Source organism: Methylotuvimicrobium sp. KM1 (genome assembly GCF_044788715.1).
GTDB lineage: Bacteria > Pseudomonadota > Gammaproteobacteria > Methylococcales > Methylomonadaceae > Methylotuvimicrobium.
The window spans coordinates 1,960,109-2,075,451 of the sequence record NZ_CP173170.1; the positions used below are offsets into that span (position 1 = coordinate 1,960,109).

The 115,343-nt window shown below is 47.6% G+C and carries 100 protein-coding genes and 3 pseudogenes (2 of these 103 running past the window's edge); 55 read left to right on the plus strand and 48 right to left on the minus strand.

Translation table 11 applies throughout. The annotated features are described in order from the left end of the window. A protein-coding gene (gene tnpC / locus ACINK7_RS08255) for an IS66 family transposase (protein WP_404360868.1) crosses the window boundary here: on the plus strand, positions 1-288 show its 3' portion. 1,161 nt of this gene lie to the left of the window's left edge; only the last 288 of its 1,449 coding nucleotides appear in the window; its start codon lies beyond the left edge, outside the window; it ends in the stop codon at positions 286-288. 120 nt (positions 289-408) lie between these two features. On the opposite strand, the pseudogene ACINK7_RS08260 reads toward tnpC (ACINK7_RS08255), so the two are convergent. After that, a pseudogene (locus ACINK7_RS08260) lies at positions 409-1,158 on the minus strand (IS5 family transposase). 122 nt (positions 1,159-1,280) lie between these two features. Between ACINK7_RS08260 and ACINK7_RS08265 the strand changes: the two are divergent. The 17 genes and pseudogenes from ACINK7_RS08265 (at position 1,281) to ACINK7_RS08345 (ending at position 16,059) form a co-directional block, all read left to right on the plus strand. After that, the gene (locus ACINK7_RS08265; RefSeq protein WP_404360870.1) at positions 1,281-2,855 is read left to right on the plus strand and encodes a B12-binding domain-containing radical SAM protein; all 1,575 of its coding nucleotides are present in this window, start codon (positions 1,281-1,283) and stop codon (positions 2,853-2,855) included. A 4-nt stretch (positions 2,856-2,859) separates the two neighbouring features. Next, the gene (locus ACINK7_RS08270) at positions 2,860-3,852 is read left to right on the plus strand and encodes a hypothetical protein (protein WP_404360871.1); all 993 of its coding nucleotides are present in this window, start codon (positions 2,860-2,862) and stop codon (positions 3,850-3,852) included. A 60-nt stretch (positions 3,853-3,912) separates the two neighbouring features. After that, a complete protein-coding gene (locus tag ACINK7_RS08275; RefSeq protein ID WP_404361426.1) occupies positions 3,913-3,996 on the plus strand; it encodes a hypothetical protein in 84 nt (27 codons plus the stop codon). Further along, complete coding sequence (locus ACINK7_RS08280; RefSeq protein ID WP_404360872.1) at positions 3,977-4,414, plus strand: NAD-dependent epimerase/dehydratase family protein; 438 nt, start codon at positions 3,977-3,979, stop codon at positions 4,412-4,414. The genes ACINK7_RS08275 and ACINK7_RS08280 overlap by 20 nt, the downstream gene beginning before the upstream one ends. Continuing rightward, on the plus strand, positions 4,411-4,536 hold the full coding sequence (locus tag ACINK7_RS08285) for an NAD-dependent epimerase/dehydratase family protein (RefSeq protein ID WP_404360873.1): 126 nt from the start codon (positions 4,411-4,413) through the stop codon (positions 4,534-4,536). Before ACINK7_RS08280 ends, ACINK7_RS08285 begins: the two co-directional genes overlap by 4 nt. Before the next feature lie 262 nt (positions 4,537-4,798). Next, positions 4,799-5,641, plus strand: coding sequence for a transketolase (locus tag ACINK7_RS08290; protein WP_404360874.1), 843 nt, complete (start codon positions 4,799-4,801; stop codon positions 5,639-5,641). Beyond that, complete coding sequence (locus ACINK7_RS08295; protein WP_404360875.1) at positions 5,638-6,615, plus strand: transketolase family protein; 978 nt, start codon at positions 5,638-5,640, stop codon at positions 6,613-6,615. The genes ACINK7_RS08290 and ACINK7_RS08295 overlap by 4 nt, the downstream gene beginning before the upstream one ends. A 55-nt stretch (positions 6,616-6,670) precedes the next feature. Further along, the gene (locus ACINK7_RS08300; protein WP_404360876.1) at positions 6,671-7,825 is read left to right on the plus strand and encodes a DegT/DnrJ/EryC1/StrS family aminotransferase; all 1,155 of its coding nucleotides are present in this window, start codon (positions 6,671-6,673) and stop codon (positions 7,823-7,825) included. 9 nt (positions 7,826-7,834) lie between these two features. After that, a complete protein-coding gene (locus tag ACINK7_RS08305) occupies positions 7,835-8,539 on the plus strand; it encodes a sugar phosphate nucleotidyltransferase (RefSeq protein ID WP_404360878.1) in 705 nt (234 codons plus the stop codon). A gap of 13 nt (positions 8,540-8,552) precedes the next feature. Continuing rightward, a complete protein-coding gene (locus tag ACINK7_RS08310) occupies positions 8,553-9,137 on the plus strand; it encodes an SIS domain-containing protein (protein WP_404360879.1) in 585 nt (194 codons plus the stop codon). Between the two features lie 32 nt (positions 9,138-9,169). After that, a complete protein-coding gene (locus tag ACINK7_RS08315; RefSeq protein WP_404360880.1) occupies positions 9,170-10,108 on the plus strand; it encodes an NAD-dependent epimerase/dehydratase family protein in 939 nt (312 codons plus the stop codon). A gap of 23 nt (positions 10,109-10,131) precedes the next feature. Further along, on the plus strand, positions 10,132-10,758 hold the full coding sequence (locus tag ACINK7_RS08320; RefSeq protein ID WP_404360881.1) for an NUDIX hydrolase: 627 nt from the start codon (positions 10,132-10,134) through the stop codon (positions 10,756-10,758). Positions 10,759-10,873: 115 nt separating this feature from the next. Then, positions 10,874-12,061 carry a hypothetical protein gene (locus ACINK7_RS08325; protein ID WP_404360882.1) on the plus strand — a complete coding sequence of 396 codons (1,188 nt, stop codon included), beginning with the start codon at positions 10,874-10,876 and terminating at the stop codon, positions 12,059-12,061. A 77-nt stretch (positions 12,062-12,138) separates the two neighbouring features. After that, positions 12,139-13,035, plus strand: a pseudogene (locus ACINK7_RS08330) (IS1595 family transposase). Further along, a complete protein-coding gene (locus ACINK7_RS08335) occupies positions 13,028-13,834 on the plus strand; it encodes an ABC transporter permease (protein ID WP_404360883.1) in 807 nt (268 codons plus the stop codon). The pseudogene ACINK7_RS08330 and the gene ACINK7_RS08335 overlap by 8 nt, the downstream one beginning before the upstream one ends. Continuing rightward, positions 13,831-14,595: an ABC transporter ATP-binding protein gene (locus ACINK7_RS08340; RefSeq protein ID WP_404360884.1), complete on the plus strand. Its 765-nt coding sequence runs from the start codon at positions 13,831-13,833 to the stop codon at positions 14,593-14,595. The genes ACINK7_RS08335 and ACINK7_RS08340 overlap by 4 nt, the downstream gene beginning before the upstream one ends. A 336-nt stretch (positions 14,596-14,931) precedes the next feature. Beyond that, positions 14,932-16,059, plus strand: a complete 1,128-nt coding sequence (locus ACINK7_RS08345; protein ID WP_404360885.1) for a putative sugar O-methyltransferase — start codon at positions 14,932-14,934, stop codon at positions 16,057-16,059. 73 nt (positions 16,060-16,132) lie between these two features. Here the strand turns inward: ACINK7_RS08345 and ACINK7_RS08350 are convergent, their stop codons facing one another. From ACINK7_RS08350 to tnpC (ACINK7_RS08360), 3 genes and pseudogenes are all read right to left on the minus strand, one after another. Beyond that, entirely contained in the window at positions 16,133-16,846 is a 714-nt protein-coding gene (locus ACINK7_RS08350; protein WP_404360887.1) for a transposase, read from the minus strand. 147 nt (positions 16,847-16,993) lie between these two features. Further along, a pseudogene (locus ACINK7_RS08355) lies at positions 16,994-17,155 on the minus strand (transposase family protein); the annotation flags it as partial. Between the two features lie 252 nt (positions 17,156-17,407). Then, positions 17,408-18,808 carry an IS66 family transposase gene (tnpC, locus tag ACINK7_RS08360; protein ID WP_404360888.1) on the minus strand — a complete coding sequence of 467 codons (1,401 nt, stop codon included), beginning with the start codon at positions 18,806-18,808 and terminating at the stop codon, positions 17,408-17,410. Between the two features lie 393 nt (positions 18,809-19,201). On the opposite strand from tnpC (ACINK7_RS08360), the gene ACINK7_RS08365 reads away from it, so the two are divergent. The 6 genes from ACINK7_RS08365 to ACINK7_RS08390 all read left to right on the plus strand — a co-directional run bounded on the left by ACINK7_RS08365 (position 19,202) and on the right by ACINK7_RS08390 (position 22,607). Next, positions 19,202-19,324 (plus strand): hypothetical protein, encoded by a 123-nt coding sequence (locus ACINK7_RS08365; protein ID WP_404360889.1) that lies wholly within the window; start codon positions 19,202-19,204, stop codon positions 19,322-19,324. 71 nt (positions 19,325-19,395) lie between these two features. Then, entirely contained in the window at positions 19,396-19,635 is a 240-nt protein-coding gene (locus ACINK7_RS08370) for a hypothetical protein (protein ID WP_404360890.1), read from the plus strand. A gap of 61 nt (positions 19,636-19,696) precedes the next feature. Beyond that, complete coding sequence (locus ACINK7_RS08375) at positions 19,697-20,581, plus strand: glycosyltransferase family 2 protein (protein WP_404360891.1); 885 nt, start codon at positions 19,697-19,699, stop codon at positions 20,579-20,581. Between the two features lie 232 nt (positions 20,582-20,813). Further along, positions 20,814-21,443: an FAD-dependent oxidoreductase gene (locus tag ACINK7_RS08380; RefSeq protein WP_404360892.1), complete on the plus strand. Its 630-nt coding sequence runs from the start codon at positions 20,814-20,816 to the stop codon at positions 21,441-21,443. A gap of 163 nt (positions 21,444-21,606) precedes the next feature. After that, a complete protein-coding gene (locus ACINK7_RS08385) occupies positions 21,607-21,918 on the plus strand; it encodes a hypothetical protein (protein ID WP_404360893.1) in 312 nt (103 codons plus the stop codon). A gap of 143 nt (positions 21,919-22,061) precedes the next feature. Further along, positions 22,062-22,607, plus strand: a complete 546-nt coding sequence (locus tag ACINK7_RS08390; protein WP_404360894.1) for a D-glycero-alpha-D-manno-heptose-1,7-bisphosphate 7-phosphatase — start codon at positions 22,062-22,064, stop codon at positions 22,605-22,607. Positions 22,608-23,165: 558 nt separating this feature from the next. Here the strand turns inward: ACINK7_RS08390 and ACINK7_RS08395 are convergent. Together ACINK7_RS08395 and ACINK7_RS08400 are read right to left on the minus strand one after the other, a co-directional pair. Beyond that, entirely contained in the window at positions 23,166-23,762 is a 597-nt protein-coding gene (locus tag ACINK7_RS08395) for an ANTAR domain-containing response regulator (RefSeq protein ID WP_404360895.1), read from the minus strand. Between the two features lie 616 nt (positions 23,763-24,378). After that, positions 24,379-25,953 carry a histidine kinase dimerization/phosphoacceptor domain -containing protein gene (locus ACINK7_RS08400; protein WP_404360896.1) on the minus strand — a complete coding sequence of 525 codons (1,575 nt, stop codon included), beginning with the start codon at positions 25,951-25,953 and terminating at the stop codon, positions 24,379-24,381. Between the two features lie 387 nt (positions 25,954-26,340). On the opposite strand from ACINK7_RS08400, the gene ACINK7_RS08405 reads away from it, so the two are divergent. The 3 genes from ACINK7_RS08405 (at position 26,341) to ACINK7_RS08415 (ending at position 31,334) form a co-directional block, all read left to right on the plus strand. Continuing rightward, on the plus strand, positions 26,341-28,080 hold the full coding sequence (locus ACINK7_RS08405) for a putative bifunctional diguanylate cyclase/phosphodiesterase (protein ID WP_404360897.1): 1,740 nt from the start codon (positions 26,341-26,343) through the stop codon (positions 28,078-28,080). Between the two features lie 70 nt (positions 28,081-28,150). After that, positions 28,151-30,550, plus strand: a complete 2,400-nt coding sequence (locus ACINK7_RS08410; RefSeq protein ID WP_404360898.1) for a Lon protease family protein — start codon at positions 28,151-28,153, stop codon at positions 30,548-30,550. Then, the gene (locus ACINK7_RS08415) at positions 30,543-31,334 is read left to right on the plus strand and encodes a hypothetical protein (RefSeq protein ID WP_404360899.1); all 792 of its coding nucleotides are present in this window, start codon (positions 30,543-30,545) and stop codon (positions 31,332-31,334) included. The genes ACINK7_RS08410 and ACINK7_RS08415 overlap by 8 nt, the downstream gene beginning before the upstream one ends. Before the next feature lie 425 nt (positions 31,335-31,759). On the opposite strand, the gene ACINK7_RS08420 is transcribed toward ACINK7_RS08415, so the two are convergent. The 7 genes from ACINK7_RS08420 to ACINK7_RS08450 all read right to left on the minus strand — a co-directional run bounded on the left by ACINK7_RS08420 (position 31,760) and on the right by ACINK7_RS08450 (position 39,928). Then, positions 31,760-34,915 carry an efflux RND transporter permease subunit gene (locus ACINK7_RS08420; RefSeq protein ID WP_404360900.1) on the minus strand — a complete coding sequence of 1,052 codons (3,156 nt, stop codon included), beginning with the start codon at positions 34,913-34,915 and terminating at the stop codon, positions 31,760-31,762. Positions 34,916-34,920: 5 nt separating this feature from the next. Continuing rightward, positions 34,921-36,129 carry an efflux RND transporter periplasmic adaptor subunit gene (locus ACINK7_RS08425; protein ID WP_404360902.1) on the minus strand — a complete coding sequence of 403 codons (1,209 nt, stop codon included), beginning with the start codon at positions 36,127-36,129 and terminating at the stop codon, positions 34,921-34,923. Beyond that, entirely contained in the window at positions 36,126-37,520 is a 1,395-nt protein-coding gene (locus ACINK7_RS08430; protein ID WP_404360903.1) for an efflux transporter outer membrane subunit, read from the minus strand. The genes ACINK7_RS08425 and ACINK7_RS08430 overlap by 4 nt, the downstream gene beginning before the upstream one ends. Next, positions 37,508-38,179 carry a CerR family C-terminal domain-containing protein gene (locus ACINK7_RS08435; RefSeq protein WP_404360905.1) on the minus strand — a complete coding sequence of 224 codons (672 nt, stop codon included), beginning with the start codon at positions 38,177-38,179 and terminating at the stop codon, positions 37,508-37,510. The genes ACINK7_RS08430 and ACINK7_RS08435 overlap by 13 nt, the downstream gene beginning before the upstream one ends. A gap of 438 nt (positions 38,180-38,617) precedes the next feature. Beyond that, complete coding sequence (locus tag ACINK7_RS08440; protein ID WP_404360906.1) at positions 38,618-39,070, minus strand: DUF1249 domain-containing protein; 453 nt, start codon at positions 39,068-39,070, stop codon at positions 38,618-38,620. 6 nt (positions 39,071-39,076) lie between these two features. Beyond that, positions 39,077-39,481, minus strand: coding sequence for a 6-pyruvoyl trahydropterin synthase family protein (locus ACINK7_RS08445; RefSeq protein ID WP_404360907.1), 405 nt, complete (start codon positions 39,479-39,481; stop codon positions 39,077-39,079). Positions 39,482-39,517: 36 nt separating this feature from the next. After that, a complete protein-coding gene (locus ACINK7_RS08450) occupies positions 39,518-39,928 on the minus strand; it encodes a PilZ domain-containing protein (RefSeq protein WP_223842299.1) in 411 nt (136 codons plus the stop codon). Positions 39,929-40,155: 227 nt separating this feature from the next. On the opposite strand from ACINK7_RS08450, the gene ACINK7_RS08455 reads away from it, so the two are divergent. From ACINK7_RS08455 to ACINK7_RS08470, 4 genes are all read left to right on the plus strand, one after another. Next, a complete protein-coding gene (locus tag ACINK7_RS08455) occupies positions 40,156-41,169 on the plus strand; it encodes a tryptophan--tRNA ligase (protein WP_404360908.1) in 1,014 nt (337 codons plus the stop codon). Positions 41,170-41,956: 787 nt separating this feature from the next. Then, complete coding sequence (dnaB, locus tag ACINK7_RS08460; RefSeq protein ID WP_046061130.1) at positions 41,957-43,351, plus strand: replicative DNA helicase; 1,395 nt, start codon at positions 41,957-41,959, stop codon at positions 43,349-43,351. After that, the gene (gene alr / locus ACINK7_RS08465) at positions 43,348-44,424 is read left to right on the plus strand and encodes an alanine racemase (protein WP_404360909.1); all 1,077 of its coding nucleotides are present in this window, start codon (positions 43,348-43,350) and stop codon (positions 44,422-44,424) included. The genes dnaB and alr overlap by 4 nt, the downstream gene beginning before the upstream one ends. A 254-nt stretch (positions 44,425-44,678) precedes the next feature. Beyond that, positions 44,679-45,104 carry a DNA-binding response regulator gene (locus tag ACINK7_RS08470; protein ID WP_404360910.1) on the plus strand — a complete coding sequence of 142 codons (426 nt, stop codon included), beginning with the start codon at positions 44,679-44,681 and terminating at the stop codon, positions 45,102-45,104. 10 nt (positions 45,105-45,114) lie between these two features. Here ACINK7_RS08470 and ACINK7_RS08475 read toward each other — a convergent pair whose 3' ends face one another. Continuing rightward, positions 45,115-45,858, minus strand: a complete 744-nt coding sequence (locus ACINK7_RS08475; RefSeq protein WP_404360911.1) for a HesA/MoeB/ThiF family protein — start codon at positions 45,856-45,858, stop codon at positions 45,115-45,117. 137 nt (positions 45,859-45,995) lie between these two features. On the opposite strand from ACINK7_RS08475, the gene groES reads away from it, so the two are divergent. From groES to ACINK7_RS08490, 3 genes are all read left to right on the plus strand, one after another. Further along, on the plus strand, positions 45,996-46,283 hold the full coding sequence (gene groES, locus ACINK7_RS08480; RefSeq protein ID WP_341325502.1) for a co-chaperone GroES: 288 nt from the start codon (positions 45,996-45,998) through the stop codon (positions 46,281-46,283). Between the two features lie 57 nt (positions 46,284-46,340). Beyond that, positions 46,341-47,999 carry a chaperonin GroEL gene (groL, locus tag ACINK7_RS08485; protein WP_404360912.1) on the plus strand — a complete coding sequence of 553 codons (1,659 nt, stop codon included), beginning with the start codon at positions 46,341-46,343 and terminating at the stop codon, positions 47,997-47,999. An 84-nt stretch (positions 48,000-48,083) separates the two neighbouring features. Further along, complete coding sequence (locus ACINK7_RS08490; RefSeq protein ID WP_404360914.1) at positions 48,084-48,341, plus strand: Rho-binding antiterminator; 258 nt, start codon at positions 48,084-48,086, stop codon at positions 48,339-48,341. Positions 48,342-48,445: 104 nt separating this feature from the next. Here the strand turns inward: ACINK7_RS08490 and ACINK7_RS08495 are convergent, their stop codons facing one another. The 5 genes from ACINK7_RS08495 to ACINK7_RS08515 all read right to left on the minus strand — a co-directional run bounded on the left by ACINK7_RS08495 (position 48,446) and on the right by ACINK7_RS08515 (position 54,090). Beyond that, positions 48,446-48,859, minus strand: coding sequence for a host attachment protein (locus ACINK7_RS08495; protein WP_404360915.1), 414 nt, complete (start codon positions 48,857-48,859; stop codon positions 48,446-48,448). Positions 48,860-49,018: 159 nt separating this feature from the next. Further along, positions 49,019-50,512, minus strand: a complete 1,494-nt coding sequence (locus ACINK7_RS08500; RefSeq protein ID WP_404360916.1) for a Ni/Fe hydrogenase subunit alpha — start codon at positions 50,510-50,512, stop codon at positions 49,019-49,021. A 549-nt stretch (positions 50,513-51,061) separates the two neighbouring features. Continuing rightward, positions 51,062-51,601, minus strand: coding sequence for an NADP oxidoreductase (locus ACINK7_RS08505; RefSeq protein ID WP_017839864.1), 540 nt, complete (start codon positions 51,599-51,601; stop codon positions 51,062-51,064). Beyond that, positions 51,594-52,310, minus strand: a complete 717-nt coding sequence (locus tag ACINK7_RS08510; RefSeq protein ID WP_404360918.1) for a 2Fe-2S iron-sulfur cluster-binding protein — start codon at positions 52,308-52,310, stop codon at positions 51,594-51,596. The genes ACINK7_RS08505 and ACINK7_RS08510 overlap by 8 nt, the downstream gene beginning before the upstream one ends. A gap of 1 nt (position 52,311) precedes the next feature. Beyond that, the gene (locus tag ACINK7_RS08515) at positions 52,312-54,090 is read right to left on the minus strand and encodes an NAD(P)H-dependent oxidoreductase subunit E (protein ID WP_404360919.1); all 1,779 of its coding nucleotides are present in this window, start codon (positions 54,088-54,090) and stop codon (positions 52,312-52,314) included. A gap of 594 nt (positions 54,091-54,684) precedes the next feature. Between ACINK7_RS08515 and ACINK7_RS08520 the strand changes: the two genes are divergently transcribed. Then, entirely contained in the window at positions 54,685-55,749 is a 1,065-nt protein-coding gene (locus tag ACINK7_RS08520) for an OmpA family protein (protein WP_404360921.1), read from the plus strand. Positions 55,750-56,151: 402 nt separating this feature from the next. Here the strand turns inward: ACINK7_RS08520 and ACINK7_RS08525 are convergent, their stop codons facing one another. Further along, positions 56,152-57,432, minus strand: a complete 1,281-nt coding sequence (locus tag ACINK7_RS08525) for a hypothetical protein (RefSeq protein ID WP_404360922.1) — start codon at positions 57,430-57,432, stop codon at positions 56,152-56,154. Between the two features lie 384 nt (positions 57,433-57,816). Between ACINK7_RS08525 and ACINK7_RS08530 the strand changes: the two genes are divergently transcribed. Then, the gene (locus tag ACINK7_RS08530; protein ID WP_404360923.1) at positions 57,817-60,063 is read left to right on the plus strand and encodes a fused MFS/spermidine synthase; all 2,247 of its coding nucleotides are present in this window, start codon (positions 57,817-57,819) and stop codon (positions 60,061-60,063) included. A gap of 520 nt (positions 60,064-60,583) precedes the next feature. Here the strand turns inward: ACINK7_RS08530 and ACINK7_RS08535 are convergent. Next, a complete protein-coding gene (locus tag ACINK7_RS08535) occupies positions 60,584-61,837 on the minus strand; it encodes a hypothetical protein (RefSeq protein ID WP_404360924.1) in 1,254 nt (417 codons plus the stop codon). Positions 61,838-62,524: 687 nt separating this feature from the next. On the opposite strand from ACINK7_RS08535, the gene hpnR reads away from it, so the two are divergent. Beyond that, the gene (hpnR, locus tag ACINK7_RS08540; protein WP_404360925.1) at positions 62,525-64,084 is read left to right on the plus strand and encodes a hopanoid C-3 methylase HpnR; all 1,560 of its coding nucleotides are present in this window, start codon (positions 62,525-62,527) and stop codon (positions 64,082-64,084) included. An 89-nt stretch (positions 64,085-64,173) separates the two neighbouring features. Here the strand turns inward: hpnR and ACINK7_RS08545 are convergent, their stop codons facing one another. From ACINK7_RS08545 to soxY, 5 genes are all read right to left on the minus strand, one after another. After that, positions 64,174-65,502: a hypothetical protein gene (locus ACINK7_RS08545; RefSeq protein WP_404360926.1), complete on the minus strand. Its 1,329-nt coding sequence runs from the start codon at positions 65,500-65,502 to the stop codon at positions 64,174-64,176. Positions 65,503-65,667: 165 nt separating this feature from the next. After that, positions 65,668-66,927 (minus strand): gephyrin-like molybdotransferase Glp, encoded by a 1,260-nt coding sequence (glp, locus tag ACINK7_RS08550; protein ID WP_404360927.1) that lies wholly within the window; start codon positions 66,925-66,927, stop codon positions 65,668-65,670. Continuing rightward, complete coding sequence (soxA, locus tag ACINK7_RS08555) at positions 66,924-67,760, minus strand: sulfur oxidation c-type cytochrome SoxA (protein WP_404360928.1); 837 nt, start codon at positions 67,758-67,760, stop codon at positions 66,924-66,926. Before soxA ends, glp begins: the two co-directional genes overlap by 4 nt. Beyond that, positions 67,757-68,077, minus strand: a complete 321-nt coding sequence (soxZ, locus tag ACINK7_RS08560) for a thiosulfate oxidation carrier complex protein SoxZ (protein ID WP_404360929.1) — start codon at positions 68,075-68,077, stop codon at positions 67,757-67,759. The genes soxA and soxZ overlap by 4 nt, the downstream gene beginning before the upstream one ends. Positions 68,078-68,499: 422 nt before the next feature. After that, positions 68,500-68,970 (minus strand): thiosulfate oxidation carrier protein SoxY, encoded by a 471-nt coding sequence (soxY, locus tag ACINK7_RS08565; protein ID WP_404360930.1) that lies wholly within the window; start codon positions 68,968-68,970, stop codon positions 68,500-68,502. Positions 68,971-69,109: 139 nt separating this feature from the next. Here soxY and ACINK7_RS08570 point away from each other — a divergent pair, with 139 nt between their 5' ends. Continuing rightward, positions 69,110-69,460 (plus strand): UPF0158 family protein, encoded by a 351-nt coding sequence (locus ACINK7_RS08570; protein WP_404360931.1) that lies wholly within the window; start codon positions 69,110-69,112, stop codon positions 69,458-69,460. A 608-nt stretch (positions 69,461-70,068) separates the two neighbouring features. Here ACINK7_RS08570 and dxs read toward each other — a convergent pair. From dxs to ACINK7_RS08590, 4 genes are all read right to left on the minus strand, one after another. Continuing rightward, positions 70,069-71,931: a 1-deoxy-D-xylulose-5-phosphate synthase gene (gene dxs / locus ACINK7_RS08575; protein ID WP_404360932.1), complete on the minus strand. Its 1,863-nt coding sequence runs from the start codon at positions 71,929-71,931 to the stop codon at positions 70,069-70,071. A gap of 55 nt (positions 71,932-71,986) precedes the next feature. Then, positions 71,987-73,621, minus strand: coding sequence for a copper resistance D family protein (locus ACINK7_RS08580; RefSeq protein WP_404360934.1), 1,635 nt, complete (start codon positions 73,619-73,621; stop codon positions 71,987-71,989). An 11-nt stretch (positions 73,622-73,632) separates the two neighbouring features. Continuing rightward, the gene (locus tag ACINK7_RS08585) at positions 73,633-73,989 is read right to left on the minus strand and encodes a copper resistance CopC family protein (RefSeq protein ID WP_404360935.1); all 357 of its coding nucleotides are present in this window, start codon (positions 73,987-73,989) and stop codon (positions 73,633-73,635) included. A gap of 62 nt (positions 73,990-74,051) precedes the next feature. Next, on the minus strand, positions 74,052-76,667 hold the full coding sequence (locus ACINK7_RS08590) for an MMPL family transporter (RefSeq protein WP_404360936.1): 2,616 nt from the start codon (positions 76,665-76,667) through the stop codon (positions 74,052-74,054). A gap of 708 nt (positions 76,668-77,375) precedes the next feature. Here ACINK7_RS08590 and ACINK7_RS08595 point away from each other — a divergent pair. The 9 genes from ACINK7_RS08595 (at position 77,376) to ACINK7_RS08635 (ending at position 87,061) form a co-directional block, all read left to right on the plus strand. Then, positions 77,376-77,810 carry a MarR family winged helix-turn-helix transcriptional regulator gene (locus ACINK7_RS08595; protein WP_404360937.1) on the plus strand — a complete coding sequence of 145 codons (435 nt, stop codon included), beginning with the start codon at positions 77,376-77,378 and terminating at the stop codon, positions 77,808-77,810. A gap of 49 nt (positions 77,811-77,859) precedes the next feature. Beyond that, positions 77,860-78,387 (plus strand): hypothetical protein, encoded by a 528-nt coding sequence (locus ACINK7_RS08600; protein ID WP_404360938.1) that lies wholly within the window; start codon positions 77,860-77,862, stop codon positions 78,385-78,387. 233 nt (positions 78,388-78,620) lie between these two features. After that, positions 78,621-80,114, plus strand: coding sequence for a SulP family inorganic anion transporter (locus ACINK7_RS08605; RefSeq protein WP_404360939.1), 1,494 nt, complete (start codon positions 78,621-78,623; stop codon positions 80,112-80,114). Then, the gene (locus ACINK7_RS08610; protein WP_404360940.1) at positions 80,114-80,980 is read left to right on the plus strand and encodes a universal stress protein; all 867 of its coding nucleotides are present in this window, start codon (positions 80,114-80,116) and stop codon (positions 80,978-80,980) included. The genes ACINK7_RS08605 and ACINK7_RS08610 overlap by 1 nt, the downstream gene beginning before the upstream one ends. Before the next feature lie 503 nt (positions 80,981-81,483). Further along, positions 81,484-81,699, plus strand: coding sequence for an aminotransferase class III-fold pyridoxal phosphate-dependent enzyme (locus tag ACINK7_RS08615; protein WP_404360941.1), 216 nt, complete (start codon positions 81,484-81,486; stop codon positions 81,697-81,699). A 1-nt stretch (position 81,700) separates the two neighbouring features. Next, positions 81,701-81,970, plus strand: a complete 270-nt coding sequence (locus ACINK7_RS08620) for a hypothetical protein (protein ID WP_404360942.1) — start codon at positions 81,701-81,703, stop codon at positions 81,968-81,970. Next, positions 81,970-82,971, plus strand: a complete 1,002-nt coding sequence (locus ACINK7_RS08625; RefSeq protein ID WP_404360943.1) for an NAD-dependent epimerase/dehydratase family protein — start codon at positions 81,970-81,972, stop codon at positions 82,969-82,971. The genes ACINK7_RS08620 and ACINK7_RS08625 overlap by 1 nt, the downstream gene beginning before the upstream one ends. A 570-nt stretch (positions 82,972-83,541) precedes the next feature. After that, complete coding sequence (gene xrtD, locus ACINK7_RS08630) at positions 83,542-85,119, plus strand: VPLPA-CTERM-specific exosortase XrtD (protein WP_404360944.1); 1,578 nt, start codon at positions 83,542-83,544, stop codon at positions 85,117-85,119. Positions 85,120-85,435: 316 nt separating this feature from the next. Further along, complete coding sequence (locus ACINK7_RS08635; RefSeq protein ID WP_404360945.1) at positions 85,436-87,061, plus strand: glycosyltransferase family 4 protein; 1,626 nt, start codon at positions 85,436-85,438, stop codon at positions 87,059-87,061. 64 nt (positions 87,062-87,125) lie between these two features. On the opposite strand, the gene ACINK7_RS08640 is transcribed toward ACINK7_RS08635, so the two are convergent. Both ACINK7_RS08640 and ACINK7_RS08645 read right to left on the minus strand, forming a co-directional pair. Further along, complete coding sequence (locus tag ACINK7_RS08640) at positions 87,126-87,866, minus strand: ParA family protein (protein WP_404360946.1); 741 nt, start codon at positions 87,864-87,866, stop codon at positions 87,126-87,128. Positions 87,867-88,319: 453 nt separating this feature from the next. Next, positions 88,320-89,843 carry a CHAD domain-containing protein gene (locus ACINK7_RS08645; RefSeq protein WP_404360947.1) on the minus strand — a complete coding sequence of 508 codons (1,524 nt, stop codon included), beginning with the start codon at positions 89,841-89,843 and terminating at the stop codon, positions 88,320-88,322. Between the two features lie 396 nt (positions 89,844-90,239). On the opposite strand from ACINK7_RS08645, the gene ACINK7_RS08650 reads away from it, so the two are divergent. The 6 genes from ACINK7_RS08650 (at position 90,240) to phoU (ending at position 97,936) form a co-directional block, all read left to right on the plus strand. Further along, complete coding sequence (locus ACINK7_RS08650) at positions 90,240-90,746, plus strand: SixA phosphatase family protein (RefSeq protein ID WP_404360948.1); 507 nt, start codon at positions 90,240-90,242, stop codon at positions 90,744-90,746. Positions 90,747-90,825: 79 nt separating this feature from the next. Beyond that, positions 90,826-91,812 (plus strand): PstS family phosphate ABC transporter substrate-binding protein, encoded by a 987-nt coding sequence (locus ACINK7_RS08655; RefSeq protein WP_404360949.1) that lies wholly within the window; start codon positions 90,826-90,828, stop codon positions 91,810-91,812. Positions 91,813-92,083: 271 nt separating this feature from the next. Then, entirely contained in the window at positions 92,084-94,354 is a 2,271-nt protein-coding gene (locus ACINK7_RS08660; RefSeq protein ID WP_404360950.1) for an ABC transporter permease subunit, read from the plus strand. After that, positions 94,351-96,003 (plus strand): phosphate ABC transporter permease PstA, encoded by a 1,653-nt coding sequence (pstA, locus tag ACINK7_RS08665; protein ID WP_404360951.1) that lies wholly within the window; start codon positions 94,351-94,353, stop codon positions 96,001-96,003. The genes ACINK7_RS08660 and pstA overlap by 4 nt, the downstream gene beginning before the upstream one ends. Positions 96,004-96,138: 135 nt before the next feature. Continuing rightward, positions 96,139-96,948 carry a phosphate ABC transporter ATP-binding protein PstB gene (pstB, locus tag ACINK7_RS08670; RefSeq protein ID WP_404361427.1) on the plus strand — a complete coding sequence of 270 codons (810 nt, stop codon included), beginning with the start codon at positions 96,139-96,141 and terminating at the stop codon, positions 96,946-96,948. 268 nt (positions 96,949-97,216) lie between these two features. Next, on the plus strand, positions 97,217-97,936 hold the full coding sequence (phoU, locus tag ACINK7_RS08675; RefSeq protein WP_404360952.1) for a phosphate signaling complex protein PhoU: 720 nt from the start codon (positions 97,217-97,219) through the stop codon (positions 97,934-97,936). A gap of 142 nt (positions 97,937-98,078) precedes the next feature. Here the strand turns inward: phoU and purD are convergent, their stop codons facing one another. The 15 genes from purD to cutA all read right to left on the minus strand — a co-directional run bounded on the left by purD (position 98,079) and on the right by cutA (position 112,456). Beyond that, a complete protein-coding gene (gene purD / locus ACINK7_RS08680) occupies positions 98,079-99,353 on the minus strand; it encodes a phosphoribosylamine--glycine ligase (RefSeq protein ID WP_404360953.1) in 1,275 nt (424 codons plus the stop codon). 480 nt (positions 99,354-99,833) lie between these two features. After that, complete coding sequence (gene purH / locus ACINK7_RS08685; protein WP_404360954.1) at positions 99,834-101,393, minus strand: bifunctional phosphoribosylaminoimidazolecarboxamide formyltransferase/IMP cyclohydrolase; 1,560 nt, start codon at positions 101,391-101,393, stop codon at positions 99,834-99,836. Positions 101,394-101,699: 306 nt separating this feature from the next. After that, complete coding sequence (locus ACINK7_RS08690) at positions 101,700-101,984, minus strand: helix-turn-helix domain-containing protein (protein ID WP_341325462.1); 285 nt, start codon at positions 101,982-101,984, stop codon at positions 101,700-101,702. Position 101,985: 1 nt separating this feature from the next. Continuing rightward, the gene (dusB, locus tag ACINK7_RS08695) at positions 101,986-102,969 is read right to left on the minus strand and encodes a tRNA dihydrouridine synthase DusB (protein ID WP_404360955.1); all 984 of its coding nucleotides are present in this window, start codon (positions 102,967-102,969) and stop codon (positions 101,986-101,988) included. Positions 102,970-103,143: 174 nt separating this feature from the next. Continuing rightward, entirely contained in the window at positions 103,144-103,683 is a 540-nt protein-coding gene (locus ACINK7_RS08700) for a hypothetical protein (RefSeq protein WP_404360956.1), read from the minus strand. A gap of 2 nt (positions 103,684-103,685) precedes the next feature. Then, positions 103,686-103,892: a metal-binding protein gene (locus ACINK7_RS08705; RefSeq protein WP_404360957.1), complete on the minus strand. Its 207-nt coding sequence runs from the start codon at positions 103,890-103,892 to the stop codon at positions 103,686-103,688. Between the two features lie 12 nt (positions 103,893-103,904). Continuing rightward, positions 103,905-105,101 (minus strand): class I SAM-dependent rRNA methyltransferase, encoded by a 1,197-nt coding sequence (locus ACINK7_RS08710; protein ID WP_404360958.1) that lies wholly within the window; start codon positions 105,099-105,101, stop codon positions 103,905-103,907. A 3-nt stretch (positions 105,102-105,104) separates the two neighbouring features. Continuing rightward, entirely contained in the window at positions 105,105-105,749 is a 645-nt protein-coding gene (locus ACINK7_RS08715) for a zinc-ribbon and DUF3426 domain-containing protein (protein WP_404360959.1), read from the minus strand. A gap of 3 nt (positions 105,750-105,752) precedes the next feature. Next, positions 105,753-106,634, minus strand: a complete 882-nt coding sequence (gene prmA / locus ACINK7_RS08720) for a 50S ribosomal protein L11 methyltransferase (protein ID WP_404360960.1) — start codon at positions 106,632-106,634, stop codon at positions 105,753-105,755. 105 nt (positions 106,635-106,739) lie between these two features. Next, a complete protein-coding gene (accC, locus tag ACINK7_RS08725; RefSeq protein ID WP_404360961.1) occupies positions 106,740-108,083 on the minus strand; it encodes an acetyl-CoA carboxylase biotin carboxylase subunit in 1,344 nt (447 codons plus the stop codon). 20 nt (positions 108,084-108,103) lie between these two features. Further along, the gene (accB, locus tag ACINK7_RS08730; RefSeq protein ID WP_404360962.1) at positions 108,104-108,547 is read right to left on the minus strand and encodes an acetyl-CoA carboxylase biotin carboxyl carrier protein; all 444 of its coding nucleotides are present in this window, start codon (positions 108,545-108,547) and stop codon (positions 108,104-108,106) included. Between the two features lie 4 nt (positions 108,548-108,551). Beyond that, positions 108,552-108,998 (minus strand): type II 3-dehydroquinate dehydratase, encoded by a 447-nt coding sequence (gene aroQ, locus ACINK7_RS08735; protein WP_341325454.1) that lies wholly within the window; start codon positions 108,996-108,998, stop codon positions 108,552-108,554. Between the two features lie 385 nt (positions 108,999-109,383). Continuing rightward, a complete protein-coding gene (locus ACINK7_RS08740; protein ID WP_404360964.1) occupies positions 109,384-109,899 on the minus strand; it encodes a TlpA family protein disulfide reductase in 516 nt (171 codons plus the stop codon). After that, positions 109,896-112,133: a protein-disulfide reductase DsbD gene (locus tag ACINK7_RS08745; protein ID WP_404360965.1), complete on the minus strand. Its 2,238-nt coding sequence runs from the start codon at positions 112,131-112,133 to the stop codon at positions 109,896-109,898. Before ACINK7_RS08745 ends, ACINK7_RS08740 begins: the two co-directional genes overlap by 4 nt. Next, positions 112,118-112,456: a divalent-cation tolerance protein CutA gene (cutA, locus tag ACINK7_RS08750; protein ID WP_404360967.1), complete on the minus strand. Its 339-nt coding sequence runs from the start codon at positions 112,454-112,456 to the stop codon at positions 112,118-112,120. The genes ACINK7_RS08745 and cutA overlap by 16 nt, the downstream gene beginning before the upstream one ends. 158 nt (positions 112,457-112,614) lie before the next feature. Here cutA and ACINK7_RS08755 point away from each other — a divergent pair, with 158 nt between their 5' ends. Further along, complete coding sequence (locus ACINK7_RS08755) at positions 112,615-113,052, plus strand: FxsA family protein (protein WP_404360968.1); 438 nt, start codon at positions 112,615-112,617, stop codon at positions 113,050-113,052. Between the two features lie 52 nt (positions 113,053-113,104). Here ACINK7_RS08755 and ACINK7_RS08760 read toward each other — a convergent pair whose 3' ends face one another. Next, complete coding sequence (locus tag ACINK7_RS08760; protein WP_341325449.1) at positions 113,105-113,341, minus strand: DUF2892 domain-containing protein; 237 nt, start codon at positions 113,339-113,341, stop codon at positions 113,105-113,107. 107 nt (positions 113,342-113,448) lie between these two features. Between ACINK7_RS08760 and uvrD the strand changes: the two genes are divergently transcribed. Then, positions 113,449-115,343, plus strand: partial view of a DNA helicase II gene (gene uvrD, locus ACINK7_RS08765; RefSeq protein WP_404360969.1) — the 5' portion only. The gene runs 271 nt beyond the window's last position; 1,895 of the gene's 2,166 nt are visible here — the first part of the coding sequence; its start codon is at positions 113,449-113,451; its stop codon lies off the right edge, out of view.

Here is a 115,343-nt window from a genome sequence, read left to right on the forward strand (position 1 = left end):
GCCAAATCCGATGCGCACAACTTGTGGGAGCGGTTCAAGACTCATGAAGCCACCATACTTCTATTTGCTAAAGAGCCGCATGTGGCGTTTACCAATAATCGTGCTGAGCAGGATTTACGCATGGCCAAGGTCAAACAAAAGGTCTCCGGCTGCTTTCGTGCCGAAGAGTATGCCCATGCCTATTGCCGAATATCCAGCTATCTGCAAACCATGGCCAACCGAGGCTATAATCCGCTCATCGCGATTCAAATGGCTCTTGCTGGGAACGCGGCTATAGGGCGCGAGTAGTTACCTAGCACCAAAGGTTCACAGCATGAAAATGTGCTAAACTGACTCCGGTTTTGCCTTGTTTTTAGACAAAATCAGCTCTGCAAAAGTTAAAACGCCTAATTAGGGGCTGTTGCCGTTTCACATAGGTAACCATAAAAAAGCGCAAGCTAAGGCCACAGAAGCTTCAAAATTTCGTTTTAGCTTGTCATATCGTGTAGCAATAGCTCTGAAATGTTTCAGAGCTTGCAAACACATTTTCAACTAGGTGACGATATTTGTTGAGACACCAATCCATATCATCATTCCCTACGTTTGAATTCTTTTTTCTTGGAATGACAGGAACAGCTCCTTGGCCTTGAATCTGAACACGTAGTGGTTCACTGTCATAGCCTTTGTCAGCAACGATATAGTCAGCTTTAGGCAGTTCAGCGACTAAGGTTGGCGCTTCTTTACAATCATGAACTTCGCCACCTGTTACTGTAAAGTGGATGGGAAGACCACAGGCATCAACAGCCATATGAATTTTGGTCGTATTACCCGCAACAGATTTACCAATCGCCGATTCTTGCCCATAGGTCGCACCGCTACTATGCTGATGAGCTTTCACAATACTTCCATCAATAAATGCCCATTCCAAGTCAGGCTTAACTATCAGTTCGTTAAAAATACCCATCAGTTTTTCTTTACGAGACCATTCATTGAAGCGTTTATAAACAGCATTCCAGTTACCAAAGGCACTAGGCAGATCTCGCCAGGGACAACCTACGCGAAAACGATAAAAAATCCCTTCGGTTGTTTGCCGAAGAAAGGGTTTGTCATATATCCCCATTTTCAACATAATCATCTCAATTTTCCCCAGTGTTCATCCGTAAACATTTGTCGCGGCATAGTTTGCTTGTTTTTGGCTCAAAATAAACAAGCTATGAGGCTGAATTATTGAAATTCAAGGGTAAGTTACAAAACGGCAACAGCCCCTAGGCGTTCCAGGTTTTGTGACTATTACAGGCATAATGAATAATTTACCGGAATTTTTAAGGATTTATGTATCAATGACCCAGAGAAAGCTTGATGTGCTTTTAGTGAACCCTGATTCGTCGATAAAAGCTTATCAAGGACTTGCCGCAACATATTCAGCAATCGAACCTCCAACTTGGGCTTTGTTGCTAGCCAGTTCATGCAGAGCGAAAGGTTTCGGGGTTGCAATTTTAGATTGTGATGCTGAAAAATTATCTTTGGAACAATCAGTTCAGAGAGTAATTGATATTAATCCGAGAATAGTTGTCTTTGTAGTGTATGGACAAAATCCTAATTCGGGGACAACAAGCATGATTGGCGCGTTGAGTTTGGCCAAGGCTCTAAAGGAATATACAAATTATCGGATTGGGTTCGTAGGTTCGCATACTAGTGCATTACCTAGAGAAGTCTTGGCATATTCCTGTGTCGATATAGTTTTTTTAAACGAAGGTGTTTATGCTTTGCATGATTTACTTTCTAGTAATATGCAGAGTGATCTAAGGAATATTAAAGGAATTGGGTATAATATTTTTGAGAATGGCGGTGTTGTTCCGATTTTAAATCCTCCCCAATGTGTTGTTCCTCAGGAACGCATGGATATTGATTTGCCCGGCTACGCTTGGGACCTTTTACCTTACAAAGATAAGCCTCTGGATTTATACAGAGCACATTTCTGGCATTCTGAATTTGATCATGCCAAACGCACACCTTTTGCGGCAATTTACACCTCGCTCGGATGTAACTTTGGCTGCAACTTTTGCATGATTAATATAGTTAACAGAAATGACAACGGGAATGATGTAGATGCCTCACATTCGCGCGGAATGCGATTTTGGAGTCCCGAATGGGTTGGTAAGGAAATGAACAAATTAGCTTCCATGGGTGTTCGCACACTACGGATCAGCGATGAAATGTTCTTTCTAAATCGTAAATATTACGAACCGGTATTGAAACAGGTAATAGACAGTGGTTTCGATTTCAATATGTGGGCTTATTCACGAGTCGATACAGTTCGCAAGGATTATCTCGATTTATTTAAACAAGCTGGTGTCAATTGGCTCGCACTTGGAGTTGAAGCTGGAAATCAGGTCGTGCGGCAAGAGGTTGCCAAGGGTTCTTTTAAAGAAGTTAATATCCGTGATGTCAGTAACACTATAAGTGCTGCGGGTATCAAAATCATTAGTAACTATATTTTCGGTTTTCCCGATGATACATTAGAAACCATGCAGCAAACCTTAGACTTAGCCTTGGAACTGAATAACGAAATGGCTAATATGTATCCTTGTCAAGCATTGCCCGGAAGCCCGATGCATCAAATTGCCAGAAAAAACGGGTGGGCGTTACCTGACTCGTTCGAAGGCTATGCTTTCCTATCGTATGAATGCCAACCGTTACCTACCAGACATTTAAGCGCAGCCCAGGTTTTGAAGTTTCGAGACGAAGCCTGGCAAAAATACTTCACCAATCCTGCTTACCTAAATTTGGTTGAAACCCGTTTTGGTATTCAAGAACGCAAAAATATCGAAGATATGACTTCTATCAAGCTAAAAAGAAAACTATTGGGAGATTAGATAAGTGATTGTCACGCGAACACCATTCCGGATTTCTTTTTTCGGAGGTGGTACGGATTATCCTACTTGGTTTCAGGAGCATGGTGGGGTAGTCATAGCTACCACCATCGATAAATACTGTTACATCAGTTGTCGCTATTTGCCGCCTTTTTTTGAACACAAGTATCGGGTGGTCTACTCCAGAATTGAAAACGTAACGAATCCGGACGACATTCAGCATCCGGCGGTGCGGGCAGTCTTAAAGTACATGAGTTGCAACAGAGGACTTGAAATACATCATGACGGCGACTTGCCGGCTCGTTCCGGTCTAGGATCTAGTTCTTCATTCACAGTGGGATTGTTAAATGCATTAAAGGCTTTGAAAGGGCAGCATATTTCTAATGAAGATTTAGCTGCACTTGCCATTCATATTGAACAGAAAGTCATTCAGGAGAACGTTGGTTCTCAAGATCAGATTTCCGCCTCTTACGGTGGATTTAACCGGATCGAGTTTCTTCGCAATGGTGGTTTTCTGGTTAATCCCATCATATTAAAAATGGATCGACTGGAGGATGTTCAAGATAATTTGATGTTATTTTTTACTGGGTTTTCCAGAATTGCTTCGGAAATCGCCAAGTCGAAAATAGACAATATTTATCACCGACATGCCGAGCTATCCAGAATGAAAGAAATGGCAGACGAAGCTATTTCGATTTTACAGGGAGATGGCGAACTTAATGAGTTTGGCGAATTACTCGACATGGGATGGCAGTATAAAAAAAGTCTTTCCGACCAGGTAAGTACTTTGGAGATAGATCAAATTTATGCTGCAGCGCGCAAAGCGGGAGCGCTCGGAGGTAAACTGCTTGGCGCGGGTGGAGGTGGTTTCATGTTATTTTTTGTACCTCCTGAAAATCAGTCACGGGTATTGGAACAACTGAAATCATTGATTTACGTACCTTTCAGATTCGAAAATTCGGGTAGTCGAGTGGTTTTATATCAACCAAACGGCTTGTAGAGGCTATGGGCGAAATGACCAAAAAATTCCCGGATCTATATCGCTGGACATCGTGGCTTAATTGGTTCGGCGTTCACAAGTCGCTTGACCAAGGACGGTTACACAGACTTAATAGTGCGCGATCATGCATCTTTGGATTTATAAGGTGGAGGGGTTTTTCGACACGGCGCACCCAGAATACGTGATACTAGCTGCCGGAAAAGTCGGAGGCATCGTCGAGAACAAGACATATCCAGCCGAATTTATTACTCGAAATTTGGCGGTTCAATTGAACGTGATTCGTTCTGCGCATACCGTCGGAGTAAAAAGATTTATTTTGTTCGGCTCGTCCTGTATGTATCCCCGCGAATGTTCTCAACCAATGCTGGAAGTCGATTTGCTAAGCGGCTGTCCGGAATCAACCAGTATGTCATATGCAATTGCCAAGTTGGCCGGTGTGCAGATGTGTTTGGCTTATAATCAGCAGTTTGGCTACAAGCGTACATTCCGGTTATTTCTAACAGTGTCTTTGGCGCAAACGATAATTTTGATCCGGCTTCCGGCCATGTCTAATCAGCGTTGATCAATCGGTTTCATACTGCTAAGGTTAGTGCTACCAATAGCGTTACCTTAGGGGGAAGCGGCTTATTACGTCGCGAGCTCCTGTATGCGGGCGATCTAGTAGATGCATGCCTGATTCTATAGTAGTCAGATATGCAGAACATGAATCTTACGATCAATATAGGACCCGGTCAAGATGTCTCTATTAAGGGATTGGTCCAGTTAGTGGCAGAGGTTGTAGGCTATAGAGAGCACTGTCGAATGGGATACGGAAAAGCCTGATGGAACGCCGAGGAAGTTGCTTTATAGCACACGAATGCTTGCTACTGGATGGACGGCAAAAACTGAGCTGAAAGACGGAATTCTGAGGACTTATGAATAATATTTGGAAAATAAGGCTTAATTGATGAATATGCTGCAATTGGATGCGGACGTTATCGAACGGTTAAACGCAAAAGCGCAGTGGGTGTGGGAAGAAACGCTTAGAATACATCGCCGCTCTCAAGAAACGAGAGTAGCCTCCTCCCTATCGACTATCGAAATATTTGTAACGCTGTATTACGGTGGATTCATGCGGTTTGATCCCGACAATCCCATCTGGGAGGGGCGCGATCGTTGCATTATCAGCAAGGGGCATGGATCGTTGTGCATGTATCCGATTTTGGCGGATTTGGGCTATTTTCCAAAGCAAGAGCTGGAAAGGGTTTGTCAGGCAGGCAGTTTTCTGGGCGGGATTCCCGACCCTGTGATACCAGGTTACGAAACTGTCAACGGCTCATTGGGGCATGGTGCCGGCGTCGGCGCGGCTATGGCCTTGGGTCTCAAATGCAAAAAAAGCAAAGATCGAATCGTTTATGTCGTGACTGGCGATGGCGAGCTTCACGAGGGTTCCAATTGGGAGGCCTTTATGTTCGCCGCCCAGCATCGTTTGGATAAGTTAGTGGTGTTGGTGGACAATAATCATATCAGTATGTTGGGGCCTACCGATGAGATAGTGTCCCATCGCAATTTAGTCCAGAAATTTGATGCATTCGGTTGGTCAGCCAGAGAAGTGATCGATGGGCATTCGGTCGTTGCGATAGCTAATGCTTTGTTGGATTGTCAGCGCGATACCTCCGGTAAACCCAAGGCCATTATCGTCAATACTCGCAAAGGCAACCGGGTTCCTGGCTTGGAGAATGCGCCACTGTCGCATGTCGCTGCGATCAAACCGGATTTGATTGATCAATTGCTTGGAGAACGCCGATGAGTGCCGTCGCGACGGTTCAACCCAGAGCCATGCGCGATACCCTGTTGTTATCGCTGTATGAGGCGATGTTGCTGGATCGCAATATATTTCTGGTCACGGCCGACTTCGGCTCCCCTGTTATGGACAAAATTCGGGCTGATATTCCCGACCGGGTGATCAATGTCGGGATTGCCGAGCAGAATCTGATTAACGTTTCGGCCGGCTTGGCGCTGGAGGGATTTAAGGTGTTTGCTTACGCAATAGCGCCGTTCATCACTATGCGTTGTTTCGAACAAATCCGTGTTAATCTGGCGTTGCTTTCCGAAGTGCGACCGATGAATGTCAACCTGATCGGCGTTGGCGCAGGATACAGTTATGTGGTGTCGGGGCCGACCCACCAATGTTATGAAGACTTAACCGTGATGAGAGCATTACCCAATATGCGGATATACTCGCCGGCGGATCAGATGATGGCGGCCGTATTACCCGCCAGATGCCTTGCCAGCAACGGACCGAAATATTTGCGTTTGGATGCCCAAGTGTTACCGGTTTTGTATCCGGAAACGTTGCCGGATATGGAGTGCGGTTTTCATAGACATCGCGAAGGGGAGAAAATCTGTTTGTTAGCCACCGGATACATGGTACATACAGCTTTGAAGGCGGCCGATGCGTTAGCGGCGACTGGTGTTTCTGTCGGTATCATCGATTTGTTCGATCTATGCGGCTTCGTGGAGGAGCAGTTACAGACGGCGCTTTCCTCATATCGTGGCGTAGTCACGATGGAAGAAGGATTCCGTGGTCGCGGTGGTCTGGATGCGATGATGTTCGACTACATTGTTCGCCGCGGGCTTGATATTCGTATGCTCAATATCGGGGTTGAGGGTGGTTACCGCTTCGAACTTGGCGAAAGACATGTTTTGCATGAACATGTGGGAATTGGCGTGGGAAGTGTTACGGAAAAAGTGCGTGCTTTCCTGCAATCCCTACCCGCTTGATGCTACCGGTATTATAGTCAATTAAGTTATTGAGAAATTTATGAAATTTCCGCTGATGCGAAACAATATTCTGCGCGAGGACCTCGATGCAGTGATCGAATATTTGAAACAGGACGACCCGATTCTGACTCACGGCGCCAACGTCAAGGCTTTTGAGGCCGAATGGTCGGAATGGTTGGGGGTAAAATATAGCGTGTTCGTCAACTCTGGGGCCTCCGCAAATCTGTTGACCATGGCGATCTTGAAGATCCGCCACCCGGATGGCGGCGAAGTGATCACTCCACCTTTGGCATGGGTTTCCGATGTAGCTTCCGTGCTGCAAAACGGTTTCACGCCAGTTTTCGCGGATATCGATTCCGCTACCTTAGCGATGGATACCGCGCAAATCTTGAGCAAGATCACCGATAAAACCCGCGCGGTGTTTTTGACGCACGTACAGGGTTTCAACGGTTTGACCGACGAATTGATCGATGAACTTAAACGCAGGAACATTCCGCTAATCGAAGATGTTTGCGAGTCCCACGGCACGACGCATAATGGCATCAAAGCCGGCAGCATCGGTTGGATTTCCAATTTTTCCTATTACTATGCTCATCACATGAGCACCATTGAAGGCGGCATGATCTGCTCCAACGATCCGGAAGTGTATCAACAGGCGCGGATGCTACGGTCGCACGGCATGGTGCGAGAGGCAAACGACCAGAACTTGCGTGATACTTATATAAACGAAAATCCAGAACTGAATTCGGACTTCATCTTCGCCTACCCGGCCTATAATGTCCGTAACACCGAGATTGGTGGCATCATGGGGCGCAATCAGTTGAAACGGCTGGACGAAATCGTCAAACGCCGGACGGCAAACCTGTTTCGCTTTTTGGATAAAATAGATTCAACAAAATTTCGCACCGACTTCAAGCTGAAAGGCTCCAGTAACTATGCTTTCAACTTAATATTGAAAGAAGCCGACGATGACTTGGTTCAGCGCCTGATGCGGAAAATGTGCGAAGCCGGCGTCGAATTCCGTCGAGGCAGTGCCGGTGGCGGCAACCAGATCAGGCAACCTTTTCTGAGAGGTATAGTGACGGAAGGCCATCATCTTGAATATCCGCAGACCGAGCACGTGCATTTCTACGGGTTTTATATCGGTAATTTTCCGGATTTGAGTGATGCCGAAGTTGATGAGCTTTGTGCGGTCTTAAATGCCGCCTAAGATGATGCAATGACTACGGCCGTTATACTCGCGGGTGGTTTAGGAACGCGCTTGCGTAGTGCGGTACCGGAACTGCCAAAGCCGATGGCGCCGATCAGCGGGCGTCCATTTCTTGCGTATCAACTCGACTACTGGATCAAACAAGGGGTCAGCCGTTTTGTGCTGTCTGTTGGCTATCGGCATGAGGTTGTTATTGATCACTTTGGCGATCGATATAAAGATGCCGAGCTTGATTATGTCATTGAGACAACCCCATTAGGTACGGGTGGCGGATTCTTGTTGGCGGCTGAAAAGGTCGATAAAAATGAAGCGTTTTTACTACTTAACGGCGATACCTATTTTGCAGTGAATTTGAATATTTTGATTGAGTTCGCTCGGAAAAATCATGCAAGCTGGTGTTTCTCGCTGTTCCGCACCAATGAAGAAGGACGGTATATGGGTATGGATGTCACCCCACAAGGACAAGTTATCTCGCTTAAGTCTGGTAAAGGACAATCGGAGCGATTGGCAAATGGCGGGGTGTATTGGGTTAACCCAGGAGCAGTGCTTGATGAAAGATTTTCTGCTGGCGACAAAGTATCTTTGGAGGACGACATCTTTCCGGCCGCCATGGTTTCCGGCCAGTTCCTGTTTGGTATCGAGTTTTCGGGGATCTTCATTGATATTGGTGTACCCGATGATTACTACCATGCTTTGACCCTGCTGACACAATAGACAAGGCATTACGTTGGATCCGATCAAATATCTCCAGAAAAATCTGACATTGTCCATCCAAGCCAAGCAACAATTGCTAGCGGATGAACTATGCCTGCGGCTTTTCGAGCGAGCCGTGACGGCGGTTGTCGACAGTTATCAGCAAGGTGGACGGCTCTATATCGCCGGAAATGGAGGCTCGGCCGCCGAAGCTCAACATCTCGCCGCTGAATTCGTCAGTAAATTGGCTCGCGAAAGAGCCGCATTGCCCGCCGAAGCGTTGACTGTCGATAGCTCGATTCTTACCGCCATCGGCAACGATTACGGTTACGAGTTAGTCTTCGCAAGGCAACTGGCCGGCAAGGCAACCGCCAAGGATGTGTTTCTGGGCATAACTACTTCAGGGCAGTCGCCGAATGTTATTAAGGCCTTGGAACAATGCCGAAGCATGGCGGTGCCGAGTATCGTTTTCTGCGGGCGGGACGGCGGCAAGGTCAAGACCATGGCCGACCATGCCATTATCGCGCCCGGGGATACTACGAGCATCATACAAGAATTGCATATCGTGTTGGCGCATACGCTTTGCGAATGCGTTGAAGCGGCGATGTTTGGCGAATAAATTTTACACAACAATAATAAGGTAGTAATTCAATGAGTTATAAAATTCTTGTTACCGGTGGAGCCGGATACCTCGGCTCGACTTTAGTACCCGATTTACTGGCGGCGGGCCATCAGGTCACGGTGGCGGATAACTTTATGTATAGGCAGGCCAGCTTGAATCACGCCTGCCATCATCCGAATTTTAATGTGGTTAAAGGTGATATTCGGGTCGAAAGCGTGATGGCTCCCTTGCTAAAACAGGCCGATATCGTTATTCCATTGGCGGCCCTGGTAGGCGCGCCGCTGTGTAACATGGACCCGGTAGGGGCGACGACGATCAACCACAATGCGATCGCGCTGATGCTCAAGCTGTTGTCCAAGGACCAACGCGTGTTGATGCCAACCACCAACAGCGCCTACGGCACAGGTGACGAACATAACCTCTGCACTGAAGACTCGCCATTGCGGCCAATATCGCGCTATGCAATCGAAAAAGTCGCAGTTGAAAAAGAGCTGATGGCATTCGAGAACGCCATCAGTTTCCGCTTGGCCACGGTGTTCGGCATGTCGCCACGGATGCGGATCGACTTATTGGTCAATGACTTTACCTATCGGGCGGTTAACGATCGGTTCGTGGTGCTGTTCGAAAGCTATTTCAAGCGTAACTACGTGCATGTCCGCGATGTATCGCGGGTGTTTCAGCACGGTATTGCCAATTTCGATGCCATGAAGGGGCAGATATACAACGTCGGCCTATCCGAAGCCAACGTCTCGAAGAAAGAGCTGTGCGAAGTGATCCAAAAACAGTTGCCGGACTTTGTATTTATCGATGCGCCGGTCGGTAAAGATCCCGATCAACGCAATTACATCGTCTCAAATGAAAAGATCGAGGCTACCGGTTACAAGACCTTGGTGTCCTTGGAAGCAGGGATAGCCGAATTGATCAAGGGCTATACCATGATCAAGAATTCGTTGTATGGCAATGTGTAATCGTCGTGCCGGTGGATTCTAATTTGTCAGCTGTCCCTCAAGATCACGACGCGGCGGAGAAAGATTTAGCCGTCTGCGTCGACTCGCAAATTGCCTTGCTGTCGCGTACTGTCGTTTTTGAAAATACGGTGTTCTCAGTATACGCCGACCACATCGTCGATAACAGCGGGCATCAAGTAGAGCGTTATCTGAGCGTTCTGCCCAAGTGTCTTGTGGATGACGCCATCGCTGGCGTGGCGGTCATACCCGTTGCCGACGAGAGAGTAGGCTTGATCCGAATATTCCGGCACCCGGTTGGCCGTTGGTCGTGGGAGGCGATTAAAGGGCATGTCGAGCAGGACGAAGAGGTACAGGCGGCGGCAGTGCGTGAACTGAAGGAAGAAGCCGGTTTTTCGGCGTTACCCGAAGCGTTGCTAGATTTGGGGTTTACCGCGCCGGAAGCCGGCGTGATCCAGGCGCGGACAAGATTGTTCGCGGTGGAAGTAGACCAATCTGCGGCGGCAGCCGTGGAAGGAGAGCTTGGCCACGCTGAGATGGTGTTTTATTCTCGAGGCGAGCTTGAAGCATTGATTGCCGACGGTGAAATCGAGGATGCCAGTACCTTGGTGCTTTTGTTCAAATATTGGTTCAAACAACATAATAGTCCATGAAGTTTATTAAACGCAGTAATAGTGGCGTCGTAAACCAAAATTAAGTTTGATTTTACTCAATTAGGATAGCCGAGGTTGTACGGTTAATTTAAATTGTCGTATTAATAGGAGTGAAATGAGATTCTCTATATTTATAAACAACCACGGCAAACGCGATGGAATCGAAGATTTTATCAATATTCTCAGTGATGTGATCACAAAACGCGGCCACGAGGTAGCCGTTACCGAAGCTCTCGATCCGAATACCATCAATATGGTTATTGATGAATTCACTGATTTTATATCCAATAAGGAAATCATGGATTTTAAAAAACAAAATCCTGATTCTCAACTGATATATGTGTTGACGGAATTTATCGAGCATCGGTTGTTTGTCACGTCATTCAATTTTTTTGACGGCATTATAGAGGCGGCGTTGATTGCAGTCATGAATGTTTATTTTCGGAGACGCCGTCAGGATTTTAAATCCGCAACCATTAATCATTGGCTAGTTGCGATTTTTTATTCGCCATTTTTACTTTTCTATTTACTAGATCATTTTCTAAGGAATTTGATAAGGAAAAATCGTTTGCCGCTTATATCAAGAGTGCATCGCACGGCATATATGCTCATGCGCTACTTGGGGTTCGAAAAAATGATAGTCTATGCTGATGCCGTTATCTTGAGTCACAAATCAATCGCCGACGATCTTGGTGAAATCATTGGAAATATTCCTGTGTTAGGTATAATTCATCCTGAAATCAATTTTGAAGAAATAGAACAATCCTTGTTTTTGGATAAACAGCTCTTCATCGAAATAACCGGATCGATAACCCCATACCGTCTTAAAGCTATTCGAAGAATTAATACCGATATTCTTAGACTCTGCATAATAAACCGGTTTGGCCCATGTAAAACCATTTCTTTTTCTTCCTCTTGGGAACAGGATGCTGCACGAGGCGCTTATTCCCTACATCCACCTCAATCAAAAAAATGGAAATATTCCAGTCCAACCCGAATTTTTCGCGCATTACAGTATGAACACAATATGCCGGTATTGACAAAAGTATTTCACCAACACCAGATAGAAAAGCTTTGTTTGAAATTTCAAGGGGAAAAAACTATATTCGAAATGTACTCGTATTTCAAACACCCTAGTGACCTTATTAGCTATCTTAGACCATTAGCAAAAGAATATATGGATATAGCGGACGCGGAAAACGATAAGATTTTACAAGCAATCTTGACAAAGCATGAAAATTCAACAACAAACCTGATTGCTCACGACCCTCAGCAACTTTCGAGAAACCAGGTAGTCCAATGAAAGCCTTGAGCTGCCAGGAGATCGTGCCATGAAAAAAAACGATCCAATTTCAAAAAGGTTTCAGTTTGACGGATTTCATGCAACAGTATGGTACTGAAAGTCGATGCGCCGAAGCGCTATTTCAGGCCCGGTGGCCATCCGGGTTTCAATGTCCTGAGTGCGGTGGTCGTCGCTACAGTGTGATCAAGACACGTAACTTGTACCAATGCACGACTTGCCATCATCAAACCTCGCTGATCAGCGGAACGCTGTTCGAACAAACCAAACTGCCGCTCTCGGTGTGGTTTCTGGCGATTCATTTACTGACACAGGCTAAAACGGCCTTATCGGCTTTGGCCTTGATGCGGCAAGTCGGCGTGTCCTACAACACCGCCTGGAGTCTCAATCACAAGATCATGCAAGCCATGAAAGAGCGGGATGATCGCAAACCGCTGACCGGCCTCGTTCAACTGGATGACGTCTACTGGGGTGGCGAGCATCGCGGCGGAAAACGCGGGCGAGGCTCGGAAAACAAGACGCCTTTTGTAGCGGCGGTGGCGCTAAACGAAGAGCACCATCCCATCGCCATGAACCTTAATGTCGTCAAAGGTTTCCGAGCTGCCGAAATCAAACGCTGGGCCGACAAACATTTGGAGCCAGGCAAGTCTAGTTTACTCGGGCGGCCTAGCGAGCTTTTCTGCTGTGCTCGATCACGGCTGTCATCTCTACAGCATCGTCACCGGCGGCGGCCCAGATAGCGTGACCAAAGAAGAGTTCACCTGGGGAGCACCATGATCGGCAACGTCAAACGCTCGATCAACGGTACCTACCACGCCATCAATCCCAAACACTTACCGCGCTATCTGGCCGAGTTTTGTTATCGATTTAATCGTAGGTTTGATCTGCAAGCCATAATGCCCCAGTTTCTCATCGCTGCGGCAAATACGACGCCCATGCCAGGCCGCTTGCTCAAATTGGCTGAGGCTTATGGGTAATCAGGAAAACAAAAGGGATAGTGAATTAAAAATGGGAATAGGCGTAAAACATTTTCTGGAACTGCTGTATCTGTTAGTCCAAAAAGACCTTAAGGTACGCTATAAAAGTAGCGTCCTTGGATATTTGTGGGCATTGGCAAATCCCTTCGCGTTTGCCTTGGTGTATTACGTGGCGTTCAAGATTATCATGAGAGTGGAAATGCCCAATTATTCAGTCTTCCTGTTGACTGGAATGTTTCCCTGGGTATGGTTTACAAATTCTCTGGTACAGGCAACGGCTAGCTTCAGAAATAACGTATCTCTGGTGAAAAAAGTCAATCTTGTGCGAGCGGTGCTACCTTTGGGTAGTGTAATCCATGAAATGGTGCATTTCTGTTTTGCTCTACCTGTACTGTGTTGCCTTATATATTTTACGGGGGGAGCATTGCACGCCTCCTGGCTCTGGCAATTACCGCTGATGATACTGCTGCAATTCGCTATGGTTTACCCGCTTGCGTTGGTGTTGGCATTGGCAAATGTCTTCGTCCACGACGTGGAATATATAGTCGCTATTGGTCTTTCCTTGCTGTTTTTCCTGACCCCTATCGTTTATCCCGTGAGCATGATTCCTGAGATGTATCGACATATTTTTGAATGGAGTCCGCTGGCGGCTTTGGTGGGTAACTGGCGTAGCGTTTTTCTGGAGGGAAATGTCGATGTCGGGTTGATAGGTCACTGCATGGTCGTAATACTAACCATGTCGTTTTTGTCGTTTGTAATTTACCGTAAGAGCGCTTGCAAACTGGGTGAATTGTTATGAACAGCGTTGTGCGATGTGATGGCGTATGGAAACGCTATGGCAGGCAAGCCCGTGGCATTAAGGAATTATTGGTGGGCCGCCGCAAAGCGGTCGATAGTCGCTATTCTCGCGAATGGGCCCTGCAGGATATCAGTTTTGAAGTTGAGCGCGGCGCGGCCTTCGGCATCGTCGGGCACAACGGTACGGGTAAGAGCACTTTGCTCTCGCTTCTGCTGGGCACGATATTGCCGGACAAGGGGATTATCAAGGTAGATGGGCGTGTAGCATCCCTACTGGAACTGGGTGCCGGGTTTCACCCCGAACTAACCGGGCGTGAAAATATATTCCTGTATGGCTCTATCCTTGGAATGTCGCTAGCGGAAATACACAAACATCTGGACGGTATCATTGACTTTTCGGAACTGGATGGCGCGATTGATAACCCAATTCGCACCTATTCGAGCGGCATGATTGCCCGTCTAGGATTTTCCACGATTATCCATGCGCCGGTCGATATCCTGTTGATCGATGAGGTACTCGCGGTCGGAGATAGCCGCTTCAAGGAAAAATGCAAGCAATACCTGCATGACTTCAAGACGCGCCACGGCACGCTGGTCATCGTGTCGCATGATATGGAGACGCTGGCCGAGATGTGTGATTCGGGGATGTGTATGAATATTGGGCACGTTCTAGTAAAGGGACCTATATCCAACGTTCTTTCAGAATACGGAGCTGTTATGAAGTTGGCCCAAGAACAAAGCAATTCTGTAAAGGTGAGCTGATGGCAAGGGTATAGCTCGAAAACGCGCCGCCATTCGAGGCAATAGTACGCAGATATTCGGCTCTTCCGGATTTCCCGTGGTAGTTCGACAAATTAGCGACCAAGCAAATTCTTAATGAAATAATTACATTGCTTATCAGTTGCTTAAATAATATTTTCTTTTCTAATTCGGTATCGATACGCTATTACCACGGCAAGCACGGAAGAGCCAGATATTTTTGAGTGATGAAACATTACTATAAAAAGGTGTTTTGTATGGGCCTTTGGGTGCTAAGTATATTGATAGTTACATTCTGCGATGAAACAATATCCCGCAAGTAAGAATAGGAAAAACGATATGAAAGCAGTATTCTCTAATCTAAAAAATAAAATATTATTTGCAATTTCATTTTTTAGGGCAAAAATAATCTTGCCAAGAGATAGCAATAATCTAACGCAGAAAGAGTTTGAAACTGCCTTAAAAATTTGTGATTATATAAATAACGTAATACAAAATAGGGATAGTTACATCAAAAATAATTCTTTGGATGTTTCAATCAATAACCCAGCAGCTAATTGGTCATTGCATAACTCTTTTTTTGATGGTTTTCGTGCCTTAGTATCTAGAAAATTTGAACATATAAATATGCTCAGGGTATTTTCGCAGATGTTTAGTGGAAATTACTTAGGTGTTAAGCACGCTGAGGGGCTTCATGTTCCCCAAACTGTCCCGAAAAAATTGGATTATGATGTATTATCATATTTAAATAGTGACCCTATTTGGTGGAAAGAACGATACATTAATTTAATCGCAATGTTTCCTCAGATTGGTGCACTTACCCCGCCTCGAGATTTTGGTGAATCAGGAGTTATTGTCGGCAATGTTCTTGTTAATCACGATACCTATGTTTACCTAGAGAGAATTGCTTTACTTGTTAAATATGGTGTTGTTGAGAAGTTGAACCAAAGAACACGACCTGTAATTTTAGAAATAGGGTGTGGATATGGGGCGCTAGCGTATTTCATAAAAAAATTAGTACCAAATTGTACTTATATATGTGTTGACTTACCTGAATCACTTATTTTTTCAGGAATTTATTTGACAAGGTATTTCGAAGATTATTTATTGGTTGAAGGGGAAACGACTAATCTGGAAGTAAATGATAGCGAGTGCGTGTTTGTGCCAAATTATATGTTCCATAAATTACCTGAGTCTAATTCGACCATTGATTTAGCCATTAACACGCTATCGATGTCAGAAATGACTCCTGAGCAGGTTGCATATTATTGTCGTGGCCTAGCTGCTATGCTTGGAAGGAATGGAATATTTTATGAACAAAATCAGGATAATAGGCATATAGGGTTAACTTATGCTAAGGAGATTGTTCAAAAATATTTTGATCAACAATTGGATATGCAGCTCATGAACGGCTTGACTCAAGGCTCGGCTACTTTATGGGCGAATAGCGAAGATGCTCTGAGTTAATATTCATGGAAGATAACTTAGCAAGGCGTAATAATTTGGGCTCTTCCGGGTTTCCCGTGGTACCCCCCAATATCTAGTGATTCGCAAACAAGACCCGGCGTCCCTGGACATCCAGCCAAATATGCTGGAATAATCGACCCAGGTTATAAATGCCGTAGCAGCGGCGCTTGATCACTTTGATCTTATTGATCGGCCCTTCGACAAATCCGCTGGTTTCACGCCGGATAAAATAGTTGGTAATCTTATCCCGCCAGTTATCCAACGTGGTGATAAAAGGCGCAAAACAGGCTAAGCCTAATGCGTTGATTCGCTCCAGCCATTGCGTTAAGGCTTGTTCGGCCTGTGCTTTACTCTGCCGCCGCTCAAAAATGCCGGTCAGCACTTCCCGTTGCACATACACGTCTTTCAAGATCGGTGCATATTGAAACAGCAGCAACAACATGACTTGCTGTTCTTCTGTTAACGCTGCCCAAGGTTTTCGGAAAGCCCACATCACTCCTTTCAATTGTGCATAATCTTCCTCCGGCAGGGTTTCTAAAACCGCATTGCAATAACCTTCGTTCATGTCGATGCAGACATGACGAATGCTTTGGCATTGCCGAGGCGGTAGCGTCTTTAAAAAGGCCTTGACCGTCTCTTTTTTGCGATCCGGTAACACCGCTAAGATATATTTTTCACGCTGTGCGGTCAGTCCGGACAAGATGACGACAAAATCCTTATGGCCTTTCTTCAAGGCGATTTCGTCAATTCCGAGCAACGCCAAGAGGGGTACTGCTGACCATTCCACTTCTCGCTGAATATGACGATCCAGGATGCCTTCAATACACTCGACACCCAAAACCCGTTTCAGGCTGACGTCACTGAGCGTACTATTGATTAACTCGCGTAAAATCCAATTCTCATAGGCTTTAGTATGCGGGCTTTTGGGTTCATACTACTCGCAGCGCTGGGTTGTGACCGGTTCTTTGTCACAGTAGCGGCATTGAAAGCGCTTCGGCCGGATGCGAATCCAGACCGGACGATCAAAAATAGGCAGATGCCGTAAGGTAATCGCTTTGTCGTAACCGTGAAACTTGTCGATAGTTCGGCCGCATTGACGACACGCCGCCGTAGTACAGGTGCTGTGCTGACGACAGTGATCACCAAGCCTTTAGTAACTATTCAGACCCCCTGGCCACTGGAGGCAATTTTGGAATCGGCCGACCGGTTCGCTGATGATCAATGACGAGAGCCAAATAAAGCCAAGGGGATTGTTGTCTTTTACGGCAGGTTTCGATCACGCTGATTAAAATGGCGAATACCCGCGAGCCTTGTTCGGTGCGAGTGCCATAGCTGATGCGTCTCAAAATCACCCAGTGCCCCAGTGCCGCAGTGCCCGCTCGGCTTCGTTGTTGGTCAACGGCAAATGATAGGACGCAACGACCTGAAAGATCGCATCCCAATCATTGAGCATTTCACCGGCCAGCTCACGCGTCTTTTTATGCGTTGCTTCGCGCAGGCTTTCGCATAGCGCTCGATAGAGCGCCAGTGATTCTTGAAAGGTTTCCGTCAATGGTTTGTCGGGCGGGTCGACGCGGGCCGCACGAATCGCGTTCATCAGCGTATTCAGCAACGCCAGTGTGTGCTGGCCGAACTGGCGCGCTACGGGATCGAAGCTCTCCTCCAGCCCTTGAGCCTTGCGCAGCAGATGCGCCCAGCAGCGCACGCGATGCGGATATTTGCGATAGGCTTGGTAGCCATCGCTCATGAGCCAGCCCAAATAGTCCTCGCCCCAAAGGTTCTCGAGCAATTCGGCACTGCGGTAGGCAATCCAGTAGGCGGTCACGCTATCGGTGCTGAACACCCACAGCCATAAGAAGGTCGTCAGTTCCATCCAGGACGTTTCATCGACATGCAGTAATTGACTATTGACCACCGCCTCAATGAGTTCGTCTTCGATCGGCATCGCCGCCGAGCCGCTTTCATGCAGGGTGTTGTTGATGGTGCCGACACTGAGACTTAACCCTAACCAATCCTGCAAGAATTCGCGGATGCGTTCTCGGGATAGCCGCATGCGATAGGCCAGACACACAATCAAGGCGGCCAAACCCGGGCCGACCAGGCGCCATTCGCTGCACACGACGTTCGGCAAACTGCCGTGGGGCACGTGACGATACGGTTCGTCTCGCGTCACATGGCCGCAGTGACACGTTGCTTCATAATAGGTATGCCGCGTCGCGATTAATCTCAAGCCCGGATCGTTCGCGTCAGCCCAGGCGAGGTCAACGGTATCAAAAGCGGTATACGCTTTTTGCTGACTTGCCGTGAACACAGTACCGCAACACGCGCAACGCTCGGGACGATGACCTTGATAGTCGGTCACCAGCAAAACTTGCTGTCTACCGAAGCCTTGCGCACCAGGCTGCTTATCGGGTTTAAGCACATCATCCGAAGCTTGAGACGAGTCGGTTTGAGACTCTTGTTTGGATTTTTTAGCGGGTGGCGCGAGAGAGGTATTCTCTGCCTCCTGGTCCGGCGTGTCTTCACCAGCGTCTATCGCATCGGTGTCACTGGCTGTATCGTTCGCTTTATCCCACGGTACTTCACTACCGGGTGGCCGGGATCTATTGCGCGAGTTTTGCTTCAAGCGCTCGCGTGCTTCCTTGAGATCGTTGAGCAAGCGAATCGAAAGGCGACGCAAATCCTCTTCCGGCAAGTCCAGAAGCTTGTCTTCATCCAGTTGGTTTAGGTCATGATCGCTCAGTTGCATGGTGCTCAGGTTACGTCTTGGTGGCTTAAAAATACAGGTTTTTAGTGACTGATTGGATGATTTTTGTAGTGGGGGTCTGAATAGTTACCAAATAAGAGTTTATCGTAAAAGCCAGCATACGCCAGATGCGGTAAAATACTCTAACGCCAAACAGCAGGAAATGATTCGTGACAGCCGAATTGATCAGTAGACCCGTCAAAACATTGTGCAGCAGCTGGAAATATTCACTACTTGATGGAAGAGGTGCCGAGTCTATCGCCACATCCGCCTCAGGTAAGACCTGCATCCGCTTCGGCGCCCCCCGATCCGCGCAGGCTATAGATCAATGGCAAGCCGCTACGCGAATATCTACAAGACGCCGGCTTAACCACGCCGCTGAAATTGTGTCAGTTGTTGCAATCCCTGTCCTTCGCAAACTTCGAAGCCCGTTACCCGCCCGGCGGGCGTCCGCCGTATGCGCAGCAAGCGGTGGTCAGTATCATTTACCCGGAAGGCCAAAGCCTGGGCGAAGACTGAAACAAACAATTCGACAAACACATCCCCAGCCCGTGTTTTATAATCGGGCGGCCCAAAGCAAAGCTACCTTTATGGCGCAAATGACCGGCTCAAGGCCGCCGATCCGGCTGTCCAGCTACGCTCCAGGTAGCGGTGGGACCCATGCGCAAGCGGTTTCAATCCTTGCACCTATCTGGGGCGCATTGTTCCGTCAGATGCCTCTGGCAAAAACAGTCGAAGACTACGAAGTTTCGATGCCTTGGTACCTCGCCAAACTAGAGGCTGGTCAAAATTCATGCGACTTTTTTCGAAATTTCAATAGTTTGATTTAACAGTGATTATGATAATAACGCATGCATATTCCAGTTTAAATTCTTAACTATAAAGCTCTTTATGACATCCAAATCTATTTCATTGTTGCTGCCTACTAGAGGACGTCCGGCTCTGGTTGAGCGGTTGTTTAATAGCATTAGCAAGACAGTATCTCGCTTCGAAAATATTGAAGTAATTCTTTACACGGACAGAGACGATCCCTCCAGCCATGGCCTTACCAGTACGGATTTCAGTGTTACGACGATTATTGGTCACGCCAAGAGTATGGGAGGCTACAATTCGGCCTGTTTAAACAGGGCCCGGGGAAATATCATCATTCTGGCTAACGACGATATGGTTATGCGCACGCTGAACTGGGACGTGAAAATTATGCAGATGGATGCCGAATTTGGCGATAAGATTTATCTAGCCTATGGTAACGATCTGTTTAAGAAACGAAGTTTATGTACCTTTCCGATTCTATCGCGGCGAACTTGTGAGTTATTAGTCGAGCCCTATCCAATCGCTTATGGTGGGGCGTTTATCGATGTTCATCTTTTTGATATTTTCAAACGTTTGCAATATGCAGGGTTCGACCGTATCCGATATATGGAAGATGTGATTTTCGAGCATTTGCATTATCGTGTCGGTAAAGCTGATTGTGACGATACCTACACGCGGCGCGGGCGATTTGCGGATGACTCGATCTTTGTGGCAATGGCGGATAGTCGTCGCCAGGCGGTCGGACGGCTTTTGACCGTGCTTCGCGGAGAACCGTTACCTCCATTTGAGCCTCAGATGGATTGTCGAAATATTCCAAACGGACTGATTGCTGCTATTAGCTATTTTACCCGGCAGTTTCTTTTGGATAGTGGGCTTTCAATACGGTGGCGTGCCTATTTATGGTGTTGGTTTATCGGTCGATACCTTGCTGCGCGCGGTTTTTTGAAGCTGTTGATGCGTTAGCAAGGTCGTGAATATTCCATTGATCAACTTTAGTGACATTCCTCTTTAGGGAGACTCTGCACAAGTTAATTTCGTTCATGATTCGACAAGTCCACTATTTATGTGCATATTGATATGAATAAAATCAACTTGTTTAATTCAGGATTTAAGACTCTTGGCATGTTGTTGGCCATTATGTATTCAATAATATTTATTCATTACTTTCATGCTCTACAAATCAAGGAAATAATTGATGATGTCGCCTGATTCGCAGAAACAATGGGATTATTTGATAGTCGGGGGCGGAATTGTCGGGCTGACTGTTGCCCGTGAACTAAATAAGAGGCACCCCGATGCTCAAATTGCGATTCTGGAAAATGAAAGTGGCCTGGGGAAACATGCTAGTGGTCGTAATAGTGGTGTGTTGCACAGTGGCATCTATTACGACAGTCAAACTTTGAAAGCCAAGGTATGCGCGAAAGGCGCGCGTAGGATGAAGGTGTTCGCGCGGGAGTATGGCATAAACTGTCAACATAGCGGCAAGGTCATAGTAGCTTCCTCTTCCAAAAATTTAACAGTGATCGACAAGCTACTAAAAAACGCACGAGAAAATGGCATTAGGGCGGAATTTCTGGATGAGTATGGAGTTCGACAAACCGAACCATATGTTGGGGTCTACCAACAGGGCATCCATTGCCCGGATACGGCGGTGATAGACAGTAAGACCGTGGTTTCAAAGTTGCTGGAGTTGTTAGTGAACAGCAGTGTAAAAATATTTTTCCACGCGCCGGTTTCATCAGTCGATACTGAGGCTCGTAAGGTGACGATGTTTAGGGGGAATTCGCTTATCGCTATTTATTTAACTGCGCCGGAGCCTCGGTAGATAAGGTTGCCAAAAATTTTGGATTGGCCGCGGATTACACCTTAGTGCTATTTAAAGGAATTTATTTTAGATTGCGGCCCGAACGTGCGCATTTAGTTCACGCCAATATTTATCCCGTACCCGATATCGATCAGCCGTTTCTGGGGGGGGGCGCCTGACTCGATTGGCAAGCGGCGATGTCTATGCCGGACCTACAGCGATACCGGCGCTGGGCTGCGATAATTACGGTATTTTACAAGGCGCGCAGTTGGGTGAATCCCTGATAATTGCCATTGAAATTGCCGGGATGTACTTGGCCAATCGCCAAAATTTCCGGCAATTGGTGCATACCGAATTTGGTAAATATCGAAAGAAGAATTTCTTTGCCGCAGTGCGTAAATTAATGCCCGAGCTTGGTTATGACGACCTGATTGTCAGCGACAGAGTGGGAATACGCCCGCAATTTATCAACGTCCGCGAAAAAAGTTGGAAATGAATTATGTGATTGAAAAAACATCGGATTCGCTGCATGTGCTGAACGCAATCTCACCGGCCTTTACCAGTTCCCTAGCCTTTGCGGATTGGATTGTTGATCAATCGGAGGCGGATTAAATCCGAATAGGATAAGGAGAGATGACAATGGAACCAAAGCGAGCTTTGTTTTTAGACAGGGACGGGGTCATCAATCATGATGGTGGCTACATCTGCCGTCCAGACGACTTTGAGTTTATTGAAGGTATATTCGAACTGGCTACAACCGCTGTTCAATTGGGCTACTTGTTGATAGTCGTTACCAATCAAGCCGGTATAGGACGCGGCTACTATACAGAGCAGGATTTTTTTAATCTGACGGATTGGATGTGCGCTAGATTTGCAATGGAAGGGGCGCCAATAACCGAAGTCTTCTTTTGTCCCTATCATCCTGAGCACGGTATCGGATCTTACAGAAGGGATTCGTTTGATCGCAAGCCCAATCCGGGAATGATATTAACAGCGGCCAAAAAGTACGATATCGATTTGGCAAGCTCGGTCATGTTGGGTGATAAGGCATCGGACATAGAGGCGGCGGTAAATGCCGGGATTGGTGTCAGGTGTCATTATATTCCTGTCGGATGTATTACAGAGCTGTCAGAATTTGCTACGATCTCGATTAATCTTCTAACAGATGCTTCGACTTTGTTGTAAATAAGGGGTAGCTGCAGAATTCGGAAAAAATAGTACGCTAAGTTTTTGGCACGTTCATCCAGCCACGAATTTCAACGATCCTCTCAGGTGTGCCACAATCGCAACAGATAAATGGTCAATGCTGAATCTCATAGCGCATTTCGTATTGTCCAACGATTAGTTGCCTAACCTCACTTGATTCGAATTCAAAGAGTTGTTCGCCGATGCGAGGATTGGTCGGCAGTTCAGCCGGGGCCTTTACCAGTGCTTGGAATGATTATGCTGCAGCCTGTTTATTTGCCGGTGCTAGAAATTCATGGAGACGCACTTAGTCGGATAGCGCCTACTGGTCCAATTAAGCTCCATCAGCGCGGGATCGGCAGCATGTCGTTATACGCCTGATTAGGCGTTTTTCGATTCAAGTTTATCGGCGTGTCACATCGTTAACGGGCGATGGCACTCGGCAATAAGGGCTGGCGTCAATTTCGAGCCGATTTGTCTAATGGCGCCGGTCACGAGGATGGTTTTCATCTGTCTTGAACGACGTCGTCTTTCATTTTTTCCGAAGCGTTGCCTGGATTATAAGTGGGTCTGGCTAAGATTGTCTTGACTGGCGAAGGTTTGGATGACTTCCTCGGCCAATTCGGTTATTTTTCGTCGCTGGTCTCTGGCGTTTTTGCGTAAATAATCAAATGCGGCTTCTTCGGTGAGGAGTTGATTCTTCATTATCAGGCCAATCGCTATGCAGACGCTTCTGCTTTGGGATAGCGCTTTGTCGAGTTGCTTATTTTCGTATTTTAGATTAATGATTTCCTTGTTTCTTTCGAGTACCGCTTCGATGGTCAAAATCAATTGTTCGAGACTGCAGGGTTTGACCAAATAGTTCATGCATCCGGAGGCGATGGCGGCTTTTACTGTGTCTTCGTCGGAATAGGCGGACAAGAATATGACTGGAACGTCAAGCACTTGTATAAGATGTTTAGCAACGTCAATACCAGTCATTTCCGGCATGCGGATATCTAAAACCGCAATGTCCGGCTTTTGGTCTTGAGCAAGTTTAATAGCCGTATCGCCCGATGCGGCTTCTAAGACATTATAACCGGATAGCCGGAGTCCACGGCTCATGGTTCCAAGAATGAGTCGGTCGTCGTCGGCAAGAAGTATTGTTTTATTCATTAATAGTTAAATTTAGGCCCGTGCGGTCGTAAACGCTTAGGTAATCGCTAAAAATAGTTTCCAAAATATGCTTGTTAGTGATTCGTTTTTTTGTTCAATAAGGAAGACGTGAACCTAGAAACTAAATTCGATAGGGGGGATGTGAATAATTACGGTGAATCATGCATTTAATATATACCTTTCGCACTTCAAATTTCGGCAGTGCCGGAGGAGGTCTCGGGGGGCTCGGTAAAGGCTTTGCCAGCATGGAGCTGGCATAGAGTCTACATGGACGTATTTACGGCGTCCTTTGACGGGCACCCCGAGGCCGAATTTTCATCTACGATGAGTATAGCGAACTTATTCCTACATTATTTTAAAGTCATATCCGCGCAATAGCGGAATCAGGCTAAGGTCTTGGCGGCGTAGCGAAGTTGAAAAAAAGGTAGGACCGAATCTGAATATAAAAGTTTGAAGTTTAACTACTTTTAGACGAACATAATTGGTTCGATCATGATGCACCAATAATTCGATAAAGAGAATACAAAGCGGGGGCTGGGGTTTGTATTTAATTTGGTAATCTAATTGAAAAGCATCTGGAAGTAAAGAATTGGACCGGCATTTTGTAATCATAGGCTTATCTGCTGCTTAAGCTATAAAACGGATTGCTTTGGCTTTTATGAAAAATTAATGGCGGCATCATCGTTAATTGTGCGCTGACTGAGTGGTTCGTCTGGTAAATGCACAATTGCGATTGTTCCGGCATCAATGTTTTAACTAGCGAAAGTCCGGTGCCGATTTTTATCGATTGTTCGAAATCGAAACCTTGGGGTAGCGAAGCCGGTTCGTTCTTGACGGTAAAGATCGCATGATGCTTATCAAAATCCAGAGAAACCGAGAGTTTTTTGTTTTCCCCGTGGCTGTGTTTAATGGCATTGAGTAATAGTTCGTTAACGATTAACGATAACGAAACGGCATTGTCCCGATCGACGCGTATCGGATGGTCGATGGGAATTTGCAGTTCGATGGTTTCATTGGTGCTGAAAAATAAACGCTGACAAAATTCTGTCGAGGAATGAACAATGTCGCATAGATAAATTTCTCCATTTTCTGTTTTACTTTGTAAGCCGTAAGTAATTGCCAGTGAGTTAATCTGCAGCATGCTTTGTTCGAGAATCGCCTTGGCTTCGGGGTGTTCCAATGCGTTGTTTTGCAATAAGCCGAAAATGCCTTGTAAGTTGTTCTTGATTCGGTGATGCACTTCTCGGATCAGGGTGTTTTTATGTCGTTGTTCTCGCTCCAGTAGCTTACGATCTTCCTCAATATGCTCGCAAATATCGGCTAGTAATATGACAAAATAATCGATCGTATCGGAATCGTTGCTAACGGAGTTGACGGACAGTTTAACGCTGCTGATTCTGCCGTTTTTGTGGATCAATTGACCCCTGACGATACCGCTATGCTCGATGTTCGGGGCGAAAAAAAAGTGCTCGTTCAAATTCGGAAAACTAAGTAAAGTTCTTAGCGGGGCGTTCTTTAACGTAGTTTGATCATGGCCTGAGAGTCGATAGATATATTCGTTAGCCGATAAAATCCGGCTTTCCGGAGAAATTGTTATAACCCCGATTAATCCCGATGTTGTAACAATATTCTGTAGTTGCTTATCTTCGCTCGACGCTTTATCGGCAAACTTATCGCCTTTTTGAATTGCGTTGTGTATTTTTAACGGCTTACCGCTCGAGCCCCTGGTGATCTTGCCGTATTGACAAATAGGAATGACTTCGTGTTTCGGAGTTTGTAAGCGATATTGAACGGAAAATGTATCAAGATGGATTAAGGCGTCTTCGAAAAAACGTTTTATGCGGTTTTGATCGTCAGGATGAAGCTTTGTCAGAAAAAGGTCATGGTTTACAGCATTTTCGAGTTCGGAAAAGCCGAATAGTTTGGCGAAATCTTCGCAACCTTCGATTTTTCCGGTTTTGAGATTCCATTCGTAAAATACACTGTTTGTTGCAAGCTTTAGATGTTTAAGTTTTTGCTGTTGGTCATGATGCTCAACGAGAAGATTGCGGTATTTTCGGTGATAACGTACAACGCCCCAAATAGATAAGGCCGCGATCAGCATCGTTAAGTGCCCGGCTTCGAAAAAATTGCTCAGCGAGATGCTCGGAAAATAAAATCCTGACGCGTCAAAATAATTAAAATCGGTCATAGGTTTTCCAGGTATTCAATACGGCTGCGAACCGACTTTTAAACAAAACAATGTTCAAATTATAACCAAGTGTGTCGCTCAGTTATTTGAATCAATTAATGCTTTTAAAATAAATATACTTGTGAGATAGGGAACAAATCTGTTTTACTAACGAGTAAATTGATTTACTATTGGCAACCTGCGGCCCCCAGCCCCTGCGCCGCCGACTAACGCCTTTCAAGGGTGTTATGAAACCGGATCACAGCATTGTTTTGCTTTTCGTTTAATGGTTGATTTTTCTAGAAATTTAGAATGCCATTTCCAATGGCGTCTCGAGTTTTTCAGAGTCATAATCCGTTTTTAGTCGGATTTTAGCGCCTGCGAATTGCTGTAATTTAAGAGGGCTGCATGCAAAAACAAGAACATCGATTTCCGGCGAATAGACGCTCAGGAGACAACAAAAGCCTATCGAGCGTGGATGCCGAGTCGATTGAAATCAAACTGGAAATCTACAAAACATTGTTCGAAGCGACTTCCGACGCGATGATGATTGCAGACGAATCGACGCGTATTCTTTATGTTAACCCTGCTTTCACAAATATTACCGGTTATACCGAACAGGATGTTCTGGGGAAAACCCCAAGGATTCTTTCTTCAGGTAAACAAGATATTCATTTTTACCGCCGAATGTGGCGAAGTATCACGACTAATAAGCGTTGGCAGGGAGAAATTTGGAACAAGAAGAAATCCGGAGATGTCTTTCCGGCTTGGCAAACAATCAATGTGATCGGCGAAGAAGGCAAGCCGGCTCATTATATCTCGGTGTTCAGCGATATTTCTCAAATCAAGAAATCACAGGCCGATTTGTGGACCTTGGCGCATTATGACTCGCTAACCGGACTCGCCAACCGCAGTTTGCTCGAGGAGAGAATAAAGCAAGAGTTGGCTACCACAATTCGCTTCAAGATTTACGGTGCATTGTTTTTTTTGGATCTGGATAATTTCAAAACCATCAACGACTCCTTGGGGCATAAGGTCGGAGATCTATTGCTCAGGCAAGTAGCCGATCGCCTTAGAAGAGATCTTAGAGATGAGGATATGATTGCCCGTTTGGGCGGCGACGAATTTGTTATCGTCTTGTCCAATCTTTCTTGTGATAAGACAATTGCATCGAACCAGCTTAAAGTGGTTGCCGAGAAAATCCTCGATCTATTATTAATGCCTTATTTATTGGAGGGGCATGAGCTGCGTGTTTCGGTGAGTATTGGCATTACCTTGTTTCCGAATAACGGGGATACCTTCGATCATTTGTTGAAACAAGCCGATACGGCAATGTATGCCGCGAAGAACAGCGGTAAAAATACCTACTGTTTCTTTCATCCCGATATGCAGGATAAAGTCAATCAAAGACTGCAACTGGAGAAGGATCTTAGAAATGCATTGGTTCACGATCACCTGGGATTGGTTTACCAACCTCAATTTGATTACCATCGACAATTACTCGGCTACGAAGCATTGGTCAGATGGCAGCATCCCGAAAAAGGCGTCATTTCGCCGCAGGATTTTATTCCCTTAGCCGAAGAGACCGGTTTAATTGTCCAAATAGGTAGTCAAGTATTGACCAAGGCATGCGAGCAATGGGTGACTTGGCGCCGAGCAGGGAAGGAAATTCCGCATATTTCAGTCAATATTAGTCCTAAACAATTTAGTGCTCCAGGCTTTATCGATTTGGTTAACGCTATCATCAGGTCGACTGGAGTCGATCCCCGGCATATTATTCTGGAAATTACCGAAGGATTGATCGTTCAGAATGTTAAGGGCATTATCGAAAAGATGCATGCGCTAAAAGAATTAGGTTTACGCTTTTCAATCGACGACTTCGGTACCGGCTATTCTTCGTTATCTTATTTGACCCGATTACCGATCGATCAATTGAAAATCGATAAGACTTTTGTAGTCAATTTAGGAATCAACGATAACGATGCGGTGATCGTTGAGACTATTATTGGCATGTCGAAACATTTGAAGCTTGACTTGATTGCCGAAGGCGTTGAAACATGGGAGCAATTAGAACATTTATATAGATGCGGTTGCGATGGTTTTCAGGGATATTATTTTAGTAAACCGTTAGACCGGGACGATATCTGATAGCTCTCAATTGTGGCTGCGAGAAGTCTATGTTCTAATGCTGTTGGTTATATAAAAAGGCAGGGATAAAATGAAAATTGTACCTCTGGAGACCGCATTACTCTATAAACCTTGTAGAGTAGGCGACTTAAACTTTCAAACCACCGACGAACTCAAGGATGTCGAAATCATCGTCGGGCAGGAGCGGGCTATTGCATCGATTCGGTTCGGGATTCGAGTCGATAAAGCCGGCTATAACATTTTTGCATTGGCACCCTCGGGAACCGGCAAGATGACGACTGTTATGCAGTTGGTCGAGCAGGAAGCCGCACATAAAAAAATTCCTTCGGATTGGTGTTATGTGTTCAACTTCGATCAACCGGCCAAGCCTCGGCTTTTGTCCTTGCCCGCAGGAAAAGGCAAATTGTTCCAAAAAGATATGGAGCAATTGATCGATGAACTGAGAATCGCCTTACCGGCGTCGTTCGAAGGCGACGAATACCGCTCACGAGTCGAGGAAATCGAGGAGGAGTCGCGGCATCGCGAGTTTCGAGAAATTAACCGATTGCGTGAAGAAGCCGCGAACGCCCATATCATCCTAACCGAAACCCCGACCGGCTATGCGTTCGCGCCGGTCGATGAAAAAGATGTAGTGATCGATGCCGAACGCTTCAATCAACTCTCCAAGGAAGAGCAGCAGCGAATTCAGCAATCGATCATTGAATTACAGCAACGTCTGCAAAAACTGCTCAAGAAGTTTCCTGCCTGGCGTAAGGAAACTAAGCGAAAGATTAAAGATCTGAACCGCGAAGTGGCCGAATTTGCAGTCGGCCATTCGATCCATGAACTCAAGGAGACTTACGGCGATCAACAAACCGTTCTCGATTATCTTGACGAGATCGAGCGTGATATTATCGGCCATGTACGCGACTTCATTCCACACCGCGAATCGGCGTTGCCGTTTTTGGAGATGCAGCAGCAATCCGATCCTTTCAAGCGTTATCAAGTGAATTTAATGGTCGACTTGAGCGATAACAAAACCGCGCCGGTCGTCTATGAAGATCATCCGAATTACGCTAATTTGATGGGGCGCTGCGATCATGAAGCCGTCATGGGCTCGTTGGTTACCGATTTCACGATGATCAAGCCGGGCGCATTGCACAAAGCGAACGGCGGCTATTTGATACTCGATGCGCGCAAATTATTGATGCAGCCTTATGCCTGGGAAAGCTTGAAGCGGACACTGCAATCCGGCGAAATTCGTATCGAATCGCTGGAGCGAAGCCTCAGTCTAATTAGCACATCGGCGCTTGAACCGGAGCCGATTCCGCTCGAATTAAAATTGATTCTGTTGGGCGATCGGCTGATTTATTATTTGTTGAATTATTACGATCCCGAGTTTCAGGACTTATTTAAAGTCGCTGCCGATTTCGACGATACAGTGGGCCGAGAAGACTCGGCGATCGAATACGCAAAAGTTTTGGCAACGATTGCAAGGCAGGAAAAATTGCAGCCCTTGAGCCGGGATGCCGTCGCGCGAGTGATCGAGCATAGCGCTAGGATGACCGGCGATGCTGAAAAGCTCTCGACGCATTTGCGCAGCATCAAAGATTTACTGATAGAGGCTGATTATTGGGCCGGACAAAACGGACACGATTGCATTAATGCCAGTGATGTACAGCAGGCGATCGATCAAAAGGTCTATCGTTTGGATCGGATTAGGGAAAGGCTCTACGAGCATATTCAGCGCGGTACGGTGTTGATCGATACGCAAGGCAGCGTAGCAGGGCAGATCAATGGCTTGTCGGTGTTGCAGATCGGCGAATTCAGTTTCGGTCAGCCCTCCCGGATTACCGCGACGACACGCCTCGGTAACGGCAAACTGATCGATATCGAACGGGAAACCGAATTGGGCGGCGCGATTCACTCGAAAGGCGTGTTGATTTTGGCCGGTTTCATCGCCTCCCGATACGCCCGAAGCAAGCCGTTTTCGATGTCGGCGACGTTGGTGTTCGAGCAGTCCTATGGAGGTGTCGACGGCGATAGCGCCTCGCTTGCCGAATTGTGCGCGATTCTTTCATCGCTAACACAAATCCCATTGCGTCAGGATTTGGCGATGACCGGTTCAGTCAATCAGTTAGGACGTGTGCAGGCGATAGGGGGCGTCAATGAAAAAGTTGAAGGCTTTTTCGATATCTGTAGAAAGCAGGGATTGACCGGCACTCAAGGCGTGATCATACCTTCTGCAAATATCAAGCATTTGATGCTGCGTTGGGATGTCGTGCATGCCGCCCAATCCGGGCAGTTTCATATCTATGCGGTGAAAAATGTCGATGAAGCCTTGGAGTTATTGACCGGAATGGTAGCGGGCGACCCTGACGAAAACGGCGTGTTTCCGCGGGATACGGTGAACGGTAAGGTCGATGCGCAATTAGCTCGGTTTACCGAAATCAGTCAGGCCTTTTTGTCGAAAAATAACGGCCATGATTGACCTTAACGTTACCCCAAAAAAAATGTTGATCGCTGTCGATGCTCTGCAAGACTCTGCCTTGTTGGAGTTGGCGGCAAGCCTGGCGAGGTCGCAAGGGGCACAGCTGACAGCTTTGTTTATCGAAGACATTAATTTGTTTCATTTGGCGGGTCTTCCTTTTGCAACCGAAGTAGATAGAGTGACTAGTGCGGAGCTTAAGTTCGATGTCGACCGAATCGGTTCGGCATCGGCCCGCCGGATCAAGCGAATTCGTCAACAGCTCGAGGCGTTGGCGAAACATTCCGAATTGACGATATCGTTGACAGTCGTTCGCGGTCATTATTTGGCCGAGGCGATGGCGGCAGCCGCTACCATGGATTTATTGCTTTTGGATAGACCACGCGGTAATCGGTCGTTGGCGATTAAAAAAATTTCCGTTAAAAAGTTTAGTCCTCCGGTTTGGGTAATTTATGATGCTACGGAAGGATCGGAACGAGCGCTTAAATTGGCTATCGATATTGCCATATCGCAAAAATCGGGGCTCAACATTATTTTACAGAGGCAATCCGATAACGGCATTGCCGAAATGGAGCAACAAGCTAAAGTTTTGCTTGCGGGTAGTAATTTCGCTTCTCATTTCTTTATTCAATCAAGTCGAAGTTACGACTCGATCATGCAATATGTCTTAGAGCGTGGTTGCAGTATCGTCGTGCTACGCGCCGATAGATCCGACCCTGAGGCTTCACAAAGTGCTGCGTCGTTGTTTGCGGATCGGCTTGGTTGTCCGGTGCTGCTAGTGGCATAAGCCGAGATTAGCTGCTTTCTATGAACCTAGAAAAAGCATTTCACCATGAAGATCATGAAGAATAGGAAGTCATATCGCCCCCGCAAAGCGGGGAGGGCTTGACGGTTATTAGCAGCCCGAAAGGCTGCCATTGCTAAACGTTTGCGGTTTTATTAAAAATCACCGTTTTCATCAGTCCTATTGTCTTCGATATCGCACAATTCCCTTTGATGTATCCGACCACTTCTACTACCAACTTCCGGCGATCCTAAACAGCGTAGCCCGGATGCAGCGTAGCGCAATCCGGGAAGTTCGGTGCCACGCCAGTCCCGTATTCCGCTACGCTGCATACGGGCTACATGTTTTAATAGCAACTTGGGAAAGAGTGTGATGTGGGTTGGCCGTTTTTAGCTTGATGCGCATGGTTTGGGTTATTTTATAGCCCGCTAATCCTTGGCGGAAAATGCAATTTTCAACTTGTGAAACAAGACCCTAACGTCTTCGGCAACCAGATATAACGACGGAATCAATACGAGTGTAATCAAGGTCGCGAACAAAATACCGAAGCCGATTGAAATCGCCATCGGGATCAACATCCTCGCTTGCCTAGATGTTTCCAGTATCATCGGCATTAAGCCGAAAAAAGTGGTGAGCGTGGTAAGCAGTATTGGCCTGAAGCGCTGAATTCCGGCGGCTTTGATAACTTGTAAAGGTGTTTTGGCGCTGCCGATGCGATGTTCGTTCGCATAATTGATCAATACCAGCGAATCGTTGACGACGATGCCGGATAGGGCAACGATACCCAGCATGCTAAGGATACTCAGATCGTACCCCATCAACAAATGCCCTAATATTGCGCCGATGATGCCGAACGGAATGCTGACGATGACGATCAGCGGCAGAATGTAGCTGCGGAATGGAATCGCTAACATCGCGTAGATCGCCAGCAGTGCAAAGACAAAACTGATTTTGAGACTGCTGAGATTATCGGCCATTTCGGCTTGACTCCCTTGAAAGCTATATTGCAATCCCGGGAATTCTTCTTGCAGGCGCGGCAGTTCGGTGGCTTTGAGGTCGTTAATGATTTCTCCCGCGCGGCTGCGTGGCGTGACGCCCGATTTGACTTGAATGTTGCGCCGCCCGTTACGGCGGTTGATTTCGGTGTAGGCGCGGCCGCGTTCGATTTGCACGGCTTCGGTAAGCGGAATTTCGATCCCTGCCGGCGTACGCAGCATTAGGCTTTCGACGTTTTTAAGTGACATGCGCTCGTTTTCGGGCAGCCTGACCATGATTTTAATCTCATTACGGCCGCGTTGCTGACGGAGCACTTCGGCGCCGAAAAACGCATTTCTGACTTGCCGCGCGACATCTTGCGCCGTCAATCCCAAGCTTCTTCCTTCGGGCAGCAGCGTAAAGTCCAGTTGTTCCTTGCCGCTGGTCAAGCCGCTGTCGACATCATTGACGATAGGGTAGGCGCTAAGCGTTTGTGCAAGGCGTCTGCTTGCTCGTTCCAGGACTTGTATGTCGCGGTGATTAAGTTCGACGGTGATCGCCGGACCCCTACTGGGGCCGCCGGCGTCCGATTCGAATAAAATCGCTTCGATGCCGGCAATTTCTCCAGCCTCTTCACGCCAGCGCCGGGTAAATTGCTCGGTACTAAGAATGTCGTCGCGAACTTCGGGCGGCGCAAGATAGGTGCGCACGGTAGCCAAATGGCTGCCGAGTGTCTGTTGGCTGTCGATTGTGCCGAGTTCGGTAAATTGCCCTTTCAATAATTGGTCGCCGTTCTGAACGTTTGATGCAACGCGCCGCGCCGCTTCAGACAGGTGTCTGGCGATGGCTTCGGTTTTTTCGAACGGCGTTCCAAACGGCATCGTTACTGTGACTTGTGCATAATCGGATTCGACCTTCGGAAATAAGGTCATGCCCATACGTCCGCTAGCGGCATAGGCCAATGCGACTATCAATAATGAGAATGCCATGGCGACCGTTAGATAGCGATGCTCGAGAACGCTTTCGAGAAATGGGCCATAGCGGTGCAGTGTCCAGTGCCGAAAGCCATCGCTGAAACGTTGTTGATAATGATGGATTTTGGCCTGAATACCTTGGCTTTTCAATGGTTTTAGGTGTCCGAGATGATTCGGCAGAATGAATAAGCTCTCGGCGAGAGACAGCAAGAAAACCGTGATCACGACCAACGGAATCATAAAAAAGATTTTGCCGGTAAATCCGGGAATGAACAACAGCGGCATGAAGGTGGCGATGTTAGTCAGGATGCTGAATGTAACCGGCATCGCCATTTCTCGAGCGCCTTGAATGGCCGCTTGTAGCGGAGACAAGCCTTCCTGTCGATAATGATAGATATTTTCGCCGATGATGATCGCGTCGTCGACAACAATGCCGATTGCGATGATAAATGCGAATAATGAAATCATGTTCAGCGTGACGCCGATACTGGGCAGGAACAAAAACGACCCGAGAAACGCAATAGGAATACCCATCATGACCCAAAATGCCAGACGTAGCTCAAGAAACAACGCCAGCAAGATAAATACCAGCGACAAACCCATGGCGCTGTTGCGCAACAAGAGGTCTATCCTTTGCGCGTAGTCTTCCGAGGCATCGCGCCGGACGTCGGTGAAGATGCCTTCGGGTAATTCGGGAGCAATTTTATCGAGATGGTTACGGACTGTTTCAGACACTTGTATCGGCGTTTGTTCTCCGACGCTATAGACTTGCAGCATCACGGCCGGCTTGTCGTTGAAACTCGCATAATAATCGCTTTCATCGAAGCCATCTGTTATTCGAGCGATGTCGCCGAGTTTAATCTGGCTACCGTCTGCGGTGGTAATAATAGGCAGTTGACTAAATTGGCGCCCGTAATCGCGGCGTTCTTTGATGCGGATCAAAATTTCGCCGCTGTCGGTTTTGACGCTGCCGGCCGGAAGGTCGATGCTGGCCGACGCGATTCGTTGAGCGATGTCGCCTAACGACAAACCGAAGCGTCTCAGCATGTCCTGCGGAATTTCGACCGCGATTTCGAGCGGTTTGACCCCTTCGAGATCGATTTGGGTGATGCCTGGGTCTTGCAGGAGTTGATCGCGGAGTTGTTCGGCCAATTCGTGTAAAACGGTATCTTCTGCGTCTCCGTATAATGCAACTGAGATTACTCGACGCTTGCTGGCGATCAAGGTTATTTGCGGTTTTTCGGCATCGATTGGAAAAGTCGTAATGCGGTCGACTTCTTTTTGAATGTCTTGTGTAAACTTTTGCATGTCGGTACCGCGGAGTGCTTCGACGGTAACCGTGCCGGCGTTTTCTTTTGCCGATGAAGTGATTTGTTTGATGCCGTCCAAGCCGCCCACCGCGTCTTCGATCGCTAGGATAATGCCGCGTTCGACCTCTTCCGGGCTTGCGCCCGGATAAGCGACACTGATACTGACGCTGTCGATTTCAAAGTCGGGGAATACTTCTTGGCGGATATTGTTTAAAAACAGCAGTCCTCCGATGATGCACACGACCATTGCGAGATTGGCCGCGACCGAATGACCTGCCATCCATGCAATGGGACCGGTGTGGCTTGGGTCTTGATGTGACTGCATGATGCTTACCTAGCGGATGAAGAACGGTCGGTTTCGGTGGTGCGAATACGCATGCCTTGAACCGGTGTGGAAAGATCGCTAACGATGATGCTCGGCCGCTCGGGTAGTTCCGATGCATGCAAATAAATGACGCCTTGTTCGGTCCAGACGGGAGTTATTTTGAGGATGTCCAGTGTGTCTTGTTCGCTCATTAGCCAGAGCCGGTTGCCATCATGCAATGCGGTTTCTGGAACAGGTAATACATCGGTTAGGGTTTTGCCTGCGATCGCCGCTCGAACCAATGTGCCTAGCATCATGCGAGGTGAATTTTGGTTACCCGGCTTTAGGCTGAGCGGATCTTCCACTTCAACCAGTAATTTAGCCATGCGGCCTTCGGCTTCGACTTCGGCTTTCAGGCGTTTAACGGCGCCGATTCTGAATGCATCGGGTCCCCAGGCTCTTTCGTAGCTGATCGTGACCTGCGAGCCCAGATCGCCGTTGAAACCGGGGATTGTTATCCAACGTAATTTGTCGAGCGGTAGCGATACGTCGATCCAATAATAATCGGTTGCCACCAACTGCACGAGCGGGGTGCCGGTCGAGAAAGTCGATACCCAGGAGCCGATATTGGCGTTGCGGGCCGTGACGACGGCGTTGAACGGCGCGATCGTGCGGGTGCGTTCGAGATCCAGCTTGGCTTGCTCTAGCGCCGCTTCGGCGGCATTTAACGATGCCTTGGCGGCTTCCAGATGGGGTTTTCGTTGGACCAGCTCTTGAGCCAGTTCGTCCAATTCCTGGCCTAGCAATTGATATTCGCGTTGCGCGATGGCTTGTTGGCCCAATTCCATTTTTAGGTTGAAACGGGCTTGAGTGAGATCGCTTTGCGCTCTGCGTACGCGTAATTCGTAGTCGGTCGGGTCGAGACGGACGATTTCTTCGTCTTTTTTCAACAAGCCGCCTTCGATGAACTGATCGCTGACCGAAACGACCATGCCGTCGACACGCGAATTAAGATTGACGCTTTGCGCCGGGATTACATTGCCGAGTGCGAAAACAGTGGTTTGATAATCAATGGCTTGCGGCGTTATGATTTCGACCAATGGCGCCACGGTCGTAACGGGGGCTCGTACCGCGCGGGGCTTGTTGCTTAGCCAATAAAAAGACAATGCCCCGGCAAATGTGATGATCGCCAGCGAAATCAGCAGTGTGGCGAATTTCTTGAAGGGATTAGTCATGGAATATCGTTCCTGTTCGTAACCGGTTTGGTAAGCGGCCAGCCGCCCGCAAGCGACCGGTAGAGTTGAATTCTGTAATCGATCAATTCACGTTCGGCGCGAATGAGTGTGCGCTGCATCGCTTGTAAGCTGTTTAATGTCGACAGTACCCGCAAAAAATCGAAAATCCCATAGGCGGACCGGATGCGAATGTTGTCATTGGCTTCGTTCAGATAGCGGAGCTGTTCTTTGAGGCTATTTAGCCGCTCGTGTTGGCGCGTTTCTTGTGCCAATGCGTTTTCGACTTCCTGCAACGATTGCAAGACGCTCTGACCGTAGAGATTCAGTGCTTCTTCTGTTGCAGCCTCGGTGCGCCGGACTTCCGCCACCCGGCGTCCGCCGTCGATCAAGGGCAGCACCAGATTGCCGGCTAGCGTTGCCATCCAATTATTGAAGAAGGCTTGTAAGTCCGGCGCTGAGGTATCGAGGCTGGCCGATAAGCCGAGTTTCGGAAAGCGGTCGGCCACGGCCGCGGCAATACGAAGATCGGCGGCTTGCAGGCGATAATAGGCCTTCTTGACATCCGGGCGTCGTTGTATCAAATCCGAGGTCAAGCCGGTTTCGGGTAGGCCCGCGAGCTCGGGAAAATGATCGCCGGCAACAATGTCCAATGTTCCGGGGGCTTGCCCGGTCAAGACCGCCAATTGATTTTTTAATACCTCGATATTCGCGAGCACTGTATAGCGGTCGCCGACCACGCCTTCAAGTAATTGCCGTTGTTGGAAGACATCGGCGGCGGTTGCTTGGCCGCCTCTGAAGCGGACTTCGACTAAGTCCGCATATTGCTTATTGACTTCGATTTGTTCGTTCAATAAGTCAAGCTGTAGTTTTTGTTCTGTTAATTGATACCAAATGCGCGCTATCTCGGCCGACAAGGCAATCGCGGCGGTATGGATGTCTTGTTCGGCGGCTTTGATTTCCTGTTCTGCTGCGTAAGTGCCTGCGCGGATTCGGCCCCATAGGTCGACTTCGTAGCTGGCGATCAAACCCAGCGAAAAGTTGTCGAAAGTCAGCGAACCGGTATTGGCGTTGTCCTCGATGAAGCGATTTGCGTTAGTCGTAGCATTAATGGCGGGGATCAATTCGGATCCGGCCTTGCGAGCTTCGGCTTCGGCTTGTTTGAGCCTTTCGAATGCCGCGGTTAGATCGAGGTTTTGCTGAAGCGCCGTATCGATCAGAGTATTCAACGCAGGATCGTTAAAGTTAAGCCACCAGCGGTCTTGAAGGGATTCTCCGCCGGTAATCGAAAACGTTTCCGGTACTGAAATCGGCGGATTGAATTCTTTGATATCAATACTGCATGCGCTGAGAAAAGTGATGATGAATAAAATCGAAGGATTTATGACTCGCATGTCTCGTCTCCAGGGCTTGGTTCGAGACGGTCGCGCAGTGCTTTAATTCCGGCCAATGAAAAATGCACGACATGATCGGCGTAGGCTGTAGGGTTCTCTAATTCCGGATTGTATCTTCGTGCCGGAAAGTGGCTTTGCATGTGTTTGATTTTCAAAAGATGAAAGCATTGGCCGATGATGCTGGTATGACAAAAATGTATCGTACGTTGATCCGCATTCGGTCCCAAGCATTCGGCAATGAGTTCAAGCATGGCTTGGCGCTGCGGATTGATTTCTTTTTCGAGAATTTCCGGCAGCAACGAGGTCGGTTGCGCCATTTCTTTGTTGATGATCGCGAAAAAATGCGAATCGTCGTCGGCGATGCGGGCGATCAAAGAGCGAATGCGGCCCGCTAGGCGTTGTTCGGCGGGTGCGTTAGAATCGACACCGCCATCCGATGGATAGACTTCAAGATCTTTAAGAAACGCATGGCGCCAGGCTTCGAGATAAAGACTTTCCTTATCTCGAAAATGATAATTGACCGATGCGATGTTGGTTTGGGCTTGTTCGCAGATTTCGGCAATCGTTGTTTCTTGAAAGCCTTTTTCGGCAAAAATTCGGCTGGCCGCGATAATTAAGCGGGTTCGAGTTTTTAACGGTTTGGCTATTGGTTCGGGCATCGCGGATCAGGTATTTAAACGAGAATTTCAAATATACATTTAAATTATCTATTAGACAAATTTCAGCCTTGTTCAATGCCGCATGAGCCTGAGCGACGGGCCCAAGATTCTCAATCTACGAGCTTTCACAGTAAGCGCCCGAAACAGTGTGCTTTTTGGAAGTTCGTGACTTGTTTAGGATTCGGTCATAAATAACTTCCCTATTTTTAATGCACGGTAAGCAGGTTCGGTTGCTTGATTGACAGGTGTCGGCGGCAGGGAAAGCCGCCGTCAAGCCTACAAGGATGTATTCACGGCGTCCTGTCAAGCGAGTTACCGAACCCGCTACAAAACTCATAGCTCCAGGAAGTTGTTTTTCACGAAATCTTTAACAGGATTTTCTTGTCCCGAAATTTGACTCGCTAAGGGTGTATGGGTTGATAGAGGCTGTGGGGGAAATCAGGCTATAACTTCAGTGACTTTTCGATCAGTGAATTGATAATTAATGCTCAGGCAGTGATCTAGCCATTTCAGCAAAAAATAATTTAATTGCCATTTATAATTTAAGATTTCAGAGGTCTTGCCGGGGTCTTTGTAGACGCGCGAGACGTCGGATCTGGCATGGTCGCGCAATACTTCGACGAGTTCCGCGTCCAAATATACGCGGACTGTGACATCCGGCACCCATAAATCGTTGGGAAATTGATCGAATCGATGGCTGAGTTTTACAGTCAATGTGTGTGCCGAGCGTTCGAGCACCTCAAGCTGCAAGTCGGGCTTTTTCGACGCTTTTCCGACAGCCGATTGGGCAAGGTTTCTGATGTTAGGAATTAAGCTTAACAACTTTTGGTAATTAGAGGCACAGATGGTTTCCAAGCACGCCGCTTTGTTTTGCGGATGAATCCTGCTCATGATAGATCAGTCTTCCCGATAACAGGCATGAGCGCTTGCGGTTTCCCATAAGGTCACTTGGTCGACATTGAAACCTTGTTCTTTAATATGTTGATAAATCATTTGACTCAGTACTTCCGCGGTCGGATGCTGGTCCAGAGCCATGAATCGCTCTTGGGTTTCTGTTAAGTACGGAATGATCGGGTCTTTTTTATGCAATAGAAAATTATGATCCAAATGTTCGTTGATATAGTCTTCGACACACGCTTTTATGTCCGAAAAGTCACAAACCATGCCTTGCTCGTTAAGATGTTCTTGTTTAATCGTGATAGCAGCCTTAACGCTGTGTCCGTGAAGATGACGGCACTTGCCGGGGTGGTTCATCAGTCTATGTCCATAGCAAAAATAGACTTCCTTAGTAATCGTATACATGAGTTAGCAATCTCGGCCGAGTTGGAATAATGTAAGTTAATGACCTTTGATGCTCTTAATTGCGGCGGCAATTTCGTAGCGGCCATTATCCTGTTTTGTCGTTCTGACGACTTCTATATAGGCGGTCATGGGCGGAGTAATTGTGTTTTTGGGTGTAATATTGACCTCCATTGCGCTTCCGGGATCGAAGGATTGATCGGCAATGAAGGAAACACCAGAACCGCTAATTGATGTGCAAATTCCTGAATGACTTTCGCTTGCATCGGCTAACTTGTAGGTAAGTTCGCAATCGACGCTCATTCGGATGTAATTACGTTTTTCGTCGTATTCCAGCATGTCAACTCTCTTCTTTATAATTGGATAAATTGTTTTTCCGTGAATGGCAGTGCCCGTGTTTGCTTTCAGACTGTTTGCGCGAAGTTTACTATAAATAAAATGCTTGTTCATGAAAATCACCTTGAAAGTTGCGTAACTTCATATTATAGGATTCTATTTTGGCATCGTTGCGCGCTAGCTACACCTCCATACCTTCATAAAGTTAACCATTTTTTGAGCATAAAGGGAGTTGTGCGTAAAAGTTTTCGCATACACTATGGCTATTGGTTGTAAATCATGTAATATTTTGCAAATTTTAACGATGTGAACCCCGTCAGGGTTTTGGGGATTTATTTATAATGACAAAAGCGACCGTTTTAACCGGTATCACGACCACCGGTACTCCTCATTTGGGAAATTATGTAGGCGCGATCAGGCCTGCTATTGCCGCCAGTAAGGATGCAAACGTGAGTCCATTTTATTTTTTGGCCGATTACCATGCCTTGATCAAATGTCAGGATCCGGAAAAAGTCAGACAATCGAGCCTTGAAATCGCGGCGACTTGGTTGGCGCTCGGCTTGGATACGTCGAATGCGGTGTTTTACCGGCAATCCGATGTACCGGAGATCACCGAGTTGGCTTGGATGTTGACGTGTGTAACGGCAAAGGGGCTCATGAATAGGGCGCATGCTTACAAGGCAGCGGTTGCCGAAAATGAACAAGGCGGCGAAAACGATCCCGACAAAGGCATTACGATGGGCTTGTTCAGTTATCCGATTCTGATGGCGGCCGACATTTTGATATTCAATGCACACAAGGTTCCTGTGGGTAAGGATCAGATTCAGCATATCGAAATGGCGCGTGATATCGCCGGACGTTTCAATCATATTTATGGCGAACATTTTGTCATCCCGGATGCGGTCGTGACCGAAAATGCCGCGACGCTTGCTGGTTTGGACGGGCGGAAAATGAGTAAGAGTTACAACAATACGATTCCGTTATTCGAACCCGAGAAAAAACTCAGAAAACTGATAAACAAGATCAAGACCAATTCTTTGGAACCGGGCGAACCGAAAGATCCCGATGGCTGTACCTTGTTTGGAATTTATCAGGCTTTTGCCCGGCCTTCGGAAGTCGATGAAGTTCGAAAACTCTATGCGGACGGTATTGCTTGGGGTGAAATGAAAAAGTTGTTGTTCGAATATATCAACGACCATATTGCACCGGCCCGAGAGCGTTATGAAGCCTTATTACAGGCGCCTGAGCATATTGAAAACGAATTGCAGGAAGGCGCTAAAAAGGCCCGCGAGATTAGCGTGCCTTTTATGAAGCAATTGCGAGAGGCGGTTGGGATTTCTCGTATTGGTGTTTAATGGTTTTGCCGAGGAAAGTTCTGTTAGTTGCGAAAGTCTTAAAATACACAGTCCTAATTTAAGCCGACTAACTGAGTTTCTGATTCTGAAGGCGCCACTGATACTTCGCACGGCCACATTTACTGGTAAGCTAACGCGCTTTTTTGTCCGGTAGTTGAATGGCGAAAACAGTTACATGGCTTACTCCCTTTTGATTGAAAAACCGTCTAAGAATAAAAGGTATGGGATGTGTCTATCGAGGAACGCCGTTCACCCAGCACCTAAATTATCCTAGATAGCTAATCATAGCCAATGAACTATGGAATTTAGGTGCTGGGTGAACCCATCCCTGGGGGCTTGACGGCAGCGCTCGAGCGCCATGGATGGCGTGTATTAGAGCAACGCAGGAGCAGTTGCCGAGGAGCAAAAATCTGCCCTGCTGCCGACATCCTCGCTAGCCACACCCCATACCTTCATAAAGTTAGCTAATTTTTGAGTATAAAGGGAGTAGTTTGACGCCTGTTTTCGCGCCTTGCTACCGAACAAAATAGCATTGCCATAAAAGCTGCAAACATGGCCGCGCGAAGTAAAAATCATCGTCAGCGGGTTTAATCTTCGACTTTCCTAATCTCTATTTCGCTGATGGACTCGCTCGGTAAATAAATTCGCACTTTTTTAGTACGAACGGAGTCAACGTTTTCCAACTACCTGGATCGCAGCAACTCTCCTGTTCAGGATTTTTCGTGCAGAAATCCATAATGATTTTCCAATCAACTTCAATTTAGCAGTATTTCCCTTGACCGAAATTATGTCTGAAGAATATGTATTCGACCGCGATTACGCAACCGAAGCTTTAAAAGTATCACCGCATTCAATACAAGCCGAGCAATCCGTACTTGGCGGTTTGATGCTGGATAACCAAACCTGGGATTCGATCGCCGATAAAGTTGTTGAAGGCGATTTTTATCGCAAGGATCATCGAATGATTTTTCGGGCCATCGAAAAATTGGCCGAAAAACAAGATCCTTTCGACGTCATTACTTTATCCGAGGCACTGGCTTCCGCCGGACAATTGAATGAGGTCGGCGGTCTGGCCTATTTAGGTACCTTGGCAAAGGATACCCCGAGTGCTGCGAACATTGTCGCTTATGCGACTATTGTTCGCGATAAGTCCGTTTTAAGGCAGTTGATCCATGTCGGAACCGATATATCCGATTCGGCTTTTAGTCCGGAAGGGCGCGATACCTCCGAATTGCTCGAAAATGCCGAGCGCCAAGTATTTCAAATCGCCGAACAGCGCCAACGCGGGCAGGGTGGTTTCACGTCGATCAAGTCGTTGCTGGCGCAGGCAGTCGATAAGATTGAAATGCTTTACGAGCAGGAAGGCAATATCACCGGTGCCAGCACCGGATTTAATGATTTCGACGAAATGACCTCAGGCCTACAGCCGTCCGATTTAATTATTGTTGCGGGTCGGCCGTCGATGGGTAAAACCACGATCGCGATGAACATGGCGGAGAATGTTGCGATTAAAGGCGATAAACCGGTTGCGGTGTTCAGTATGGAAATGCCTGGAGACTCCTTGGCGATGCGTATGATGTCCTCATTGGGGCGTATCGATCAACATAAAATTAGAACCGGTAAACTTGACGACGACGAATGGCCGCGTTTGACTTCGGCGATTAATTTATTGGCTGAAACCAAACTGTTCATCGACGATACACCGGCGTTGACGCCGACTGAAGTGCGCTCGAGAGCGCGTCGATTGATGCGCGAGCATGGCCAGTTGGGCTTGATTGTTTTGGATTATTTGCAATTGATGCAGTCTCCGGCAAGCGGCGATAATCGGGTTCAGCAGATCTCCGATATTTCTAGAGGCTTGAAAGCCTTGGCCAAGGAACTCAATGTACCGGTTATCGCGTTATCCCAGCTTAATCGGAACTTGGAACAGCGGCCCAATAAACGGCCGGTGATGTCCGATTTGCGTGAGTCGGGAGGTATCGAACAGGATGCCGACGTAATCGTATTTGTTTATCGGGATGAGGTTTACAATCCGGATAGTCCGGAGAAAGGCGTTGCTGAAATTATCATCGGTAAGCAACGTAACGGTCCGATAGGCACGGTCAGGTTGACTTTCCTCGGACAATACACTCGGTTTGAAAACTTTGCCGGAAATCCTTACGGCGGAGACGATTACGAATGACGCCGGCCGCTTATGTCAAATTGAACTTGGATGCGTTAAGCCATAATTTGAATGTGGTTAGACGCTACGCGCCAGACTCGAAAGTCATGGCGGTGATTAAAGCCAACGCATACGGGCATGGCTTGTTGCGTGTCGCAGAACGATTAATCGATGCGGACGGCTTTGCCGTGGCCCGCGTCGATGAAGGTATTCGCTTGCGCAAAGCCGGTATTTCGCAACGCATCGCGGTTATGGAAGGTTTTACGTGTTCTGAGGAATTGAACGATTTGATCGATTTCGGTTTAGATCCCTTAATTCACTCGTTCGGGCAGTTGGATATCATTGATCGAAAATTCGGCTCTATCGGAATCAATGCTTGGTTGAAAATCGATACCGGCATGAACCGTTTGGGGTTTTCGGCTGACGAGGTCGAAAAAGTTCATCAGCGTTTGAGATCGAGCTCGTTAATCAAGCAGCCGGTTGGTTTTATAACCCATTTGGCAAATGCCGACCTGAGATCCGACCCAATGACTTTGAAACAAATCGACTTATTTAATAAAACATTGTCGGGTTTTGCAGGGCCGCGTAGTATCGCGAATTCAGCCGGGATTTTAGGTTGGCGGGAAGCGTTGACCGACTGGGTAAGACCCGGAATTATGTTGTATGGGATTTCTCCGTTTCCCGAAACGACTGGAGGTGATTTCGATTTAAAGCCGGTCATGGCTTTGCATTCCCGGTTGATTGCCGTTAAATCCGTACGGCAAGGCGATAAGGTGGGTTACGGCGGTACTTGGGTGTGCGATAGGCCGATTACAATGGGGGTTGTCGCAATTGGCTACGGGGACGGTTATCCTCGTCATGCTCGATCCGGCACACCGGTTCTTGTTAACGGCAAGCGCGTCCCGATGATCGGTAGGGTATCGATGGATATGATCACGGTCGATTTGAGCGAACAAGACGATGCCAAGCCGGGTGATCCAGTGACGCTATGGGGAGGAGCGTTGCCCATCGAAGAGGTAGCGTCTTGGTCGGGAACCATCCCCTACACACTGGTTTGCGGCATTACTCAGCGAGTGCAGATTGTTGAAGAGTAAGTAGCTCAGCCTTAACAATTTGTAGTGACTATGGATTATGACGTTGAATATTATTAATTTTCAATTCATTATGCTCATCAAATGTTAAAGTTGGGCCAGGTTGAGCAATTTAGTACTTTGGTACAGTTAACAATTACGTAAAACAGACTAGACTCTTTTCTAAGTTGAAAACGTGGATGATTTTGACTCAAATAAGCACAGAGGGAATGGAGTGGTATTTTGAAAGCCGGATAACCTAAACGATCGGTAACTTTATGATTGATCTGCAAATAATTGATAACGACGAAGACATTCTGCGGTTTATCGACGATCCGAGCCTAAAAATACGAGTCGATCATGACGAAATAAAGGCCTTGATCGCGGTTGAAAGAGACAAGCCGCTTATCGTTGTGCTTCGCTATGAACTTCGCGAACAGCAAACCGCCGAATATATTGCGTTATTGAATGCGGCAAGTCCTGATAGCAAAATTATTTTGATCGCACCTGAATTGACCGATCGCGAAGTCATCGATTGTTTGGTATCGGGGGCTCAAGGTTATTTACAGTTTACCGATTTGGCAAGATTTTTTAATAAGGCAGTCAAGGTCATTCGGCAAGGAGAGGCTTGGGTATCCCGCCGAATTATCTCGTTGATGTGGAAAAAAATTCAACATCCGGTAAAAAAAGTGCAATTCGGGTGATTTTATCCATCTATTTTCCGCAGGTAGGGCAGTTCGGATTTTTTCTTAACTTCATGCTGTTCCATTCCATCGTCAAACCATCCAGTAATAATAATCGTCCGGTTAGCGTTTCGCCGGCGCCGGTAATTAACTTAATTGCCTCAAGTGCTTGAATGCAGCCAATAATGCCGGTAATTGGCGCAATAACGCCGTTGGTTGCGCAATTCTGCATCTCTTCCCCCGTGTCCGAGTACAAACAGTTATAACACGGACTGTCATGTAATCCCGGTGTAAAAACCGACACTTGGCCTTCAAACCGTATCGCGGCTCCGGATACCAATGGTGTTTGGTGTTTGACGCAGGCGCTGTTAATCGCGAATCGCGTCGAAAAGTTATCGCTGCAATCGAGGACGATATCGGCTTTTTCTACGGTTTTGTCGAGCGCGACTCCGGTCAAGCGTTGCTTGAAAATATTAACCTGAGTATCCGGGTTTAATTTTTTTAAGGTCTTTTGGGTTGAAATTACTTTGTCCGTCCCAATATCGTCGGTGTAGTGAGCGATTTGTCGCTGTAGGTTCGAAAGGTCGACTGTGTCGTCATCGTAAATAGTGATTTGTCCGACACCGGCTGCCGCGAGATAGATCGAAGCCGGTGAGCCAAGGCCGCCCGCACCGACGATCAAGACGTGTGCGCCAAGCAATTGTTGTTGGCCTTCGATATCGATTTGCGGCAGCATGATTTGCCGGCTGTAGCGTAATAGTTGGTCGTCTTTCATATTTTAGGATAGATATCAATTTAGGTGCGAATGATGCCAAAGAACTTGACAGACTGCAAAAGCTGATTATTATTAGCACTCATTACTAGCGAGTGCTAATAATCCACTTTATTGTTTATATCGATTAGGAGATATTGATGAAAATACGCCCTTTACACGACAGAGTAATTATCAAACGTGTTGAAGAAGAAACCAAAACCGCCGGCGGTATCGTACTGCCTGGTTCTGCCGCCGAAAAACCGAGTCAAGGTGAAGTTTTAGCGGTAGGAACCGGTAAAGCACTCGATAACGGTCAAGTTCGCGCGTTAGAAGTTAAAGTCGGTGATAAAGTGTTATTTGGTAAATATTCAGGTAGCGAAGTCAAAATCGACGGTGAAGAAGTCGTTGTGATGCGCGAAGAAGACATTATGGCTGTTCTGAGCTAACGGTCTCTTTTTAACTGATTAAGTATTTAACATTAACCACAGAATCTAGGAATAAACATGGCAGCAAAAGAAGTTAAATTCGGTAGTGACGCACGTACCCTGATGGTTGCAGGTGTCAATATTTTAGCGAATGCGGTAAAAGTCACTTTGGGTCCTAAAGGCCGTAATGCGGTTTTAGATAAAAGCTTCGGCGCACCGACCATCACCAAAGACGGCGTCTCGGTTGCGAAGGAAATCGAATTGAAGGATAAATTCGAAAACATGGGTGCGCAAATGGTTAAAGAAGTCGCGTCTCATACATCCGATGTTGCCGGTGACGGTACCACGACTGCGACCGTTCTGGCTCAATCCATCGTTAACGAAGGCTTGAAAGCAGTTGCAGCCGGTATGAACCCAATGGACTTGAAGCGGGGCATCGACTTAGCCGTGACTACGGCGGTTAAATCCATCGAAGCGGCAGCAACGCCTTGCACAGACAGCAAAGCGATTGCGCAAGTCGGCACGATCTCGGCCAACTCCGATGAGTCGGTCGGTCAAATCATCGCCGAAGCGATGGAAAAAGTCGGTAAAGAAGGTGTCATCACCGTCGAAGAAGGTTCAGGTCTGGACAACCAACTCGATGTTGTCGAAGGGATGCAGTTCGATCGCGGTTATCTGTCTCCATACTTCATCAACAATCAAGACAGCATGAGCGCCGAATTAGAAAATCCGTTCATCCTGCTGTACGACAAAAAAATCTCCAACATCCGTGATTTGTTGCCGGTACTGGAAGGTGTTGCCAAATCAGGTCGTCCGTTGTTGATCGTTGCCGAAGACGTCGAAGGCGAAGCGCTGGCGACTCTGGTTGTCAACAATCTGCGCGGTATCGTTAAAGTCGCTGCGGTTAAAGCGCCTGGCTTCGGCGATCGTCGTAAAGCGATGCTTGAAGACATCGCGATTTTGACTGGCGGCACCGTGATTTCGGAAGAAGTCGGTCTGTCTTTGGAAAAAGCTGAATTGGATCTTTTGGGCACAGCGAAAAAAGTTCAAGTCACTAAAGACAATACTACGGTTATCGACGGTGCGGGCACAGATGAAAGCATCAAGGCACGGGTAGCACAAATCCGCAAGCAAGCCGATGATGCATCTTCCGACTATGATAAAGAAAAATTGCAAGAGCGTTTGGCTAAATTGGCCGGCGGTGTTGCAGTGATCAAAGTCGGCGCGGCGACTGAAGTCGAAATGAAAGAGAAAAAAGCGCGCGTCGAAGATGCGCTGCATTCTACTCGTGCTGCGGTTGAAGAAGGTGTGGTTGCCGGTGGCGGTACTGCACTGGTCCGCGCTTTGAAATCGCTGGAAGGTTTGAAAGGTTTGAATCATGATCAAGACGTCGGTGTCAATATTCTGCGTCGTGCAATGGAAGAACCTCTGCGCCAAATTGTCAAAAACGCGGGGGAAGAGTCTTCAGTCGTCTTGAATGAAGTTGCAAAAGGTACAGGTAACTATGGTTACAATGCAGCAACCGGCGAATACGGCGACATGATCGAGATGGGTATTTTGGACCCGGCGAAAGTGACTCGTTTCGCGCTACAAAATGCAGCATCTGTTGCGAGTCTGATGATCACCACTGAAGTGATGATCGCCGACGCACCAAGCGACGATAAAGGCGCTGGCATGCCGGATATGGGTGGCATGGGCGGAATGGGTGGTATGGGCGGAATGGGCGGCATGATGTAATCGCCGTTCGAGCTCATCGCTTGACGCAAAGCCCCGGCCGTTTTATCTCGGCCGGGGCTTTTTTGTTTGTTGAAAAAAAGGGGCATGATGAAAATTGAACCAATAGCTTGCGAGCTTCACGACTACATAGAAATCGCCTGTATGTACGGTTACTTGGTCAAATTGACACTGACGGAACATCGAAGTCTCGAAGGCAAAGCGATCGACGTTGTGACTGAACAGAATAAGCGCGAATTTTTGGTTATTGATAATGGGGAAAGGCAAAAAGTCGAACTATCCAAAATCGTTGAAATGGAAACGCGGACCCCGGGGGCGAAGTTTCAAAGCATTCGTTTCAAATAAAAATTTCTTAAGGGGCGGAAGGCCCCGGTTGATTTAAATCGGGGCCAGGTCATGGGCTTAACGCTGCTTTAACATTTGTTAAGGCGGAGTTAAATGGTTATCGATCAGAGATAGCTTCGGATGCTGGACTCGTCTTGAGCAACAAGGTTTTTGTCGATCGATTTGCCGACTAGTTTCTTGATTTGGTCGTTAAGGGTTTGACGTAGCGTACCGAGGAAGGCTGGAGGGGCTATTAATACGAGATCGTTGAATTCGTTATTAACTCGGCCCTGTTCCAATTTATCGCCTATTTGTTGGGCAAAGCGGATGGCCTCTTGTTGCTTGACATCGGTAACCGGTTCAAATGAATGTGCTCCGTTACCACGTCCACCTTGTTGATCGGAAACGACATCCTGCGTTTTGAGCTTTCCCTCGGCATGGACTAAGTCTTCAAGTTCCCGTAACGGTTCTTTTCTGCCCTCATAGAAAAAAAAACGTGCTCTGCTGCTATCTGCTACTACGACCCATTTACTATACATAAGCTGTACTCCTTAACCAATATGTCGGAACGGTTTATCGCATCCGTGCAATTATGGCCGACATTCCTTTGTCATATTGAGTGTAGCTCTTTGCCTAGTGTTTGTCTAAAGGAAAGGTGCCGCACTTGCCATACCTTTTATACTTAGACGGTTTTTCGATTAAAAGGGAGTAATAACACCATCGCTATGTTTAACTAATTTATCGATGAGTTGCCCGTCAGCGTCGATTAGCTCCAATTGCAAAGGCATTTTTCCGACCGCGTGGGTTGCGCACGATAAACAAGGATCGTAGGCGCGGATTGCGACTTCTAGATTATTTAATAGCGGTTCGGTCAATTCGCGACCATTTAAATATTCGGCGGCGACCTGACGGACTGATTCGTTCATCCCCATGTTATTGCTGGTTGTTGAAACGATCAAATTGGCGCGGGTGACAATGTCGTTTTCATCGACTTGATAATGATGAAATAGTGTGCCGCGAGGGGCTTCGATCACACCGATACCTTCGAATCGCTTTTCACCTTGCGCGACGAGATCGTCGCTCATGATTTCCGGGTCGTTCAGCAAGACTTTGATGCTTTCGGCGCAGTGTAACGTTTCTATCATGCGCGCCCAATGGGTTGCCAGCGTGCTATGAACCATTGCTTCACCACCGTGTTGCTTGAATTCGATGCGAGCGGCCTCGGCCAACGGGGTATCGATATAGTCGCAATTATTGACGCGGGCCAGCGGGCCGACGCGGTACCAGCCGTTTTCCTTGCCTTCCGACAACAAATAAGGAAACTTCATGTAGGTCCAGGAACGGACTTCTTCATGAATATAATCGTTATAGCGGCAATAATCGACATGGTCGATGATGGTTTTGCCGGTGTCTTTTTTCGCGCGTAGACCTCCGTGATAAAGCTCCAGCGCACCATCAGGGCGGGTGAGGCCAAGGTAATTACTGCGTATCGTCGCGAAATCGTCGTAATAGGGCAGATTCGAACAATGGACTCTTTTGACCAGCTGCACGGTTGCCGCCGCCCATTCGATCATTTGATCGATATCGGTCAACAAATAATCGCGCTCTTCACGGGATAACGGTTTGTTCATGCCGCCGGCGATTGCACCGGTGCCGTGAACGCGCTTGCCAGAAATCATACGGATCACTTCTTGGCCGTATTTGCGAAGCTTGACGCCCTGTACGCCGATTTCAGGGTGCTCGGCCAGTACCGCGATGATGTTGCGTTTACCGATCTCGCTTTCGAATCCGAACAATAAATCCGGGCTCGACAAATGGAAGAAATGTAAGGCGTGGGACTGCATAACTTGACCGAAATGCAGCAAGCGCCTTAATTTGGTTGCGGCCGGAGGCAGATTTTCCGGGTCGATACCGACGAGTTGATCGATTGCCTTGGCGGCGGCTAAATGATGGCTGACCGGGCAGATGCCGCATAGGCGCTGCACTAAAACAGGCAGCTCCCAATAAGGGCGGCCCTGAATGAAGCGTTCGAAGCCTCGAAACTCGACGATATGTAAGCGGGCTTGTTGGACCTTGTTGTTTTCATCGAGCAATAAAGTGACTTTGCCATGACCTTCGACCCGCGATACCGGATCGACCACGACACGTTTAAGGTTTTCCGGGCTGGCGGCTGTTTCTAAATGTTCGTACATAAGTGTTCTCGATAATTTTATTGGCTCGCGCAGAGGCGCAGAGTTTTTTTCATGGTTCGCTCAATGATAGGGTTCACCGCGCAAACTCGTTGGACTGCCGAAATCTTAATAAGGATTTCGTAATAAATACCGTCCTGGAACTATGATCTTTGTTGAGGGTTCGGCAACTCGCTTGGCAGGGCGCCGTGAACCCAGCACCTAAATTCCATAGGTCATTGGCAATGATTTAACATTATGGTTAATTTAGGTGCTGGGTGAATGCAGATTTTGCATTACGCCATGGATGGCGTGTATTAGGGCACCAACAGTAGGGCGCTTTAGGCGATGCAGGGCAGAAAAATGCTCCTGCATTTTCTGCATTCATTACATCCTTGTAACTCAGCAATTGCCGAGGAGCAAAAATCTGCCCTGCCGCCGACACCTGCCAATCGAGCAACCGAACCCTCCCTAAAATAAGGAAGTTATTTACGACCAAATCCTAATGCTGTTCTCAGCGCCTCTGCGGGAAATAAATAACCCTTTCGAATTAACTCAGCGCGAGAATCCAAATTAATCATAATGCACCAACTCGTAAGGCAGTGACGGTTCGCGGCCTTCGAGCAGGTCGGTCAAAAATTTCCAAAAAACATCGGCAGACGGCGGGCAACCCGGTAGGAAATAATCGATCTTGACGATTTCATGAATCGGGCGAACCTTGTCCAGCAATAAAGGTAACTCCGGGTCGCTTGGAATCTGCGGGTTTTCGACGCCGATACCGTCCAAATAAGCTTCGGTCAGGCATTCTTCCAAAGGAATGAAGTTGCGCATCGCCGGCAAGCCGCCGTTAATGGCACAGGCGCCGACCGCGACCAGTGTTTTGCAGTTTTTACGAAATTCGCGCAACACATGCACATTTTCCGAATTGCAGACGCCGCCTTCGATTAAGCCGATGTCGCAATTCGTGCAATGTTCGATGTCGGTAATCGGCGAACGGTCGAATTCGACCGCCTCGGCGAGTTGCAGCATGCGTTCGTCGATGTCGAGAAACGACATGTGACAACCGAAACAGCCGGCTAGCGACGTGGTTGCGACTCTGATTTTATTAGCCATGACTCTCGTGCTCCGTTTCCAAGCTGACTTGATCGATTTGTTTATGATCGTAAATACGTTGTCCGATCGGGATCGTATAGCCGGTTCGTTTGATCAGAATCGCTCCAGTCGGACAGATGTGCGCGGCTCGGTCGCCGGCATCGATGTCGCTGTCTTTCAACTGCCCGGACTCGGAATTAACAATCAAGTGCTTGTTAATACCACGGCCTGAAATCGCAAAAACGTCTTTGCCGTCGGCTTGTTGGCTGGCCCTGACGCATAAGGTGCAAAAAATGCAGCGATTATGGTCGATCATGACGTCAGGGTGGCTCGCATCCATTTTACGTTCCGCGTAAAAGTGCGGAAAATGATTGTCGAGCATATTCAAATGATAAGCGACGCCTTGCAATTGGCAGTTGCCGGATTTTTCGCAGGACGGGCAAAAATGATTGCCTTCGACGAATAGCATTTGCGTGATTTTTTGGCGGTCCTGATTGATATCGGTCGTTTCGCTCAATACATTTTGGCCTTCGGTTGCCGGGAATGTACAAGCCGAACAAGTGCGGCCATTGACATTAACGTTGCATAACTTACAGCTACCGTGCGGCGTGAATTCCGGGTGATGACAAAGATGCGGAATGTAAACGCCGGCCGCAGTAGCGGCATCCATGATGGTTTGGCCATCTTCGAATGGAATGGGCTTGCCGTCCAAGGTAAATGTTTTGCTCATGCTATTCCTCCACTTGGGCTAGATGAGCCCCTGCATCATTACGGTTTGCCATGCGTCTGGCAGTTTCAAGGGAAGCGTTCAAATCGAAGCCGGGCTCGTAACTGATTTTTTTCAATTGGTTTTGGTATAAGTCGGGATATCTTTCTAAAGTATGAATGATCGGATTGGCCGCCGTTTGGCCTAAACCGCAATGACTATGATTTTTAACAAGCCGGGTCAGTTCTTCAAGGGCAACCACATCGCCGGCCGAACCGTGGCCGTTGACGATTTTGTCGAGTTGTTTTTTCAGCAACGACGTGCCGACCCGGCAAGGCGTGCAGAACCCGCAGCTTTCATGCGCGAAGAAATCAGTGAAATTACGCACGATGTCGAGAATGTTGCGTGTCGAATTGAAGACGATGAACGAGCCTCCCGTGGCTAAATCCTCGAATCCTAGTATGCGATCGAGTTCCTGGTTGGAAATAAAGGTGCCGGACGGTCCGCCGATTTGAACGCCAAGTACATCATGGGCACCACAATCCTCCAGAATTTTCCGTACCGTAACGCCAAACGGATATTCGTAAATGCCGGGACGTAGACAGTCCCCGCTAATGCTAAGAATTTTGGTGCCTTGGGATTTTTCCGTGCCTTTGTTCGCGAACCAAGCGCCTCCGTGTAAGGCAATGTTGGCGGTGGCCGCGAAAGTTTCAACATTGTTGACGACGGTCGGTTTGTTTAAATAGCCTTGAGAAACAGGGTAGGGCGGACGATTTCGCGGAATACCGCATTTGCCTTCTAAGGATTCGATGAGTGCCGATTCCTCGCCGCAAATATAGGCGCCGGCGCCGAGACATATCTCAATATCGAAATTTAGACCTTTGCCAAGAATGTTATTGCCCAGCAAGCCGGCCTGACGGCGTTGTTCGAGAACGTTTTCCAATTTTTGGTAAAGATGAAGATATTCGCCTCGTAGATACAGAAAACCGTGCTTGGCGCCGATAAGTGCCGCGCAAATAGTCATGCCTTCGAAAACATGGTCGGAATAGCTATTCAGTAATACTCGGTCTTTGAATGTTCCGGGTTCGCCTTCATCGGCATTGCAGACCACATAGCGATCTTGTTCCGATTCTTCGGAGCAAAATTGCCATTTCATCGCCGTTTTAAAGCCTGCGCCGCCTCGCCCTCTGAGTCCGGATTGATCGACTTCCGATAGCGTTTCTTTTAGGCCGCGTGCGAAGGTCGCTTGGAGGCCTTCTCCGGCAGTAAGGCGACTGCTCAATAGCAAATCGGATTGATAGATGTTATCGCCGACCTCAAAGAATTCCTTGGGCCAGTCCTCAAGTGCTTTTTGTTCGTCGATCAATTGTGCGATCGCGTCGATTCTAGGTCGGTCAAGTCGAGTGATCGCGCGGCCATTGATCAGCCCGGCGGGGCCTTGATCGCACATGCCGGTGCATGAAGTATTATCCAAGCTGACCAATCCGTCTTCACGAACGCTGCCGGGCGACACGGAAAGTTTGTTAGATAGATAGTCCATCAAATTGTGTTTGCCGAGCATGTGATCAGTGATCGAATCGCTGATTAATATATCGTAACGTCCGCGCGGCGTTAAATGGAGAAAGCTATAAAATTCGATAACGCCGATAATGCGCGTTGTTGGAATGTTTAATTCTTTGGATAGCAATCGAATGGCTTGGTTCGGAATATGGAAGTATCGCGCCTGAACGGCGCGTAATATAGCTAAAAGCCGAGTTGGGCGCCTTGCGTGGGTTTCAACGAGATTTTGAATGAACGATTCCATGGTGTCTCTCTGCTGCACTGGGTTATGACGGAGGAGCTTAAGTTCAACTATATGCCAATATTAAAAAAAATACCATTACATAGAGTGAACACAGTGTTTTCTAATGTTGGCAATTTCAGCATAGTTTGTCAGTTGAACGCTACGATAAGGGTTTTTTGGGTTGCTATAACCTAGCTTTCTCGGTTGAAAGGTACGATTCTGGATTCAGTGGTGCTCAAAATTTTCGTGAATAAGCTGAAACATTCACGGCATACAAAAGCCTGTTATTTTGCCTATTGTTGCGAAAAAAATACAGTCTCGGCGTGGCGATAACAAAACATTTAATTAGCTAAAAAAATATTAAAGTTAGAGTCTATAGCTATTGATAAATAATATTTTTTAATAAAAAATTGTGTTGATGGAAAAATAATGATGTAAACTATATGGCACTTGAAGTGTATAAATACGACAGGTCTTTGTTGTAAAATAACAACGGGCTTGGTTAAAATTGCATGCAACTTGAGTTTTTCTTAAAAAGTAACCATTTTTCATATCGGCCATTTCTATCGAGAACCCCGGTTTGTTGAAGGTTTTTATTCAGTTTATGAGGTTGTTATGTATTTAAAAAAATTAATGGCTAGTGCTTTATTGGCAGGATTTGTCGCCACTCCTTCGGCTTGGGCCGAAGAGCTGCAGGATGACCGCTGGTATGTTGCGCCATTCGGCACCTTCATCAAATCAGGCGGCGACCGCGGCGCTAAAGACGGTTGGGGCGGCGGTATGGGCTTCGGTAAAATGCTCAACGAGCACTTCAACGTCGAATTGAGAGGTTTTTACCAAGGTTTCAGTGGCTATAATAATGCCGAAACAGGTCAAACCAAAGGGCGTTGGGATTTAACCGGCGGTTCGGCCGATCTGCAATATTACTTTTTTCGCGATACCTTTTCACCTTATATCGTTGCCGGCATCGGCGGCATGAACACCAGTGTGCCAGGTGATAGCGCCGCTTCGATTACCGGCGAAGGCGGTGTCGGTTTTACTTACGAATTGCATGATAACTTCCTATTGCGGAGTGATGTGCGTTATCGTTACAACAATAACTTCAACGCCAATCTGCGCCCCGGTACCGAGGAATATCATGATATGACCGTTAATGTCGGCTTTGTGATTCCGTTCGGAGAAAAACCGAGAGCGGCTATTACACCCGTGAAATTCGAGCCCGAGCCGGCTGCTCCGGATTGTTCGACCCTGGATTCGGATGGTGACGGCGTCAACGATTGTTTGGATAAATGCCCGGGTACTATTTCCGGTAGTAAGGTCGATGCGCAAGGCTGTCCTATTAGTATCGAGCTCAAAGGGGTTAACTTTAGGTTCGATTCTGCCGAACTGACTGAACAAGCAAAGATAATTTTAGATGGAGTCGCTGAAAAGTTGATTGCCTATCCGCAAGAAAAAGAAATCGAAGTTCAAGGTCATACCAGTAGTGAAGGTGGCTACAACTACAACATGAGATTGTCTGAGCGCCGGTCGCAATCGGTTGTTGATTACCTGAAAGCTAAAGGGGTAACCGACAGTATGCACGCTAAAGGTTACGGCCCCAATCGTCCCATTGCCGATAATAGAACCGAGGCAGGTCGAGTTCAAAATCGCCGTGTAGAATTGATCTGGATGGAAAATTAATCCAGCCTTTACAATTTGTAGTGACGATGGATTATGATATTGAATATGATTATTAACTTTCAATTACTTATGTTCACCAAATGTTAGGGCTGGGTTAAGTAATAATTTCATCGGTTTTGAACATAAAAAACCCGCTTTCGAGCGGGTTTTTTTATTTTTGGGGTTTCCACTCATACGGATCAAGCTAAAAACGGCCAACCCGCATCACGCTCTTTCCCTAACTCCAGCTTGGGAAAGACACCCCGGAACCGGAAGCTCCGGCTTCCTGATCCTGGTGGAATGACGCGTTATTTCCTTAAGTTGATTCCCATCCGCGGGTCGTCAAAACGGCATTAGACGAAGAGCAACAATCCATCTGATTTCCTCTAACAATCGATGCAATAACAATATCTTGGAAAGGAATCAAAACTTATCGGCATTCCATTGATAGGACTGCATAATGTCTTTACAAAGGCCAGGCTCTTGGCCGCTAACCCAACCTTTGCCTTCATGGAAACCTTTAGGAAGGTCGGCAAGAGTCGGGCCGAATTTGCGGCTTTTGCATCCTTGAGACTGAGGGTTGTCGCAACAGCATTTCATTGCGGCGACATGTTTTTTTATCAGAGCCGGGGCCGCGGCAATAGGCGGCATCCAGTTTCTTTCGTTCGGACCCGAAGTTAGCCAGGTGCTCAGCGTTTTGTCCGGATGTCCCGTGGCAAATTCAAAACTATAACCGCAAGTTCCAGAGGTCGTCATTTTATGGCACTGAGTACAGAGTTGCTGCTCGCCATCGATAGGGTCGGTTGTAATCTGGAGAATATGATGTTTATTGAAAAAGTTTTGAAAAGGCTTGCCAACCGCTAAAAAGGGTAGAGGTGCCATCGTGTAAATATCCGGTAGGCCGTGTTTCGAATTAATGTACGGACTGTATTTAAAGCCGTGCGCATTGTGGCAGGCAACGCAACCGGCTTCCGCGGTAAACTCCGGCGATTTAAAAGCTTGATTGGCATCCCGGTACCAAAGATCCTGCGGAAAGTCTTTCGGAGGTCGTGCTTGCTCCGGATTGTATTGATTTAAATAATCGTCCTTGCTTGGAAGGGGCTTATCAAGGGGCGGTAAAAAACCGATCACTGCTTCGCCATATTGAGTGAGATAACAACTTTTTCCTGTTTTTGTATTTCGCAGAATAATGCCGATATCGTTAAAAGTATTGTAAAGATAATAAAGTTCGGCTCTCTCGGTGCTAGACGCTTTCTCAAAGCGCTCTTTTCTTTGCTGCTGGTTCATACCGAGATTGGCTTTGGTTTTTCGGAACCAATCTTTTTCGAATTGATTCCCTTTTTGCCGGCAGTTGAGCACCATGATGTTGTCGTCGTCGAGTTGCTTGATTTGTAAGTGCGAGTAGGTCCAGCAGCCCATATCGCCGCCGAGCCAATGAGGGTTGTCGCATTTTTTCGAGTTTGAGAGAAGTTTTTCCCAGTTGTCTTCTTTAATTTCTTGATTATCGACATAAATAGGGACTTGTGTGCCGTCTAAACATGAGAGTACCGGCAATTTACGGGTGATCCCAAGCTCAGCTTTGCAATTCTCGATATGCTGATAGACAGTATAGTCCGTTGCGACGTCATGAGTACGGGGGCGGTAGCCCAAGTATGCAATGACGCCGATAATTAGTGTTACTGTCAGGATTGGTGCTGTTTTCATAGTTTACTACCTCTTAAATTGTTAGGTTTGTTATGGGAAAGAGGTGTTGCCGGTTGCGCTTTAAATAAATAACGCTTTAGCTTTTTTTATGCAAGTCCTATCCGTAAGGATTTTAAGGTTATTGTCATGAAATGACTAAGAGTGCTTTGCTGCCGGCTTAACTAGAGTTAATAAAAACAATAAGTTATTTTGTTATAGTGCGGAAAGGTAAGTTTTTTTAATCAAGGACTTGAAAAAATGTGAAATCGATCATATTATCCCAGCAAAGCAGTCAAGAAATACTCGTCCGACACGCCCATAAGCCTGTCGATAATTATTGCCAAATTAGAGGTTAGTCCGGTCAAAACTTAATTTTCACCGTAAATTAGTTATTTAGGGGGGCGTATGGACATTACACATCATAGTGAAATCAGACGCGACAATTTTCCTATCTTCCTGTTCGCGTTGACGTTATTCAGCAGTGCTTCTTTAATGTTTGTTTTACAACCAATGTTTGGGAAAGCGCTTTTGCCTTTATTAGGCGGCTCTGCATCCGTATGGAATACCTGTATGGTGTTTTATCAGAGCATCCTTTTTCTGGGTTATCTTTATGCCCATTTTCTCTCAACTCGCTTTGGTTATCGAAAGCATCTTGCCATCCACCTTTCGATACTGCTTATCAGTCTTTATTTCCTTCCGGTAAGTATCCCTGAGGGTAGCAGGCCGCCCAGTTCGGAAAATCCCAGTATTTGGTTGTTGTCGACTCTATTTGTGTCGATAGGCTTGCCGTTTTTCGTGTTGTCCACTAACTCACCACTATTGCAAAAGTGGTTTTCAAAAATCGGCCATCAGACCAGTAACGACCCTTATTATCTTTCGATTGCCAGTAATGCCGGCAGCTTGATCGCGTTATTGAGCTATCCTTTTTTACTGGAGCCCGCTATCGGTATTAGCCAGCAACAGCAATATTGGAGTGCGGGTTTTCTTGTGCTGATAGGCTTGATTTCATTGTGTATGCTAGTTCTGAAACAGCAGCACTTTCAGCCTGCAGTCAATAAGGCATCAAGTGTTAATCTAGTCGAAAAGCCTGAGCTGAAATTACAAATTCAATGGTTATTATTGGCGTTTGTGCCTTCCAGTTTGTTATTGGGCACGACTAATTTCATCAGCATCGATATCGCCACGGTGCCGTTGTTATGGGTTATTCCTTTAGCCTTGTATTTGTTCTCATTTATTTTGGTATTTTCCGGCTACGGCGCCGCTATTCATAAGAAAGTATTATTGATACAGCCCTGGCTGGTTGCACCCTTTTTGATTTACTACTTTTCGAATCAAAAACTGGCCTCTTTTTCAGTTGAATTATTGATTCATTTATTAGTTTTCTTTTTATCCATCATGGTATGTCATGGGGAGTTAGCTAAGAAACGCCCCTCGACAAACTATCTTACTCAATATTATTTAATCATGTCTTTCGGCGGGATGCTCGGAGGTATTTTTAACAGCTTTATCGCGCCGTTTATATTCAGCTCGATTTACGAATATCCACTGATGATTGTTTGCGCATTGCTGTTGAACCCAATCAATGGCATTGGTCAGTATGTTAAGGAACATTTGGCGAAAATTATTTTTAGCGCTTACTTCATTACGTTTGCGGTCATTTTATCGATCAGTGTCAAACAACTGGACGATGCCTTTCTCATTAGTTTTGGGATCATTGCTTTAATGGGCGCAGCCTACTTTCTATTTAAAAAAAATTCGTTGTATTTTCCTTTGGTTGGACTGTTGGTGTTGTCCTGTGCGGCGCCGGAAAAGCATCAAGGCGGAGACCAGCTCTTGCATCAAAGCCGAAATTTTTATGGCGTATTGTCGGTCAAGAAAATTTCGGATCTCAATGTCGACAACAATACGCACACATTGCATGAAATTTATAGTGGTACAACCCGGCATGGCTTGCAGTTGTTGAACGATGTCAATCGACAATGCACGCCGAACGGCTATTACAGTCCGCAAGGGCCTTTGGGTTCCATTTTTGCGAATTACAACAGTCAAAACAACGCTTGGCGGATCGGCGTTGTCGGTCTTGGAGCTGGAGAAATGGCCGGTTACGCTAAAGCTTCTCAACACTGGACATTTTTCGAACTCGATCCGGCCGTTGTGCAGATCGCAACGAATCCAGAGTATTTTACTTATTTAACGGATTGTATCAGCGGTTACGATATTCAAGTCGGAGACGCCAGAATCACATTGGAAAATCAACCAAATCCTTTTGATTTATTGGTTATCGACGCGTTTACATCAGATTCGATACCGACCCATTTACTCACCAAGGAAGCTTTGGAGTTGTATTTTTCTAGGCTGGAAAATCACGGATTGTTGGTTTTTCACATTTCCAATCGTTATCTGGAGCTGAAGAAGGTGTTAGCGGATCATGCGGAAAAATTGGGATTGACGCTGTTGCTGCAAGAATTCAGGCCTGAGCAAAATATTCCTTTTGTTTATCGATCGGATTGGGCCATTCTGGCTCGAAAAGAAGCGGACCTTCTGCCTTTAGTCAATGCCGACTTGCAGCATAATTGGCAAAAAGTCCCCCATTACGCCGATGCTCGTTCATGGACGGACGATTTCACTAGCATCATGAGCGTTTGGAAATAAGCTATACCCTTTCGCACTTCAAATTTCGGCAGTGCCTAAGGCGCCGGGGGTCTCGCTCCCTCACCTAACGCTCACTGCCATTAAGTTAAGGGAAACCCGTCATTCCGCCATGGACTGGCGGAATCCAGTGCCATGGATGGCAAGCTTTTGAGGCACATTAGAGCCTGAATGCAAGCATTACTTATCTCTGTGACGGCTTAACTTAATGGCAGTGTCACCTAACGCTAGGTGAGGGAAAGCCATTGACTTTCAATATCCACTGATTTTTCAAACAGTACCGTTCCCAGGTATTCGATAAACTCTGTTCAGCACCTTTACCGGTACTTGTGAATAACGGCGAGAGCTCCAGCTTGGGAAAGAGCTTGATGTAGGTTGGCCGTTTTTAGCTTGATGCGTATGGGTTACCATGGTACGCAAAGCGTAACCTACGAGGGTATTGAACAGCTAAAACCTGTTCCAAAACATTCTTTTGTCCTTTATGAACGTTAGGTTAGGGAGCGAATAGAAATCGGAACGCTGTTTATTGTTTGTTAATCGGTAATTGGGCGATTCGATGCTCTATTTGTTGTATCATTTTCTGATAGGCGGCGCCTTCTAAGCCGCCGTAGAGTCGGTTAAATGCTTGTTCTGCAAGATATTCGGGCAAGTCTGCCGTTTCGGGGATGATGTCGCGTTCTTGGGCCGTGGTCATAAATTCTTGAATTTTTCTGGCTTGTGATGGTTTTTGTACGGCGAGTTCGCCCATGAGCGTGCCGGTCCGGTTGGCGGTCATATCGATGAATGAAAAGCCACTGCCGCCTCTCGAGTCTTCCAGTTCCTTATATAATCCTATGGCGTCAGCCAACGGCGTGCCGGCATAGGCGGCAAGCGTAGCCGACACTAGATAATGTTTGCTTAAATCGTTGCGTTGATTGAGAGTGACGGTTCGCCAAATCGGACGATATTGGCTTTTCAATGCTGGAATAATTTTATTCAGCGTTAAACGGTTGGTATATAACGTTAGCACCAGAATGACGGCACGGTTTTCCCCAATCGGGTCGCCTCGGCGACTGCGTTCATTTGCCAATTGAAATAAGGGTTGCGTGAGTTCGGTCAAACTCAAGTGCCTTTTGGGCGCGCGCGTTAGCATTACCAAGCGTTGTTGATAAACTTCAATGCGATGCTGTTCTTGTCCGGGTAAAAAAGCGCCGCTGAGTTTGGTCGGTAAATTTTCATGCCACTTATAAGTCACGATCATTCGTTTATTGATGAATCTGACCTTTCTGATCATGGCTTGAAGCGCCTTCCAATCGGCATCCGGCAGCATAAGGCTGTAGATACTTTTGCTTATGTTATTTGCTATGAGTCCGGGTATTCTTACTTTGCCCAGTGATAGGTGGTCGATTTCAGGAAGACTCTGAGTTTGCTTGAGTTCGAGTGTTAAATTTAAATAATTGCCTAGTGGGTTTGAAGGTAATTTTAAGGTACTTTCAATGATGGCTCGCCCTTGTTTGATCGTTAAACCGGCAACGCCGCCTATGTATTGATTGACGAAATAATTGACGGCTAGGTCTAAGTCTCTCTGTTCAATGCTGGCTCTTGCTATCGTGCCGGTTGCTAGGCGTCGCGGGTCGTTTTGTACAAAAATTTGTTTTCCTCTGGCTATTTGCTCGGGGGTGATATCGAGTCTTTTTCTTAGCTTGGGTTTATCTTCCACGACTAACACCAATAAGGTGGTTGCCAGGACCAGGAAAACCAATACCGATGAGAACAATAGTTTTACAATGAATTTCATTTTGCTAGCCAAATTTCGGTACCGGGGAGCAATGCCATTATTAGGTGTCAAGAAGTTAGGTGCTGGGAGTTATTATACCCTTCGTATATCAAAATTCGGCACAGTGGTGTCCGTCAAAGGCCCATCCCTAAATTTCTAAGTCAATTAACCATGGCTAATGGACTATGGAATTTAGTGCGCTTCGAGGGATGCGACATAGGCCGTGGTTGTCAAGCATCAGTGGCTTTCCCACGCCTAGCGTTAGATGAGGGAAAGCCGAGAATACCAAGTTACAATAAATGGCATCGAGGTCAAAAAGACTAAAATAAGCTGTTACTCAAGCTCCTGCATCCCGACAATCAAGGAAGATTGAACGAGCAAGCCGGGGTTGATTGAGAATGTGCGGAGGTTGTGTTGGTCTCAGGAAGCTCTTGCCCTGAGCCCTTCGGCTGCGCTCAGGAGAGCCTTGTCGAAGGGGGAGCTTCCGGAGTGTCTTTCCCAAGCTGGAGCTTGGGAAAGAGCGTGATGCGGGTTGGCCGTTTTTAGCTTGATACGCTACAAAACTCATGGTTCCAGGAAAGTTATTTTTGACGATATCCTAAATAAATTTGACCGATATAGTAAGTTTTTTTATAGTGATTCGATACTATTTTTGGATGTTTTGTATAAATTGTTACGAACACTATGGCCTGATAGGGAGTCGAAAACATGAAATTTCTTGCTGTTCATCCTAGTCCGCTAATGTATACCAAGGTGTTTTTACGCCTTGAGCCGCTTGGTCTGGAACAAGTTGCCGAAACGGCTCGGCGACAAGGTTACGATACGCGTTTGATCGACTTACAGGTGGAATCTCATCAAGATTTATTTCGTCTATTGGACGATTGGCAACCCGATATCGTTGGTTTCTCGTTGAATTATTTGGCCAATGTTCCCGAGGTCATCGATCTTGTCAAAGCCGTGAAAGGCCGTTTGCCTAAAGGGTTTGTCTTTATCGGCGGGCATAGCGCCTCGTTTACCGCCGAAGAGTTATTGGAACATAGCGAAGGTAGTCTCGATGCCATTCTCAAAGGCGAGGGCGAGTCGGGGCTTCCTTTGTTGTTCCAAGCCATCAAGGAAGACAGGGAAAACGTTCATTGCGTGCCCGGCGTGGTGACGATGAAAGGCGAGGGTGGACAGCCGACGTTTATCCCTGATCTTGACAATCTTGCGCCGGCCCGAGACTTAGTTCGACATCGTAATAAATATTTTCTCGGCACGCTGGATCCTTGTGCATCAATCGAGTTTTCCAGAGGGTGTCCATGGGACTGTTCGTTCTGCAGCGCTTGGACATTCTATGGACGAAGTTATCGCGTGATGAGTCCTGATAAAGTCGTCGAAGAAATGGAAAAAATTCGCGAGCCTGGTATTTTCATTGTCGACGATGTCGCATTTATTCAAGAAAAAATGGGCTTCGAAATCGGCGAGGCCTTGGCTCGGAAAGGCATTAAGAAAGAATATTATTTGGAGACGCGCGGAGATGTGTTGCTGCGTAACAAAGACGTATTTAAGTTCTGGAAGGAACTCGGGATGAGTTACATGTTCTTGGGTATCGAGTCGATCGATGAGGAAGGGCTCGAAAAATACCGTAAACGTATTGATTTAAGTCGTAATTTCGAGGCTTTGGAGTTTGCTAGGACCCTAGGTATCAATGTCGCGATCAATATCATCGCCGATACCGATTGGGATCACGAGCGTTTCCGCGTGGTTAGGGAATGGTGCAAGGAAGTGCCCGAAATCGTTAATATCAGCGTCAATACGCCTTATCCGGGGACCGAAAGCTGGCTGACCGAGTCGCGTAATTTGACGACTCGCGATTATCGATTGTTCGATATTCAGCATGCGGTGCTGCCGACTCGCTTACCGATAGAAGAATTTTATGCGGAATTGGTCGAAACTCAGCGTGTCATGTTTACTAAGCACATGGGCTGGGCGGCTATGCGCGATGTGACGAAGGTCTTGGTAGGCAATTTAATGCGCGGCCAAACGAACTTTGCAAAGAATCTGTTTAAATTCGATAAAGTATTCAATCCGGAATTGCAATTGGCCGATCATCAAATGCCGGTTAAATATCAAATGAAGCCGCCGGTTAAAGACACTAAGTTTTCCAGTGCTAAGGCGTTATCCAAGTCGCTGTATGTTCATGAGCCGTTAGGGCGGACGAGTCGGCAGTTGGATGACGATACCGAAAAATTTGTCGATGAAAGCCGGGGCGCCTTGAACGAGTCTTGACGGTATTCGTTATCGGTTTGGCAGATTTACCGGTAGAGACGTGTCGACTGTCTCTACCGGTATATGTTTTGAAAAGAATAATAATCGATCTATCGTATCCAGTTTGTGTTCCATTTCAAATGCGAGGCTAATTCCGCTTCGATGAGTTGATCGTAATGGCGCTGCAGAGTTGCCTCTGTCGGACGCGGATAGACTTCTGTTTCGATTTCGCTTCGTAAATGGCTTATAAAATGACGTTGTAAAACGGAGTCCTCGGGGATTGTGATTTGTTCAGGTTCGTTTTTTGCTTTGGAAGCGGGCTTAGTAATTAGCGTATCGATGCGTTTGGGTTTCGGGGGCGCGGTAGAATCAAGTGCCGATTCCCGGCCATCGATGAATTTAAACAGAGATAAGTCTTCCGGATTGACTAGGCGGTTTTCCAATTCGGATTCGACCAATTGTTCATAGTGCCGTTGCAATACGCAATCGGTCGGGCGCGGAAACAGCGACGCTTCGATTTCGCTACGTAGTTGCGTCAACCAGTGTCTTCTCAATACGCTATCCTCGGGGATTTCGTGCTTAGAATCGGATTTGCTTGGCGTGCCGATTGCGTGTTCTATGGGTCTTGATTTTGCCTTTACGTCGATAATCGAAGCCGGATCGGTTGTGCCAGCTATTTCGATGCCATCGATGAATTTGAAACGTTGTAAGGCTTCCGGGTTAAGTAAGCGGTTTTCCACTTCGGATTCGACCAATTGCTCGTAGTGGCGCAGCAATACGCAATCGGTCGGACGCGGAAATAATGTTGCCTCGACTTCGGCGCGCAACTGCGACAATAAGTGACGTCTCAATACCGAATCTTCGGGAACCGGAATCTTTTGTTTAACCCGCGTTGTAGTTTCTTTAGCCGGAGCACTTTCAGTTATTGATGTCGTGGATGCGATAGAGGGTTTACGGTTTTGCTTGAGTATTTCAGCGTGAGATTCCTTGAGGTTTTTTTCAATTTGCTTGAGTATTCGTCCTGCCCGGCTTTTGATTTCTTCCCGTTGCCTAACCTCTCGCCATATCAGAAACGGCAGTACTAAGCCGATGACGGCAAATAAACCTGAAAGCGCAGCCCAGATTAAAACGTCTTTTGTGAATAACTGAAAAGTCCACCAAGAAAATCCCAATAATACGGCAATGCCGAAAGAAATTTTCAGCGATAACTTAAAAGTTGCGGTACTTGAATTGCTGCTGTTGATGTAAGTAGGATCGATATCGTTTTTTAATTCTTGGAAATGAGCGGTATCGTATTTCGAATGTTTGGCGGTTTCGAGCCAATCAAGGTTTCTTCTGAGTCGTTTTTTATGTACGGTGTTCCTTATAGCCAGAAGCATAATAATCAATGTGGTCGACAATGTAGCGGCCATGGTGATCATGATTTCGTCGGTAATCATAGCTACCCCCTTTATTGTAATAATTTTTGGTTATGTCCATTTGCCGTGACAGGCAGCAAAGCTGAGTTGTCATGAAATCCTTCGACCTAGCATGCGTTTAAATGAAAGTCAAATGCAAATCTAACAGAATTGACATTAAATATCTAATAATTTATTCGGAGGGGGTTAAAACATGTCGCAAAAGGGCCTTACGGTAACCCAATCGCCGGCGGATTTAGATGTATCTTGATGATTCAAAATGATAAACGCATTGGCTTTGCTCATCGACATCAAAATGCCCGAGCCTTGTTTGCCGGTGGTTCTGATAGTCCAGTCGCCATCTTGATCACGGCTGAGGATGCCGCGCTGTATTTCGGTGCGCCCCGGTTTTTTGCGCAGTTTTTCGGTGGTACGCGCGATGATTGTCGGAGCGATCGGCTTATCGACGATGCCGAGCATTTTTTCCAAGGCCGGTAAAACGAAATAATAAAAGGTGACCAATACCGCGACCGGATTACCCGGTAAGCCGAAAAACGCGGCATTTCCGATGCGCCCGAATGCCAAGGGCCTGCCTGGTTTGATTGCGATTTTCCAGAAGTCGACTTGCCCTGATTTTAGTAGGGCCGTTTTCGTGAAGTCGGCTTCTCCAACCGAAACGCCGCCCGATGAGATGATGAGGTCTGCATAATGGCCCGCTTCGTTAAAACGCTTCAATAAAGTATCAGGGTCGTCTTCGATAATGCCGAGATCTACGACTTCGATATCGGGTCTGTCCAGTGCCGCTAAGAGGCTATAACGATTGCTATCATAGATGCCGCCTTCGCCGGGCGTTTCAAACGGAGCAAAAATTTCGTTGCCGGTCGAGGCGATCGCGACGACCAGTCGGCGTCTGACATTGATTTCGTTAATGCCGAGTGAAGCGAGTAAGCCGATATCCGGCGGCGTGAGGTATCGTCCCGGAGCCAAGATAGTTTCACCTTGTTTGATATCTTCTCCGGCGCGGCGAACGTTATCGCCGGCTTTATGCCGATTATCGATGGCGATAAAGCCGTCCTCGGTTTCGACATGCTCTTGCATGATCACGGTGTCGAACGGTTCAGGTAAAGCGGCGCCGGTCATGATGCGCAGGCAGGTGCCCGGCTCGACAGCACCCTGATAAGGAGTACCGGCCAGGGCAAGGCCTTTTACGGCTAGTCGCTTGATTCCTTCGGACGGGAGTTCGGAGCTGTGCAGCGCATAGCCGTCGACAGCTGAATTGGTATGCGCAGGGACATTCAGAGTCGAGACGACGGCTTCATACAAGGTGCGTCCTCGGGATTTTTCAATCGGCAAACGCTGATAGCCGTCAATAGCCGGCAGATTGGCTAAAATTCGGGATAGCGCCTCTTCGCAAGGCATTAGTCCCGATTCGAAGATGTCTGTGCAGCTAGGTTGAGTTTGGATCATTTGCGGATACTCGGGCCGTTAATCGGGATGCCGTTGCCGATATAACTTAAAAAATATTCCAAATTACAGAATTGGGCGCTTTGCGCGCCGGGCGATTCTGCACGGACTTGTTTTAGACACTCGGCAAAGCGCCGGTGCAGCGTGCCGGTTTCACCCCATTTCAAACGATAGACCGGCCAATGGCTGGTATGGCCCAATGACGGGCTTAACACTTCCGAGCGCAGTCGTTTGCCGGCGTTTTGCACATGGCAGGTCGCGCAACTGAAGTTCAATTGGCCGCGCCGTTCGTAATAAAAAGCTTTTCCGGCTTGATAGGCGGCCAAGGCGCGCGGGTCGCTATCGGGAATTTCGATCGCGAGGGCTTTGCCTCGGCTCGTAGAGGCCAAATAGGCGAGCAAAGATGCGATTTCGCCTTTTTGATAGGACAAAGGAGGTTCTCCGTTTCGTTCGCGGCAGTCGTTCAAGGCTTTTGCCAGCGTGACGACTTCGCCGGTTTCGCTATTCCACTTCGGATAAAGTTGAGCGATGCCGATACCGCGATTCGGCAGGCAGTCCGCATAATGTGCGCTATTGGAAAAAGGTATCGAAAATAGGGTTTTACCTTCTTCCAAAGCCCATTCGTACGGCGGAAATTCTTCGATCGCCCGCCAGGATTGCCGGGCACCGGGGTCGATTGCATAAACGCCGTCGGCATAATCCTGTAGCGTCAATTTAGGAAATAATGTCCGGTAATGGTCGGTCAAGGCTTTGCGGTCCTGTTCCGGGTCGGCAAGTGCCGATCCGGCCAGGATTCCTAGCAACAATGGATAGACATAGCGTAAGCCTTTGTTCATGACGGTTCGGCTAGTCGTTGTTCGGCGCTGCCGCTGAGGCCTTGATTGTCGAACCAGTCGACACGGATCAAGTCGCCGTTTGCGATGCCTTTCAACCAAAAGGCAAAATAAGGATTTTTCGAGATGCTGCCGGCCATTTGTGCGCTCAAAATCGTTTTTCCGTTTTGACTTACCGTCAAGGTCTTGATGAAATGCGCCGGAATCAATTCTTGCGTCTCCGGATCGCGATTGCGGCCGTGTTCCATCGGATGCGCGATCAAGATTTTCAATTCGGTTTTGCCGTTTTTGGCGTTGAGGCGAATTTTGGTTTTGGTCATGTTAGTAACGAGCATGCAATTACTTCTTCAAATGTCGGAAGGGGGTTTGGTGGCTCGATTGACAGGTGTCGGCGGCAGGGCAGATTTTTGCTCCTCGGCAATTGCTGAGTTACAAGGATGTAACGAATGCAGAAAATGCAGGAGCATTTTTCTGCCCTGCATCGCCTAAAGCGCCTACTGTTGGTGCCCTAATACACGCCATACATGGCGTAATGCAAAATCTGCATTCATGACATCCATGGCAATCAGTCGCCGCCGCCAAGCCTACAAGGATGTATTCACCCAGCACCTAAATTCCATAGTCTATGGCTATGATTAATTGTCTTAGATAATTTAGGTGCTGGGTTCACGGCGTCCTGTCAAGCGAGTCACCAAACCTCCACAAAGCTTACTGTTTCGGAAAGGAATTTTACGTATATACCTTAGCCTCCGCAGCCGCCGATTGTGACCTTGACTTGTTGACGAGCGCTATAGAGCTTATCACCCGCTTTGATTACGGTAATGACGTCACAGGTTTCGGCCATTTTTAGTTGCGCCGATACGAACGGTTCGGCATTTTTGGACAATGTGAAAATCGCCGCCAGCGGTACCGGGTTTTTCTCGACCAGAATTGCAATGCTTTGGACATCGCTTAGCGTGCTGGCAACCTTGATCGGCACGACTGCGCCGTCTTCGGCGATTAACGGTAGGTTAAGCAAAATTGCAGTGGAATCGGCAATGTCCGCTCCGGCAAACAAACGATCCATCGTTTGTTTTAGCTTTCCCGGCGAGAAATAGTCTTCGGCCCATTCGGCGAAAACTTGTCCCGGAGTCATTAGTCCTGCGCAAGCAGCAATGACGTAACATCCCGATGCCGTAGCGTGCTGTAAAAATTTTCTACGCGAATAAGTCATGATGTTTCGGTTCGATTAGGCGATAATTAGCGATTTTTCATGCCGACTATTCTAATCATTTATTTTAGCTTTCGGAAACAAAATACTCTTTGCCATACACTTCATCAGCGCCGACCCCGATCATGCAAGCGAAGCATTTTTGTCGCTAGAAACCGGTAAAATCCATACCCGTTCCCAGTACATGAATTTCGAAGGGGAGGAGGAACTGCCCGACGATTTGTATGACCCGGTCCGTTATATTAGCCTGCCGGATAAGCATGATCTTAATCTTGGTACGTCATTGGTCTGGTCTTTTGTCGACGAATATAGTCCATCCGATTATGATCGCGTCAGGGCCATGTTCCGAAAACGCGGCGCCTATGCGAAATTCAAGGATTGGGCGGACTGTAACGACCTTCTGGAAACATGGTACCGTTTCGAAGAAGAGGCTACGAAAAAAGCCGCTCGCGAATGGTGCGAGGAAAATGATCTGCATTTAGTCGAAAAATAATTTTTCGCTATTTTCATGGCAGGATTGGGCTCGCAGCTCAGTTCTAAACGTTTCCGTACCATTTCTTACTCAGAGCATGGGAACGATAATTGCCGGGGGGGCTGAATAGTTCATGCTCTTTCCCAAGCTCCAGCTCTCATCGTTATACATAAGTCAAAAATTACTGTTTTGCAATCTTAGCTAATGAGGCTTCGATACCATTTTTTGTCGCCCAACGTTCCCGACTTCGAAATCGCGATCTGGGGATCGCTCCCACAGAGCATCCGCCCCCTTGTGGGAGCGACGCCTTCGTCGCGATTTCGAAGCCACTGATGTTCAATATCCGCAGATTTATCAAACAGCACCGTTTCCAGGTATACGACGAACTCTGTTTAGCACCTTTACCGGTACTTGTGTATAACGGCGAGAGCTCCAGCTTGGGAAAGCCCCCCCGGAAGCTAGAGCTTCCTGAACAGGTTACCCAAGCTGGAGCTTGAACAGCATAAGGTGTAGGGTGCGCATCGCGCACCTGGATCGGGACTTCTTGTTGTTTTGGCACCGTGGAAAGGCGCGCGATGCGCAGCCTACGGCTAGGGTCAATCAAACAAAGCCGGCTTTAGGCAATGAAGTCACGCGCAAAATTGCTTGATGCTCTGCAATATGCCTTGGGTATCCAATCCGCAAAAACTCAGTAATTCCTCGCGCGTGCCTTGTTCGATGAAGGCGTCGGGCAGGCCGATGTTCAAGACCGGCATCACGATTCTTTGTGCCTGCAGAAATTCGTTGACCGCGCTGCCGGCGCCGCCGGCGACGACGTTTTCTTCGACCGTGACGATGACATCGTGACTCTTGGCCAGTTCCAGAATCAACGCTTCATCGAGCGGCTTGACGAAGCGCATGTTGACGACAGTCGCGCCGAGCTGCTTACCGACCTCGACCGACGGCGCGACCATGCTGCCGAAGGCGAGCATCGCGATACGTCCGCCTTGGTGGCGAATTTCGGCCTTGCCGATCGGTAGGGCGGTCATGGCGCAATCGACCGGCACGCCCGGGCCCTTGCCGCGCGGATAGCGTACCGAAGCCGGGCCTTTATGAATATAACCGGTATAGAGCATCTGCCGGCATTCGTTTTCATCGGCCGGCGCCATGATCAGCATATTCGGCAAGCAGCGCATATAGGTGTAATCGAAACTGCCGGCATGGGTCGGGCCGTCCGGGCCGACTAAACCGGCGCGGTCCAAGGCGAATAAGACGTCCAGATCTTGCAAGACCACATCGTGTATCAATTGATCGTAGCCGCGTTGTAAAAAGGTTGAATAGATCGCGACGACCGGTTTGCCGCCCTCGCAGGCCAGGCCTGCCGCCAAGGTTACGGCATGCTGCTCGGCGATGGCGACATCGAAATAGCGCTTCGGAAAGCGTTCGGAAAATGCGACCAAGCCCGAGCCTTCGCGCATTGCCGGGGTGATGCCGCACAGGCGCTCGTCTTGCTCGGCCATGTCGCAGAGCCATTGGCCGAACACCTGCGTATAAGTCGGGTGCGGAGAAGGTGCCGATTTCGGCAAGCAATCCCGGCTCGGGTCGAAGGCCGGTACGCCGTGATAGGCAAGCGGGTCTTTCTCGGCCGGCGCATAGCCTTTACCTTTCTTGGTGACGATATGCAAAAAGCGCGGGCCGGAAATGTGTTTCAGATTCTCCAGCGTTGACACCAGCATGTCCAGATCGTGGCCGTCGATTGGACCGATATAATTGAAACCCATTTCCTCGAATAAGGTGCCCGGCACGATCATGCCTTTCATGTGCTCCTCGGTCTTGCGCGCCAGTTCCCAGACGCTCGGCATGTTGCTGAGGACCTTCTTGCTTTCTTCGCGTACCGAAGAATAAATCTTACTCGACAGAATCTTAGTCAGATAATTATTCAACGCGCCGACATTCGGCGAAATCGACATATCGTTATCGTTCAGTATCACCAGCAAGTTCGCGTCGATCGCGCCGGCATGATTCATCGCCTCGAAGGCCATGCCGCCGGTGATGCTACCGTCGCCGATGATCGCGACACAGTGCTTATCCTCGCCGCGCAAACCGGATGCGATCGCCATGCCTAAGGCCGCGCTGATCGACGTGCTCGAATGGCCGACGCCGAAGGCATCGTATTCGCTCTCGGAACGGTTCGGAAACGCGCAGATACCGTCGCGGGTGCGGATCGTCGTCATGCGCTCCTTGCGCCCGGTCAGGATCTTATGCGGATAGGCCTGATGGCCGACATCCCAAACCAATTGATCGCGCGGCGTGTCGAACACGTAATGCAGCGCCACGGTCAGCTCGACCGTTCCCAGACCGGCCGAGAAGTGTCCGCCGGAAATGCTGACCGTGTGGGTCAGGAACTCGCGTAGTTCTTGGGCAAGCGGGACTAGATTGGCTTTGGACAGTTTTCGTAAATCCGCGGGCGTATCGATCAGACTCAATAACGGGTAATCGTTAGCAAGGTTCATAGTATTTTCCTGAGAGAGTGCTTCATTAACCATTGAATGAATCGGGTAAAAGCAATTAATAAAGCGGTTCTTGATAAAACAATAAAATCATACCTAGCTGAAGCATCGCAAAAGCGGATATTAACCCGGCTATTTGTCGTTGTTTCGGGTCATTGAGTCGTATTTCAAGCCAGCGTGCACTGGCGATGATGATCGCAAATACACCCATTAACGTATGTCCTGCCTGAATTAAGAAAGCTGTTTTAGGTTGAAAACCGACATGCGAGTGTGTCAGCAACATCAGGCCACCGAAGGCTCCGAGCAGCGGAAACATATAGATCAGTTTCTTATTCGAGTTATTGGGGTGGCGCGCCTTATATTCCATGACTCCCATCATGAACGCCATGAAAGTCGCGATACGGTGTTGCAGAATTTCGCCGTTCTCTAATGTGCTTTCCCAAAAGCCGATGGGGCCGAGTGGCCACGCTTCTGGGTCGCTACGTATAAACAGGAAAAGGCCGAGAAAAGCGAAGCCGAGCGGCCAGTAAGGACCGCGATGCGGCGGAGGCGGACGAAGTGATGCAATGATGGCTAAAACTGCGATCGTTGTAACGAAAATGCCGGCTACATTGTGGTTGTAGTCCGACCAGTCGGCACTCGCGCGCGACGGAACTTGGCCTATGATTGCGGTTCTACCGGGTTCGCCGGCCATTAACTCTTCGTGAGTCGGAGATGTTGTTAGTGGAATCCGTGGTTTGAAAGTGGCGAGCGTTTCCTGCCAGGTCGCGGTGGTTTTCGGGATGTCGATCGCCGGCGGTTGGGTTGCAAGGCTGACGGCTGTGAATAGAATGCTAACCAACAGGAATGTTTCGGCTTGAATATAACTTGGAATCTCGCGGAATAGCAGCGTCTCGCGGTTCTGCTCGAAGAATTCGCGCGTGCCGCGATTGTTTAAATAAGCTAAAAACAAAGCTATGGCTAGCAAGAGCAGTTTGACCAGTAATAAGTTGCCGTAGCCGGTGCCGATGAATCCGTTCCAACTATCGATATAGCCGATCGCCATCGGAAGGCCGGTCGCCATTAGGACCGCGAGCGAGACCAGGCCGAGTTTCCCAAATTGTTTCAAAAAGTTGGGCCACAACACCGGATCGATTGCGTTAAGTGTGCTTAAACGCCAAATGTTAATTAATTGAAAGACACCGCCGACCCATGCTGCCGCGGCGATTTGGTGAATGACTGTTATCGTCATCAATTGTATACGGCCATCGAAGCGTCCCGCACCGTGAGCGAGCCAGGCGCCGGCGATCAGTGCCGGAATCGCTAAGGCGGTTGCGTTATACCAGGCGTTCTTAGAAGTCGGTTGAAGACTGAGCTTGCTCCCGACATAAAAGGCCAGGCAGCCCATCACGATCATGCGCACCATGCCTGCCTTGAACTGAATCGTATCGGCAAAGGCCGGGAACGGCCAGACGCCTAGCGTCACGTTCATCAGCCAAACTTTTATTATCAGCGCGAAGCCTTGCGTTAACGCGAGGCCAAATGCACCATAGTAAATCAGTGTGACGGTCGACGATAAATGTTTTTCATCGTATCTCCTCGACCAAGGTTTCAGCATAAACATGCCCCAGATCAAACCGCCTATCGCCACGCTAAAAAATACGCGGTCGACTCCGCCGACCAGAGAATCCAAAAAATCAGCTAATCCACCCATTACCAATGCCTTTATTCGATGACAAAAAAACGAATGATATCTTCGGTCAAGTGACCGTCGGCCGCGAACACCTTGAGCCGGATCGCATGTTCTCCGGGTTCTAACGGAGGAATATCGATGACGACTTCTCCGCGGATTTTACCTCGATTGACATGGAGTCTCTCATGCACATCGTCTTTTTTGACCAGATCGAAATGAGATAAAGCCAATTCCACTCTCGAATTAAAGGTAAGCGATACTTTACTTCCGGTACCGGCCTTGATCGGGTCGATCTTTAAGGAAGTATTGGTGACAACGGCATGTGCTGAGACAGTGCTCGCATTGAGCGATAGTATTACAAATAAGAGTTGAAAATAATGTTTAATCATGTCTTTAACATAAATAGAAATAACGAAGGATAGTTAATCGTCAATAACGTTAGTGGCGGAGTTTAGGTTTTATTTGGATTGATTAACGCCGGTAGAACAATCAAGCTGCTGGCTAGAGTCATCGTAATACCGACCGATAATAATAAACCCATACTGGCGATTCCTAGGTGCGAGGTAAACGCTAGGCTCGTAAAGCTGCACAGTGTCGTCAATGCGCTGAAAAACACGCCGCGTGCGGAACTCGATTGCAGCAAGTCGGTTTGGCTTTGCTTGTGTTGCAATCGATGCACGATATGAATTGCGCTGTCGACACCCATCCCCAGAAGCAAAGGTAATACGATGATGTTCGCGAAATTAAAGGGATTGTTCAGCATGACGTTGAATGCGCCGGTAAGTAGCGCTGCAAGCAACAGCGGGACGATCATCAATAATGTCGATTTTATGCTGCGCGTGATAATGAGTAGCAGTACTACAATGAATATCAGTGCGCTTGAAAAGGCTTGGATGAACGCGTCGACGACGGCTTGCCCGGAAGTGACGTCGCCAATCGGCAGGCCGAATACTTGCGGATAGGTGTCAAGTACTTGATTGACGAATACTTTTAGATGTCCGGGGTCGTTGAGGTCTTGCTCGGGTAGAACCAGCAGTCGTACGATGCCGTTAGGGCTGATCCAATGGCTCTTGACAGTTTCGGGAATGTCGTCGATTGCGAATTCGGTAGCGGTTAGGCCATCCCGCAACATACGCATCGTTTCCGGCAATAAAATCATTACATTGGTTTCCAGCTGCGAATAGACCGAATCGGGTTGTTCTGCCTTGTCGGCATGGTCGATGAAAGCTTGAATGTTTCGATGAAGTTGTTCAAGCAATTCGACAGATGCCGGTGTTGACTTTTGTTCTAAGGTTTGTTGCAACGATTGGTCGAATTGCTTCAAAGCGTTTCTGACATCGGATTTTTCGTAAGCGTGGTCGAATCGATCGAGCTGCGCGGGCATGATCAAGTTGAGCGTGTCGAGGATGCCGAGTTTTTCGTCTTGCTGTTCGGGGACTAGATCGCTCAGTGTGATCGCTTGATGAACGCTCGTTAAGGCGCTGAATTTCGCGGCCAGTTTGTCGGCGTCTTCCTGGCTATCGGTTAGTGCGGAAATGATGAACGGCGAGTCGGTTTTACTTTGCAATAATTTTTTAAAGGCGACAACCGACGGGGTTTTCGGGTCTCGTAAATGGATTGGGTTCGAATCGAAAGTCAATTGCGTCAAAATAATGCCGCTAGTAACCGCCAGTAATAATGCGATCTTGCGGATTGATCGGGAATGGCGGAATGGAAATTGATAGAGCCAATCCGGTAGTGTTGCGGTTGGTTTCGCGCTTATCGGTTTGAAATGCATCAACTTCAACAAGGCGGGCAGTAGAAGTAGTGAAATCGCCAAGCCGATAAACATTCCTGCGCCGGAAATGATGCCGAGTTCCGAAACGCCTTTAAAGTCGGTGGGTATGAATGCGAAAAAGCCGATCGCGGTCGTCAAGGCGCATAAAAACAATGATGGGCCTACCGTATGAATACTATCCGAAATGGCCGCATCGGTTGGCATGGCATGCAGACGACACTCTTGATAGCGCAAGCATAGGTGGGTTGCGAAATCGACGCCCAGTCCGATATATAAAACTGCGAATGCGACCGAGATTAGATTCAAGTGGCCAATGGCGACAGCTGCGAAACCCGCGGTTAGGACGAGTCCGGCGATCAATGCGATGAAGGTCGAGAAAACCAATCTTACCGAGCGAAGCCCTAGCCAAAGCGCGGAACAAACTAATATTAAAGAAATAATTCCGGAAATGACCATGCTTTCATTAAGGCTTTCCATTTCTTCATGTTCTAATGCGACTTCGCCGGTGAAGCTCAGACGCACGCCCGGAAACCGCGATTGCATTTGTTCGGAAAGCGCTCTGAGGTAGTCCATGGGTTTTTCTGCCGGCATCAAATCGCTGAAATCGAGATGCGGTTTAGCAATGACGAGACGACGGGTTTGGTCTTTTCCGAAGCTGCCTTCAGTCAGCATTTTTTGCCAAGACAAATAATGATGGCGGTTTTCTTGGGTTGCGGACACCGTTTGGTCGAAAGCGCTTAATAATGGGTCGAGCGGCATCGTTAATTCTCGATCGTTTTCCGTTAGCGCCAGGGAGAGGATGTCTAAAAAGCCCGCGAAATGATAATTTTTGGATAGATGGCCGATAAAGGGCTGGGCGTCGACCAGTTTTTCCGACAAGGCTTCGAGTTCGTCCAATTCCAGAAATAAAAAACCCTGTTGCCGGAAAAACGGATTGTCTCCAGGAATGTAAACCGATTCGAATAGGTTTTGCCTCTTTTGCAAATCCTGTTCTAGATATGTGGCGGCGAGAGAGGTTTCTTCAGGCGTATCCGATTCGACAATGGCAATAATCGCGGCGGCATCGAGCGGAAATGCTTTCTCCAATCTGAGTCTGACTTTTTGAAATGGCAGTTCTTGAGACAATAACTCGGTGGTGTTGTTGTTGATACCGAGATTTTTGATTGTGTAGTTCAGGCTCAGAGCGCATAACAAAACAAACAGCGACAATAAAATCCAAGGAAAACGCAAAGGAAGTTTTGCTATGGATTCGAACAAGCGGGTTTGTATCGTTGCTGTATGTTTTGCCATGATTTAGGGGCGGGTAGTTCGTTGACTGTCGTTTTAAGAGTGCGGAATTACAATATATTCGATCATGCATTGTCGATTAAGCGACTTGTTAAGGCGCAAGCGTATCTTGCTTCGTTTCTAAAACGGAGCCATTAATAGTTTTGTAAGGATATTGTTCATATAACTTCCGGAAATCGGTTGCTGAGACCCAAGTACTCAGTTAATCTTGTCCTGAAAGGTAAGAGTAAATCTGCTCTCCTGAGCCTTTCGGCTGCGCTCAGGAGAGCCCTGTCGAAGGATGAGCGGAATTACGCTGAGCTAAACGATTTTACCCGACATTGTAAAGATGAGTGATTACTAGTTTCATTCATTCGAATAAGAGGGCGTGCTTTTTGGAATGAAATCAAACACAGGCATTTTTCAAGTTTCAACCCAAACCTAAGTTCGATAATGATTATAGTAATGCTGTTGGCATTATGCAAAATATTGTTGTATTTGGGCTAAATGATACAAGAATGAGTAAAAATGTGACGGCATGTTTTTTGATAACCTATAAGCATGGTTATTGTCAGGATTTTAGTGTTCCTCAACGATTGATATTGCTTGATGATTTAAGGAAATTGAGTGTTCGTCTTCAGCGCTAGGATTGTTTTCAACCAAATTTGTACTTGTTGCGTTTAAGCCAATCTAATATAATACCCCTCGCTTACTATATTAAAGCCAATCTATATGCATTTTCGTTTCGGCTTTCTTAGCTACGAAATCAGTCACGTCATTCGTCAGAGGTTTAATAAAAATGCCGAAATTATCGGCATTACTCATTCACAATGGCGGGTCTTGGTGCATTTGTCCGAAAACCCTAACTGCCGACAAGTCGATTTAGCCGATATTCTCGATATCAAACCGATCACACTGGTTAAGCAGCTCGATCAACTCGAAGCGAGGAATTTGGTGCGTCGCATCAAAGACAGCGATGATCGGCGCGTCTATCGGCTTGAGTTGACCGAAAATGCATTGCCGGTCATGCAAAAATTATGGGACATTGCCGATCGGGTTGAAGCCGAGGTGTTAGGCGCATTGTCGCAGGATGAGCAAGCATTGGTCACCCGGCTATTGTGCCGGGTTAAAGGGGCTATTTGCGGCAAAGAGCACGATATGTCCTAAAATTCTCTTTCGGTGCCGTAACGCGCAGTAATAACATCAAAGGCAAATTGTGTTTGATTTCATTAAAAAACTGAAGGGATCGCAAACGAACGGATGGATAGTCGGTTTATTTAAAAAGCCCGCTCCGGCATTGCCCTACGAAAGCGATCGGCAAATGCTCGCAAGAGTCGCTCGACAGTTTTTTTGGTTGTTTGTCATTTTGTTTTTTTTCGAAGACCTGCTGGATTTTGCAGTCGAAATCGTGCATTCGGTTTTCGAAATCCTGCATCTGCTAATCGAGTTTATCGAAGGCTACATCGAAGAAATACTCGAACATCTGTTGCATACCGATCATCATCAGAGCGAGACGATTATCGTCAATGCGATTTTGTTGATCGGACTGTATGGGTTTTATCGTCTCGTCTACGCATTTCCGGGTCTTGTCCGGCGCTTGAAAATAAACTCTTACGCAGCCTGGCTTAAATATAAAAGAAGAAAATTAGCTTATTGGCAGGCGTTATTGCCGAAACAGAAAATTAAACTGACGGCTGCTTACCTGGCCGGTTTAGCGCTGCTTCTGTTTTGGTTGACGATATGAAGTTAAACCGGATTCCTACACTATTAAATTTATTCTCGATGACTCATAAACATACTCCACCTTAGCGCTTTCCCGGATTTTCTTAACCACCCAACAGTTGATTACAGACTGCGAAGGCTCTTTTCGTCTCGTAACCAGGATAGGATTCGAGAGGGGAATGAGCATATTTGTTCTCTTAATTATTATTCGGCGGTCGGACCGGCTGTCGACGGTTTTGTATTGACAGGAATACCATGCTCTTTTTATCGAAAAAACAAGATTGGCTCGGCAATATCCGGGGGGATTTATTAGCCGGTATCGTTGTTGCGCTCGCACTGATTCCCGAGGCGATTGCGTTCTCGATCATTGCCGGCGTCGATCCGAAAGTCGGCCTCTATGCATCGTTTTGTATTGCGGTCGTGACTGCTTTCGTCGGCGGCCGTCCCGGCATGATATCGGCCGCGACCGGGGCGATGGCCTTGTTGATGGTGACCTTGGTTAAGGATCACGGACTGCAATATTTGCTGGCGGCGACGCTATTGACCGGCGTGCTGCAGATCGTCGCCGGTTACATCAAGTTCGGTAGTCTTATGAGTTTCGTGTCGCGCTCGGTCGTAACAGGTTTCGTCAATGCCTTGGCGATTTTGATCTTCATGGCGCAATTGCCGGAATTGATCAACGTGACCTGGCATGTCTACGCGATGACCGCGGGCGGTTTGGCGATCATTTATCTGTTTCCGTTGATTCCGTTGATCGGCAAGTCGGTGCCGTCGCCGTTGCTCTGCATCGCCGCATTGACGGCCTTGTCGATTTATTTGGGATTGGACGTCCGCACGGTCGGCGACATGGGCGAGCTGCCCGACGATTTGCCGATATTTTTGTGGCCGGAAGTTCCGGTGACGCTTGAAACCCTAAAAATTATTTTTCCTTATTCGGCGTCCTTGGCCGTGGTGGGCTTGCTCGAATCGTTGATGACTGCGACGATCATCGACGATCTGACCGATTCCAGCAGCGACAAGAACCGCGAATGTAAAGGCCAGGGACTGGCCAATATCGGTGCGGGTCTGCTCGGCGGCATGGCAGGCTGCGCGATGATAGGACAATCGGTAATTAACATCAAATCGGGCGGTCGCGGACGATTGTCGACGTTGACGGCTGGTACACTACTGCTGATCATGGTGGTGTTTCTCGACGAATGGATTTCGAAAATTCCGATGGCCGCGCTCGTGGCCGTCATGATCATGGTGTCGATCGGTACCTTCAGTTGGCGTTCGATTCTCGATTTGAAGAAACATCCCCTCTCGAGCAGTGTCGTTATGATCATGACCGTGATCGTAGTGGTATTTACGCATAATCTCGCGATCGGCGTATTCGTCGGCGTGCTGTTGGCGTCGTTGTTTTTCGCCAACAAGATCAGTCATTTTCTATATGTCGAATCGGAAATCGACGAAGATCAAAGCGTCAGAATCTATCGTGTGGTCGGCCAGGTGTTTTTCAATTCAGCCGAAAAATTCATTCAATCGTTCGATTTTAAAGAAGCGGTCGAAAAAGTCGTCATCGATTTACATCGCGCGCATTTTTGGGATATAACCTCGGTCACGGCATTGGACAAGGTCGTGATCAAGTTCCGGCGCGAAGGCGCTGAAGTCGAAATTATCGGCATGAACGAAGCCACCACGACGATTGTCGACCGGTTCGGTGTACACGACAAGCCGGAAGAAATCGAAAAAATCATGGGAGGGCACTAATGAAAAATAACGAAAATAGAGTGTTGGCTTGCATCGACGGATCGGCGCTGACCGAAGCGGTCTGCGATTACGCGGCCTGGATCGCGCAGCGCGTCGAGGTGCCGCTGAAACTAATGCACACGATAGACCACCATCCCGAGACCGCGACGATGTCCGATCTGTCCGGCAATATCGGACTCGACAGCCGCGACGAATTGTTGGAAGAAATTACGCAATTGGATCAGCAGCGTATCAAATTGCGTTTGCAGCAAGGCAAGCTGTTGCTCGAGACCGCAAAACAACGCGTTATGCAATCCGGAATTGGCGAACCGATCTTAACGCAACGGCACGGCAGCCTGGTCGAAGCCTTGATCGAACTTGAGGATGTGACACGTGTCTTGGTAATCGGTCTGCGCGGTAAAGTGCATGAAAATCAACCCGACAAGATCGGCGCGAAACTGGAATCGATCATCCGTTCGTTGCATAGACCGATATTGGTCGTCAACGAGGCGTTCAAGGCACCCGAACGCATCATGCTCGCTTATGACGGCAGCGCGGCAGCCGAGAAGGCGCTTGATATCGTCGCGAACAGCCCTTTGTACAAAGGTTTGGTTTGTCATTTGGTCTGCGTCAGTAAGGACGACGATAAAGGAAAGCTGCTCGAAATAGCCGAGAACAAGCTGAAGCAGGCCGGCGGTATCGAAGTGGTCGCTCAAAAACTGGTAGGAAAACCCGATTTGGTACTCTGCGAATATCAGGAAACTCATGATGTCGACATGACCGTGATGGGCGCCTTTAGCCATAACAAATTACGCGATCTTTTGCTTGGCAGTTTTACCGCGAAAATGCTGCTGCATAGCAAAAAACCGTTGTTGCTGTTGAGATAAAGCCGGTTAAGCGTTACCCCCGACAAGTTATGAATGGTTTGCCTCGTTCCCACGCTCCAGCGCTCGCCGTTATACATAAGTCGTAGATACCGTCTTGCCAGCTTGGCGAATGTGACCTCGATACCCTTTATTGTTGATTAACGTACCCGGCTTCGAAATCGCGACGAAGGCGTCGCTCCCACAAGGGGGGGCGAATGCTCTGTGGGAGCGATCCCCAGATCGCGATTTCGAAGCCACTGACGTTCAATATCCGCAGATTTATCAAACAACACCGTTCCCAGGTATACGATGACCTCTGTTTAGCAAGTTTACCGATACTTGTGTATAACGATGAGCGCTCCAGCGTGGGAACGCATACCGGTCTCACCGTAAGCAAAATATGGTTCCTAAGGTGTTATTGGAAAACAACTAGCCGATGTGGCCGAAGGCATACAGGCGGCCAATACCGGCACCGTGACGCTCGATCAAAGTCGCGTCGGACGCTTATCGCGCATCGATGTTATGTGCATCATTCGACGTACGCGCGCAATCGTTTGGCGATGGTCGCGGGGCTCGCGACGCTCGAAGTGATGGAAAACGACAAGTTGGTCGAGAATGCCGATGCGATGGGCAAGCGTTTGATGGAAGGCTTGAACAAGCTGAAAGATCGTTATTCGCTGCTCAAGGGCGTACGAGGCATGGGTTTAATGATCGGTTTGTCCCGAGTCTCTACGAAGTAAAATGGAGTGGAAATTGATTCATGCCGCGAGCGCCGGCCTGTTCCCGCAGTTGATCGCGATTCCGCTACACCGCGACCATGGCATCATCACGATGGCGTCCGGTCATAACGATGTGATCAAGCTGTTGCCGACGATGGTGATCACCGAAAAAGAAGTCGATCATTTCCTGAATGCGATGGAGGCGATTTTGCGTAACAGCCAGGAAGTCGGCAGCGAAAACTGGAAGACGATTTATCAAATCGCGAAGCGAACGATCAAGGGAGGCGATTGATGGTTCCGAGCCTCAAGGTCGCCGTGACCGGTGCATCCGGTTTTGTCGGGAAACGCTTGGTCGAAAGGCTCTGCCATCAAGGTCACTCGGTAGTTTGTCTATTGCGGCCGACGTCCAATGCCTTAGGGCTCGAGCGGCCTCAGGTCGAGATCAAGCGCGGTTTTTTAACCGATGCCGATTTCGTGGGCGAGGCGTTAACCGGTTGCGATGTCGTGATTCATTGTGCGGCCTTGGTCTCGGATTGGGCAACCGTGCATGAAATCAAAACCGCGAATGTCGGAGCAACCCGAATTTTAGCCAAGGAAGCGGCTAAATGCGGAATTAGTCATTTCATTCATGTCAGTACGACCGATGTCTACGGCCATCCCGGAAAACGGGGCGTGTCGGAAGATCATCAACCGGCGGAAAAATTTGCGAATTGGTATGCGGAAACCAAAAAAGAAGCCGAGGGCGTCGTGTCGGCTAGTTCGGTGGTGCATACGATCTTGCGTCCCGCAACGATTTACGGTCCCGGTTCGAAAACGTTGGTCGGTGAAATCGCAAAAGCAGTTGATTCCGGCTTCATGTTGTTGATTGACGGTGGTAAGCAATGTGCCGGTTTAACTTATATCGATAATCTTATCGATGCGATCGAGTTGACGCTGTTCAATGAAAACGCCTTTGGCGAAGTGTTTAATGTTTCGGATGCGAGTTCGGTAACCTGGGCCGAATTTGTCGACCATATTGCATTGGGGCTTGGCTCGCGTTATCGAAAAATCAGCTTGCCGTATCCTTTAGCTTTCAGGCTGGGGCATTTTTTGGAAAGTGGTTATCGCCATGTCAGAGGCGTCACAGGTTTGCAAACGCAAGCCTTATTATCGAGACAGGCTGTGCAAGTTCTAGGTATTCATCAAGATTTTTCAATCGAAAAGGCGCGGAGCCGATTGGGATTTGAGCCCGCGGTGCCGTTCGACCAGGGTATTGAAAAATCGATCGAATGGGTTAAAGGGCAATTAGGTTAAGTTCGAAAAGGCGGACATGGTTCGTAGCTTTGCCTTTTGCTCGGCTCAGGGATGTTTTTTGTTTTATACAATAATGTTCATGAAGGCCTAGCCATCGCCCCGGCAAATGAAAGTTCTCTGGTTGAGAGGGTGCGGTCACTCGCCCGACAGGACGCCGTGAATACGTCCATGTAGGCTCGACGGCGGGTCGAGCGCCAAGGATGGCGTGAATGCAGATTTTGCATGGAGCAAAAATCTGCCCTGCCGCCGACGCCTGTCGATCGAGCAACCGCACCCTCTTCGGAGCCGGAATTGCCAGAACGGAGATTTGCATATCGAAAAATTAGATAAAGAGCCCAAATCAACGAACTTTCACAGTAAAAAAGCATTAATTTTTGACTAAAGTGTTTTTTAATACATTATCTAGTCAAGATTTGTTATAAATAACGGCGCATGCCTACGATGTTCGAATAACGCATCCGGCGAACAGTTTCGGAACTGTCACCGGATTTTTTTTGTCTTCAACGAACAATTTAGAAACAATAAAGGTGTCCCTTGAATACCGAAATCAACAGAAACGACGGATATTTCATGAAAATTAACTATAAATTTGTCGGGTCGCTGCTGACGATAATTTTGCTCTTGGGTTTTGTGTTTAGTGATGCCTTGATTTACATGGAAAAAAACTGGCAGCGAGAAGAGTATAGTCATGGTTATTTGATACCGCTGATTTCGTTTTGGTTTATTTGGGAAAATAAGTCGGCGCTAGCCAGGCTTATCGGGCAAGGCAGTTGGGCCGGTTTTGTTTTAGTCGCGGCGGGTTTGTTGTTTGGTTTGATTGGCGAGTTAGCGACGCTGTATACCATTACCCAATATGCATTCTTAATAGTCTTATTCGGTATTTGTTTGGCTTATACCGGTTGGCGCGGAATGCGATTGCTCTGGTTTCCGTTGACCTATCTGATTTTCATGATCCCTTTGCCGAATTTTTTATACAACAATCTGTCGTCGGAATTGCAGTTGATTTCGTCGCAGCTTGGCGTCGCGGTAATACGACTGTTTGGAATTAGTGTTTTTTTGGCCGGTAATGTCATCGATTTGGGTAATTATCAATTGCAAGTCGTCGAGGCGTGTAGCGGTTTGCGCTATTTATTCCCATTGGCTAGTTTCTGTTTTTTATGCGCTTATTTTTTCAGAGCCAAGTTGTGGATGCGCGTCGTGATTTTTTTGTCGACGCTCCCGATAACCGTATTGATGAACAGTTTTCGTATCGGTGTGATCGGCGTTCTTGTTGAAAATTGGGGTATCGAGCAGGCTGAAGGGTTTTTACACGATTTCGAAGGATGGGTTATTTTTATCGGTTGTTTAGGCGTGTTGTTCGTCGAAATGTGGTTGATGGTCAAGTTGTTTTATCGGGATAAAAAGTTTTCCGAGGTCTTTGTCATCAAGGCCATGCCGCACTCCGAAACCGAGGAGTCTTTCGGGAGCGAATCGAATAATAGCGACTTAACAACGGCATTACCTAAGCCGTACATGGCGGCTGCATTACTTTTATTAATAGCGGTGCCACTATCTTTGTTCATCGGTGATAGGGAAGAGTTAACTCCTGATCGTTCTAGATTCACTACCTTTCCTCTGCAAATCGATGATTGGCGCGGTATCGAAGTCGGCATGGGGCAGGAATATATCGATGCGCTCAAGTTCGACGATTATATCGTCGCGAATTATACAAATCATCAACATCATGAGCCCATCAATTTTTATGTGGCTTATTACGCCTCACAACGCAAGGGAGCTTCCGCGCATTCGCCTAAGTCATGTATGCCGGGTGATGGTTGGCGTATCGGCGACTTTACGCAAAGAACCATTTCCGGTGTCGATGCTGTGGGCGGCGATCCGTTACGAGTTAATCGTGCCGTCATTTCCAAAGGTGAAAGTCAACAATTGGTCTATTATTGGTTTCAACAACGAGGCCGGGTCATCACGAACGAATATCTCGTGAAATGGTTTTTGTTCTGGGACGCTTTAACAAAACAGCGCACCGATGGAGCGCTAGTGCGATTGGTTATTTCATTGAATCGCGGCGAAGATGCGTCGGATGGCGATAAAAAACTCGATGCATTTTTACAGGCCGTTTATCCGCGTTTATCGGCGTTTGTGCCGAATTGACCGAGACAGCGTTTACTGGGCCAATCGTGTTTTGCGAAGAACTATGATTGGCCTTTGTCGTACTCCGAGTTTTATTTTCTATTTCCACATATATGACCGATCCGATTAAAGTGTAGAGTTTCTCACGGAATATTCTTTCTTTGTAACACTAATCTAAGATTCGTTTGGTTTAATTGCAAAGGCTTTAGCTTTTTGTTGAGGCTTGATAAGGTGCTGAGAGTGCCGGTTAGACCTTGCCGCAGTTGGGGCTTGGTCTTTTCTAATTGCTATGCCGAGAGGATGGGCATGGTATTTAAAGTTTTTTGAGTCGAAAACTATGGAATTGTTTGTTAGTTTTATATTATCGTCGGTCATCAGCATTGCATTGATCCCAATTTTGATCAAATCGGCTTCTGTGTTGAATATGGTCGATGAACCCGATGAACGTAAGGTACATACTAAGGCTATTCCAAGATGCGGTGGTTTAGGTTTAGCTATTGCTGCATTATCGGTGATATTGTTGCTGCTCCCTTTTGAAGGTCCTATCGGGCGCTTACTGATCGGAGGCGGCATTATCGTTCTATTCGGTGCTTTGGACGATATTTTAAACCTGAATTATAAATGGAAATTTTTTGGGCAGTTCCTGGCCGTATTCGTTATGGTTTCGGGAGGGATCTATTTAAAATTTTTACCGTTTGCCGGATTGGACCCCGCACCTTTATGGATTGCTTACCCGTTGACGGTTCTATTCGTCGTTGGTGTGACCAATGCCGTGAATCTTTCCGATGGATTGGACGGTCTAGCGGCAGGTATTATGTTGATGACTGTATCGGCAATCGCATTTTATAGCGCCTTGGTCGATTCTAGCAGCCTAGCGATCATGGCGCTTGCGTTGGCGGGCGGAATAGTCGGTTTCTTGCGGTTCAATACTCATCCTGCCATTGTTTTCATGGGCGATACCGGCAGCCAGTTTATCGGCTTCATGGCCTCTTCATTTACGATTTATTTAATCGTCGATGTACATCAAACGCTTAATCCCGCTCTACCTTTATTAATATTGGGCTTGCCTATTTTAGATACCTTGACCGTGATGGTGCAGAGAATACGTTCAGGTCATTCCCCGTTTTCACCCGATAAACGTCATATTCATCATCGCTTATTAAGACTGGGGTTTACTCATGCCGAAGCGGTTGGTGCGATTTATATTTTGCAGGCTTTGTTTTTATTAGCGTCATTTTTTCTTCGTTATAAGAGCGATTCGGTTGTATTAGGTTTTTATTTGAGCATTTGTTTTGTCATCTTGTTATTCTTTTATGGTGCGGCCAGGCTGGGGTGGATGCTGCATTCCGTTCAGGAGCCAATAGAAAGACGTAGGAGCTTTTTTAGGCGTTTCAATTGGCTTTATAAATTTTCAAAGTTTTATATCGAATATTCGCTGGCTATTTTTATCGGCATTATGATTTTTGCGATGTTTGGTCATGCAATGATGTTCACGCAATTGGAAATGGTTTTTGCGATCGCTTTTTTATGCCTCTTTTGGTTCTTGAATAATCCCCTCAAGGAAACTTTGACTCGGCTTAGTATCTACGCGGCCGGCGTATTTTCGTGTTTGATATTAAATCCTTCCAATGGTGTCGATCATTGGCTGGTTTGGGGAGTGGATATTTTTTTGGCAGTGCTACTAATTGTGGTTTTTCTGGCGGTTCAAGTGACGCGGAAAACGGTATTTTCATTGACGACGCAGGATGTTTTGGTCGGCTTGTTCATTCTATCGGCAATGTTTTTGGCCGATATCGAGCTGTTGCCGCGTATTTTGTTTCGATTGTTTTGTCTTGGTTACGCGGTCGAATATCTGTTTCACCGCAAAGCAAAAGAGTATCGTCCTTTGAAATTATTGGCGATGTTCTCCGGTGTCATGATTTTGTTAATAGTATTACCGGGAGCCGTGTCGGCGATGAAATAGCCGCTTTCCGAATTTGATTGCTATTCAATATTTATTTTTAAAAAAATCGACTACAAATTATCGTCTACAAATTACGGTTTATTTCTTCCCAGAGATCTTGATAGGCCTGTATTGAGCGGCCTCTTTTGACGAAGCCGCCTAGCGGCATGCGTTCAAGGCCCATGCGTTCGATATCGCTGGCATAAGGGATCGCCGATTTCAGCAATTCCGGGAATTGTTTGGGAGTCGTTTCAAGGATGTCGAGGTGCATTTTTTTGCGGCGATCGACCATCGAAAAAAACGGCATGACTCGTATTTTTTTATTATTCTCTTTTTTGAGAAATTGCTTCAATTGATCCAGCGTTCTTATTGAAAGCGTCGTCGGAATGACGGGCGATAGCAATATGTCTGCGGTTTTGAAGACGGCTTCCGATAATAATGAGATGCTCGGCGGACAATCCAGGAAGATGAAATCGTACTCCTGAGAGAGCGGTTTCAATAGTTTTTCGAGCTGATGCGTCGGTTTTTTCTTGCTTTCTAGCACTAAATCAAGATTTCTAAAAGAAAAGTCCGAAGGCAACAAGTCAAGGTTATCGAAATCGGTACCTTTAATCATATCGTCCAATTCACGCTTGCCTTCGATCAATTTTTTGCTGCCACCCTTGATTTTGGGCTTGATTCTGAAATAGTAGCTACTCGCCCCTTGAGGATCCAGGTCCCATACTAAAGTGCGCGACCCGCCACGTGCCGCCAAATAAGCAAGATTGACGGCCGTGGACGTTTTTCCTACGCCGCCTTTAATGTTGAATGTTGCAATGATTTTCATAGTTTTTTGTGCCCTATGGATTTCGTGATAAATAACGTCTTGGAACTATGAGCCTTGTTGAGGGTTCGGTCACTCGCTTGCCAGGACGCCGTGAACCCAGCACCTAAATTATCTAAGGCAATTAATCATAGCCATAGACTATGGAATTTAGGTGCTGGGTGAATACGTCCGTGTAGGCTTGACGGCGGCGACTGATTGCCAAGGATGGCATGAATGCAGATTTTGCATTACGCCATGGATGGCGTGTATTAGGGCACCAACAGTAGGCGCTTTAGGCGATGCAGGGCAGAAAAATGCTCCTGCATTTTCTGCATTCATTACTTCCTTGTAACTCAGCAGTTGCCGAGGAGCAAAAATCCGCCCTGCCGCCGACACCTGCCAATCGAGAACCGAACCCTCCTTAAATAGGGAAGTTATTTACGGCCAAGTCCTATGTCTTGAGGCCGATCGGCGCTAACAACCGAATAACGAATGAAACGCATCTTGAATATCGGGTTGATCGAATGCGTCGAACTTTTCCTGGAAAGCTTCGCGTGCTTGTTGCCGGCGCTTGTCTATCGTTTGAATCAAAACGCCCATTGCCAGAAACGTGTCGGCCGGGACTCCTTCGTTCATCATCTCTTCGCTAAATTTTTTCAAGGTAATCTCTTGGACTTCGAGATCTTGGAATTCGCCTAAGATATCCTGGAAATGTTTCAGGCTTTTAATCAATGACTTGATCTCATTTTTCGGATACAGATTTTGAAAAAACTCCATAAGATATCTCAATTTTTTGCAAGTTTTTCGCAAGTCGTGCAGTTCCCCCGGAGGCGATTGATCGGTAATGCGTTGTCCATCTTTGATGATGCGCCGGAAAACTTTAAAGATGCGCTTGTCGGCCAATGTTTTGATCGGTAGCAAGGCATTGGCTTGAGTCGGTTTTTTGATCGTCGGCGAGCGTAAAAATTCTTCCCATTCGATTAGCGGCGCGATATAGTCCGGCGATTTTAATTTTTTGGCGAGATTTTTTTGCGCTTGTTTTTGTTTGCGGTCGATAAAATTGTAAAGCGGGTTTAAGTCTTCTCTAAGTGCAGGCGGCACGCTTTTCTTATAATTGTCGAAATCGAGTAGATAAACGTCGAGATCGCGTGTCGGGGTCGTGATTTGACCGAGCCAGGCAAAAAAATGGCTGAAACGCGCCGTTTCGGCGTCGGGTAAAACATTTTTTAGTTGATTGAGTCCGGCACGAGTTCTTCGTACAGCGACTCTAAAATCATGCAAAAATTCGCTGTCGGTAGCGGCGATGGTGTCTTGTTCGTTGATTTTGATGGCTTTTAGTAAGTCGCTAAAAATATATTTAACCGCAAGATCCGAGCGCATGTTTGGATCGAGCTTGATGTTTAGCTTAGAGGTATAATCTTTCGGTTTTCGTCCTTGTGTTTTAAGTGCGTCGATTAACGGAGGTTGATTGGACTCGACTAAGCCGATGCGAATCAAGGCTTCGATGACCTTGAGAGCGGCTTTATCGTAGCCTTTTACCGGGGTTAATTGAAGCCGGCAAGGGATATATTCGAAGGTATCGATCATTAGTTTCAATACTGTCTTTTCATCCTTATTCAATACATTGACAAATTTTCGAGTACATTCCAGCGTCGTCAGTGGTAGTAGAGCACGCATTTCGAGTAATGGAGCGAGTACATTACGGATGTTTTCTGATGGAAATTCTTTCGCGAACTTAGGAACAGAGTCGAGGTCGGCTGATGCGATCAGTTGGCCGGTATGAAGGTTTTTCAATGTTAAAATAGAAACTGTTTGAGAACGATTTAATTCGCAGATTATACCGCCTCGATAAAGGCGCCAGTCGAAGCTATCATAATAAGATATTAAGGTATAGTGTTCGGAAACCGGTTTTAAATTCGCCTTGTCAGCCAATTGGCTCAAAAACTTGTTAGCGGTCAAATACCCCGGGAATTCGAAGTTCAAAGTGGGTGTAGTCATTGGCGGGATATCATTGAAGGATTTGTCAGGAAAAGCTTTTCCATAAACTGTCATATTTTTGGAATAGTAACAAGTTAATATGAAAAGTAAATTACAAAATTTTTAGGTTAAAGGTAAAAGAGGAAAGGTGAAAGGTGAAAGAGGAAAGGTAGATGGAGCCCTTTGTGGGCGCGATTCCCAGATCGTCCATCACCTAGCGTTAGGTGAGGGAAAGCCGAAAAGCTCAGGTGACAATAAACGGTATCGGAGTCACACAGGTCAAGATTCCTCGTTCCCATCGCTCCAGCGTGGGAATGCATACTATAGGTCAAAGGGGCAAGGGCAGAGGTGAAAGGTGGATGGGAGATTGCTGGTTTTTGGGTTGTGGTTCGTTTTTGGTATGGGGATTTTTGAACGATGGCTAGAACTTTAATGTTGCTTCGGCATGGTAAATCGGATTGGGAGGTCGATGCCGATGATTTCAATCGCCCTCTGAAAAAACGCGGCAAAAAAGCCGCGGTTCGCATTGGACAATGGATGCGTAAGCAAAAACTAAAACCCGGCTTGATCGTTACTTCGCCTGCCGTACGTGCGCTGACAACCGCCGAGAGAGTCAGTGAAGCGTTAGGTTTTGCCGACCCCGAGATTATTCGGGATCAGCGTCTCTATGAAGCCGAATTAGCCGATTTTAAGGCCGTTTTATCCGACTGTCCGGCCGAAATTGGACGGGTTTTGTTGGTGGGGCATAATCCCGGTCTTGAAACTTTATTGCACTATTTGGTTGCCGACATCGAGAAGGCAGAAGACGGTAAATTGCTTGCGACCGCTACGCTTGCGGTTTTGACGATGCCGTCCGATTGGACGAAGCTTGGCGAGCATAGTGCGAAATTAGTCTCGGTTACACGCGCTTCTTCGTTGTCATAATTTTGTAACATAAAAGTCATATTCTTATGCAACCGTTCCGCAATGGAATAATGACGTTACCTTCTTAGAGAGTCGATTCATGATGTTTTCATACAACTTTAACAAAATAACTCTGATATTGAGTTTTTCTATGGCTTCTTTAGTCGCCGGCCCCGCTGGAGCCGTGCAGACGGTCGATCCCGGTCTATCTGACTATCATAAAGTGAGCGGCGTATCCGGTAATCTGTCGAGTGAAGGCTCGGACACACTTGCCAATTTAATGACCTTATGGGCCGAGGAATTCAAGCGTATTTATCCAAGCGTCAATATTCAGGTGCAGGCTGCGGGTTCTTCGACCGCGCCGCCGGCGTTGACCGAAGGTAAAGCCAATCTCGGGCCGATGAGCCGGAAAATGAAGGATAACGAGTTAGATGCTTTCGAAAGTAGATACGGCTATAAACCGACTGCGATTCCTGTCGCTATAGATGCCCTAGCGGTATTCGTCAATAAGGACAATCCGGTCCAAGGTTTGACCTTGGCACAGGTCGATGCGATTTTGTCGTCGACACGTAAATGCGGTTATCCAAGCGATATCGTGACTTGGGGGCAGGCAGGGCTTGATGGTGCTTGGCAAAACCAAAGCATACAACTATACGGACGCAATTCAGTATCCGGCACATACGGTTATTTCAAGGATGAGGCCTTGTGCAAAGGCGATTTTAAAAATAATGTCAACGAACAACCCGGTTCGGCATCGGTCGTACAATCGGTAACCAGCTCGATTAACGGTATCGGTTATTCCGGTTTAGGCTATAAGACTTCCGGAGTCAAAACGGTTCCACTGGCATTAAGAGAAGGGCAGGCCTATGTCGATGCGACGCCGGAAAACGCGATTGCCGGTACTTATCCGTTAGCGCGTTTCTTATATGTTTACGTCAACAAGCATCCGAATAAACCTCTAGCGCCGCTCGATCAAGAATTCATTAAAATGGTTTTATCCAAAACCGGTCAGCAAGTCGTCATTAAAGACGGGTATATTCCGTTGCCGGCCAAGGTCGCCAATAAAGTTCTGGGGTCGATAGAATAAGGTGAAAGGTGAAAGGTGAAAGGTGAAAGGTGAAAGGTGAAAGGTGAAAGGTGAAAGGTGAAAGGTGAAAGGTGAAAGGTGAAAGGTGAAAGGTGAAAGGTGAAAGGTGAAAGGTGAAAGGTGAAATCGGCGCTTGACAAGCGATTTAAATACTGCGTCATTTTACCGCTTACCGCTTACCGCTTACCGCTTACCGGCACAGTTAAGTCGAGCACACTATATTCGGAATTATTAACCATTTCCTAGCGGCATTGATCATTCAACCCTATATATGACAGAACCGAAATCCGGGGCTTCGGCCTCTCTGAATGCCATGACGGGCTTTTATCCGCGTTGGCGACTCATCAAGGACAGTGTGGCTCGTTACGGCGTTATCGTTGGCGGCTTGAGCATTATCGCCGCGATAATGCTGATTTTTTTCTATTTATTGTATGTTGTGTGGCCTCTATTTATCGAGCCTAGCGCAGAATCTGTCGCGCATTACCCTGTGCCGGAGCTGGCGCTTGGCGACACCGCTATGTTGGCTGTCGAGGAGCAAAATGAAGTTGGCGTGCGTTTCACCGAAAACGGACGAATTATTTTCTTTGCCGCGCCGACCGGTAAAACGCTATTGATTCATTCAATCGTTTTGCCGGAAAGCGCTCGGATTAGCAGTTTTGCCGATGGCGGTCCCGAGAAAGGTGTTGCCGTGTATGGCTTGTCGGACGGTCGCGCGATCGTGCTGAAACACAAGTATAACGTGTCATATCCGGAAAACCAGCGGGTCATAACGCCTGTTGTCGATTATCCGTTGGGACGAGAACCGCTGGTTTTGGATGAATCAGGTCAAGCACTCGAAAAGATTGCAATTCGTGTCGATGACGATCAGACCACCATGGTCGCCAAAACGTCGGATAAACGAGTGATATTGACGAGCTTCGAAAAGAAGCGTTCGTTGTTCGATGATGATGAAGATTTCGAACGGACCGACAGCATACTCGATGTGCCGGCTCTCGATATTGCATTTATCTTAATGGACAAGGATCAACGCAATTTATATCTCGCCGATAGCGAAGGTCGTTTGAGTTTTTTCGATATTGCCGATAAGTCGAAACCGGCGATTCGCCAGCATCTGAATGTAATCGAAGCCGGTCGTAAATTGACCTCGATGGTTTTTTTGAACGGCAGTATTTCGTTATTGATCGGCGATTCGGGCGGATTGGTTGCGCAATGGAGCGTAGTCAGGGACGCCCGGAATAATCCGGCGATGCAAAAAATCCGATCGTTCAAGGTATCGGAACAGGCGATTGCCGGCATTAATGCCGAGCAACGCCGCAAAGGTTTTATTGCGGTCGATACCGCAGGCGTCGCCGGTATTTATCATACGACCGCCGAGCGGCAGTTGATCAAAACACAGGTGTCGAATGGGATGCCGGAAACAGTTTCGATGTCGCCGCGAGCCAATGCGTTTATCGTCGAATCCGAGTCGGGCTTCATGGATTTCTGGTCGGTCGAAAACGATCATCCGGAGGTTTCCGTCAAATCGTTATGGCAAAAAGTCTGGTATGAAAGCTACCCGAAGCCCGACTATATTTGGCAGTCTTCCTCGGCGAGCAATGATTTCGAACCGAAATATAGTTTGACGCCGTTGGTATTCGGCACCTTGAAAGCTGCTTTTTACGCAATGCTTATCGCGGTCCCTTTGGCTTTGATGGGTGCGGTTTATACCGCTTATTTCATGGCCCCGCGCATGCGCACGCTGGTTAAGCCCGGTATCGAGATTATGGAAGCGTTGCCGACTGTTATTTTAGGTTTTCTAGCGGGGCTTTGGCTCGCGCCGTTTGTCGAAGAGCATTTGGCCGGCATTTTCACGCTTTTGCTGACGATGCCGCCGGCGGTGCTGGTTTTTGCTTATCTATGGCAATTATTGCCGGAATCGGTGAGGCATAAGATTCCGGATGGCTGGGATGCCGCCTTGTTGATCCCCATCATTTTGTTGAGCGGCTGGTTTGCGTTTTTAATTAGCGTGCCTTTGGAATCAGTGCTGTTCGGGGGCAGCCTGCGTAATTGGCTCGATGCCGAATGGGGTATCGGCTATGACCAACGCAATGCCTTGGTGGTGGGGTTGGCGATGGGCTTTGCGATCATCCCGACGATATTTTCGATCGCCGAGGATGCGATTTTTTCTGTTCCGAGACATTTAACGGTCGGCTCTCTCGCCTTGGGCGCGACGCCTTGGCAAACAATGACGCGTGTTGTACTGTTGACGGCTAGCCCTGGGATTTTTTCGGCGATCATGATCGGACTCGGCCGGGCGGTCGGCGAAACGATGATCGTATTGATGGCGACCGGTAATACGCCGGTGATGGATTTGAGTATATTCCAGGGTATGCGCACCTTATCGGCCAATATCGCGGTCGAGATGCCCGAGTCCGAAGTCGATAGTACACATTACCGGGTGCTGTTTTTGGCTGCCTTGGTGTTGTTTTTGTTTACCTTTGTCGTTAATACCTTGGCCGAGTTGATTCGCCAGCGCTTACGTGAAAAATATAGTTCCTTATGATCAAACAATGGTTTAAAAGCGGTTCCCCGTGGATTTGGCTCAATGCCGCGGCAGTCAGTACTTGTCTGATTTTGGTGATCGGCTTATTGGCGTTGATCGTGTTTCGTGGAGCTTTGCATTTCTGGCCGTCGGATGTCGCCGAATTTATCTATATGGAAGACGGGCGCAAGCAAACTGTCATCGGAGAGATTGTCGATACCAGCGCCACAACGGCTTTGATGGCGCGTGCTTCGGGTCATAAGATGTCAGACGATAACGATCTGCTTGTACAACACCTGATCAAAATCGGGAACCGAGATTTGACCGGCATGGATTTTCGCTGGATTCTGGACCGTAATATTCAGAGCCGACAGTATCCGGACAATATTCTCGTGCTCGAGCGGCGAGAATGGGGTAATTTTTACGGTTATCCGGTTGCACTCAAGCAAGAAGGGCAAGTGATCGCCGAAGGCCCGCAAGTATTTTCGGTCTTATCGGAGCGATTACGTGATGCCTTGTCGGTTTATAAGCAAATTCAGCGACTCGAAAAAAAGGAAATCGGCGCAGTTAATTACGGTTTGGAGCGCTTGAGGCTTAAACAAAGACGCTTGGAATTGAACGCGCAATGGGATGAACAGTCGGAACGGGAGCTTTCTGCCGAACGCGATGAGTATGAGCAACTATACCGGGACTATCAGTCTCAGTTGCAAAGTTTATACAAGACGATCAACAGAGATTCTTTGGTGATGAAGGCAGCCGATGGTCGAGAAATCGATATGCCTTTGGCTAAGTTGGTCAGAATTTATCGCCCGAATACGATGGGTGTTTGGGCCAAGACTGGGCATTATTTCGAAAAAATCGCCGAATTTTTGCTGGACGACCCGCGCGAGGCAAATACTGAAGGCGGCATATTCCCGGCAATCTTCGGTACCGTAATGATGGTCATCATTATGTCGGTGATCGTGACGCCGCTCGGCGTGATCGCGGCGATTTATATGCGAGAATATGCGAAGCAAGGCTTTACGACACGCTTGATTCGCATTGCAGTCAATAATCTGGCCGGTGTCCCTTCAATCGTCTATGGCGTGTTCGGCTTGGGTTTTTTTGTGTACATTCTAGGCGGCAATATAGACCAACTGTTTTTTCCGGAAGCCGCTCCTGCACCGGTTTTCGGAACGCCGGGCTTATTGTGGGCGTCGATTACGCTGGCCTTATTGACATTGCCGGTCGTTATCGTATCGACAGAGGAAGGCTTGTCGCGTATTCCGAAATCGATCCGCGAAGGCAGCTTGGCCTTGGGTGCGACGAAGGCTGAAACGTTATGGCGCACCGTGTTGCCGATGGCGAGCCCGGCGATGATGACCGGTTTGATTTTAGCGGTTGCTAGGGCGGCCGGCGAGGTGGCGCCTTTGATGTTAGTCGGCGTCGTCAAATTAGCGCCATCGTTGCCGCTGGACGGAAATTTTCCATTTTTGCATCTGGATAGAAAATTCATGCATTTGGGTTTTCATATTTACGACGTCGGTTTTCAAAGTCCGAATGTCGAAGCGGCAAGACCCTTGGTCTATGCCACATCCTTATTGTTGGTCGTCGTGATCGTCGGCTTGAATTTATCAGCGGTCGCGATCAGAAATCATCTGCGCGAAAAATACCGGGCTTTGGAAGGTTAACCTAGCTTTAACACATGTAGTCACTAGGCTATTTATTGTTTATTTTCTATTATTTATATTAATTACAATGTCTTACGATCATAAAATGTTAAGGCTGGGTTAAACGCCATGACGAATCAACCCTTACGGAAACACATGCTCGATTTGGATGCATTGACTCAAGATAAGAAGCCGCAAGGCATGGCTCAAGAAGAAGTGTGCATCAAGGTACACAATCTGAATCTATTCTATGGCGATCAGCAAGCTTTATACGGCATCGATATGCATATTCCGCGGCAAAAAGTGACTGCCTATATCGGTCCGAGCGGCTGCGGAAAATCGACATTGCTGCGCTGTATCAACCGCATGAACGACCTGGTCGATAATGTCAGAATCGAGGGCAAGATTTTGCTCGATGATGAAGATATTTATGCGAGATCGGTAAATGTCGCGGCTTTGCGCAGACGGGTCGGAATGGTGTTTCAAAAGCCCAATCCGTTTCCGAAGTCGATCTATGAAAACGTCGCTTACGGCTTGCGGATACAAGGCATCAACGATCGCAGAACACTAGACGAGACCGTCGAGGAGGCTTTGCGCGGCGCGGCGCTTTGGGATGAGGTTAAAGATAGACTGCATGACAATGCTTTAGGTATGTCGGGCGGTCAGCAGCAACGGCTCGTGATTGCTAGGGCAATTGCGATCGAGCCGGAGGTCTTGTTACTGGACGAACCGGCATCGGCTCTGGATCCTATTTCAACGCTGAAAATTGAAGAGCTGATCAACGAATTGAAAGAGAAATACACGATCGTGATTGTCACGCACAACATGCAACAAGCGGCACGCGTATCCGATTACACGGCCTTCATGTACATGGGCAAATTGATCGAATTCGACAATACCAGTCATTTGTTTACGAATCCGTCGAAAAAACAAACCGAGGATTACATCACCGGGCGTTACGGCTAATAGAATGTTAATTTCGCGCAGAGGCGCGGAGGCGCGGGGAAAGAAAGGTTTAAATAGTTCCCACACTGCATAGAAACTTTGGTGGGGGAGGGATGCTCCATCGTCCTTGAACCTCAAAGCAGTTCAGTCTGGAATTACTTCGCTTTCCCCTCGCTTCTGCGGGAAAATTTCCGTTCTCAGTGGGAGCTCATAACTTGGCTGCCGAGGCAACGTCGGAATCGCTATTTCGGGCTTATTTATTAACTACGCTTTCATGCGAGGATAAACCATGGATATCAATAAAATCGGACATCATATTTCGAGCCATTACAACGTGGAGCTCGAGGATATCCGTAATAGCGTTTTGAAGATGGGCGGTATTGTCGAAAGGCAAATCGAATTGGCCGCATTGTCGTTCACCAGTTATGATATGGAAATTGCCGAGCAAGTTATTCAACAAGACGATTTTGTCAACCGACTCGAAAAGCAAATCGATCAGGCCTGTACCGAAATTTTAGCCAAGCGTCAGCCTGCCGCGTTCGATCTGCGCTTGTTGTTGTCGGTGATTCGAACGATTAACGATTTGGAACGGATCGGCGATGAGGCGACTAAAATCGCGGAAATGGCGATTCATTTGAGCGATACCGAAGGCAAAACTCGAAACGAGGAATATTACGAGATACAGCATTTGGCCGAGTTGGTTATGAAAATGCTGCGCGGTGCCTTGGATGCATTTGCACGCTTAAATGTTGAGAGTGCCGTGTCGATTACCGCCCAGGATGCCATGGTCGATCGCGAATACGGAAGCATCATACGTCAAATGGTGGCGAGGATGATGGAAGACCCGCGCAATGTCAGGCGAACGCTTGATGTGTTGTGGACGGCGCGAGCATTAGAAAGGATCGGCGATCATGCCTGCAACATCTGCGAACATGTGATATACATGGTTAAAGGCGAGGATGTCAGGCACATGAGTCGCGAAGAACTGGAAAGAAAAATTCAGGGTTGATGGGCAGGGTAAAAAGGGAAGTCGGTTACGATTTTTATAGCCTGCGATAAGACAAAAAAGTAACCTGACCCCTTTTCTTTGGTTAAAGCACGTAGCCCGGATGGAGCGCAGCGTAATCCGGGCTACGTGCTTTGGATGAAATTTATCGAATGGCCTTAAAGCCGATATCGGTTCGATAATAGATGCCATCCCATTGTATCTCGGCGGTTAATGCATAGGCATTGTCTTGAGCATCCTTGATCGTTTCACCCAAAGCGCAAGCACACAATACTCGGCCACCCGATGTAACAATATCATTGCCTTGCAACTGGGTGCCGGCATGAAAGATTTTTCGGTCGGCTAGTTCCGATTTAGTAAGGCCCGTGATAACGTCGCCTTTTCGGTAGTCATTTGGGTAACCGCCGGCGGCCAAGACTACGCCTAGTGCAGCGCGTTCGTCCCAATCGGTTTTGACTGTATTCAGGGTTCCGTCTAGGGCAGCTTCGCAGAGTTCGGTCAAATCGCTTTTTAGACGCATCATGATCGGTTGGGTCTCCGGGTCGCCGAACCGGCAATTGTACTCGAGAACTTTGAGCGAACCGTCTGGCGCGATCATTAATCCCGCGTATAAAAAACCGGTGTAGGGAATGCCGTCTTCAATCATGCCTTGCAGCGTCGGCTCGATGACTTCGCGCATGACTCGATCATGGATTTCCGGTGTTACGATAGGGGCAGGGGAATAGGCACCCATGCCGCCGGTGTTCGGTCCTTTATCGCCGTTGTCGCGGGCTTTGTGGTCTTGCGAGGTGGCCATGGGTAAAGCATGTTTGCCGTCGGCAATGACGATGAAGCTAGCTTCTTCTCCGGCCAAAAATTCTTCGATCACGACGCGATTGCCGGCTGCACCGAAGGCATTTCCGGATAACATGTCTTCGACTGCGCTAGTCGCTTCGGCGACGGTTTGCGCGACAATCACGCCTTTGCCTGCCGCGAGTCCGTCGGCTTTGACGACAATCGGCGCCCCTTTGGTTTCGATATAGGCAATCGCTTCGGCGGTATCGGTGAAGGTTTGGTATTCGGCCGTCGGTATATTGTGGCGCGCCATGAAGTCTTTGCAAAAGGCTTTCGATCCTTCCAATTGTGCGGCTTGAGCGGTGGGTCCGAAGCATTTTAAGCCCGCTTCTTGAAAGCTGTCGACGATACCTTTGACCAACGGAGCCTCGGGCCCGACGATGGTGAGGTCGATTTGTTGTTGTTTGGCAAAGGCTAGTAATGCCTTTACGTCGTCAGCCGCAATGTCGACATTTTCAAGATTGGGTTCTAATGCGGTTCCGGCATTGCCGGGCGCAACGAAGACTTTTTCCGCTTTCGGGGATTGCGCGGCTTTCCAAGCCAAGGCATGTTCGCGGCCGCCGCCGCCGACAATAAGAATTTTCATTCAGTTTCTCAAAAGTGGTGTTTTATTTATAGCACATGGATTAACCTAAGAAAGCATTGCACCATGAAGAATAATAGGTTAATTCAATAACTTGTAATGCGTGTGTATGGATGCTGATGCTGCACAATGTTTATAACTTGTTTTTTTATTACCATGAAGGGCATGAAGATAATGAAGGGAAGAGAATTGTGTGCTTTATGAACTATCTCTTAATCACAGATGAACCCAATAGATAAACCCAATGCAGTAATACAACGTTGTCCAATCCAGTTAATGACTAAAAATATCAAAACAATGTCAATAATGATGACATTAACTGTTAATGGTTAGTAACCCATTTAAATTGAAAACGCTGTATCTTCAAGTCCTTCATGCTCTTCATGGTAAAAATAAATGACATTTTTGGGAATCATCACCCGTTTGTATAGAACTTTCGTTCACCCAAATTGTGTCTTCCGTGTCTTATTTGATTGCCTAGTTTTAGTGCCGGAAATGGCGCATGCCGGTAAATACCATTGCGATATCGTGCTCGTCGGCCGCAGCAATGACTTCATTGTCGCGCATCGAACCTCCGGGTTGAATTACGGCTGTGATGCCGCATTCTGCGGCCGAATCGATGCCGTCGCGAAACGGAAAGAACGCGTCCGATGCCATCACCGAACCCGGCACGGACAAACTTTCGTCGGCGGCCTTGATGCCGGCGATTTTAGCCGAATATACGCGGCTCATTTGTCCGGCGCCGACGCCGATTGTTTGACCGTTTTTACAATAGACGATCGCGTTGGATTTGACGAATTTGGCTACCTTCCAAGCAAACATCAAGTCGGCGAGTTCCTGGGTATTCGGAGCGCGGCGGCTGACAACTTTTAGTTCGGCTTGCGCTACGGTGCCGTGATCGAGGTCTTGCACCAATAATCCGCCAGTCACTTTTTTGTAATCGAAGCCTGGCTCGTTACCGCTGGTCCAGATACCCGTTTCGAGAACCCTGACATTTTGTTTTTTCGCGAGAATAGCGCGTGCGGCGTTGTTAACTGTAGGCGCGATAATGACTTCGACGAATTGCCGTTCGATGATGGCCGAGGCGGTTGCTTCATCGAGTTCTCGGTTGAAAGCGATGATGCCGCCGAATGCCGAGGTTGGGTCGGTCGCATGGGCTCTGTCGTAAGCCTCTAGAATAGTGTCCGCGATTGCGACGCCGCACGGATTGGCATGTTTGACGATAACGCAGGCAGGCTGCTCCTCGAAGGATTTGACACATTCAAGCGCAGCGTCAGAGTCGGCAATATTGTTATAGGAAAGTTCTTTTCCTTGTATTTGATTCGCGGCGGCGATGCTTCCTGCGGCCGGATTGCGCTCCCGGTAAAAAGCGGCCGATTGGTGAGGATTTTCACCATAACGCATGGTTTGTTTGAGTTTGAACTGCAAATTCAGGACTTCGGGAAACGTTTGGCCATTGACTTGGCCCAGGTAGGCTGAAATTGCGGTATCGTAATTTGCGGTATGTTGAAAACATTTCAAGGCTAGGCTGAAGCGTGTTTCTTGGGATAAGCCAATGTTGTTTTCTCTTAATTCCGACAAGATGGCTTCGTAATCCCTTGGGTCTACGACGACAGCGACGTCGTTATGGTTTTTGGCGGCCGCGCGAATCATTGTCGGTCCGCCGATGTCGATATTTTCGATTGCCGTTTCCAGGTCGCAATCCGGTCTGGCGATGGTTTTTTCGAAGGGATAAAGGTTGACTACAACCATGTCGATCGCAGCGATGCCATTGGCGGCCATCACTTCATCGTCGATACCGCGCCGGGCCAATATGCCGCCGTGTATCTTCGGATGCAGGGTTTTGACTCTTCCGTCCATCATTTCCGGAAAACCGGTATAGTCGGAGACTTCAATAACAGGAATGTCTTGTTCAGCCAGGGCTTTTGCCGTACCGCCGGTAGATAAAACTTCAATGCCTAAGTCGTTCAGTGCTCGGCAGAATTCAACGATGCCGTATTTGTCGGAAACGCTGACTAGTGCGCGAGTAACTTTTTTGTACATGAGTGGGGCCTCGGGTAAGGAGTGTTGATCGGTATCGAAAAGGGTTTCAGGTATCACTGGGCAGTTAAGCCACAAAAAATAGAAAGTTTATGAAGATCTTAGGGGTTATAGAAAGGGTATTCATCGATAATCGACAATTCGATTAATGCCTTTTTCTTTTCGTGGTTAAATTTTTTTTAGGTAGCCCGGAAAGGTAATATCCTTGAACGAGAGCGGTATTAGTAAAATTAACCCAGCTTTAACAAATCTAGCGCCATAATATTCTTTATTTTCAATATCCTATCTTTACTAAATGTTATGGCTGGGTTAAGAAATACCGTATTGGTCCAGTTTTTTACGTAAGGTGCTACGACTTAAACCGAGTACTTTGGCTGCCTTGGTTTGGTTGTAACCGGCATGCTGTAGCGTGACTTCCAGCAGCGGTTTTTCGACTTCGCCGATGACCATTGCGTGGAGTCCTGCCGCATCATGACCGTTTAGTTGCGAAAAATAGAGCTCAATGGCTTGTTTGACCTGTGCAGACAACGGTATTGCGGTCGGTATTTTATTGTCAATATTAATCACCTTAGCGGATTGTTGAGTTGCTTCCATATTATGCAGCACGATGGTATGAAAAATGCCGGAATGCCGAGTCGATATGCTGAATTTGTTCGATCGGCTGTTGAGCTCGGTTGATAGCATTGCGAATTTCGACAGGTAAGATGCCGAGCCTGTCAAGATACCAACCGATATGTTTGCGCGCTATTTTAACACCGCTTAGGTTGCCGTAGAAACTATATAATTGTTGTACATGACTCAATAAAGTTTCGCGGGTCGAGTCGATAGTTTGCGATTCTAAGGGTTCGTCGCTATGTAAAGAATTGATTATGTCGCTAAAAATCCAAGGGTTGCCTTGAGCGCCGCGGCCGATCATCAGCGCATCGGCCCCCGTTTTTTTCAGGACATAACGAGCCTTGTCGGCCGAGTCGATGTCGCCATTCGCGATGACCGGGATAGCGATGTTTTTTTTGATTTGCTTGATGGTTTCGTATTCGGCGTTGCCATTGAATTTACAGGCGCGTGTTCGACCATGTATGGTCAGTGCGGCAATGCCGGCTTCTTCGGCTATTTTAGCGATAGCCGGCGCATTACGATTTTGTGGATCCCATCCGGTGCGGATTTTCAATGTGACTGGAACCGAAACTGCCTCGACGACGGCTTCGAGAATGCGTTTGACTAGATCCTCATCCCTCATTAGGGCAGAGCCGGCGGCGACTGCACAGACTTTTTTGGCAGGGCATCCCATGTTGATATCGATGATGTCGGCGCCCCGGTCGACGTTAAGTTTAGCGGCGTCGGCCATTTGTCGCGGATTTGTTCCGACAATCTGCACCGAACGAAGGCCCGTTTCGCCGCTGTGGTCGGCTTTTAATAAGGTGCGTTTATTGGTTTGCAATGACGGCAGGGAGCTGACCATTTCAGATACGGCAAGTCCCGCGCCGAATTGTTTGCAGAGCGTTCTGAACGGACGGTCGGTAATTCCGGCCATTGGGGCGAGGACTAGATTGTTTTCGAGAGTATGCGGCCCTATTTGCATGGTTTCAAGTAAACAGTTAGCGGTGAATAGTGAGTGGTGGCTTGGGACGTTGGGGCGTCCCTTGATCCAGAGGGTATGACTTCTAATATCGTGTTGTGGAATTCGCTATATAGGCTAAATCGCCCGCAAAACTTTTAGCTGCTAAACCATTATCCATTCACGATTCTCCATTTCCTATTCACTTTGCTCTTTTTCAACTTCGTCATTCCAGATGGGGTTAACGCGGTCTTCCGGGTTAAGCTTATCTTCATCATTTTGATAAATATGCCAGAACGATTTATCGATAGCGCCGTTTTTATAGTTTTCTTTTTTCTCGTGACCGAATGGGCACCACCAATTTTCAACGATTTTGACCATGTAAGCATGCCATTCGAATAAGCCGACGCTGAGTGGGCAATACCAAGTACAGTTGAATAGCCAATAAAGTTTCGATTGTGAAGGACTCAATTTGAATGTTGGGTCCATTGTAATTTGGTTTTTTAAGTTATAGCGATGGGTCGAGCGGGCCGGCAAGAAGTCGGATAAGGTTTTGAGGTCTTTGGCGCCAATCAATCGTAAATGTAGATAGGTTAAGTAAGCGCTAGCAAATACGAATGGTAACGTTAGTATCGGTAAATAAATCAACGGTACACCAATCGCTCTTTTCCAAACAGGAACGTTTCGGTAATTGCGTCCGATGGCAACGCGGTGAGCGCAGGAATTGCAGGCTTTCATGGTTAATAGACCTCTTTATTAGGTGGTGTGATTGGGTCGTCGGATTGATTAGCGTCGGTGCTTTGATTTTCGTTGAGCAGTTGATAAATGCTCAAACAACCGGCACAGCAAAAGGGTAACTGTTTTGTAGGTGTGTCGAGTGTAAAGCCTTTTATTTCAACCGATTGGCCGCACAATGCGCATGGCGGCTTTGTTGCTTCAGTAGACATATAACGAAAAGGTCATAAGCTTGGAGAAACGGCGCAAAAAAACGTCTTTAGATAATCCGTTTCGGGTATTGCCGGGTGTATCGGGTGATCGGGGCCCTGTCCGCCGGCGGCAAAAAAAATTAAATGTCGATCTATATGACGCGCGGAAGATCTTAGAATCTCGTGGAGCGCATCGCGTCCTAGATGGTGTGAACAGGATGCTGAAACCAGTATGCCGTTCGGAGATAATATTTGCAAGGCTAAATGATTGAGGCGCCGGTAAGCTTCGTAGCCCTGCTTAAAATCTTTTTTGCGTTTGATCAATGCAGGCGGGTCAAGGACGATAATATCGTAATGTCGGTTTTCTTGACGGGCTGTCTTCAGAAAATCGAATACATCGCTGTGCTTGAATTTCATCTTTGCGTCCACACCGTTTAATTGCGCATTGTTCGATGCAAGCTTCAGTGCATTTTCGGAGGCGTCCACGCAAGTGACTTCGGAGGATCCGGCGACGGCCGCAGGAACACTCCAGGCGCCGGTATAGCAGAACAAATCCAATACACTTCGTTCTTTGCATAGTTGCATAAGACGATTGCGGCTGTCGCGATGGTCGTAAAACCAGCCGGTTTTTTGGCCTTCTTGAATATCGACTCTAAATAAGCACCCGTTTTCTTCAATGATCATTGTTTCCGGCAAACTGCCGTAGATGATTTCATTGTCTAAAGGTAAGCCTTCCAATGCACGTTGACTATTGTCGTTTTTCAATACGATGGCTTGCGGGTTAAACAATTCGATCAAAGCGGTCAGTAATTCGTTTCTGTGGCGTTCAATGCCGGCGGTCGTGATTTGCACCGATAAAACATCGCCGAAACGGTCCACAACCAAGCCGGGTAGGCCGTCGCTTTCTCCGAACACAAGACGATAATAAGGTTTACCGAAGAGTTGTTCGCGCAGTTGCAATGCGGTACTTAGTCGTTTTTTAAAAAATTTGACGCTACAGCTCAAGTCGGACTTTCTGGATAATAAGCGCGCGCAAATTAAGGTGTGCGGATTAAAGTAGGCGCTTCCTAGTTGTTTGCCGTCGGCCGCAAGGATATTAACCAGTTGCCCGGGTTCTAAATCGTTGGGTGCGCTTCTTTTGGTGTCGATTTCATTACTGAAAATCCATAAATGGCCTTGGCGCAAGCGTCGGTCTTCGTTTTTCTTTAAATAAATTTCAGGATGCGGCATGAATTAAATAAGTTCGAAAGTATAGCCGCCGACCGAAGTGCTGGGCGCGGCGATGGCGAGACCGATTTCGATGGTTTCGTGAGGCGCGATTTTGTCGGTGCGGAAAGTTAAATTGTCCGGTGTAAATGCGCGTTGCGCGAACGGTTCGCCGGAAAGCTTCAGTAACGTCAGTTTTACGCCCGGATGCGGTTGGGCGAATTCAGCCTGATTGTTGATGATGGCTTTAAAATAGTAATTTTGATCGGCTGTCAAGATCAGCGAACTCGCTAAAACCGAAAAGTCGGTCAGGTTTCTGTAATCGGGTAATGAACAGCCTAAATAAGAACACGCTTCAATGAACCAGGGTCTGAATTTTTCGTGTTGTAATGCCGAAGGACCTTGGAAATAGATAATTTGTCCGCACAACAGGATGAGGCCTGCGGCTGCGGATAAATTCCATAAAAGCGGGTTGGCGGGCTTTCGGTCTTGTACCCAAGGTAGTTGTTCTTCAGAGGGGGCCAATGGAACATCGGCCGGAGTTTCGCCGAGTCGTTGCAGTGCATCGAATTGCGTCGAGCAGTGGCTGCAGCGGATTATGCCCCGAGTTTCGCGTAATTGATCTATTGTCAACGTTTGCGGGTGGTGACATTCGGGGCATTGTGTGAACATCGCTTATTTATCTTTTCGTCCGTCCAGACGACACCAGTCCTCTTGGATTGCCGGCGGATTGAGTGTAATAAAAGGCCGGTACGCTGCGCTGACGGCTTCGGCTTGTTCGTTCAAAATACCGGATAAAACCAAAGAGCCGGAGGGAGCGACTAGTGCGGCGATCTTGCCGGATAATTCGATCAGCGGTTGAGCCAAAATATTTGCTATAACGATGTCGGCGGTGCAGGCTGCGAATTGTTCCGGTAAGTAGCATCGGATTTTATCGGCAATGCCGTTTTTTATCGCATTGTCGTGTGTCGCCGTTAGTGCCTGCGGATCGATATCGATAGCATGCGCTTCACGAGCGCCGAGCAACACAGCGGCAACCGCTAATATTCCTGATCCGCAGCCGTAATCGATGACGGTTTTGTCGCTCAGGTCATGTTCGGCAAGCCATTCCAGGCACAATGCGGTAGTCGGATGCGTGCCGGTACCGAAGGCAAGCCCCGGGTCGAGAGTCAGGCAAACCGTGCCGGGCTCTTGTTGCTCTTGTCCGGTCGGACAAACCCAAAGTCTATCGGCAAACTTCATCGGATGATAATGTTCCATCCAGGCTCTCTCCCAGGCTTGGTCTTCCAGAATCTCTGCCGACCACTCCTTTAGCGAATGCCGATTAAAAGCGTCGAAGACTCGTGCTTTAATGTCTTCCGGCTGAGTATCGAGTTCAAACAACGCGATGACTTTTGTATTGGGCCAGATCTTGGTTTCGCCGGGCAGGGGCTCATAGACCGGTTGGTCTTCGGCATCCATGTAAGTAACCGAAACCGCGCCCAGATCGCTGAAATAATCAGAAAGTTCGGGTGCCGAGGCTTCGTCGGTAATCACGCTTAATTGATGCCAAGACATAACGCTATTATTGTTGATTAAAGGAGGGTATTTGCTGGAAATGCTTACTCAGTTGGGATTTTGCTGTCGGGTCAGCAATAGCGTAACCCGACCCAATAAAGAGCGCTAGTTTAAGTCCAATAGCTTCTCAAGATAGTGAATGTTGCGTTGTCCGGCGATGAATCCAGAGTCGGTCATGATGTCTTTTTGGAGCGGTATATTCGTTTTTATACCGTCGATCACCATTTCGTTCAATGCGGTCGTCATTCTTGCAATCGCACTATTGCGGTTTTCGCCGTGCGCGATTAGCTTCCCGATCATCGAGTCGTAATAGGGCGGCACTTTGTAACCGTTATAAATGTGTGTTTCGCACCGAATGCCGGGGCCGCCCGGCATGTGGAATTGATGAATCGTGCCCGGGCAGGGCATGAAGGTTTTCGGGTCCTCGGCATTCAGTCGACACTCGATCGCATGACCTTGAATTTTGACTTGCTCTTGGGTAATCGATAAGGGTAAGCCGTAGGCGATACGTAATTGTTCCTTAACAATATCGAAGCCGGTGACCATTTCGGTAACCGGATGCTCGACTTGAACCCTCGTATTCATTTCTATGAAGAAGAATTCGCCTTTTTCATATAAGAATTCGAAAGTTCCGGCGCCCAGGTAGCCGATATCGCGGCAAGCTTTGGCGCACAATTCGCCCATACGGTTACGTTCTTCGTCGGTAATGCCGGGTGCGGGCGCTTCTTCGACGACTTTTTGGTGGCGGCGCTGCATCGAGCAATCGCGCTCGCCAAGATGGATCGCATTACCGTGTGAATCGGCCATCACCTGGAATTCGATATGGCGCGGATCTTCCAGGAATTTTTCCATGTACACGGTGTCGTTCCCGAACGCGGCAGCCGCTTCTGCTTTCGTCATGGTAATGGCATTGACCAATGCAGCCTCGGTATGTACGGTGCGCATTCCTCGTCCGCCACCGCCGCCGGCCGCTTTGATGATGACCGGGTAACCGATCTCCTGAGCCATTTGCAGGTTTTGCTTACTATTGTCGGTCAATGGATTGCCGTTGCCCGGTACACAGGGAATGCCGGCTGCTATCATTGCCTTTTTTGCGGCGATTTTGTCGCCCATTATGCGGATAGTATCTGCATTCGGACCGATGAAAACAAAGCCGCTTTGCTTTACTTTCTCCGAAAAATCGGCATTTTCCGATAGAAAGCCATAGCCCGGATGAATGGCTTCGGCATCTGTGACTTCGGCCGCGCTGATGATGGCTGGGATATTCAGATAACTATCGGTTGATGGAGCAGGGCCTATGCAAACCGACTCGTCGGCCAATCTGACATGCTTTAGATCCCGGTCCGCCACGGAATGTACCGCGACCACTTTGATACCCAGTTCACGGCAGGCGCGCAAAATGCGCAACGCTATTTCGCCTCGATTGGCGATGACTATTTTATCGAACATGATTAAATACCTTTGGTTTGTTATTCAATGACGAACAAAGGTTGGTCATATTCGACGGGTTGGCTGTTTTCAACCAATATTTGCGTCACCGTACCGGTTTTATCGGCTTCGATTTGATTGAGGATTTTCATCGCTTCAATGATGCAGAGCGTGTCGCCCGCTTGTACTGCCTGTCCGATATCGACAAACGGCTTGGTGCCGGGAGTAGCGGACCGGTAGAAAGTACCGACCATCGGCGATTTCACAATGTGACCGGTTATTTTTTTCTCGGCCGGTTCTGCAGGACTTGTCGCGGGTGCCGAAGGCGGGGTAGTCGGGGCGAATTGAGCCGGTGCGTAGTTCACTTGCGCGGCATTCGAGTAACGACTAATTCGGACGGATTCTTCCCCCTCACTGATTTCTAATTCGGCAATATCCGATTCTTCGATGAGCTCAATCAGTTTTTTTATTTTTCTAATATCCATTGTGTTATGTTCTCTTTGCTAATATCTCGTGAGCGGCCGTCAAGGCCAATTCGTAACCGATGGCTCCCAGTCCGCAAACAACTCCCACGGCAATATCCGAAAAATAGGAATGTTTTCTAAAAGCTTCCCGGGCATGTACGTTCGACAGGTGCACTTCAATGAAGGGAATCTTGGTCGCCAGCAATGCGTCGCGTATCGCCACGCTGGTATGAGTAAAAGCTGCTGGATTGATAATGATAAAATCGACATCGTTGGAAAATGATCGATGAATCAGTTCCACGATTTGGTGCTCGGCGTTATATTGGTGAAAACGGAGCGCGTGACCAAGAGTCGAGGCGGATTTTTCCATCGCCAGCTGTATATCGGCTAAGGTTTTGCTACCGTAATGGGTAGGTTCTCTTAGGCCCAGCAGATTCAAGTTCGGACCGTTAATAACGCAAATATTCGCCATGCAATTGAAGTGCTAATTTAAATTCGGTGCCGATAATTCTCCCTAATTTAAGCACGTTTGTCCATATTTATGTCATTTAACACAAATACGCCGTAAAAACTGGATCTTTTAAGAACTTTGCTTGATTTATACTCCCTTTTGATTGAAAAACCGTCTAGGAATAAAAAGGCATGGGATGTGTCTATCGAGGACCGCCGTGAACCCGTCCATGGGGGGCTTGACGGCAGCGTTCGAGCGCCAGGGATGGCGTGTATTAGAGCAACGCAGGAGCAGTTGCCGAGGAGCAAAAATCTGCATTCACGCCATCCTCGCTAGCCACACCCCATACCTTCATAAAGTTAACCATTTTTTGAGTATAAAGGGAGTAGAATGATTTAACGTTTTCTCAGTCGATCAGAGGTTCGATGATTTCGACAATTTTGGCGCGGGATAATTGTCCGGATTGTTTATGAACCATCTGACCTTGTTGATTAAAGATAAGGCTGAAAGGAAGGATTCCGGCAGAATTTCCCCATTGTTGAGTCAAGATGATGCCTTGGTCGCCGGCGATTAACATCGGATAATTGATGTCGATAAAGTCGAGATATTTTTTGACCGATTCTTTAGTTTCGATAGCGATGCCGACAAATTGCAAGCCACGGTCTTGGTATTCTTGCTGTAAGGCAACAAATTCGGGGATTTCTTCGCGGCAAGGAGGGCACCAGGTTGCCCAAAAGTTGACGATGGTGATTTTACCTCGCCATTCGGATAGGCTGCGTTCGTTGCCGTTCAAATCGGGTAGTCGGTAATCCGGCAGTTCCATGGTTTCACTATGCGTTTCAGGCTGTGTTTTGTTTTGTAGCCAAATTCCGCCGGCTAAAGCGACAGCAGCAGCGATAATAAGTACCGTGGTTTGTTTCATAAATCAACTTGCCGTAGTATGTTTAAAAAAGCGTTGGCATCCTGATAGCCTATCACGCGTAAATGTTTTTTTTCGGCTAGGTCGGCACCGAAAAATAAAGTGGCCGGAGGTCCGACTAAGTTAAATTTTTTCAGCAAGGCTTGATGTTCGGAATTATTTGCCGTGACGTCCGCCTTCAATAAAACGAAGCGATTCAGTTCTTGTTTGACTTCAGGGTGCGTAAAAGTATACGCCTCCATTTCCTTACATGAGACACACCAGTCGGCATAAAAGTCGAGCATGACCGGTTGATTGTTGCGGGCTGCCGTTTCTATACGGTTTTCAAGCTCCTGTAGCGAGGCGACTTTGACAAAGGGCAGGGGGCTTTCGGCCTCGGCAGTGCTTGCTAAACTCAGTCCCTGTAAAGGTTTTAGCGGGTTATGGTTGCCCATGCCTAAGCCGATCAATAACAGGACGCCGTAAGTCAGCATCACGACTCCGGCACCTTTCCAAAGCTTTTTCCAACCGCCTGCATTTTCGCTCAACGGGTCGATCGCTTTCAGGTAAATGGCCGGTATGATCAGTAATAAGGCCCATAGGAACATCGTGATATCGGGTGGCAAAATACGGTCCAGCATCCATAGGGCGACAGCCAGCATGATCACGCCGAAGACCGCTTTGGTTGCATTCAGCCATTGACCTGCCTTCGGTAATAGTTTTCCGGCCGATGCGCCGAGTATCAATAGCGGCACTCCCATACCGAACCCCATCGCGAATAATGCGATGCCGCCGAGCACAGCATCGCCGGTTTGGCCGATATAGATCAATGCACCGGCCAACGGAGCCGCAACGCAGGGGCCTACGATCAAAGAAGATAACGAACCCATGATCGCCGCGCTCCAAAACGAACCGTCACGGTGTTTATCGCTGGATTTATGCAGTCGAGTTTGAATCGATGCGGGCATTTCTAGGTTGTAAAAGCCGAACATCGACAACGACAACAATACGAAAATACCGCTAAATAGCGCGATAATCCAAGGTTGTTGAAAGGTCGTTTGTAGATTGCTGCCGAATAATGCCGCCAAGACACCGAAAACCGTGTAGGTCAATGCGGAGGCGGTGACGTAACTCAGTGATAAAAGAAAGGCGCGGCTAGTGGTTACCCGGTTGCGTTGACCGACGATGATGCCGGATAAAATCGGTATCATCGGAAAAATACAAGGCGTGAAAGACAGTAACAAGCCGAAGCCGAAAAAGGACAGTAGTGTCAGCCAGAGCGTGTTTTGATGCAACGATTGTACGATGCGGTCTTGTTCGGATTGCGGTTCGTCGATTCGGGGGCTTGTCGAGGAAATAATCGGCGTCGATACCGATGCGGTCGTCGGTAGAACCAATGGCGTGCTTTGCGCCATCGGAGGATAGCATACGCCTCGATCCGCGCAGCCTTGAAATCGTGCTTGAAGGATAATATTTTGTTGATCCGCTTGATAGCGGTTAATCGGCAGGTCGAAGCTTAGGTCGTTGCGGAAGATTTCAACGTCGCCGAATTCCTCGTCGTGGTAGGGCGTGCCTCTGGGCAAAGTGAAGTTGCCGATTTTTACTTTTTCGGAATCTAGGATATCGAATTGAAATTTGTCGCGATATAGATAATAGCCTTCCGCAATTTGCCAATTGACGGTCAGCGTGTTCGGGTCTTTGACCAAAGCGAAAAAGCGGAAGGCTTCTTCTGCCGGAAGCAATTCATTCTCGAACGGATTCAGCTTTAAGTCGCTCAGGCCCTGTACTAAGCCGAAAATCGAACCGGTTTTCACGGAAGAATTTTGAGACGGTAGATCGACCGTCAGTGCGGTCTTCTGTGGAGGATAACAAATACCGATATCGGCACAGCCCTGATGTTTAACCGCCAATTGCAAGGTATTAGGCGCATCGCCTAGCTTGGTGAACGGTACTTCGACGGTGAGTTCGTTCCGATAAATGACCATGTCGCCGAAAAACTCGTCATGCTTGGTTTTTCCTGGAGGATAAGTGATATCGTCGAGTGTAATCCGTTCTGACCGGCTTTCAATGCCCAATTTATCACGGTACAAATAGTAGCCGTCGGCGATCTGCCAGGTTAGAACGATTTCATTCTTTGCATTGGCCTTGGCGGTGAGTTTGAAAGCTTGTTCTTGCGGCAGTAAATCGCTTTCGCTGATGGCAAAGGCGGCTTGATGAAAAGTTGCAATCAGGCAAAGCAGTATTATTTTGATAGGCATGAATCGATCCATTTCAGATACTCAGGCAAAGCGTGTTCGACAGAGACCGCGACGATCTCGGGAAGTTCATAGGGATGCGCCTCTTGTATGCGCTGTTCCACTTGCGGGTAAATATCGCGTCGTGTCTTAACTAGCAACAGGCATTCCTGGTCCGTTTCGATTTGATCTTGCCAGCGATAAACGGAAGTCAATCCTGGAAAAATATTTGCGCAAGCGGCTAAATTTTCTCCGATTAATGTTTGAGCGATTGAGCTTGCCGTATTCTGGTCCGGACAGGTGCAAAAGAGAATAATGTGATTCGACATAACGAGAGACTCGGTCAATTTGTTCTGGAGTTTCGGTTTTAAAATCCCTATATTGTACCGTTTAATTCGGGATAAGGTCTCGGTGCGATTTTTCGCCGACCTTGGTTCATTGATTTCAAATGGGAAACTTTCCGGGGTTATCTGTTTCCAATGTGAAATTTGTTTAGGAATATTAAATGAAAGTTTTTCAAGTTGTATTTTTGTGTTTTTTGATCATTCCTTTTTTGGAGATTTATTTACTGCTGACCATCGGCGGCTTGATCGGGGTATTTCCGACGGTTTTTTTGGTGGTATTTACTGCTGTATTGGGCGCTGCTTTGTTAAGACAGCAAGGTTTTGCGACCTTAAGACGTTTTCAAGATAATTTGAACCAGGGTGTCGTTCCCGCTTACGAAATGATTGAAGGACCGATATTGTTGGTTGGTGGAGCATTGTTATTGACCCCCGGTTTTTTTACCGATGTGCTTGGCTTTGCATGTCTAATTCCTCAGCTGCGCGGCAAAATCGCCCGTTATGTGATTGAGAATCATCTGGTACAGACTGGTGGCGCGGTTCATCCTGGTCGATCTAAAGATAATAATGTCTTGGAAGGCGAATATAAAAAGGAGGATTGACAGGTCTTTCTTATTAAGCCGCTTGATCTACGTCCCTGTAGAAATTAAGCGCTTATTGGCTACTTTCCGGTTCGCCACTGGTGCAGGTGTTCTTGTTGAGTCCGGAATAAACAGGACACCAACCGAAAAAAGAGGTGCCGATCAATACGGTTCCTAACAGCAATAAAATAATTTTTGCGGTGAATAAAGATATCAGTACCAATGCCGCGCCTCCGAACATGCGGTATTTTTTATCCTTATCGCCAAGATTGTGTTCGAATTTTATCATGCGTTTAAAATCGAAGCTCATTGTAAGTCCCCTCTGCTAATTAATGTTGGTTATTAAAGCCCGGTCCGGCCGTCATTGTTGCTTTCCTTAAACGCGCATAGCTTATAGAAATGTTTCAACGATAACAAATGGATATTACTTCAATTATTAATCCTCTCAATGATGCCCAACGCGAGGCGGTATCGGCACCTTCCCGCGCAATGTTGGTTTTAGCCGGCGCCGGCAGCGGTAAGACTCGGGTCTTGGTGCATCGCATCGCCTGGCAGATCCAAGTCGAAGGCCATTCGCCGCATAGTATCTTGGCTGTCACCTTCACTAATAAAGCCGCAACGGAGATGCGCACCCGTATAGAAGACCTGCTCAATATCTCGGCACGCTCGATGTGGATAGGCACCTTCCATGGGCTTGCGCATCGCCTGCTCAGACGTCACGCAAAAGATGCGCAACTGCCCGAAACCTTTCAAGTCATGGATTCGGACGATCAGTTGCGACTGATCAAGCGTCTCTACAAAAACTTGAATCTGGACGAGGCCAAGTGGCCGCCCAAGCAAGCGCAATGGTATATCAACGGGCAAAAAGACGAGGGTATTCGAGCCAAGCACATGCCGGATACCGGCGATTTTTTTCAACGGCAAATGCTGGCGATTTATAAGGCTTATGAAGAGGTCTGTCAGCGCTCCGGTTTGGTCGATTTTGCCGAACTGTTGTTACGTGCGCACGAACTGCTGCGTGATAACCCCGAAATTCTGAGTTTTTATCAACAACGGTTTCGGCATGTGCATGTCGACGAATTTCAAGATACCAATACGATTCAATATGCTTGGTTACGTTTGTTGACGCAAGACCGCGATAATCTGTTCGTGGTCGGCGATGACGATCAATCCATTTACGGGTGGCGCGGCGCGAAAATTGAAAATATCTTCCGTTTTCAAAAGCATTTTCCGAATCATAAAGTCGTCAAACTGGAACGAAACTACCGTTCGACCGGCCATATTCTGAAAGCAGCCAATCGGGTTATCGAGCATAACGAAGGCCGGATGGGCAAGGAGCTTTGGACCGACAGCGGTGATGGCGAACCGATTTCGGTCTATGCCGCGTTCAATGAGCAGGACGAGGCTTATTACGTCGTCGAGCGTATCCGGAAATGGGTCCATGAAGGCGGAATGCGCAGCGATATTGCGATTCTTTACCGCTCCAATGCGCAATCGCGCCAGTTCGAGGAAAAGCTGATCGCGACCAGTATTCCGTATCGGGTGTACGGCGGCCTGCGTTTTTTCGAGCGGGCCGAAATCAAGAATGCCTTGGCCTATTTGCGTGTCATGGTTAATCCCGATGACGATGCCTCTTTCGAACGCGTCATCAATACGCCGACACGCGGTATCGGGGCTAAATCATTGGACGACATTCGGGTATTGGCGCGGGATAAGAATTTATCGCTTCGGCAGGCGGTTGAGTTTGCGATCGCTCAAAAATTGACGACGCCAAGGGCTGGGAATGCCATGTCCGGATTCATTGCATTAGTTCGGAGTTTGGCCGAACAAACGCAAGGTTTACTGTTGTTCGAGCAAGTTAAGATCGTCGTCGAAAAGTCAGGGTTGATCGAGTTTTATAAAAAAGAAAAAGGCGATAAGGGCGAGGCCCGCGTCGAAAACTTGGAAGAATTGGTCAATGCCGCTCGACTGTACGAGTACGATCAGGATAACGAAGAAAATCTGAGCGAACTCGATATGTTTTTGGCGCATGCGGCGCTCGAAGCCGGTGACATGCAAAGCGATACCGAGAAAGATTGCGTACAGCTGATGACCTTACATGCCGCCAAAGGCTTGGAATTCAAACGGGTATTTCTGGTTGGTTTCGAGGAAGGTTTGTTTCCGTCGCAACAATCGGTCGAGGATCCGGGACGCTTGGAAGAAGAGCGTAGGCTATGTTATGTCGGCATGACTCGCGCGATGGAAAACTTGTGTTTGACTTATGCCGAATCCCGGCGCTTGTGGGGGCGCGAAACCTATCCGAAGGCTTCGCG

Coding starts and splice junctions, on each gene's coding strand:
- ACINK7_RS08265 (WP_404360870.1), top strand. CDS start 1,281: ATGAATAATTTACCGGAATTTTTAAGGATTTATGTATCAATGACCCAG.
- ACINK7_RS08280 (WP_404360872.1), top strand. CDS start 3,977: ATGCATCTTTGGATTTATAAGGTGGAGGGGTTTTTCGACACGGCGCAC.
- ACINK7_RS08290 (WP_404360874.1), top strand. CDS start 4,799: ATGAATATGCTGCAATTGGATGCGGACGTTATCGAACGGTTAAACGCA.
- ACINK7_RS08295 (WP_404360875.1), top strand. CDS start 5,638: ATGAGTGCCGTCGCGACGGTTCAACCCAGAGCCATGCGCGATACCCTG.
- ACINK7_RS08300 (WP_404360876.1), top strand. CDS start 6,671: ATGCGAAACAATATTCTGCGCGAGGACCTCGATGCAGTGATCGAATAT.
- ACINK7_RS08305 (WP_404360878.1), top strand. CDS start 7,835: ATGACTACGGCCGTTATACTCGCGGGTGGTTTAGGAACGCGCTTGCGT.
- ACINK7_RS08315 (WP_404360880.1), top strand. CDS start 9,170: ATGAGTTATAAAATTCTTGTTACCGGTGGAGCCGGATACCTCGGCTCG.
- ACINK7_RS08325 (WP_404360882.1), top strand. CDS start 10,874: ATGAGATTCTCTATATTTATAAACAACCACGGCAAACGCGATGGAATC.
- ACINK7_RS08335 (WP_404360883.1), top strand. CDS start 13,028: ATGGGTAATCAGGAAAACAAAAGGGATAGTGAATTAAAAATGGGAATA.
- ACINK7_RS08340 (WP_404360884.1), top strand. CDS start 13,831: ATGAACAGCGTTGTGCGATGTGATGGCGTATGGAAACGCTATGGCAGG.
- ACINK7_RS08345 (WP_404360885.1), top strand. CDS start 14,932: ATGAAAGCAGTATTCTCTAATCTAAAAAATAAAATATTATTTGCAATT.
- tnpC (WP_404360888.1), bottom strand. CDS start 18,808: ATGCAACTGAGCGATCATGACCTAAACCAACTGGATGAAGACAAGCTT.
- ACINK7_RS08370 (WP_404360890.1), top strand. CDS start 19,396: ATGGCGCAAATGACCGGCTCAAGGCCGCCGATCCGGCTGTCCAGCTAC.
- ACINK7_RS08375 (WP_404360891.1), top strand. CDS start 19,697: ATGACATCCAAATCTATTTCATTGTTGCTGCCTACTAGAGGACGTCCG.
- ACINK7_RS08380 (WP_404360892.1), top strand. CDS start 20,814: ATGATGTCGCCTGATTCGCAGAAACAATGGGATTATTTGATAGTCGGG.
- ACINK7_RS08390 (WP_404360894.1), top strand. CDS start 22,062: ATGGAACCAAAGCGAGCTTTGTTTTTAGACAGGGACGGGGTCATCAAT.
- ACINK7_RS08395 (WP_404360895.1), bottom strand. CDS start 23,762: ATGAATAAAACAATACTTCTTGCCGACGACGACCGACTCATTCTTGGA.
- ACINK7_RS08400 (WP_404360896.1), bottom strand. CDS start 25,953: ATGACCGATTTTAATTATTTTGACGCGTCAGGATTTTATTTTCCGAGC.
- ACINK7_RS08405 (WP_404360897.1), top strand. CDS start 26,341: ATGCAAAAACAAGAACATCGATTTCCGGCGAATAGACGCTCAGGAGAC.
- ACINK7_RS08410 (WP_404360898.1), top strand. CDS start 28,151: ATGAAAATTGTACCTCTGGAGACCGCATTACTCTATAAACCTTGTAGA.
- ACINK7_RS08415 (WP_404360899.1), top strand. CDS start 30,543: ATGATTGACCTTAACGTTACCCCAAAAAAAATGTTGATCGCTGTCGAT.
- ACINK7_RS08420 (WP_404360900.1), bottom strand. CDS start 34,915: ATGCAGTCACATCAAGACCCAAGCCACACCGGTCCCATTGCATGGATG.
- ACINK7_RS08425 (WP_404360902.1), bottom strand. CDS start 36,129: ATGACTAATCCCTTCAAGAAATTCGCCACACTGCTGATTTCGCTGGCG.
- ACINK7_RS08430 (WP_404360903.1), bottom strand. CDS start 37,520: ATGCGAGTCATAAATCCTTCGATTTTATTCATCATCACTTTTCTCAGC.
- ACINK7_RS08435 (WP_404360905.1), bottom strand. CDS start 38,179: ATGCCCGAACCAATAGCCAAACCGTTAAAAACTCGAACCCGCTTAATT.
- ACINK7_RS08440 (WP_404360906.1), bottom strand. CDS start 39,070: ATGAGCAGGATTCATCCGCAAAACAAAGCGGCGTGCTTGGAAACCATC.
- ACINK7_RS08445 (WP_404360907.1), bottom strand. CDS start 39,481: ATGTATACGATTACTAAGGAAGTCTATTTTTGCTATGGACATAGACTG.
- ACINK7_RS08450 (WP_223842299.1), bottom strand. CDS start 39,928: ATGAACAAGCATTTTATTTATAGTAAACTTCGCGCAAACAGTCTGAAA.
- ACINK7_RS08455 (WP_404360908.1), top strand. CDS start 40,156: ATGACAAAAGCGACCGTTTTAACCGGTATCACGACCACCGGTACTCCT.
- dnaB (WP_046061130.1), top strand. CDS start 41,957: ATGTCTGAAGAATATGTATTCGACCGCGATTACGCAACCGAAGCTTTA.
- alr (WP_404360909.1), top strand. CDS start 43,348: ATGACGCCGGCCGCTTATGTCAAATTGAACTTGGATGCGTTAAGCCAT.
- ACINK7_RS08470 (WP_404360910.1), top strand. CDS start 44,679: ATGATTGATCTGCAAATAATTGATAACGACGAAGACATTCTGCGGTTT.
- ACINK7_RS08475 (WP_404360911.1), bottom strand. CDS start 45,858: ATGAAAGACGACCAACTATTACGCTACAGCCGGCAAATCATGCTGCCG.
- groES (WP_341325502.1), top strand. CDS start 45,996: ATGAAAATACGCCCTTTACACGACAGAGTAATTATCAAACGTGTTGAA.
- groL (WP_404360912.1), top strand. CDS start 46,341: ATGGCAGCAAAAGAAGTTAAATTCGGTAGTGACGCACGTACCCTGATG.
- ACINK7_RS08490 (WP_404360914.1), top strand. CDS start 48,084: ATGATGAAAATTGAACCAATAGCTTGCGAGCTTCACGACTACATAGAA.
- ACINK7_RS08495 (WP_404360915.1), bottom strand. CDS start 48,859: ATGTATAGTAAATGGGTCGTAGTAGCAGATAGCAGCAGAGCACGTTTT.
- ACINK7_RS08500 (WP_404360916.1), bottom strand. CDS start 50,512: ATGTACGAACATTTAGAAACAGCCGCCAGCCCGGAAAACCTTAAACGT.
- ACINK7_RS08505 (WP_017839864.1), bottom strand. CDS start 51,601: ATGGCTAATAAAATCAGAGTCGCAACCACGTCGCTAGCCGGCTGTTTC.
- ACINK7_RS08510 (WP_404360918.1), bottom strand. CDS start 52,310: ATGAGCAAAACATTTACCTTGGACGGCAAGCCCATTCCATTCGAAGAT.
- ACINK7_RS08515 (WP_404360919.1), bottom strand. CDS start 54,090: ATGGAATCGTTCATTCAAAATCTCGTTGAAACCCACGCAAGGCGCCCA.
- ACINK7_RS08520 (WP_404360921.1), top strand. CDS start 54,685: ATGTATTTAAAAAAATTAATGGCTAGTGCTTTATTGGCAGGATTTGTC.
- ACINK7_RS08525 (WP_404360922.1), bottom strand. CDS start 57,432: ATGAAAACAGCACCAATCCTGACAGTAACACTAATTATCGGCGTCATT.
- ACINK7_RS08530 (WP_404360923.1), top strand. CDS start 57,817: ATGGACATTACACATCATAGTGAAATCAGACGCGACAATTTTCCTATC.
- ACINK7_RS08535 (WP_404360924.1), bottom strand. CDS start 61,837: ATGAAATTCATTGTAAAACTATTGTTCTCATCGGTATTGGTTTTCCTG.
- hpnR (WP_404360925.1), top strand. CDS start 62,525: ATGAAATTTCTTGCTGTTCATCCTAGTCCGCTAATGTATACCAAGGTG.
- ACINK7_RS08545 (WP_404360926.1), bottom strand. CDS start 65,502: ATGATTACCGACGAAATCATGATCACCATGGCCGCTACATTGTCGACC.
- glp (WP_404360927.1), bottom strand. CDS start 66,927: ATGATCCAAACTCAACCTAGCTGCACAGACATCTTCGAATCGGGACTA.
- soxA (WP_404360928.1), bottom strand. CDS start 67,760: ATGAACAAAGGCTTACGCTATGTCTATCCATTGTTGCTAGGAATCCTG.
- soxZ (WP_404360929.1), bottom strand. CDS start 68,077: ATGACCAAAACCAAAATTCGCCTCAACGCCAAAAACGGCAAAACCGAA.
- soxY (WP_404360930.1), bottom strand. CDS start 68,970: ATGACTTATTCGCGTAGAAAATTTTTACAGCACGCTACGGCATCGGGA.
- dxs (WP_404360932.1), bottom strand. CDS start 71,931: ATGAACCTTGCTAACGATTACCCGTTATTGAGTCTGATCGATACGCCC.
- ACINK7_RS08580 (WP_404360934.1), bottom strand. CDS start 73,621: ATGGGTGGATTAGCTGATTTTTTGGATTCTCTGGTCGGCGGAGTCGAC.
- ACINK7_RS08585 (WP_404360935.1), bottom strand. CDS start 73,989: ATGATTAAACATTATTTTCAACTCTTATTTGTAATACTATCGCTCAAT.
- ACINK7_RS08590 (WP_404360936.1), bottom strand. CDS start 76,667: ATGGCAAAACATACAGCAACGATACAAACCCGCTTGTTCGAATCCATA.
- ACINK7_RS08595 (WP_404360937.1), top strand. CDS start 77,376: ATGCATTTTCGTTTCGGCTTTCTTAGCTACGAAATCAGTCACGTCATT.
- ACINK7_RS08605 (WP_404360939.1), top strand. CDS start 78,621: ATGCTCTTTTTATCGAAAAAACAAGATTGGCTCGGCAATATCCGGGGG.
- ACINK7_RS08610 (WP_404360940.1), top strand. CDS start 80,114: ATGAAAAATAACGAAAATAGAGTGTTGGCTTGCATCGACGGATCGGCG.
- ACINK7_RS08620 (WP_404360942.1), top strand. CDS start 81,701: ATGGAGTGGAAATTGATTCATGCCGCGAGCGCCGGCCTGTTCCCGCAG.
- ACINK7_RS08625 (WP_404360943.1), top strand. CDS start 81,970: ATGGTTCCGAGCCTCAAGGTCGCCGTGACCGGTGCATCCGGTTTTGTC.
- xrtD (WP_404360944.1), top strand. CDS start 83,542: ATGAAAATTAACTATAAATTTGTCGGGTCGCTGCTGACGATAATTTTG.
- ACINK7_RS08635 (WP_404360945.1), top strand. CDS start 85,436: ATGGAATTGTTTGTTAGTTTTATATTATCGTCGGTCATCAGCATTGCA.
- ACINK7_RS08640 (WP_404360946.1), bottom strand. CDS start 87,866: ATGAAAATCATTGCAACATTCAACATTAAAGGCGGCGTAGGAAAAACG.
- ACINK7_RS08645 (WP_404360947.1), bottom strand. CDS start 89,843: ATGACTACACCCACTTTGAACTTCGAATTCCCGGGGTATTTGACCGCT.
- ACINK7_RS08650 (WP_404360948.1), top strand. CDS start 90,240: ATGGCTAGAACTTTAATGTTGCTTCGGCATGGTAAATCGGATTGGGAG.
- ACINK7_RS08655 (WP_404360949.1), top strand. CDS start 90,826: ATGATGTTTTCATACAACTTTAACAAAATAACTCTGATATTGAGTTTT.
- ACINK7_RS08660 (WP_404360950.1), top strand. CDS start 92,084: ATGACAGAACCGAAATCCGGGGCTTCGGCCTCTCTGAATGCCATGACG.
- pstA (WP_404360951.1), top strand. CDS start 94,351: ATGATCAAACAATGGTTTAAAAGCGGTTCCCCGTGGATTTGGCTCAAT.
- pstB (WP_404361427.1), top strand. CDS start 96,139: ATGCTCGATTTGGATGCATTGACTCAAGATAAGAAGCCGCAAGGCATG.
- phoU (WP_404360952.1), top strand. CDS start 97,217: ATGGATATCAATAAAATCGGACATCATATTTCGAGCCATTACAACGTG.
- purD (WP_404360953.1), bottom strand. CDS start 99,353: ATGAAAATTCTTATTGTCGGCGGCGGCGGCCGCGAACATGCCTTGGCT.
- purH (WP_404360954.1), bottom strand. CDS start 101,393: ATGTACAAAAAAGTTACTCGCGCACTAGTCAGCGTTTCCGACAAATAC.
- ACINK7_RS08690 (WP_341325462.1), bottom strand. CDS start 101,984: ATGGAAGCAACTCAACAATCCGCTAAGGTGATTAATATTGACAATAAA.
- dusB (WP_404360955.1), bottom strand. CDS start 102,969: ATGCAAATAGGGCCGCATACTCTCGAAAACAATCTAGTCCTCGCCCCA.
- ACINK7_RS08700 (WP_404360956.1), bottom strand. CDS start 103,683: ATGAAAGCCTGCAATTCCTGCGCTCACCGCGTTGCCATCGGACGCAAT.
- ACINK7_RS08705 (WP_404360957.1), bottom strand. CDS start 103,892: ATGTCTACTGAAGCAACAAAGCCGCCATGCGCATTGTGCGGCCAATCG.
- ACINK7_RS08710 (WP_404360958.1), bottom strand. CDS start 105,101: ATGCCGCATCCTGAAATTTATTTAAAGAAAAACGAAGACCGACGCTTG.
- ACINK7_RS08715 (WP_404360959.1), bottom strand. CDS start 105,749: ATGTTCACACAATGCCCCGAATGTCACCACCCGCAAACGTTGACAATA.
- prmA (WP_404360960.1), bottom strand. CDS start 106,634: ATGTCTTGGCATCAATTAAGCGTGATTACCGACGAAGCCTCGGCACCC.
- accC (WP_404360961.1), bottom strand. CDS start 108,083: ATGTTCGATAAAATAGTCATCGCCAATCGAGGCGAAATAGCGTTGCGC.
- accB (WP_404360962.1), bottom strand. CDS start 108,547: ATGGATATTAGAAAAATAAAAAAACTGATTGAGCTCATCGAAGAATCG.
- aroQ (WP_341325454.1), bottom strand. CDS start 108,998: ATGGCGAATATTTGCGTTATTAACGGTCCGAACTTGAATCTGCTGGGC.
- ACINK7_RS08740 (WP_404360964.1), bottom strand. CDS start 109,899: ATGAAACAAACCACGGTACTTATTATCGCTGCTGCTGTCGCTTTAGCC.
- ACINK7_RS08745 (WP_404360965.1), bottom strand. CDS start 112,133: ATGCCTATCAAAATAATACTGCTTTGCCTGATTGCAACTTTTCATCAA.
- ACINK7_RS08755 (WP_404360968.1), top strand. CDS start 112,615: ATGAAAGTTTTTCAAGTTGTATTTTTGTGTTTTTTGATCATTCCTTTT.
- ACINK7_RS08760 (WP_341325449.1), bottom strand. CDS start 113,341: ATGAGCTTCGATTTTAAACGCATGATAAAATTCGAACACAATCTTGGC.